Source organism: Croceibacterium xixiisoli (assembly GCF_009827305.1).
GTDB classification, from domain to species: domain Bacteria; phylum Pseudomonadota; class Alphaproteobacteria; order Sphingomonadales; family Sphingomonadaceae; genus Croceibacterium_C; species Croceibacterium_C xixiisoli.
This window is the reverse complement of the sequence record NZ_WTYJ01000002.1, coordinates 512967-623790: the sequence shown is the minus strand read 5'-3', so window position 1 is coordinate 623790 and position 110824 is coordinate 512967. Positions and strand designations below refer to the sequence as shown.

117 protein-coding genes (1 of these 117 running past the window's edge) are annotated in these 110824 nt (G+C 64.4%); 60 read left to right on the top strand and 57 right to left on the bottom strand.

Annotated elements, in window-relative coordinates:
- The first annotated feature begins 52 nt into the window (after window positions 1-52).
- A complete protein-coding gene (locus tag GRI97_RS12070) occupies window positions 53-694 on the top strand; it encodes a hypothetical protein (RefSeq protein WP_161391421.1) in 642 nt (213 codons plus the stop codon).
- A gap of 19 nt (window positions 695-713) precedes the next feature.
- Here the strand turns inward: GRI97_RS12070 and GRI97_RS12065 are convergent, their stop codons facing one another.
- From GRI97_RS12065 to GRI97_RS12050, 4 genes are all read right to left on the bottom strand, one after another.
- Window positions 714-2048, bottom strand: a complete 1335-nt coding sequence (locus GRI97_RS12065; RefSeq protein WP_161391420.1) for an MFS transporter — start codon at window positions 2046-2048, stop codon at window positions 714-716.
- 153 nt (window positions 2049-2201) lie between these two features.
- On the bottom strand, window positions 2202-2879 hold the full coding sequence (locus tag GRI97_RS12060) for a retropepsin-like aspartic protease family protein (RefSeq protein WP_161391419.1): 678 nt from the start codon (window positions 2877-2879) through the stop codon (window positions 2202-2204).
- Window positions 2880-2997: 118 nt separating this feature from the next.
- On the bottom strand, window positions 2998-4365 hold the full coding sequence (locus tag GRI97_RS12055; protein WP_161391418.1) for a class II 3-deoxy-7-phosphoheptulonate synthase: 1368 nt from the start codon (window positions 4363-4365) through the stop codon (window positions 2998-3000).
- A gap of 203 nt (window positions 4366-4568) precedes the next feature.
- On the bottom strand, window positions 4569-7577 hold the full coding sequence (locus tag GRI97_RS12050) for a M16 family metallopeptidase (protein ID WP_161391417.1): 3009 nt from the start codon (window positions 7575-7577) through the stop codon (window positions 4569-4571).
- A 154-nt stretch (window positions 7578-7731) separates the two neighbouring features.
- Between GRI97_RS12050 and GRI97_RS12045 the strand changes: the two genes are divergently transcribed.
- From GRI97_RS12045 to GRI97_RS11985, 13 genes are all read left to right on the top strand, one after another.
- Entirely contained in the window at window positions 7732-8313 is a 582-nt protein-coding gene (locus tag GRI97_RS12045) for a NifU family protein (RefSeq protein ID WP_161391763.1), read from the top strand.
- 46 nt (window positions 8314-8359) lie between these two features.
- Window positions 8360-8977 carry a tRNA (adenosine(37)-N6)-threonylcarbamoyltransferase complex dimerization subunit type 1 TsaB gene (tsaB, locus tag GRI97_RS12040; RefSeq protein ID WP_161391416.1) on the top strand — a complete coding sequence of 206 codons (618 nt, stop codon included), beginning with the start codon at window positions 8360-8362 and terminating at the stop codon, window positions 8975-8977.
- Window positions 8974-9441 (top strand): GNAT family N-acetyltransferase, encoded by a 468-nt coding sequence (locus GRI97_RS12035; protein WP_328598545.1) that lies wholly within the window; start codon window positions 8974-8976, stop codon window positions 9439-9441. The genes tsaB and GRI97_RS12035 overlap by 4 nt, the downstream gene beginning before the upstream one ends.
- A gap of 148 nt (window positions 9442-9589) precedes the next feature.
- Window positions 9590-10033, top strand: a complete 444-nt coding sequence (locus tag GRI97_RS12030; protein ID WP_161391415.1) for a MucR family transcriptional regulator — start codon at window positions 9590-9592, stop codon at window positions 10031-10033.
- Window positions 10034-10123: 90 nt separating this feature from the next.
- Window positions 10124-10546 (top strand): Fur family transcriptional regulator, encoded by a 423-nt coding sequence (locus tag GRI97_RS12025; protein WP_161391414.1) that lies wholly within the window; start codon window positions 10124-10126, stop codon window positions 10544-10546.
- A 22-nt stretch (window positions 10547-10568) separates the two neighbouring features.
- On the top strand, window positions 10569-11282 hold the full coding sequence (locus tag GRI97_RS12020) for a lysophospholipid acyltransferase family protein (protein WP_161391413.1): 714 nt from the start codon (window positions 10569-10571) through the stop codon (window positions 11280-11282).
- A gap of 64 nt (window positions 11283-11346) precedes the next feature.
- Window positions 11347-12699, top strand: coding sequence for a tRNA (N6-isopentenyl adenosine(37)-C2)-methylthiotransferase MiaB (gene miaB, locus GRI97_RS12015; protein WP_161391412.1), 1353 nt, complete (start codon window positions 11347-11349; stop codon window positions 12697-12699).
- A gap of 122 nt (window positions 12700-12821) precedes the next feature.
- Window positions 12822-13856, top strand: coding sequence for a PhoH family protein (locus tag GRI97_RS12010; RefSeq protein ID WP_161391411.1), 1035 nt, complete (start codon window positions 12822-12824; stop codon window positions 13854-13856).
- 30 nt (window positions 13857-13886) lie between these two features.
- Window positions 13887-14378 (top strand): rRNA maturation RNase YbeY, encoded by a 492-nt coding sequence (ybeY, locus tag GRI97_RS12005; RefSeq protein WP_161391761.1) that lies wholly within the window; start codon window positions 13887-13889, stop codon window positions 14376-14378.
- A gap of 18 nt (window positions 14379-14396) precedes the next feature.
- The gene (locus GRI97_RS12000) at window positions 14397-15332 is read left to right on the top strand and encodes a hemolysin family protein (RefSeq protein WP_161391410.1); all 936 of its coding nucleotides are present in this window, start codon (window positions 14397-14399) and stop codon (window positions 15330-15332) included.
- 82 nt (window positions 15333-15414) lie between these two features.
- Window positions 15415-16293: a LysR substrate-binding domain-containing protein gene (locus tag GRI97_RS11995; protein WP_161391409.1), complete on the top strand. Its 879-nt coding sequence runs from the start codon at window positions 15415-15417 to the stop codon at window positions 16291-16293.
- 8 nt (window positions 16294-16301) lie between these two features.
- Entirely contained in the window at window positions 16302-17231 is a 930-nt protein-coding gene (locus GRI97_RS11990) for a PepSY-associated TM helix domain-containing protein (protein WP_161391408.1), read from the top strand.
- Entirely contained in the window at window positions 17228-17770 is a 543-nt protein-coding gene (locus GRI97_RS11985) for an AAA family ATPase (protein WP_328598544.1), read from the top strand. Before GRI97_RS11990 ends, GRI97_RS11985 begins: the two co-directional genes overlap by 4 nt.
- Before the next feature lie 73 nt (window positions 17771-17843).
- Here the strand turns inward: GRI97_RS11985 and GRI97_RS11980 are convergent, their stop codons facing one another.
- The gene (locus GRI97_RS11980; protein WP_161391406.1) at window positions 17844-18308 is read right to left on the bottom strand and encodes a peptidylprolyl isomerase; all 465 of its coding nucleotides are present in this window, start codon (window positions 18306-18308) and stop codon (window positions 17844-17846) included.
- Between the two features lie 100 nt (window positions 18309-18408).
- Between GRI97_RS11980 and mgtE the strand changes: the two genes are divergently transcribed.
- From mgtE to GRI97_RS11955, 5 genes are all read left to right on the top strand, one after another.
- A complete protein-coding gene (gene mgtE, locus GRI97_RS11975; protein ID WP_161391405.1) occupies window positions 18409-19821 on the top strand; it encodes a magnesium transporter in 1413 nt (470 codons plus the stop codon).
- Window positions 19822-20071: 250 nt separating this feature from the next.
- Complete coding sequence (locus tag GRI97_RS11970) at window positions 20072-20734, top strand: RBBP9/YdeN family alpha/beta hydrolase (RefSeq protein WP_161391404.1); 663 nt, start codon at window positions 20072-20074, stop codon at window positions 20732-20734.
- A 70-nt stretch (window positions 20735-20804) separates the two neighbouring features.
- The gene (locus tag GRI97_RS11965) at window positions 20805-21200 is read left to right on the top strand and encodes a DUF1489 family protein (RefSeq protein WP_161391403.1); all 396 of its coding nucleotides are present in this window, start codon (window positions 20805-20807) and stop codon (window positions 21198-21200) included.
- Window positions 21201-21279: 79 nt separating this feature from the next.
- On the top strand, window positions 21280-21600 hold the full coding sequence (locus GRI97_RS11960) for a hypothetical protein (RefSeq protein ID WP_161391402.1): 321 nt from the start codon (window positions 21280-21282) through the stop codon (window positions 21598-21600).
- A 67-nt stretch (window positions 21601-21667) separates the two neighbouring features.
- On the top strand, window positions 21668-21970 hold the full coding sequence (locus GRI97_RS11955) for a hypothetical protein (RefSeq protein ID WP_161391401.1): 303 nt from the start codon (window positions 21668-21670) through the stop codon (window positions 21968-21970).
- 43 nt (window positions 21971-22013) lie between these two features.
- Here the strand turns inward: GRI97_RS11955 and GRI97_RS11950 are convergent, their stop codons facing one another.
- From GRI97_RS11950 to GRI97_RS11940, 3 genes are read right to left on the bottom strand one after another with little or no spacing between them, the layout of a single operon-like run.
- A complete protein-coding gene (locus GRI97_RS11950; protein ID WP_235917780.1) occupies window positions 22014-22718 on the bottom strand; it encodes a DsbA family oxidoreductase in 705 nt (234 codons plus the stop codon).
- 17 nt (window positions 22719-22735) lie between these two features.
- Window positions 22736-23635, bottom strand: a complete 900-nt coding sequence (gene nudC / locus GRI97_RS11945) for an NAD(+) diphosphatase (protein WP_161391400.1) — start codon at window positions 23633-23635, stop codon at window positions 22736-22738.
- 17 nt (window positions 23636-23652) lie between these two features.
- Complete coding sequence (locus GRI97_RS11940; protein WP_161391399.1) at window positions 23653-24951, bottom strand: serine hydrolase domain-containing protein; 1299 nt, start codon at window positions 24949-24951, stop codon at window positions 23653-23655.
- An 89-nt stretch (window positions 24952-25040) separates the two neighbouring features.
- Here GRI97_RS11940 and GRI97_RS11935 point away from each other — a divergent pair, with 89 nt between their 5' ends.
- A complete protein-coding gene (locus GRI97_RS11935; protein ID WP_161391398.1) occupies window positions 25041-25262 on the top strand; it encodes a hypothetical protein in 222 nt (73 codons plus the stop codon).
- 73 nt (window positions 25263-25335) lie between these two features.
- Window positions 25336-25752 (top strand): YbaY family lipoprotein, encoded by a 417-nt coding sequence (locus GRI97_RS11930; protein WP_161391397.1) that lies wholly within the window; start codon window positions 25336-25338, stop codon window positions 25750-25752.
- 4 nt (window positions 25753-25756) lie between these two features.
- Here the strand turns inward: GRI97_RS11930 and GRI97_RS11925 are convergent, their stop codons facing one another.
- On the bottom strand, window positions 25757-26806 hold the full coding sequence (locus GRI97_RS11925; RefSeq protein WP_161391396.1) for an A/G-specific adenine glycosylase: 1050 nt from the start codon (window positions 26804-26806) through the stop codon (window positions 25757-25759).
- A 14-nt stretch (window positions 26807-26820) separates the two neighbouring features.
- Here GRI97_RS11925 and GRI97_RS11920 point away from each other — a divergent pair, with 14 nt between their 5' ends.
- The 4 genes from GRI97_RS11920 to smc all read left to right on the top strand — a co-directional run bounded on the left by GRI97_RS11920 (window position 26821) and on the right by smc (window position 32405).
- Complete coding sequence (locus GRI97_RS11920; protein WP_377019376.1) at window positions 26821-27393, top strand: DUF721 domain-containing protein; 573 nt, start codon at window positions 26821-26823, stop codon at window positions 27391-27393.
- Window positions 27390-28100 carry a thioredoxin domain-containing protein gene (locus GRI97_RS11915; protein WP_161391394.1) on the top strand — a complete coding sequence of 237 codons (711 nt, stop codon included), beginning with the start codon at window positions 27390-27392 and terminating at the stop codon, window positions 28098-28100. Before GRI97_RS11920 ends, GRI97_RS11915 begins: the two co-directional genes overlap by 4 nt.
- Before the next feature lie 81 nt (window positions 28101-28181).
- Entirely contained in the window at window positions 28182-28928 is a 747-nt protein-coding gene (locus GRI97_RS11910) for a thioredoxin domain-containing protein (RefSeq protein ID WP_161391393.1), read from the top strand.
- 36 nt (window positions 28929-28964) lie between these two features.
- A complete protein-coding gene (gene smc / locus GRI97_RS11905; protein WP_161391392.1) occupies window positions 28965-32405 on the top strand; it encodes a chromosome segregation protein SMC in 3441 nt (1146 codons plus the stop codon).
- 117 nt (window positions 32406-32522) lie between these two features.
- Here the strand turns inward: smc and GRI97_RS11900 are convergent, their stop codons facing one another.
- From GRI97_RS11900 to GRI97_RS11890, 3 genes are all read right to left on the bottom strand, one after another.
- Entirely contained in the window at window positions 32523-32825 is a 303-nt protein-coding gene (locus tag GRI97_RS11900; protein ID WP_235917779.1) for a putative quinol monooxygenase, read from the bottom strand.
- The gene (locus tag GRI97_RS11895; protein ID WP_161391390.1) at window positions 32822-34192 is read right to left on the bottom strand and encodes a glutamate--cysteine ligase; all 1371 of its coding nucleotides are present in this window, start codon (window positions 34190-34192) and stop codon (window positions 32822-32824) included. The genes GRI97_RS11900 and GRI97_RS11895 overlap by 4 nt, the downstream gene beginning before the upstream one ends.
- Window positions 34193-34272: 80 nt before the next feature.
- Complete coding sequence (locus GRI97_RS11890) at window positions 34273-35031, bottom strand: 16S rRNA (uracil(1498)-N(3))-methyltransferase (RefSeq protein ID WP_161391389.1); 759 nt, start codon at window positions 35029-35031, stop codon at window positions 34273-34275.
- Between the two features lie 114 nt (window positions 35032-35145).
- Between GRI97_RS11890 and ubiA the strand changes: the two genes are divergently transcribed.
- Entirely contained in the window at window positions 35146-36048 is a 903-nt protein-coding gene (gene ubiA, locus GRI97_RS11885; RefSeq protein WP_161391388.1) for a 4-hydroxybenzoate octaprenyltransferase, read from the top strand.
- A gap of 31 nt (window positions 36049-36079) precedes the next feature.
- On the opposite strand, the gene GRI97_RS11880 is transcribed toward ubiA, so the two are convergent.
- The 5 genes from GRI97_RS11880 to GRI97_RS11860 form a co-directional block, all read right to left on the bottom strand.
- Window positions 36080-37438 carry a methyltransferase family protein gene (locus GRI97_RS11880; protein WP_161391387.1) on the bottom strand — a complete coding sequence of 453 codons (1359 nt, stop codon included), beginning with the start codon at window positions 37436-37438 and terminating at the stop codon, window positions 36080-36082.
- 73 nt (window positions 37439-37511) lie between these two features.
- Window positions 37512-38885, bottom strand: a complete 1374-nt coding sequence (locus GRI97_RS11875) for a PQQ-binding-like beta-propeller repeat protein (RefSeq protein WP_161391386.1) — start codon at window positions 38883-38885, stop codon at window positions 37512-37514.
- A 3-nt stretch (window positions 38886-38888) separates the two neighbouring features.
- A complete protein-coding gene (locus GRI97_RS11870) occupies window positions 38889-39719 on the bottom strand; it encodes a tetratricopeptide repeat protein (RefSeq protein WP_328598543.1) in 831 nt (276 codons plus the stop codon).
- A 138-nt stretch (window positions 39720-39857) separates the two neighbouring features.
- On the bottom strand, window positions 39858-41051 hold the full coding sequence (locus tag GRI97_RS11865) for a glycosyltransferase (RefSeq protein WP_161391385.1): 1194 nt from the start codon (window positions 41049-41051) through the stop codon (window positions 39858-39860).
- A gap of 11 nt (window positions 41052-41062) precedes the next feature.
- Entirely contained in the window at window positions 41063-41965 is a 903-nt protein-coding gene (locus tag GRI97_RS11860) for an alpha/beta fold hydrolase (RefSeq protein WP_161391384.1), read from the bottom strand.
- Window positions 41966-42061: 96 nt separating this feature from the next.
- Between GRI97_RS11860 and GRI97_RS11855 the strand changes: the two genes are divergently transcribed.
- Both GRI97_RS11855 and astD read left to right on the top strand, forming a co-directional pair.
- On the top strand, window positions 42062-43477 hold the full coding sequence (locus GRI97_RS11855) for a protein adenylyltransferase SelO family protein (protein WP_161391758.1): 1416 nt from the start codon (window positions 42062-42064) through the stop codon (window positions 43475-43477).
- A 137-nt stretch (window positions 43478-43614) separates the two neighbouring features.
- A complete protein-coding gene (gene astD, locus GRI97_RS11850) occupies window positions 43615-45021 on the top strand; it encodes a succinylglutamate-semialdehyde dehydrogenase (RefSeq protein WP_161391383.1) in 1407 nt (468 codons plus the stop codon).
- Between the two features lie 9 nt (window positions 45022-45030).
- Here the strand turns inward: astD and GRI97_RS11845 are convergent, their stop codons facing one another.
- Both GRI97_RS11845 and GRI97_RS11840 read right to left on the bottom strand, forming a co-directional pair.
- On the bottom strand, window positions 45031-45771 hold the full coding sequence (locus GRI97_RS11845) for a hypothetical protein (RefSeq protein WP_161391382.1): 741 nt from the start codon (window positions 45769-45771) through the stop codon (window positions 45031-45033).
- A gap of 207 nt (window positions 45772-45978) precedes the next feature.
- The gene (locus tag GRI97_RS11840) at window positions 45979-46446 is read right to left on the bottom strand and encodes a glycine zipper 2TM domain-containing protein (RefSeq protein ID WP_161391381.1); all 468 of its coding nucleotides are present in this window, start codon (window positions 46444-46446) and stop codon (window positions 45979-45981) included.
- A 175-nt stretch (window positions 46447-46621) separates the two neighbouring features.
- Between GRI97_RS11840 and rarD the strand changes: the two genes are divergently transcribed.
- Complete coding sequence (gene rarD / locus GRI97_RS11835) at window positions 46622-47521, top strand: EamA family transporter RarD (protein WP_161391380.1); 900 nt, start codon at window positions 46622-46624, stop codon at window positions 47519-47521.
- Window positions 47522-47834: 313 nt separating this feature from the next.
- Here the strand turns inward: rarD and pyrC are convergent, their stop codons facing one another.
- Entirely contained in the window at window positions 47835-48869 is a 1035-nt protein-coding gene (gene pyrC, locus GRI97_RS11830) for a dihydroorotase (RefSeq protein ID WP_161391379.1), read from the bottom strand.
- A gap of 154 nt (window positions 48870-49023) precedes the next feature.
- Here pyrC and ygfZ point away from each other — a divergent pair, with 154 nt between their 5' ends.
- Window positions 49024-49842, top strand: coding sequence for a CAF17-like 4Fe-4S cluster assembly/insertion protein YgfZ (gene ygfZ, locus GRI97_RS11825; RefSeq protein WP_161391378.1), 819 nt, complete (start codon window positions 49024-49026; stop codon window positions 49840-49842).
- 4 nt (window positions 49843-49846) lie between these two features.
- On the opposite strand, the gene GRI97_RS11820 is transcribed toward ygfZ, so the two are convergent.
- Entirely contained in the window at window positions 49847-50482 is a 636-nt protein-coding gene (locus GRI97_RS11820; RefSeq protein ID WP_161391377.1) for a TetR/AcrR family transcriptional regulator, read from the bottom strand.
- Window positions 50483-50718: 236 nt separating this feature from the next.
- On the opposite strand from GRI97_RS11820, the gene GRI97_RS11815 reads away from it, so the two are divergent.
- Window positions 50719-51372: an FABP family protein gene (locus GRI97_RS11815; RefSeq protein WP_161391376.1), complete on the top strand. Its 654-nt coding sequence runs from the start codon at window positions 50719-50721 to the stop codon at window positions 51370-51372.
- A 56-nt stretch (window positions 51373-51428) separates the two neighbouring features.
- On the opposite strand, the gene GRI97_RS11810 is transcribed toward GRI97_RS11815, so the two are convergent.
- The 3 genes from GRI97_RS11810 to rplU form a co-directional block, all read right to left on the bottom strand.
- Window positions 51429-51977 carry a GNAT family N-acetyltransferase gene (locus tag GRI97_RS11810; RefSeq protein ID WP_161391375.1) on the bottom strand — a complete coding sequence of 183 codons (549 nt, stop codon included), beginning with the start codon at window positions 51975-51977 and terminating at the stop codon, window positions 51429-51431.
- Window positions 51978-52232: 255 nt separating this feature from the next.
- The gene (gene rpmA, locus GRI97_RS11805; protein WP_161391374.1) at window positions 52233-52502 is read right to left on the bottom strand and encodes a 50S ribosomal protein L27; all 270 of its coding nucleotides are present in this window, start codon (window positions 52500-52502) and stop codon (window positions 52233-52235) included.
- Between the two features lie 20 nt (window positions 52503-52522).
- Complete coding sequence (rplU, locus tag GRI97_RS11800) at window positions 52523-52822, bottom strand: 50S ribosomal protein L21 (RefSeq protein ID WP_161391373.1); 300 nt, start codon at window positions 52820-52822, stop codon at window positions 52523-52525.
- A 301-nt stretch (window positions 52823-53123) separates the two neighbouring features.
- On the opposite strand from rplU, the gene GRI97_RS11795 reads away from it, so the two are divergent.
- Window positions 53124-53621 carry a hypothetical protein gene (locus GRI97_RS11795; protein WP_161391372.1) on the top strand — a complete coding sequence of 166 codons (498 nt, stop codon included), beginning with the start codon at window positions 53124-53126 and terminating at the stop codon, window positions 53619-53621.
- Between the two features lie 7 nt (window positions 53622-53628).
- On the opposite strand, the gene GRI97_RS11790 is transcribed toward GRI97_RS11795, so the two are convergent.
- Window positions 53629-54117, bottom strand: coding sequence for a MarR family winged helix-turn-helix transcriptional regulator (locus GRI97_RS11790; RefSeq protein ID WP_161391371.1), 489 nt, complete (start codon window positions 54115-54117; stop codon window positions 53629-53631).
- A 316-nt stretch (window positions 54118-54433) separates the two neighbouring features.
- Here GRI97_RS11790 and ectA point away from each other — a divergent pair, with 316 nt between their 5' ends.
- The 8 genes from ectA to GRI97_RS11750 are packed head-to-tail and all read left to right on the top strand — an operon-like array spanning window position 54434 to window position 62886.
- On the top strand, window positions 54434-54865 hold the full coding sequence (gene ectA, locus GRI97_RS11785) for a diaminobutyrate acetyltransferase (RefSeq protein WP_202392751.1): 432 nt from the start codon (window positions 54434-54436) through the stop codon (window positions 54863-54865).
- Between the two features lie 29 nt (window positions 54866-54894).
- Complete coding sequence (gene ectB / locus GRI97_RS11780) at window positions 54895-56205, top strand: diaminobutyrate--2-oxoglutarate transaminase (protein WP_161391370.1); 1311 nt, start codon at window positions 54895-54897, stop codon at window positions 56203-56205.
- A gap of 15 nt (window positions 56206-56220) precedes the next feature.
- The gene (locus GRI97_RS11775; RefSeq protein ID WP_161391369.1) at window positions 56221-56634 is read left to right on the top strand and encodes an ectoine synthase; all 414 of its coding nucleotides are present in this window, start codon (window positions 56221-56223) and stop codon (window positions 56632-56634) included.
- A gap of 21 nt (window positions 56635-56655) precedes the next feature.
- Complete coding sequence (gene thpD / locus GRI97_RS11770) at window positions 56656-57576, top strand: ectoine hydroxylase (protein WP_161391368.1); 921 nt, start codon at window positions 56656-56658, stop codon at window positions 57574-57576.
- Window positions 57573-59009: an aspartate kinase gene (locus tag GRI97_RS11765; protein WP_161391367.1), complete on the top strand. Its 1437-nt coding sequence runs from the start codon at window positions 57573-57575 to the stop codon at window positions 59007-59009. The genes thpD and GRI97_RS11765 overlap by 4 nt, the downstream gene beginning before the upstream one ends.
- A 19-nt stretch (window positions 59010-59028) precedes the next feature.
- Complete coding sequence (locus tag GRI97_RS11760) at window positions 59029-60282, top strand: MFS transporter (RefSeq protein ID WP_161391366.1); 1254 nt, start codon at window positions 59029-59031, stop codon at window positions 60280-60282.
- A complete protein-coding gene (locus GRI97_RS11755) occupies window positions 60272-61618 on the top strand; it encodes an MFS transporter (protein ID WP_377019389.1) in 1347 nt (448 codons plus the stop codon). The genes GRI97_RS11760 and GRI97_RS11755 overlap by 11 nt, the downstream gene beginning before the upstream one ends.
- A complete protein-coding gene (locus tag GRI97_RS11750) occupies window positions 61615-62886 on the top strand; it encodes a mechanosensitive ion channel family protein (protein ID WP_161391364.1) in 1272 nt (423 codons plus the stop codon). Before GRI97_RS11755 ends, GRI97_RS11750 begins: the two co-directional genes overlap by 4 nt.
- Window positions 62887-62906: 20 nt before the next feature.
- Here GRI97_RS11750 and GRI97_RS11745 read toward each other — a convergent pair whose 3' ends face one another.
- The 5 genes from GRI97_RS11745 to GRI97_RS11725 are packed head-to-tail and all read right to left on the bottom strand — an operon-like array spanning window position 62907 to window position 65340.
- The gene (locus tag GRI97_RS11745) at window positions 62907-63350 is read right to left on the bottom strand and encodes a molybdenum cofactor biosynthesis protein MoaE (protein WP_161391363.1); all 444 of its coding nucleotides are present in this window, start codon (window positions 63348-63350) and stop codon (window positions 62907-62909) included.
- A 4-nt stretch (window positions 63351-63354) separates the two neighbouring features.
- Window positions 63355-63609 (bottom strand): MoaD/ThiS family protein, encoded by a 255-nt coding sequence (locus GRI97_RS11740; protein WP_161391362.1) that lies wholly within the window; start codon window positions 63607-63609, stop codon window positions 63355-63357.
- 4 nt (window positions 63610-63613) lie between these two features.
- Window positions 63614-64612: a GTP 3',8-cyclase MoaA gene (gene moaA / locus GRI97_RS11735; protein WP_161391361.1), complete on the bottom strand. Its 999-nt coding sequence runs from the start codon at window positions 64610-64612 to the stop codon at window positions 63614-63616.
- Between the two features lie 7 nt (window positions 64613-64619).
- A complete protein-coding gene (locus GRI97_RS11730; protein ID WP_161391360.1) occupies window positions 64620-64955 on the bottom strand; it encodes a Rossmann fold domain-containing protein in 336 nt (111 codons plus the stop codon).
- Between the two features lie 13 nt (window positions 64956-64968).
- Window positions 64969-65340: a dihydroneopterin aldolase gene (locus GRI97_RS11725; RefSeq protein WP_161391359.1), complete on the bottom strand. Its 372-nt coding sequence runs from the start codon at window positions 65338-65340 to the stop codon at window positions 64969-64971.
- Window positions 65341-65543: 203 nt separating this feature from the next.
- On the opposite strand from GRI97_RS11725, the gene GRI97_RS11720 reads away from it, so the two are divergent.
- Both GRI97_RS11720 and GRI97_RS11715 read left to right on the top strand, forming a co-directional pair.
- Complete coding sequence (locus tag GRI97_RS11720) at window positions 65544-67244, top strand: hypothetical protein (RefSeq protein WP_161391358.1); 1701 nt, start codon at window positions 65544-65546, stop codon at window positions 67242-67244.
- A 2-nt stretch (window positions 67245-67246) separates the two neighbouring features.
- A complete protein-coding gene (locus GRI97_RS11715) occupies window positions 67247-68554 on the top strand; it encodes a S41 family peptidase (protein ID WP_235917778.1) in 1308 nt (435 codons plus the stop codon).
- A 190-nt stretch (window positions 68555-68744) separates the two neighbouring features.
- Here the strand turns inward: GRI97_RS11715 and def are convergent, their stop codons facing one another.
- The 4 genes from def to GRI97_RS11695 are packed head-to-tail and all read right to left on the bottom strand — an operon-like array spanning window position 68745 to window position 72066.
- Window positions 68745-69284 (bottom strand): peptide deformylase, encoded by a 540-nt coding sequence (gene def / locus GRI97_RS11710; protein WP_161391357.1) that lies wholly within the window; start codon window positions 69282-69284, stop codon window positions 68745-68747.
- Between the two features lie 43 nt (window positions 69285-69327).
- The gene (locus tag GRI97_RS11705) at window positions 69328-70218 is read right to left on the bottom strand and encodes a class I SAM-dependent methyltransferase (protein WP_161391356.1); all 891 of its coding nucleotides are present in this window, start codon (window positions 70216-70218) and stop codon (window positions 69328-69330) included.
- A 25-nt stretch (window positions 70219-70243) separates the two neighbouring features.
- Window positions 70244-71644: a threonine synthase gene (thrC, locus tag GRI97_RS11700; RefSeq protein ID WP_161391355.1), complete on the bottom strand. Its 1401-nt coding sequence runs from the start codon at window positions 71642-71644 to the stop codon at window positions 70244-70246.
- Window positions 71645-71694: 50 nt separating this feature from the next.
- Window positions 71695-72066 (bottom strand): ArsR/SmtB family transcription factor, encoded by a 372-nt coding sequence (locus GRI97_RS11695; protein ID WP_161391354.1) that lies wholly within the window; start codon window positions 72064-72066, stop codon window positions 71695-71697.
- 60 nt (window positions 72067-72126) lie between these two features.
- On the opposite strand from GRI97_RS11695, the gene GRI97_RS11690 reads away from it, so the two are divergent.
- Window positions 72127-72609 carry an SRPBCC family protein gene (locus GRI97_RS11690; RefSeq protein WP_161391353.1) on the top strand — a complete coding sequence of 161 codons (483 nt, stop codon included), beginning with the start codon at window positions 72127-72129 and terminating at the stop codon, window positions 72607-72609.
- Window positions 72610-72827: 218 nt separating this feature from the next.
- Here GRI97_RS11690 and GRI97_RS11685 read toward each other — a convergent pair whose 3' ends face one another.
- From GRI97_RS11685 to coxB, 7 genes are all read right to left on the bottom strand, one after another.
- Complete coding sequence (locus GRI97_RS11685; RefSeq protein ID WP_161391352.1) at window positions 72828-73418, bottom strand: SURF1 family protein; 591 nt, start codon at window positions 73416-73418, stop codon at window positions 72828-72830.
- A 121-nt stretch (window positions 73419-73539) separates the two neighbouring features.
- A complete protein-coding gene (locus GRI97_RS11680; RefSeq protein WP_161391351.1) occupies window positions 73540-74370 on the bottom strand; it encodes a cytochrome c oxidase subunit 3 in 831 nt (276 codons plus the stop codon).
- 64 nt (window positions 74371-74434) lie between these two features.
- Window positions 74435-75010 carry a cytochrome c oxidase assembly protein gene (locus tag GRI97_RS11675; protein WP_161391350.1) on the bottom strand — a complete coding sequence of 192 codons (576 nt, stop codon included), beginning with the start codon at window positions 75008-75010 and terminating at the stop codon, window positions 74435-74437.
- A gap of 2 nt (window positions 75011-75012) precedes the next feature.
- The gene (locus GRI97_RS18430; RefSeq protein ID WP_202392773.1) at window positions 75013-75150 is read right to left on the bottom strand and encodes a hypothetical protein; all 138 of its coding nucleotides are present in this window, start codon (window positions 75148-75150) and stop codon (window positions 75013-75015) included.
- Between the two features lie 15 nt (window positions 75151-75165).
- Window positions 75166-76071 (bottom strand): heme o synthase, encoded by a 906-nt coding sequence (locus GRI97_RS11670; protein ID WP_161391755.1) that lies wholly within the window; start codon window positions 76069-76071, stop codon window positions 75166-75168.
- Between the two features lie 189 nt (window positions 76072-76260).
- Window positions 76261-77979 (bottom strand): cytochrome c oxidase subunit I, encoded by a 1719-nt coding sequence (ctaD, locus tag GRI97_RS11665; protein WP_161391349.1) that lies wholly within the window; start codon window positions 77977-77979, stop codon window positions 76261-76263.
- Between the two features lie 61 nt (window positions 77980-78040).
- On the bottom strand, window positions 78041-79081 hold the full coding sequence (coxB, locus tag GRI97_RS11660; RefSeq protein WP_235917777.1) for a cytochrome c oxidase subunit II: 1041 nt from the start codon (window positions 79079-79081) through the stop codon (window positions 78041-78043).
- A 368-nt stretch (window positions 79082-79449) separates the two neighbouring features.
- Here coxB and pyrE point away from each other — a divergent pair, with 368 nt between their 5' ends.
- From pyrE to ruvX, 7 genes are all read left to right on the top strand, one after another.
- Window positions 79450-80031, top strand: a complete 582-nt coding sequence (gene pyrE, locus GRI97_RS11655) for an orotate phosphoribosyltransferase (RefSeq protein WP_161391347.1) — start codon at window positions 79450-79452, stop codon at window positions 80029-80031.
- Complete coding sequence (locus GRI97_RS11650) at window positions 80028-80756, top strand: pyridoxine 5'-phosphate synthase (protein WP_161391346.1); 729 nt, start codon at window positions 80028-80030, stop codon at window positions 80754-80756. The genes pyrE and GRI97_RS11650 overlap by 4 nt, the downstream gene beginning before the upstream one ends.
- Before the next feature lie 13 nt (window positions 80757-80769).
- Window positions 80770-81174 (top strand): holo-ACP synthase, encoded by a 405-nt coding sequence (gene acpS / locus GRI97_RS11645; RefSeq protein ID WP_161391345.1) that lies wholly within the window; start codon window positions 80770-80772, stop codon window positions 81172-81174.
- Window positions 81171-82106: a signal peptidase I gene (gene lepB / locus GRI97_RS11640; RefSeq protein ID WP_161391344.1), complete on the top strand. Its 936-nt coding sequence runs from the start codon at window positions 81171-81173 to the stop codon at window positions 82104-82106. Before acpS ends, lepB (GRI97_RS11640) begins: the two co-directional genes overlap by 4 nt.
- 97 nt (window positions 82107-82203) lie before the next feature.
- Entirely contained in the window at window positions 82204-83304 is a 1101-nt protein-coding gene (locus GRI97_RS11635; protein WP_235917776.1) for an AI-2E family transporter, read from the top strand.
- A complete protein-coding gene (locus GRI97_RS11630; protein ID WP_161391342.1) occupies window positions 83294-84598 on the top strand; it encodes a DUF3089 domain-containing protein in 1305 nt (434 codons plus the stop codon). The genes GRI97_RS11635 and GRI97_RS11630 overlap by 11 nt, the downstream gene beginning before the upstream one ends.
- Entirely contained in the window at window positions 84598-85086 is a 489-nt protein-coding gene (gene ruvX / locus GRI97_RS11625; RefSeq protein ID WP_161391341.1) for a Holliday junction resolvase RuvX, read from the top strand. Before GRI97_RS11630 ends, ruvX begins: the two co-directional genes overlap by 1 nt.
- Before the next feature lie 54 nt (window positions 85087-85140).
- Here the strand turns inward: ruvX and GRI97_RS11620 are convergent, their stop codons facing one another.
- From GRI97_RS11620 to argH, 4 genes are read right to left on the bottom strand one after another with little or no spacing between them, the layout of a single operon-like run.
- The gene (locus GRI97_RS11620) at window positions 85141-85923 is read right to left on the bottom strand and encodes a precorrin-2 dehydrogenase/sirohydrochlorin ferrochelatase family protein (protein ID WP_161391340.1); all 783 of its coding nucleotides are present in this window, start codon (window positions 85921-85923) and stop codon (window positions 85141-85143) included.
- 22 nt (window positions 85924-85945) lie between these two features.
- Complete coding sequence (gene lysA, locus GRI97_RS11615; RefSeq protein ID WP_161391339.1) at window positions 85946-87208, bottom strand: diaminopimelate decarboxylase; 1263 nt, start codon at window positions 87206-87208, stop codon at window positions 85946-85948.
- 7 nt (window positions 87209-87215) lie between these two features.
- Window positions 87216-87470, bottom strand: coding sequence for a hypothetical protein (locus tag GRI97_RS11610; RefSeq protein ID WP_161391338.1), 255 nt, complete (start codon window positions 87468-87470; stop codon window positions 87216-87218).
- The gene (gene argH / locus GRI97_RS11605; protein WP_161391337.1) at window positions 87467-88843 is read right to left on the bottom strand and encodes an argininosuccinate lyase; all 1377 of its coding nucleotides are present in this window, start codon (window positions 88841-88843) and stop codon (window positions 87467-87469) included. The genes GRI97_RS11610 and argH overlap by 4 nt, the downstream gene beginning before the upstream one ends.
- A gap of 76 nt (window positions 88844-88919) precedes the next feature.
- Between argH and GRI97_RS11600 the strand changes: the two genes are divergently transcribed.
- A complete protein-coding gene (locus GRI97_RS11600; protein WP_235917775.1) occupies window positions 88920-89465 on the top strand; it encodes a TlpA family protein disulfide reductase in 546 nt (181 codons plus the stop codon).
- 82 nt (window positions 89466-89547) lie between these two features.
- On the opposite strand, the gene GRI97_RS11595 is transcribed toward GRI97_RS11600, so the two are convergent.
- Together GRI97_RS11595 and gor are read right to left on the bottom strand one after the other, a co-directional pair.
- On the bottom strand, window positions 89548-89733 hold the full coding sequence (locus GRI97_RS11595; protein WP_161391335.1) for a hypothetical protein: 186 nt from the start codon (window positions 89731-89733) through the stop codon (window positions 89548-89550).
- Between the two features lie 25 nt (window positions 89734-89758).
- Window positions 89759-91105, bottom strand: coding sequence for a glutathione-disulfide reductase (gene gor / locus GRI97_RS11590; RefSeq protein ID WP_161391334.1), 1347 nt, complete (start codon window positions 91103-91105; stop codon window positions 89759-89761).
- A 98-nt stretch (window positions 91106-91203) separates the two neighbouring features.
- Here gor and GRI97_RS11585 point away from each other — a divergent pair, with 98 nt between their 5' ends.
- A complete protein-coding gene (locus GRI97_RS11585) occupies window positions 91204-91827 on the top strand; it encodes a nuclear transport factor 2 family protein (protein ID WP_161391333.1) in 624 nt (207 codons plus the stop codon).
- Between the two features lie 48 nt (window positions 91828-91875).
- On the opposite strand, the gene GRI97_RS11580 is transcribed toward GRI97_RS11585, so the two are convergent.
- Both GRI97_RS11580 and GRI97_RS11575 read right to left on the bottom strand, forming a co-directional pair.
- On the bottom strand, window positions 91876-93396 hold the full coding sequence (locus GRI97_RS11580; RefSeq protein ID WP_161391332.1) for a DEAD/DEAH box helicase: 1521 nt from the start codon (window positions 93394-93396) through the stop codon (window positions 91876-91878).
- A gap of 255 nt (window positions 93397-93651) precedes the next feature.
- Window positions 93652-94032 carry a winged helix-turn-helix transcriptional regulator gene (locus GRI97_RS11575; RefSeq protein WP_328598540.1) on the bottom strand — a complete coding sequence of 127 codons (381 nt, stop codon included), beginning with the start codon at window positions 94030-94032 and terminating at the stop codon, window positions 93652-93654.
- Window positions 94033-94154: 122 nt separating this feature from the next.
- Between GRI97_RS11575 and GRI97_RS11570 the strand changes: the two genes are divergently transcribed.
- Together GRI97_RS11570 and GRI97_RS11565 are read left to right on the top strand one after the other, a co-directional pair.
- Complete coding sequence (locus GRI97_RS11570) at window positions 94155-94763, top strand: NAD(P)-dependent oxidoreductase (RefSeq protein WP_161391330.1); 609 nt, start codon at window positions 94155-94157, stop codon at window positions 94761-94763.
- 126 nt (window positions 94764-94889) lie between these two features.
- Entirely contained in the window at window positions 94890-96215 is a 1326-nt protein-coding gene (locus GRI97_RS11565; RefSeq protein ID WP_161391329.1) for a hypothetical protein, read from the top strand.
- Between the two features lie 66 nt (window positions 96216-96281).
- On the opposite strand, the gene GRI97_RS11560 is transcribed toward GRI97_RS11565, so the two are convergent.
- The 3 genes from GRI97_RS11560 to pgi form a co-directional block, all read right to left on the bottom strand.
- Complete coding sequence (locus GRI97_RS11560) at window positions 96282-97397, bottom strand: hypothetical protein (RefSeq protein WP_161391328.1); 1116 nt, start codon at window positions 97395-97397, stop codon at window positions 96282-96284.
- A gap of 314 nt (window positions 97398-97711) precedes the next feature.
- Window positions 97712-98101, bottom strand: a complete 390-nt coding sequence (locus tag GRI97_RS11555; protein WP_161391327.1) for an HPF/RaiA family ribosome-associated protein — start codon at window positions 98099-98101, stop codon at window positions 97712-97714.
- Window positions 98102-98172: 71 nt separating this feature from the next.
- The gene (gene pgi / locus GRI97_RS11550) at window positions 98173-99717 is read right to left on the bottom strand and encodes a glucose-6-phosphate isomerase (protein WP_161391326.1); all 1545 of its coding nucleotides are present in this window, start codon (window positions 99715-99717) and stop codon (window positions 98173-98175) included.
- Between the two features lie 170 nt (window positions 99718-99887).
- Here pgi and lepB (GRI97_RS11545) point away from each other — a divergent pair, with 170 nt between their 5' ends.
- Genes lepB (GRI97_RS11545) through era form a run of 3 tightly spaced genes read left to right on the top strand, consistent with a single transcriptional unit; the run spans window position 99888 to window position 102324 of the window.
- Window positions 99888-100742 carry a signal peptidase I gene (gene lepB / locus GRI97_RS11545; protein ID WP_161391325.1) on the top strand — a complete coding sequence of 285 codons (855 nt, stop codon included), beginning with the start codon at window positions 99888-99890 and terminating at the stop codon, window positions 100740-100742.
- A gap of 17 nt (window positions 100743-100759) precedes the next feature.
- Window positions 100760-101422, top strand: a complete 663-nt coding sequence (rnc, locus tag GRI97_RS11540) for a ribonuclease III (protein ID WP_161391324.1) — start codon at window positions 100760-100762, stop codon at window positions 101420-101422.
- Entirely contained in the window at window positions 101419-102324 is a 906-nt protein-coding gene (era, locus tag GRI97_RS11535; RefSeq protein ID WP_161391323.1) for a GTPase Era, read from the top strand. The genes rnc and era overlap by 4 nt, the downstream gene beginning before the upstream one ends.
- A 75-nt stretch (window positions 102325-102399) precedes the next feature.
- Here era and GRI97_RS11530 read toward each other — a convergent pair whose 3' ends face one another.
- Window positions 102400-103212 carry a shikimate 5-dehydrogenase gene (locus GRI97_RS11530; protein WP_161391322.1) on the bottom strand — a complete coding sequence of 271 codons (813 nt, stop codon included), beginning with the start codon at window positions 103210-103212 and terminating at the stop codon, window positions 102400-102402.
- A 123-nt stretch (window positions 103213-103335) separates the two neighbouring features.
- Here GRI97_RS11530 and GRI97_RS11525 point away from each other — a divergent pair, with 123 nt between their 5' ends.
- Window positions 103336-104400 carry an FUSC family protein gene (locus tag GRI97_RS11525; protein WP_161391321.1) on the top strand — a complete coding sequence of 355 codons (1065 nt, stop codon included), beginning with the start codon at window positions 103336-103338 and terminating at the stop codon, window positions 104398-104400.
- Between the two features lie 6 nt (window positions 104401-104406).
- Here the strand turns inward: GRI97_RS11525 and GRI97_RS11520 are convergent, their stop codons facing one another.
- The 4 genes from GRI97_RS11520 to GRI97_RS11505 all read right to left on the bottom strand — a co-directional run bounded on the left by GRI97_RS11520 (window position 104407) and on the right by GRI97_RS11505 (window position 108374).
- The gene (locus GRI97_RS11520) at window positions 104407-105123 is read right to left on the bottom strand and encodes an SMI1/KNR4 family protein (RefSeq protein ID WP_161391320.1); all 717 of its coding nucleotides are present in this window, start codon (window positions 105121-105123) and stop codon (window positions 104407-104409) included.
- A gap of 47 nt (window positions 105124-105170) precedes the next feature.
- Window positions 105171-105692 (bottom strand): lipocalin family protein, encoded by a 522-nt coding sequence (locus GRI97_RS11515; protein ID WP_161391319.1) that lies wholly within the window; start codon window positions 105690-105692, stop codon window positions 105171-105173.
- Between the two features lie 79 nt (window positions 105693-105771).
- Window positions 105772-107370: a cisplatin damage response ATP-dependent DNA ligase gene (locus tag GRI97_RS11510; protein WP_161391318.1), complete on the bottom strand. Its 1599-nt coding sequence runs from the start codon at window positions 107368-107370 to the stop codon at window positions 105772-105774.
- Between the two features lie 2 nt (window positions 107371-107372).
- Window positions 107373-108374, bottom strand: coding sequence for a ligase-associated DNA damage response exonuclease (locus GRI97_RS11505; RefSeq protein WP_161391317.1), 1002 nt, complete (start codon window positions 108372-108374; stop codon window positions 107373-107375).
- 293 nt (window positions 108375-108667) lie between these two features.
- Here GRI97_RS11505 and GRI97_RS11500 point away from each other — a divergent pair, with 293 nt between their 5' ends.
- Both GRI97_RS11500 and GRI97_RS11495 read left to right on the top strand, forming a co-directional pair.
- Window positions 108668-110152 (top strand): metallophosphoesterase, encoded by a 1485-nt coding sequence (locus tag GRI97_RS11500; RefSeq protein WP_161391316.1) that lies wholly within the window; start codon window positions 108668-108670, stop codon window positions 110150-110152.
- Window positions 110153-110209: 57 nt separating this feature from the next.
- Window positions 110210-110824, top strand: the start of a protein-coding gene (locus GRI97_RS11495) for a TonB-dependent receptor (protein WP_161391315.1). Its footprint extends 2361 nt past the window's final position; only the first 615 of its 2976 coding nucleotides appear in the window; its start codon is at window positions 110210-110212; its stop codon lies off the right edge, out of view.

Genomic DNA, 110824 nt, shown 5'->3' with positions numbered 1-110824 from the left:
GCGCTCGACAAAACGGACTACTGCAAACCCGGAAATCTGTCATGTTCGGCAGATGAACGATGACTATCTGCCGTTGCTGCTGGTGCTCATTCCGCTTGGCCCGATTGCGCTGTGGCTGATCGTGACCACGGCAATCAGCATTGTATCGGGCTGGTTCCGGCTCCAGCGCACCTATCCGCCGATGCCGGCGCAGGTTCGGACAAGTCTGCCCCGGCAATCAGCCGAAATGGGGTTCGGCGTCGCGTTTTCCCGGGCTCTGACGCTGACGGCTGGTCCTGACGGCATTGGTATTTCGGTTTCGCGCCTGCTCGGCCCGTTCCTGCGGCCGGTCACGATCCCGTGGCATGCCATCACGGCGGAGCGGCGCCACATGTTCATGGCGCAGGGGGTGCGATTGACGTTCGGGCGGCCAGAGGTGGGCACGCTGACCATCCATGCCCGGTCCTGGGATCAGTTGGCCCCTTTTTCCCCGGCCCCGCGCATGGCACGCGATCTTCCGCCCATCACTGCGCGCCTGGCTATCGCCGGGCTGGTGAAAGCCTGGCTGCTGCTGACCGGGACCGCCGCGACGGCTTTCTATGCCATCCCGCGCTTGTTCACCGACAGCGGGCCGCCGCTGGTGTTCTGCATCATGATGCCGGGCATGGGCTTCGCCATGCTGATGGCGCTGCGCTATTTGCGCCAGCCCCGCTAACGATCAAGCTGGTCTCAACTCAAGCGGGTTGAGGCTGCACCTGATCCTTGGCCCAGCGCCGGTTTTCCCAGCCGAGCACCAGGATCAACCCGGCCACGATGACCGCCGGCACGGCTGTCGCGAACATGATGGTTTCCAGCGGCAGCAACAAAGTGAGCGCATAACCCCCAGCCAGCGGGAAGGCGATGCCGCCGATCCGGCCGGAGCCGCCGGCCCAGCCGATGCCGCTGCTGCGCATTTCAGGCGGGTAGCCGAGCGTAGCCAGCGTGTTGATCCCCGTCTGGCCGCCGACCTGGCAGTAGTTCCAGATGACCAGCGCGATGATGAAGATCAGCGATCCGCCCGGCAGGATGCCCAGCGCGGCGATGGCCACGGCATCGATCAGGAAGAACACCGCGATCAGGATGTAGGGGTTCACCCGGTCCATCAACCAGCCCATGGTCAGCGTGCCGAGCGCACCGCCGACAAAGCCGATCATCATGTGCTTGGCAAATTCCTCAATCGGAACATTGCCCAGTTCCTGCATATATGTGGGCAGCCAATTGGCCAGCAAGGCAATATTGCCCAGCGCCAGGAAGCAGGCACACCACAGAATGATGGTCTGCAGCCGGTAACGCGGGCCGAACATCGCCATCGGGCCCGACTGCTGCACCGCCTTGCGCGCTTCGCCCATGTGGAATTCGATCACGCCCTGCAGCTTCGCAAGGGGGTCGATCCGGCCGATGGTGGCCGGGATCTTGGGATCCTGCGGATTGCGCTGCACGCGGAAGGGAACGGATTCAGGCACCATCAGCAGCAACGGCAGCGCCAGGAACGGCAGGATACCACCGAGCCAGAAGGCGATCTGCCAGCCCCAGGATCCCAGCAGCCAGGCCGTCATCGCCCCGCTGCCCAGATTGCCGCCGGAAAAGCAGACCAGCGCGATCGACATGAACAGCGCCCGGCGGCGGCGCGGGGTCATTTCGGAAAGCAGAGCCAGCGCAATGGGGAGCATGGCGGAAAAGAAAATCCCGGAAACGCCGCGCAACCAGGCCAGCATGGTGAAGCTGGTGGAATAGACCGCGACGAAGGACAGCGCGCCAAACACCGTCAGGCACAGTGCCAGCACCGGCTTGCGCCCCCAGCGATCGGCCAGCGGCGGCATCAGGAAGGCGCCCACGGCCATGCCGACCTGCTGCATGGTGAAGACCTGTGTCATGTCCACCGGCCTGCCCCCCAGCCCTTCGGCCACGGCGGGGGCAATCTTGCCGAGGAAATACATGTCGAAGCCATCGATGAAGAGGATGATCGAACAGATCACCAGCAACATGATTTCGCGCCAGCCGATCGGCCGATCATCAATAAAGGCTGCCACGTTAAAACGCGCAGATGCCGCCTGGCTGGTCACTCTGATCACTCTCCCCTGATGGCGTGGTTTCGGTTGAAACCGCGCATCATGTCCCGGTTGATGCGTCCCTTATCGAAGGACTTTGTCAAATTGGGAGAGTGACGACCTGCGCGCCGCGCGTCAACTTTCCTGTGATGCTTCGACGGGCTGAGGATGATGCGGCACCAAGATCAGCGTGCCGCCCTCCACGCGCCAGGATGCGAGGCGCGAGAGCATGTTCATCCCTACGACATTGGTATCGCCCAGATTGGGCACGATCACGGCATCCAGCCCGCGGGCAACCACATTGCCGAACCGCAGTTCATCCACAGCCGTGATTTCGGCCGCTATCGAGCCGTTTGCCGTCTGCATGCGCACAGGCAGCGCACCGGCCCGCGCCTCCAGCCCTGCCTCGGCCGCGAGATTCGCGGAAATCGCCGTCAGTGTCGCACCGGTATCGACCAGGAAGCGGGCTTCCACACCATTGACCTCCGCCAAGAGCCAATAATGGCCGTCAGGCGCCAGCGGCACGCGGGTTTCCGCCCCCTCCACCACCTGCGCCGGCAGGCCCAGTTGCGGCACGGCCATTTCGAAACGCGGATCCATCCGGCTGACCTGCAGCACCACCATCAACAAGATGCCGGCCAGTGCCAGACTGCTGCCGAAGCGTAGCAACCGCCCGACCGGCGGCGCAACCCGCCCCACCATGGAACCGAACACGCCAGCCAGCACCGCCACAACCGTCGCCATCAGCAGGCTCGATTGCGGCAGCGCCGATACGTTGCCAAGTATGATGTCCCAAAGGGCAGCCAGATCCATGCAACCCATATAGTACCGGCCGCTGCATTTGCGACCGGAGCATCAGGGGTGTGACAAACAAAAAGGGCGGCGCCTCGCGGCACCGCCCTCTTGTTACGTCAGTTCGGCAACCGCTGGTTCAGGCGGCGGCCCGCTGGCGTTCATTGGCTTCGAGATTGAGCATCTCTGCCAGCATGAATGCCAGTTCGAGCGACTGCGCGGCATTGAGGCGCGGGTCGCAATGGGTGTGATAGCGATCCGCCAATGCCGCATCGGTGATGGCAACCGCACCGCCCGTGCACTCGGTCACGTCCTGGCCGGTCATTTCGATGTGAATGCCGCCAGCATGGGTGCCTTCTGCGCGGTGAACCGCGAAGAAGCCCTTCACCTCTGCCAGGATACGGTCGAACGGCCGCGTCTTGTAGCCGCTGTCCGCCTTGATGACATTGCCGTGCATCGGATCGCATGACCACACCACCGGATGACCTTCGCGCTGTACGGCGCGCAGGAGCTTGGGAAGACCAGCTTCGACCTTGTCATGGCCATAGCGGCTGATCAGCGTGATCCGGCCCGCTTCGCGGTTCGGGTTCAGCGTATCGAGCAGACGCAGCAGGGCGTCGGGCTCAAGGCTGGGCCCGCACTTCATGCCGATCGGATTGCCCACGCCACGCAGATATTCGACATGCGCGCTGCCTTCGAACCGGGTGCGATCCCCGATCCAGAGCATGTGCGCGCTGGTATCGTACCACTGGCCGGTCAGCGAGTCCTGCCGCGTCAGCGCCTGTTCATAGGGCAGCAGCAGCGCTTCATGGCTGGTGAAGAAGCTCGCGCTCTTCAGCTGGGGGGTATTTTCGGTGTCGATGCCGCAGGCTTCCATGAAGTCCAGCGCTTCGCCGATACGATCGGCAATGTCGCGGAACCGGTCGGCCCAAGGGCTGCGGCCCATGAAATCCAGCGTCCACCGATGGACCTGGCGCAGATTGGCATAACCGCCACCGGCGAAGGCGCGGATCAGGTTGAGCGTCGCGGCCGACTGGCTGTAGGCGCGAATCATCCGCTGCGGATCATTGACCCGCGTTTCCCCGTCAAATTCGATCCCGTTGATGATGTCGCCCAGATAGCTGGGCAGCGTGACATCACCCTGGGTTTCGGTCGGCGCGCTGCGTGGCTTGGCGAACTGCCCAGCCATGCGGCCCACCTTCACCACCGGCATCTTGCTGGCGAAGGTCAGAACAGCCGCCATCTGCAGCAGCACGCGGAAGGTGTCGCGGATGTTGTTGGGGTGGAATTCGGCAAAGCTTTCCGCGCAATCACCGCCCTGGAGCAGGAAACCGCGACCGGCACTGACTTCTGCCAGCTGCGCCTTCAGCTCCCGCGCCTCACCGGCAAACACCAGCGGGGGAAAACTGGCGAGAGTGGTTTCCGCTGCCGCAAGCGCGGCGCCATCTTCATAATGCGGGAGGTGCTTGGCCTCGTACCGCTTCCAGCTTTCAGGGTTCCAGTTCACAACCTAATCCATATCCATCCATGTATGGGGAAAGGGCGCGCCTACTCCCCCGGGAACAACCATGCAAACACTCAATGGCCTGCAGGCATCAGATGGGAGTGTTGCCGCCGATAACCAACCCCGCCGGGCCGCCATCGGCGGATGGTGATTATTCACGAGGCGATGTGTGGCAGGCTGGCGACACCGGCCTGCCACACTGATCGTCAGCGCCCGACCGTGGTGGGAACACCTGCAGCGGGAACACCCGTCTGCATTCCGGCCGATCCGGCCTTGTCCGACGGCAATACCGCGAGGCGGAAACCGTCGCGCGCTGCCAGATAGCGGGCAGCCAGCGCCTGGATTTCGGCCGGGGTGGTGTTCTGATAATCGGCAATAATCGTGGGCAGATAGGTCACCCGGTTGGCATCGAAGGCGCCCCCTTCCAGCTGGTTCATCCAGAAGGTGTAGCCGGATTGCATCCGCCACAGTGCCTGCAACACCGGTTCGGTTGCCCGGGCCAGTTCATCCGCCGTCGGGCCATTGGCAGCCAGATCATCGGCGATCTTGTCCGCCGCTGCGAAGAAGGCGTCGGTCTGTGCTGGCGGCAGCTGCGCCATGGCGACGAAGGTTCCTCCGCTATCGACCCCGAGTGGCCAGCGCGAACCGACATAGGGGGCATAGCTGGCCCCGGCCCGTTCGCGCATGGCATCCATAAGACGGTTGCTGAACACTTCGGCCAGCAGTTCGGTTTTGCGGCTCTGCGGCAGGCCTGCGCTGCCTGCCCCGATCGGCCAGGCCATCACGGCAGCGGCCTGATCAGCGTCACCATTGTGCTCCAGCGCCAGCGGGCGGGCATTGGCCGCCGGGAAGGTAAAGCGCTGGCTTTCCACGTCCGCCGGGAGCGGTTGACGTTCAGCCAAGGCACCGAAGGTGCGCGACAGCGCGGCCACGACCTTTTCCCGATCGATATCGCCGAACACATCCACTTCGACCGGGCCCTGCTGCAGGATGCGGGACCAGACCTGCTGGAAGCCTTCGGGTGTGACCTTGTTCATCGCTTCGGGATCCGGCGTGGCGAAACGCGGATCGCGATTGTGCAGCAGCCAGTCCAGATCGCGGTTCAGCACGCCATTGGGATCGGTCGCGAGGCTGGCATAGGACAGCAGCGATGCTGCCTTGGCCCGCTCTACCGGCGCCGGATCCCAGCGCGGCAGAGCCAGCTTGGCAGCAAAGAGATAGAGCTGATCCTCGACATCTTCGGCACGGGTCTGGCCTTCGAAACGGAAACTCGCTTCATCCATGGAGAAGGAGAAGCCCAGCTTGCGCCCGGTGGCGATCTGATCCAGCTCGTTCTGGCCAAGCGGACCAAGGCCCGAACTGACCAGCGCCATGGAACCGAGCGCGGCATAGGCGCCCTCTTCCTTGGCGAAGGAGCGATAGCCGCCGCCAAACCGCACGCGCACCGTGGCACGACCCGGTTCGTTGGACGTCGGCATCAGCAGCACCCGCACACCATTGGCGAAGGTCAGCTTTTCGACCTGCCGTTCGCGACCGTTGGAAAACAGGATTTCACGCGATGTCGGTTCGGCCGGGGTGCCGATTTCGGGCAGGTCAGCGAAGGAAATCGCCTCTGCCGCACTGCGCGCGTCGACGGCCACCTCCACCGGGGTGAGCATGGCAGCGCGGACGGCCTCTGCATCGGCCTCTCCAGCCTCCGGCGTGAGATAGAGGGCGCGGATCACGTCACCCTTCAGCAGTTCCTGCGTATGGGCGAAAACCTCATTCGGGGTGAAGCGCGCTTTCATGTCGCGGAACACCGCCAGAATCGTGTCGGGCGCGGCGACGGCCTCACGGATGTCCACCGCATTGACGATATCGTCGGCCAGCTTGCTGCCCGCCTGGATTGATGCCTGCTGCGCCATATTGGCGAAGATCACATCATATTCGGCAATTTCACGGTCGATCTCTGCCTGGCTGGGCGGCTGTGCCAGCGCATCGGCCAACACACCGCGCACATCGTTCAGCGCCGATTTCCAGTTGGCCGTAAGCGGCGCGAAGGAGACATAGGTAGTGTCGGTGGAACGAGCCGACTTGTCGCGTTCGGCCGATGCAAACAGGAAGGTGCCACCGCCGCGCGCACGCGCTTCGAGCCGGCGATTGATGATCGCCTGGGCGATCGAATCAAGCAGCAGCCCGCGATTGTACTCGATATTGTCCGTCACCTCGTGCCACGGGCGCACAATGGCGTAGACCAGGCTGCGGGTCTGGCCCGGTTCCACCAGCACGCGCGTTTCGCCGACCGGGTTGGCCGGGTCTGCGCCATCCGGAGCGGTCGGGGTGCCGAAATCGGGCTGCGGGTCAGGCTTGCCGCTGGCCGCCCAGTCGCCGAAGTATTTTTCGACCAGCTTGGCCAGCATCATCGGATTGGCATCACCCGACACGACCACCACGGCATTTTCAGGCCGGTACCAGCGCCGATAGAAGGCGCGGACCGATTCCTGATTGGCCGCTTCCAGCGTCGGGACCGTGCCGATGGGGTTGCGGCTGGCGAGCAATTGCCCGCTGAAGAACAATTCGCGCGATGCATCCGCCGCGCGGGCCTGCGCCCCGCCCCGTTCGCGCCGTTCAGCCAGCACGATCGGCACTTCGGTGCGAATATTCGCCTCGCTGAGGGTCGGTTCGCGAATCATGCCAGACAGCAGGCGGAACGAATCTTCCAGCACCGGTCCACGCGCATTGGGCAGATCGAGCTGGATCACCGTCTGCGTGGGGCTGGTGATTGCGTTGGTATCATTGCCGAGGCTGGCGCCGAGGCGCTGGAAATGCGGGATTGCTTCGCCATCGCCCAGATACTTGGATTGCCGGAACAGCAGATGTTCGATCAGGTGGGCGAAGCCACGTTCGCTGTCTTTTTCATAGAGCGATCCCGCATCGATACGCACGCGGATCGATACCTGGCCGGGAGGCACGCCGTTGTCCCGCACGGCATAACGCACACCATTGGGCATTTCGCCGAACAACCATTCCTGATCCCAGGGAATATCCGTGCCGCGATAAATCCATGGATCATCCGGCCGGGCAAATTCCGGCAGATCGCCGGGCGCCGGGGGAGGAGGAACCACGACCGCCGGCTGAGCCGCCGCGCCTGCTGCCGAGGGGGGCTGCAACTGTGCCTGGGTCACCGTGGGGAGGAGCAGGATGATCGCACCAATCGTGCGGATTGTTCGTCTCATGCCACAAGGCATAGGCTGCAATCGGATGAAGGGCCAGTGAATGGCGCAGAAATGCTGGCTTCCGGCATCGCGAGCGATACCGCGTGTGGAAATGCTGCCCTTCCCCCCTTGCGGCGGTCTTGTCGCCCGTGCGCGCGCATCCTACATGCTGCGCATGTTCATAGAGACCGAAACCACGCCGAACCCGGCGACGCTGAAATTCCTCCCCGGCCAGGCCGTGATGCAGGGCGGCACGCGCGATTTCGCATCCCCGGAAGAAGCAGAGACATCGCCGCTGGCGCAGGCTCTGTTCGATACCGGTGAAGTTACCGGCGTGTTCTTCGGTCGCGATTTCGTAGCCGTTACGGCAGCACCCGGGGTCGAATGGTCGGCTCTGAAACCACAGGTCGTGGCTATTCTGCTCGACCATTTCGTCAGCCAGGCACCGCTGTTCACCGGCGGTGGAGCGGCTGGCATTGCAGTTCCCGCGGATGACGATGATGGCGATCTGGCCGATAATCCGGCCGATGCAGATATCATCTCGCAGATCAAGGAACTGCTCGAAACCCGGGTTCGCCCGGCTGTGGCCAACGACGGTGGCGACATCCGCTATCGCGGGTTCCGCGATGGTGTGGTCTATCTGGCCATGCAGGGTGCCTGTTCGGGTTGCCCCAGTTCGACCGCCACGTTGAAGCAGGGCATCGAAGGCCTACTGCGGCATTATGTCCCCGAAGTCACCGAAGTGCGCGCCGCCTGATCACAGCCCGCGACATGATCTTCCTCCAGTCACCGGCCCGCCGATGATGCGTATCTTGGCTATCGACAGCGCCACGGAAGCCTGTTCCGTCGCTCTGTTCGACGGCGACACGCTGATCGCGGGCCAGTGCGAAGTGATCGGCCGCGGCCATGCCGAACGGCTGGTGCCAATGATCGCCGATCTTCCCGGCCAGGGCCGCGCAGACCGCATATTGGTTTCGATGGGTCCGGGCAGCTTTACCGGCGTGCGCATCGGGCTGGCCGCTGCGCGCGCTCTGGGTCTGGCATGGCAGGCTGAGGTGCTCGGCTTCCCCACGCTCTGCCTCGTCGCAGCCATGGTGCAGCAGCAATCGCAGGGCCCTGTCAGCATCTGCATGACGGGCGGCCATGGCGAATGGTTTGTCCAGAATTTTGCTGCCGACGGTTTCCCGCGTGGCGAATTGCTGTCCCGCCCGCCGGCAGAAGCGGCGGAGGCCACGGTTCATGAAACGGTAGCAGGGAGCCAGTCCGGCGCATTGATCGCGCGGCGTGGACATGGGCGAGCCCTGTCGGTCTTGCCCGACGCACGGCATGCGATGCGGCTGTCCGGCGAATTGCTGAGTCGCCGGCTATCCCCCATTTATGGCCGGGCGCCCGACGCGCGTGTGCCGGAACGCGCGGTGTGATCGACGATCTGGATCGGATCATGGGCGTCATGCAGGTCAGTTTCGATCCGGCCTATGGCGAGGCCTGGACCCGGCGCCAGGTAGCAGACACTTTGCTGATGCCGCGCACCCATTATTGTTTGATCAATGCAAATGGACTGCAGCCCGATGCCGAAGAAATGGCAGCCGGTTTCACTTTGTCACGATGTGTTACTGACGAGGAAGAACTGCTGCTGATTGCGGTTTCTCCGCAGTTTCGCGGCAAGGGACTGGGCGGAAAGCTGCTCGGAAGCACGATTTCTGCATCGTGGAATCGCGGAATGACGCGGGTATTTCTGGAAATGCGGGAACATAATCCCGCCGAACGCCTTTACTTGAGGCATGGATTCGTCCGCGCCGGTAGACGGCCCGATTACTATCGAAATGGCGTTTCTGATCCCATTGATGCCATCACTTTCATGCTGGTTAAAAATACCGCCTCATAGATTCTTTACATTATCAAGCGGATATGGGTACATTTACACTTGTATTGCAGTTACCCCTGCTGCAAGAGCGCGACATTGCCGTCGACTGCAAGATGGCAAATGCACAGAATTGCATTGTTTGGTCGCAAAAAGATTATGAGGCACAACTATGGACAATATTGAACTGGACCTGAAAGAGACACTGATCACTCTAACATCTGATATTGTCGCCGCACACGTGAGCAACAACAATGTCGCGGTCGAAGATGTCTCCGTGCTGATCCGCAATGTCTTTGGCGCGCTCTCCGAACTCGGATCGCATGAAGTCGAAGAAGTAAAGCCAGAGCCGGCGGTTTCCGTTCGCGCATCCGTGAAGAACGATCACCTGGTTTGCCTGGAAGACGGCAAGAAGATGAAGATGCTCAAGCGCCACCTGATGACCGATCACGGCATGACGCCGGACGAATATCGCGCACGCTGGGGCCTGGCCGCCGATTACCCGATGGTTGCCCCCGATTACGCTGAAAAGCGCCGCGTTCTGGCCAAGGAAATCGGCCTGGGCCGCAAGCCCGGCCAGCGCCGCGGCCGTCGTAAAAAGCCCGCAGCAGCATAAATCTGGCCCACTCGCGCAGCTGGTCACGGTTGATAAATGGCTCCACCGCTCCCATAGTGGCGGAGCCATTTTGTTATTTCGGGGACTACCTTGCATCAAGCCATTGATCTGGAAGCCCTGTGCGCCGAACGCGGCCTCAGGATTACCGAACAGCGTCGCGTGATTGCACGTGTCCTGTCAGAAGCAGACGATCATCCCGACGTCGAAGCGCTGCATGAACGCGCCTCTGCCATTGATCCCAAGATTTCGATCGCCACGGTTTACCGGACTGTTCGCCTGTTCGAAGAAGCCGGCATTCTTGACCGCCATGATTTCGGCGATGGCCGCGCACGTTACGAAGCTGCCCCCGAAGCACATCACGATCACTTGATCGATGTCGAAAGCGGCAAGGTTGTCGAATTCGTCGATCCGGAACTTGAAGCGCTGCAGCGCCAGATCGCCGAAAAGCTCGGCTATCGTCTGGTTGATCACCGGATGGAACTTTACGGCGTGCGCATAGACCGCGAGGATTGAGACACGCAGCAGAGGCCACGGCATGGGCACCTTGCGGCTTGCCCTGCGCGGGCTCTGCATCATTTTGACATTTCTGGCTCTGGTTCCGCTGCATCTGCTGTGCAGCGTGGCCGGGCACAGACATGCCATCCCCCCTGTCTTTCTCGGACTGATCGGCCGGCTTGCCGGGCTGCGCATCACCACGCGCGGGCGCGCTGAACCCGGCGGCCTGCTGATCGCCAATCATGTCAGCTGGCTCGACATCCTCGCGCTGGGCGGTGCCGCGCGCACGATCTTCGTCGCCCATAGCGGTCTGGCCGGTCATGGCGGGCTAAAATGGTTGTGTGACCAGAACGACACCGTGTTCATCACGCGGGAAAAGCGCGGGTCGGTGGTCGCGCAGGTGCAACAGGTGCGCGATGCCCTGAGCGAACGGCCGCTAACCATCTTCCCCGAAGGCACCACCAACAATGGTGTCGACATGCTGCCATTCCGCAGTGCCCTGTTGGCGGCGGTCGAACCGCTGGCGGGTGAATTGCCGATCCAGCCGACCGCGCTGATCTATCGACACGCTGGTGAAATCAGCTGGTTCGGTGCGGAAACGGGTATGGCCAATGCCCTGCGCCTGCTGCGCCGACCGGGCCGGATCGATCTGACGATCTACTTCCTGCCGCCGTTATCGGGCGAAGCACTGCGGGATCGCAAGACCATGACCGCCGCTGCCGAGCAGGCCATCAGGGATGCCATTGCCGGCTGAACGGGCATCGGCCATGCAACTGCGCCTTCCACTGCCGGGGCAAATCCCGTAAGGCACGGCCCCCATGCAACACCGCGAAAACCCCAGGACCTTCCGGGTCAAGAGCTTCGGCTGTCAGATGAACGTCTATGATGGCGAACGCATGGCCGAACTGCTGGCCGAAAAGGGCATAACCCCGGCGCCCGAGGGCGAAGAGGCAGATCTGGTGGTGCTCAACACCTGCCACATCCGGGAAAAGGCCGCAGAAAAGGTCTATTCCGATATCGGCCGGCTGAAGAAGGCAGACGGCACCCGCCCAATGATCGCCGTCGCCGGCTGCGTCGCGCAGGCCGAGGGTGAAGAGATCATGACGCGGGCGCCCGCCGTGTCGATGGTGGTGGGCCCGCAAGCCTATCACCGCCTGCCTGACATGATCGATCGGGTGACGCGCGGGGAGCGCGCGACCGATACCGACATGCCGGCCAATGCCAAGTTCGACGCCCTGCCACGCCGGCGGCGCAGCGGGCCGAGCGCATTTTTGACTGTGCAGGAAGGGTGTGACAAGTTCTGCACCTATTGCGTGGTGCCCTATACACGTGGCGCCGAGATATCCCGCCCTTACAGTGACCTTGTTCAGGAAGCAGAGCGGCTGGTCGAGGCCGGCGCGGTGGAGATCACGCTGCTGGGACAGAATGTGAATGCCTGGACCGGAGCTGATGATGCCGGTCGCCCGGTGGGCTTCGACGGGCTGATCCGCACTCTGGCTGCCCTGCCCGATCTGCATCGCATCCGCTACACCACCAGCCACCCCAATGATGTCACCGACGGGCTGATCGCTGCCCATGGCGAGATCGAGAAGCTGATGCCCTATCTGCATCTGCCGGTGCAAAGCGGATCGGATCGGGTGCTGAAGGCCATGAACCGCAGCCACACGGCCGAAAGCTATCTGAAACTGCTGGAACGGTTTCGTGCAGCGCGCCCCGATATAGCCATATCGGGCGATTTCATCGTCGGATTCCCTGGCGAAACCGAACAGGATTTCCGCGACACGCTGAGCATCGTCGATGCGGTCGGCTATGCCCATGCCTTCAGCTTCAAGTATTCACCCCGCCCCGGCACGCCGGCCGCAACCATGGACGATCATGTTACGGCAGAGGTAATGGATGAGCGGCTGCAACGGCTGCAGGCTGCACTTGGTCGCCATCAGCTGGCGTTCAACAGCGCCAGCCAAGGGCAGGAATGCACGGTGCTGGTGGAACGCAAGGGGCGCCAGGCCGGGCAGTGGCTGGGAAAATCGCCCTGGCTGCAGTCGGTCCATTTTGAAGGCGAGGCGCAGATCGGCGATCTGGCGCGGGTACGGCTGGCAGAGGCTGGGCCCAATTCGCTTCGCGGCGAATTGCTGGGCCAGCACGCGCGCCCGGTCGCGGTCGACGCCTGATCGGTACCTTGCAATCAGGCCAGTTCTGCCCAGCGTGGATGAATATCCACCGGGAATGATTTTTCGATCTCTTGTCACACGGGCGCGGCACTTTATCTTCGCAGCATCGTTGAAAGGAGCGCATGGCCCGAAAACCCCCCCGGCCCGAGAATCACTCGGCCCTCGCCCATCCCGAAGACCGCCGCGATGGCGCCCGCCGCGCCCGTGCAGAGGTCGATTTCGAAGAGCCCATGGTGATGGGCGCGCTGTTCGGGGAATTCGACGCGAATCTGGTGCAGATCGAAAACCGGCTGGGCGTGTTCATTGCTGCGCGTGGCAACAAGGCGGTGATCGAAGGCCTGGAGGATGGCGTGTCGCGCGCGCGCCAGGTTCTGATCGCCATGCATGAAAAGCTGCAGGCCGGTGAGCAGCTGGATTCGGGCGCGATCGACGCGCTGATTTCCCGCACCAATGAACCGACCCTGGAAGGGATCATCACCGGCGACGCCAAAGGACCGCCGATCATGATCCGCACCCGGCGCAAGACCATTGCCCCGCGCACCGCGATGCAGGCGGAATACATGCGCCAGCTGACCAGCCGGGAACTGATCTTCGCGCTGGGGCCAGCTGGTACCGGCAAGACCTATGTGGCCGTGGCCCAGGCTGTCGCCCAGCTGATCACCGGCAGCGTACAGCGGCTGATTCTTTCCCGCCCGGCGGTGGAGGCTGGCGAAAAGCTGGGTTTCCTGCCTGGTGACATGAAGGAGAAGGTCGATCCCTATCTCCGCCCGCTATATGATGCGCTGTATGACTGCATGCCGCCCGAACAGGTGGAACGGCGGCTGGCCAGCGGCGAAATCGAAGTGGCGCCGATCGCCTTCATGCGCGGGCGCACGCTGGCTGATGCCTTTGTGATCCTGGATGAAGCGCAGAACACCACGCGCGAACAGATGAAGATGTTCCTGACCCGATTCGGCCAAAACAGCCGCATGGTCGTGTGCGGCGATCCCCGCCAGGTCGATATTCCCGGCGGCGACCGGATGAGCGGCCTGGCCGATGCGGTCGACCGGCTCGAAGGCGTCGAAGGGATCGGCGTGGTGCGGTTTTCTGCGGCAGACGTCGTCCGCCATCCGATCGTCGGGCGGATTGTTGAAGCTTATGAAGGCCCGACAGTATAGGCGCGCGGCATGACTGAAGAGATTGCCTGCATCGAACTGGAAATCGACATCGAAGATCCCTGGCCTGAAGGCGCCTGGGAAGATCTCGCCACCCGGGCCGCCGAAGCGCTGGCGCGGGTGGCGCCGGAACTGGCCAATCCGCGCCTTTCGGCCAGCCTGCTGTTCACAAGCGACGCGGAAGTCCACACGCTGAACCGTGAGTGGCGCGACCGTGACAAGCCCACCAATGTGCTGTCCTTTCCCATGCTCACCGCCGAAGAGGTGCAGGATCTGGCGGCTGAGGGGCCACCGGAACTGTTCGGCGACATTGCCCTCGCCTTCGAGACCTGCGCACGCGAAGCGGCGGAAAAATTGGTGCCGCTGGAACACCATGCGGCCCATCTGATCGTGCACGGGCTGCTGCATCTGGCCGGTCATGATCATGAAACATCCGCAGCGGATGCCGATGCCATGGAAGCGCTGGAAACAAAGGCGCTTGCCATAATCGGAATCGCGGACCCATATGAACCGCAGGACCAATAGCAGGAGAATATCAGGGCAATGCCCGAGGGTTCCAGACCGGACGACTCCAACAGCGGAGACGCGGACAGTAAAGGCGGATTGTGGCACAGCATCCGCCGGTTCTTTGATGAAGGCAGCGACACGTCGCTGCGCGAACAGATCAAGGAAGCCATAGACGAGCACGAGGAAGAACGCAGCAATGGCGGCACCCGTGCCGGCAATGGCGATCTGTCCCCGATCGAGCTGACCATGCTGCGCAATCTGCTGCAGTTCAGCGGCCTGGATGCGGACGATGTGGCCATCCCCCGCAGCGAGATCATTGCCGTGCCGACCAGCGCCAGTTGGGATGATCTGGTGGCGCAATTTGCCGAACACGGCCATTCTCGCCTGCCGATCTATCTGGACACGCTCGACGATGTGCAGGGCATGATGCACATCAAGGATATCTTCCCCTTTCTGGCGCGGGGCGAGCGCCCCGACGACTGGACCACGCTGATGCGTCAGCCGCTCTATGTGCCGCAGGCGCGCGGCGCGCTGGATGTGCTGGCAGATATGCGCGCCCGGCGGACGCATCTGGCAATTGTGGTGGATGAATTTTCCGGCACCGACGGTATCATCACGATCGAGGATCTGGTCGAGGAAATTGTCGGCGATATCGAGGATGAGCATGACGATGCCCCGGTCGATCTGATCGTGCTGCTGGATGATGGCTCCTGGGAAGTCGATGCCCGGGCCGAGCTGGACGATGTTGCCGCCCGCGTGGGTGATGTGCGGCTGGCCGAGGTGGAAGAATCGGTAGACACGCTGGGCGGGCTGGCCTTCGTGCTGGCGGGCCATGTGCCCGAACCGGGTGCGGTGTTGGACCATGCCAGCGGCTGGCAGATCGAAGTGACCGCCGGCGACGCCACGCATGTGACACGCCTGCGACTGCACGAACCCCGCGCAAGCGCCGAAAGCCAGGACGCGGATAGCTGACTCTTGCGAAATTTGCATCGAAGTAGCGTAAAAACTGTGTTTCAGGCTCGACACAATTGCAGAAATGTGAACATTCCGCTCCGTGCGTCGCCTCCCTCCCCTTCGTGCGCTTGAAGCGTTCATCCGTGTCGTGCGGCTGGGATCTGCGCGCGCTGCTGCCGAAGAGCTGAGCCTCAGTCCTTCGGCACTGTCGCGCCGGATCGGCAATCTGGAAGATTTCACCGGCAAGAAGATGTTTTCCCGGACCGGCCAGGCCATGCGTCTGACTGATGAAGGGCGCGCCTTCTATGATGCGGTGGCGCCGCATCTCGAATCGCTGGCAGTTGCGGTGGAGGCGCAGTCCGAAAATCTGCAATTGCTGCGCCTGCGGCTGGGCGTGCTGCCGCTGTTCGGCACGCAGCGGCTGTTCCCCAAGCTGCCCGAATTGCGCGAATTGCACCCGCGGCTGCATATCGACATCGACACGGGCCCACATCTGATCGACCGTGTGGGCGATACGCTGGATGCGGCGATCCTGCTGACGACCGAGCCTTCACCCAATTATCACATGGTCCAGCTGGATCAGAATACCGTGCACGCGATCTGCAATGTGCGGCTGGCAGAAAAGCTGGGCCCGACACCGGGCATCAAGGAATTGGAACAGCAGACCTTCCTGATCCACACCGACATGCCGCAGAGCTTCGATGCGTGGAAAAAGGCGCTTGGCCTCGAAGCGCTGCATCCCAATGCCGTCGATCATTACGATTCCGGCCAGCTGATCCTGGAAGCAGCCGCGCAGGGCCTGGGCGTCGCCATCATGCATGACGACCATATCAAGCGGAACAACGATCCGCGCCTGGCAAAGCTGTACGATCTGCCGATCGCCAGCCCATACAGCTATTGGTTCGTCTGCCGGCCGGTGGATCTGGAAACCCGCGCGGTGAGGATATTCCACGACTGGCTGCTGGGCGCGGGGATGTAATTCCCCCTATGCGCCGGCTGCTGACCAGGCTGCATCGCTGGATCGGGATCGCGCTGTTCGGCTATGTGGCGATGATCTGCCTGACGGGGTCGGTGCTCGTCTATCGGCCGGAGCTCTATCGCCATTTCGAGCCGCAGCCGCTGATCGTGGAGGTCGGCGCCCGGCCCTTGTCCGATGACGAGCTGCGTCGCCATGCCGCCCGCGCCTTCCCCGGTGAGCAGGCGGCGGAAATCTGGCGGGGCAAGCGGCCCGATCATGCGGTGGAGATCGCGCTGAACAGCGGCGATGCGATGCGCGGCTATCTGTTCGATCCCTACACTGGCGCACCCATGCGCCCTGCTCTGCCGCTGGGTTTCCGACTGACAAGCTTTGCATTGGAACTGCATCGCGAACTGATCGGTGGCGACAGCGGGCGGGTTGTAAACGGGGCCTTGGCGCTGGCGTTCATCTTCCTGGTGCTGACAGGCATGCTGACCTGGCGCCCGCGCAAACGGGCCCGGGAGGTCGCGCCAGTGAAGGCCAAACGGGGCCGCTTCACCGGCTGGCTGCGGCGGCAGCATCGGACGATCGGGATCTGGTCCGGCGCATTCGTGCTGATGTGGGCGATCACCGGGCTGCATCTGGCCTGGCCCGAGGTGATGGCCGCGCTGGTCGATCATTTCGAACCCTTCGATGAGGCCAACCCTGTGGAGCGGACCGGGGACACGATCTCCTACTGGTTGGCCTATGCCCATTTCGGCCGGTTCGGCGGACGCATTTCGGGTTGTGAGGCCGACCTGTGCGGAGAAGGGTTCAAGGCCCTGTGGGCGGTGCTGGCGCTGGCTCCGACGTTTCTGGCGCTTTCCGGCATATGGCTGTGGCTGCGCGGGCGCTTGACGCGGGCCCGGCGGCGCAGGCAGGCAGAACCGCAGGCTGGGCAGATGGAAGAACAGCCGTGAGCAAGCGCTATACTATCGTTACCGGCGGGCCGGGTTCGGGCAAGACGAGCCTGCTTGAGGCATTGGCCGATCAGGGTTTGGCCTGCATGCCGGAGGCAGGGCGGGCGATCATCCGCGATCAAGTGGCGATTGGCGGATCCGCCCTGCCCTGGATCGATCGCGAAGCCTTCGCTGCGCAGATGCTGGGGTGGGAATTGCGATCCTGGCATGAAGCGGAACAGCATACCGGCCCGGTGCTGTTCGACCGGGGCATTCCGGATGTGATCGGCTATCTGCAGCTTTGCGGCCTGGCGGTGCCGGCCCATTTGTGGCGTGCAGCGGGGCATTTCCGTTACCATCCGCGCGTGTTCATCGCGCCTTTCTGGCCGGAAATCTTCGCCCAGGATGCGGAACGCAAGCAGAGCCCGGCCGAGGCGGAGGCCACACATCGGGCGATGATGGGCGTCTATGGAAAGCTGGGCTATGAGCTGGTTCCGCTGCCGCTGGCATCGGTGGCCAGGAGGGCCGGCTTCGTGCGGGACCGGCTGCCCCTCATCTGAAGGGGCGCGTTCCCCCTTCGCCCAAAAAAAGAAAGGGGCGCCGCAGCACCCCTTTCCACTTCCGTTCGTCAGATCAGGCGACAGTCGCTTTGACGATCTTGCCCGGCTGGCGCGGCGGTTCGCCCTTAGGCAGTGCGTCGACGAATTCCATGCCGCTCTGCACTTGGCCCCATACCGTGTACTGGCGGTCGAGGAAGGTCGCATCGTCGAACACGATGAAGAACTGGCTGTTGGCGCTGTCCGGCACTTGGGTGCGGGCCATCGAGCACACGCCGCGAACATGCGGTTCAGCGTTGAATTCAGCCTTCAGGTCAGCTTTGTCGCTGCCACCCATGCCGGTACCGGTCGGGTCGCCACCCTGGGCCATGAAGCCCGGGATCACGCGGTGGAACACCACGCCGTCGTAAAAGCCTTCCTTGGCCAGCTCGGTGATGCGTGCAACGTGGCCCGGTGCGAGATCAGGACGCAGCTTGATGACCACATCGCCGCCATTCCCATCGCCATTGTCCAGAGTGAGGGTCAGCGTTTCATCGGCCATGACAGTCTTCTCCTTTTAAAACTGGGCGTCGATATAAGGCCGTGGCGGCAATTGTCACCCGCGCGCTTGATTTTGCGCTGCACAAGCATAGGAGCGCGTCATGGCCGAAGAGGACATCGACACGCTGATCGACAGCCCCCTGCCCGAAGAGGAAGGGCAGCTGGATGACGAAAACCGGCTGAAACCGGCGTTCGTCGATGCGGTGCGCGATGCGATCGAGGACGGGGACGAAACCCGTGCCTATGATCTGGTCGAACCGCTGCACCCGGCGGACATCGCCGATCTTCTCGAACTGCTGGAGCGTGACGAACGGCGCCAGCTGGCCGCCGCCATTACCGATCTGATGACCGGCGAGGTGATCGCGGAGCTGAATGATTATGTCCGCGACGACATGATCGAGGCGCTGCCGCCCGAAGTGGTGGCGGAGATCGCCGAACAGCTCGACACCGATGACGCGGTCCAGATGCTCGAGGATCTCGAGCCCGAAGACCAGGCCGCCGTGCTGGCGGAAATGGAACCGGAAGACCGCGCCGCGATCGAGAGCGCGCTGTCTTATCCGGAAGAAACCGCCGGCCGCCTGATGCAGCGGGAACTGGTGGCAGTTCCCGAACATCTGACCGTGGGTGATCTGATCGATTACCTGCGTGACAACGATGGATTGCCCACCGAATTCTGGGAAGTTTTTGTGGTCGACCACACCCATCGCCCGGTCGGCACCTGCGCCCTGTCATGGATATTGCGGTGCCCGCGCCATATCGCGCTGGCCGATGTGATGAAGCGCGACCAGACGCTGATCCCCGTCTCGATGGATCAGGAAGAGGTGGCGCTGCGGTTCCAGAAATATGCGCTGATTTCCGCCGCCGTTGTCGATGAGGCCGGGCGGTTGGTCGGCCAGCTGACCGTTGATGACATCGTCCACATCATTTCCGAAGAGGCAGGCGAAGATACGCTGCTGCTGAGCGGTGCCGGCGATGGCGACATCAACGAACCGATTCGCGATGCCTTTTCGGCGCGTGTCCGCTGGCTGATCGCCAATCTGGGCACCGCCCTGATTGCGAGCTTCATCATTTGGGCCTTCGGCGCGGCGATCGAGAAGCTGGTTGCGCTGGCCGTGTTGATGCCGATCGTCGCCAGCATCGGTGGCAATGCCGGTACCCAGACAATGGCCGTTACCGTGCGCGCCATTGCCACCAATCAGCTGACCCGATCCAACACCAGGCGCATCCTGTGGCGTGAAATCCGTGTCGCCCTGCTCAACAGCATGACCGTCGCCACGATGATCGGGATCGCCACGGCGATATTCTTCACCCCCATGCTGGGCGTGGTGATCGCGCTGGCTGTGGTGATCAATATTCTGACCGCTGGCATCGCCGGGGTTGCTGTACCGGTGCTGTTCGACCGGATGGAGCAGGATCCGGCTGTAGCGAGCAGCGTGTTCGTGACCATGATTACCGATTCGATGGGCTTTTTCGCCTTTCTTGGCCTCGCAGCGGCATTCGGCCTGGCCGGCTGATTGTCTGCCCTGCGCGTGGTCGCGCTTGAGGCCCGCCTGATCTCACTGGCCTGATCGGCCCTGATTCCGCCGTTTTTGTGCCCCAACCCCAGCTGAACGCAGGATTATGCTGTTGCGTACTGTCGCCAAAACGACACAGCCCAACCAAAAAGCTATTGTCTACCTTTTGAATTGAGTTATCTTACTCTTGTCGGACCATTCGCATCGGACGGCCAGTCAACTTTCCCCTGTGGAACGAAGGAGACGGATCATGGCCCATTATCTTGCGCTCGAGCAGGAACGCCTGTGGGAAAAGCCGCTGATTTTGATCGTACCCGGTCTTAACAACAGCAACCCGAAACATTGGCAGTCGCTCTGGGAAGACCAGCGCGATGATTGCCAGCGGGTTGACCTTGGCATGTGGGAAGATCCGCATCGCAACACCTGGGTAAACAAGCTCAATCTCGCGATCCATCAGGCCAATCGGCCCATCATCCTGGTCGCGCACAGCCTCGGCTGTCTGGCGGTGGCCTGGTGGGCGGAATATGAGCAGCAACAGCAGGGCAACCCGGTGATCGGCGCGCTGCTGGTCGCGCCGCCGGATGTCGATCGCCCGGGTGCAGACCCCCGGCTGGCCCGGTTCGGCGCCTGCCCGCGCAATCCTCTGCCCTTCCCGTCCTATCTGGCCGCCAGCGAGGACGATCATTATTGCCGCCTGCGGACATCGCAAATGCTGGCCCGCGATTGGGGCAGCCGCTTCGCCTATGCTGGCGCGATCGGGCATATCAACGCCGATTCCGGCATTGGCGATTGGCATTTCGGGCAGGTGCTGCTGGAACAATTGCTGCGCGATCAGCGCCGCCGCCCCAAGCCTGCCCAGGCCCAGCGCCGGGTGAACCAGGCAACGCCATCGCTGATGGCGGCGCTCGCCTGATATCGGCATGCGGGGCAGCGCTGCCCCGCATGCACTTGCTTGAGGCACGGCCCGCCCTATCTAGGCGGCAATGCCGCTTTCGATGACCAAGATCGCCTACCGCTCCGCCGGGGTGGAAGAACTGCGCCGCTGGGTGGAATCCGGGACGGAAGCGCATATGACCACGCGCTATCTGCCCAAGCGGCATGAAGAAATGATCGGTGGTTCGCTCTACTGGATCATCGAACATGCGCTGGTGGCGCGCAGCGAAATCCTCGGCTTCGAACAGCGTTCCGAGGATGGCCGCTGGACCATCCGCCTGGCCCCGCAGCTGATCCTGGTGCAGCCGCGCGCCAAGCGCGCGCATCAGGGCTGGCGCTATCTGGAAGAGGCGGATGCTCCGGCCGATCTGGGCGATGGCGAGCTGGCCGGCGATGTGCTGCCGCCGCGCCTGGTGCGTGAACTGGGGCGGTTGGGGCTGGTTTAGCCGCTGAAATTTGCCTTGTTCGCCCCTGGACCCTAGTTTCCACATCATGACCCCGGCCCGGCCGTCCCTTTCTTTCCGCATGCTTGTGCTGCTGCTGCTGGCCACGATCGGCCTGCATGCCCTGCCCGCGCATGCGGCGCCGCCGGTACCCACCCAGGGATCAGCCTTCAGCGCGGCGACGGTCGATGTGGCTGTCGCAGTACGGCGTGATCTGCCCACGGCGGCCAAGCAGATGCTGGTCGAGCCGCTGGATCTTCCCCCATCTGCGCGATTGTCCTCCACCGACCTTGCCGCAACATTCCATGCCGATGGCCCAGTGCGGACGCCGCGTGCACGCGGTCCGCCACCGCATGAAGCTGTCGGCCCCCAGCTTTCCCCCAGAGCCCCGCCCATAGCCTGATCCGTCCCCCACCACGGCGCGCTTCGTCGCGCACCGTGTCCGGAACTCACAGATCAGGAATGGAAATATGACCAACACCGCAACCGGTGCCGACCAGGCATTGCAACGCCGCCTGCAGGTGGAAGGGCTGCTGAGCCAGTATCCCGCCATCTCCGCCGAAGAGACCGACCAACTGCGGATCTATTTCCGCAAGGAAGCCAGCGCGCTCGACATCGGTAACATCGCCAGCAACGAAGCCGCCCAGCGCGGATATCAGCAATTTCGCGCCGATCATGTCGACAAGATCGGCCTGCGCGACATTGGCATAGCCATAGGGCTGCTCGCGCTGGTGGCCGCAGCGATTGCCGTGATTATCGTGCTGACGAAGTGAGGCGAAAGGCGGGGGTCTGGTGCCCCCGCCTTATCAGCCGATCTCAGAAGCGCTCGGCCTGCTCCTCGTCCATCCAGGCGATCTTGCGCAGCGCCTTCACAAAGGCTTCCGGTTCGCGCGAGCCGGGCAGCAGGAAGCGGCCGCCGATCACGAAGCTGGGTACCGAATTTATGCCCGACTGGATTCCGCGCTGCTCCTCCGCACGGGTTTCAGCGGCCAGTGCCTCATCGGCCAAAGCGGCCGTGGCGGCAGCGCGGTCGAAGCCGGCTTCTGCCGCAATGTCGATCAGCACCGCCTCTTGCCCCACGGCCCGGTGATCGGCAAAATGAGCATGCAGCAACGCCAGTTTCAGCCGCGTCTGCGCTTCCGGCCCGGAGGTGTTGAGCGCCCAGCGCAGCAGGCGGTGGGCGGCAAAGGTGTTCCAGACCATCGACGGCGCGCCGTCATCGCCGGTTTCGCGCATAGGGAAACCGACCGCCTGCGCCGCGTCGATCACCTGCTGGCGCATCTGCGCGATCTGGTCCGCCGGGCGGCCCAGCGCGGCGGCGAGATGGTCGTCCTGCCGGCGCCCTTCGGTGGGCATATCGGGATTGAGTTCGAAAGGCATCCAGCGGATGTCCACCGCCAGTTCCCCCTCCAGCGCGACCACGGCCTGGGCGAACTGGGTGTAGCCGATGGCGCACCAGGGGCACATCACGTCCGACCAGATGTCGACCGTCATGCACGGGATCGTGTCGTTTGCTGTCATGCCTCTCACCTCAAATTTCAACGCTTTGCTTCGCGTTCTACCCACCAACGCAGCATGTAATCCGCAATCGCCTGCGACGGGGGCGGCACGAAGCTGGTGCTGTCCGCCCGCTGTGCCACGGCCTCCGCTACTTCGGCAAAGCTGAACCAGCGTGCATCCTCTATTTCCTGATAATCGATCCGCAGATCCAGGCTGTCCGCCGTGCCGATGCAGCCGATCATCAGTTGCGACGGGAACGGCCAGGGCTGGCAGCCGATATATTCGACATCGCGCATGCGCACGCCGGTTTCTTCAAACACTTCGCGCACGGCGGCTTCTTCGAAGCTTTCGCCCGGTTCCACGAAGCCGGCCAATGCCGAATAGCTGCGCGGGGGGAAGCGTTCCTGCCGCCCGAGCAACAGCTTGACCCCATCGGCATCGCGATATTCGACCAGCATGATCGCGACCGGATCGGTGCGCGGGAAATGGGAGGCGCCGCAGGAGGCGCAATCGCGCTGCCAGCCGCCCTTGGCCGGGGTGGTGCCGTGGCCGCATTGGGCGCAGAAGCGGTGGCGGGCGTGCCAGTCGATCAGGCTGCGCGCGGCGCCGTAGATGGCGATGTCGCGGGCGGGCAGCTGGGCGATGGCATCCCAGGTTTTCCTGCGGGTGAAGGCGGGATCGGGATCGCCCTTGTCCGGCACGGCAGCAAAGGCAGCGCGGCCGCCGAGCAGCCCGAGGAACACCAGTTCGGCATCGCTGGCGGCCTGATCAAGCGGCATCCAGTGGAGCCCACCCTCCCCGGCGTTATCCGGCGCCAGGCCGTCGAGCGACAGCAGCAGCGCATCATCGCGGCGCAATTGCGCCAGCGCGCTTTCGTCGCGCCGCAGATGATCGGCACGGTCGAGCGGCTGACCGGTAAAGGCAATCAGTTCAGTCATCTGCAGCTCCTGCTTGATCAACGGTGGGAAGCACGATCCTGCAGCACGGCGGCAGGAAATTCGGTCTGCACCGGATAGATATCGGCGGGCATATATTGGGTGAACAGCGAATGGCGCAGTCCGCTGCGCATGTCCACCAGACCGCAGGTGCCGGCAATGCCGAACCAGCCGAAGGTGCCGCTATGCGCGCCCTTGCCGACCCGGCCGCCGGCACCGAAGCCGAAATGCCGGGCATAGGGATCATCCGCCGACAGGGTACCTGGAAACAGGTCCGATGTGCCCAGCCGGACCACGGATTCGGGCAGCACCCGCACCCTGTCGATCATGCCATTGCCGGCCAGCATCCTCAGAAACCGGTCATAATCGCGCGGACTGGAGACCAGCCCGGCACCGCCGGCGGGGAATGGTGGCGGATCAAGAAACACTGAGTTTTGAGGGAGATCGATCGGCAGCATGGTGCCCATCAGCCCCAGATAATTGGTCGTCAGCCGCCCGATGTGCGCCTGCGGCACCTGGAACCCGCTGCTGTCCATGCCGCAGGGGCCGATGATGGTGTCGTGGAGGAAAATGTCGAGCGTTTGGCCGCTGGCGAGTTCGATGATCCGGCCGAGCAGGTCGATGCCGACCGAATAGCACCAGCGCGTGCCTGGTTGCCACAGCAGCGGGAGGGCGGCGAGCCGGTCGGCGAAGGCCGCCAGGCTGGGCGCCGGGGCGCTGCGGACGAGGCCGGGAATTTCCAGCCGGCTGACCGCGCCGGGGATGACCCCGGCATCGCGATAGGCCTGGGCGATGGGGCCGGTCTGCACCACGCCATCACCCAATCCTGAGGTGTGGGTGAGCAAATGGCGGACGGTAATGGCGCGGATAGCGGGTTCGAGATTGTCCGAGCTTATCGGTCCATCATGCTGTTTTTGCACCTGCATATTGGCAAAGGCTGGCAGGAAATCGGCAATCGGCTGATCCAGCGCCAGCAGTCCACGATCCGCCAGCAGCAGGGCGGCCATGCCGGTGATCGGCTTGGTCATGGAGTAGATACGGTAGAGGCTGTCCGGGTCCGACCGGCGGTCATCGATGAAGCCGTCGTGGCCATAGGCGATGACGTCTACCGGCGCCTGGCCATAGCCGAGCAGGGCAACGACATTGGCCACCTGGCGGCGTGCCACCAGCCCCCTTGCCAGCGCGTCGACATGCGGCCAGCGGTTGGAAAAACCCTGTGCCAGGGCTACGCGGGGCCACGCCCAGACTGCGCCTGAGCACGCCCCACCTGCGCACAGGAACGTACGGCGACCGATTTTGGCCGAAAGATCCAGCTTCATGCGACTGCCATGCCGGGGCCAAGCTGAACCTCGTCCTGCCGGTCAGCAAGGCTCTTGCGCTGGGTCAGTGCTTTATCCATATAACACACATGCTGAACCTGCTTTCGATCGCTACCGGTATCGTCGCGCTGTTGCTGGCGATCCCTTCCACCATTCCCTTCCTGGGCTGGGGCAATTGGTTCGTCCTGCCGATTGCAGTGGTCGGCATCGGGCTGGGTGCGCTGTCGAGTTCCAATGGCGGGCGGAATTTCTGCCTGGTCGTGTTCGCGATTGCCGTGATCCGGCTGATGCTGGGCGGCGGCTTCTTCTGATTCGGACCTAGTCCTGCTTGTCCTCGCCCCCGTGCAGGCATAGCCTGCGCGCGGAGAGTGAGAGGACAGAGCCATGATACGCAGCTTATCGATGCCGATCGTCGCGATTGCCATGCTGGCCGGTTGCATGCCCGAGGATATCGGCAATGCCAACCGGGTGACGCTGACCGGCACTGTCGCCTATCGCGAGCGGATGGCCCTGCCCGACAATGCCCGGATTTCGGTACAGCTCGCCGATGTCAGCCGCGCCGATGCCCCGGCCACGATCGTGGCGCAGACATCGTTCCGCAGCAATGGCCGGCAGGTGCCGATCCCCTTCACCCTGCAATACAATCCCAACCGCTTGCAGCCCAATGGCCGCTATACGGTTTCCGCCCGGATCACCGGGGCGGACGGGACGCTGATGTTCATCACCGATACCCACAATGCCCTGCAGCGCCCCGGCCAGCCGATGGCGCTCAATCTGGTCAGCGCCGGCGGACGCCGCTGACCGATCAGGCCGCGCGACTGGCTATGGCCAGCCGGGCGGCCTTGGCAAACAGGGTCGGCAGACCCGCCTGGTCGATGGCGGCCACGGGCCACCATTCGCCCGGCTGATCGCCCATGGCTGGATCGCCCTCATGAACCGTGAGGGCGAGTTCCAGATCGCAATGGGTGAAGCTGTGGCGCACGGTGCCGGCAGCACGCCATGGCCCGGCCACGGGCGGCTGGCCCGTACCATCGGCCCGCGCGGTCCAGCCGTCATCGGGCAGCGCGCGCATGCCGCCGAGCATGCCCTTGGCATCGCGGGTAACCAGCCAGACCTGCGGACCACTGGCGGTGTCGCGCTCGATCCACCAGACCCGCCCCTGTCGCTGCGCCTTGGCCTTCTTGGCCGGCTTGACCGGCAGGCGTTCGGGATCGCCGAGCGCGCGGCCCCGGCAGGGTTCCGCCAGCGGGCACAACAGGCAGCGCGGTGCGCGCGAGGTGCAGATGGTGGCGCCCAGATCCATCATCGCCTGGGCGAAATCGCCGGCGCGCCGATCCGGCGTGATGCGATCGGCCGTGGCGCGGATTTCGGTGCGCGCGCCGGGCAGCGGATCATCGATCACGAACAGCCGCGCCACGACCCGTTCGACATTGGCGTCGACCACCACCGCCCGCCGGCCAAAGCCGATCGCCGCCACGGCGGCGGCGGTATAGGCGCCCAGGCCGGGGAGCCGGCGCAGATCATCCTCATTGTCAGGAAAAGCGCCGAGCCGGGCGACTTCGCGGGCGCAGGCGACCAGATTGCGGGCGCGGGAATAATAGCCCAGCCCGGCCCATTCGGCCATGATATCAGCATCATCGGCGGCAGCCAGCGCCTGCACATCGGGCCAGCGGGCGGTGAATTTTTCGAAATAGGGTTTTACCGCCGCGACCGTGGTCTGCTGCAGCATCACCTCCGACAACCAGATGCAATAGGGATCGGCGGTCAGGCCCGAGCCGGGCGGAATGCGCCAGGGCAGCGTGCGCGCATGCGCATCATACCAGTCGAGCAACAGCGGGGCGACCCTATCATCCATTCGCGCGCTATGGCATGGCAGAGCGCAGGATGGAACGAGACGACAAACCCGCCAAGCGACCGCGTGCACGGCCTTATGAACGCCCGCGCGGAGGACCGGCGCGCCCGGTGGCGGAGCTGGTGCCGCAGATCGGCCGTGCGGCGTTTCGCCGGTTCGGATTCGTGCAGTCGAGCGTGGTCAGCCGCTGGCCGGAAATCGTCGGCACGCGCCATGCCGAGGTCTGCCAGCCGGAATCGATTCGCTTCCCCCCTGGCGAGAAATCCGACGGGGTCATGCAATTGGTGGTGGTGCCCGCGCATGCGCCGCTGATCCTGCATGTGATCCCCGAAATCATCGATCGGGTGAACCGGTTCTTCGGCTATCGCGCGGTCGCGAAGATCAAGCTGCGGCAAGGTGTGGTTCAGCCCAAGGCGAATAGCGGGCGGCCAGGCGGAGCGGGTGCCGAAGTGCGCCAGGCGCCGCCATCATTGAAGCCCATCCCGCTGGAACTGGGCGAAAGTCTGCGCGATATTGGCGACCCTGAGTTGCGGACGGTGCTGGAATCACTGGCCCGCAGCCTGGGTGGCAGGGAAAAGGGACAAGGATGACACGGAAATCTCTGGTCGGGCGCGTGATGCTGGCCGGTATCGCCCTGATGGCGGCGGCGGGCGTGAGCCACGCTGCGCAGCAGAACTGGACCAATACGGTGGCCAAGATCGATGGCGGCCACACCATCGGCAATCCCGATGCGCCGCTGAAGCTGACCGAATATGTCAGCTACACCTGCCCGCATTGCGCCACCTTCAGCCGGCAGGCCGATGATGCGATCAAGCTGGCCTATGTGACACCCGGCAGGCTGAAGCTGGAAATCCGCCATCTGCTGCGCGATCCGATCGATCTGACCGCCGCCATGCTGACCAATTGCGGCGACACGGCCAAGTTCGCGCGCAATCACCACGCCTTCATGCTGGCGCATCCCGAATGGATGGCCAAGGCGACCGCTGCCACGCGGGCGCAGAAGCAGCGCTGGAGCACGGGTGAAGAGGCTGCCCGGCGGCGCGCGATCGCCAGCGATCTGGGGTTCTATCCGATCATGGAGCAGCGCGGATACAGCCGGATTCAGGCCGATGCCTGCCTGGCCGATGAAACCATGGCCGAAAGCCTGGCCGATATTTCCAAGCGGGACTGGCAGATCCCCGGCATGGAAGGCACGCCATCCTTTGCCATCAATGGCCAGCTGCTGCCCCAGATCCACAGCTGGGCCGGCCTGCAGCCGGCGCTGCAGGCGCGCATTTCCGCTTCCGCCAGCCAGTGAAGCAGTGAATAGAGCCAGACTGTTTCATTCTGTCCGGCAGATTGCCGGTTACGTCCATTGCATTCAATCCACGGGGAAACCATGACCCAACTGACTTTCCGTCGTCTCGCCCTGCTTGCAGCCGCGCCGCTGGCGCTGGCGGCCTGTGATTCCAAGCCCGAAACCCCGGGCGAACTGCCGCAGGGCGAAGCGATCGCCGCCATTCCGGCCCCGGCCGGCACCGCCTGGACCGACAAGGTGACGGTGTCGCCCGAAAATGGCTTCGTGCTCGGCAATCCGGATGCACCGGTCAAGCTGGTCGAATATGCCAGCCACACCTGTTCGCATTGCGCGCAGTTTTCCAATGAAGCGCATGAGCCGCTGGCAAAATATGTGGACACCGGCGTGGTCAGCTATGAATTGCGCAATCTGTTCCTCAACCCCTACGACCTCGTGATTGCGCGACTGGTTCGCTGCGCGCCGCCGGAGGCCGCGCATCCGCTGTCGGTGCAGGTCTGGGCCGATCTCGAGCAGATTTTCGCCGGTTTCAACGCCAATCAGGCGGCCCTGCAGCAGGCCAGCACCCTACCCCCGGCCCAGCGCCTGCAGGCCATGGGTGAGGCCAGCGGCCTGGTGGATTTCTTCGCCGCACGCGGCATTTCGCGCGATCAGGCCATGCAGTGCCTGGCCGATCAGCCCAAGGCCGAAGCGCTGGTGCAGGCTTCGCAGAAGCAGGCCACCGATCTGGGCGTGACCGGCACGCCGACCTTCTTCCTGAACGGCGCCCGCGTCGACGGGGCGGTGTGGAGCGTGATCGAACCCGCGCTGAAAGCAGCCGGCGCGCGCTGATCCACACTTTCTCCACACTTCGGCAGGCATGTCCCGATGCTGATCCGCAAGCTTAAGCTGAGCGGTTTCAAAAGCTTCGTCGAGCCTGCCGAATTGCGCATCGAACAGGGGCTGACCGGCGTGGTCGGCCCCAATGGATGCGGCAAGTCCAACCTGCTGGAAGCGATCCGCTGGGTCATGGGCGAAAATTCGCCCAAGAGCCTGCGTTCGGGCGGGATGGACGATGTGATTTTCGCCGGCACGGCCCAGCGCCCGCCGCGCGATTTTGCCGAGGCCGTGCTGCACGCCACCGATGCCGAGGGCGAGGAACTGGTGGTGACCCGCCGGATCGAGCGCGGCGCCGGCAGCGCCTATCGCGTCAATGGCCGCGATGTCCGGGCCAAGGATGTGGCGCTGGTGTTTGCCGATGCTGCCACCGGGGCGCACAGCCCGGCGCTGGTGAGCCAGGGGCGGATCGCCGCCGTTATCGCCGCCAAGCCCGCCGAACGGCGGATGATGCTGGAAGAAGCAGCCGGGATTGCCGGGCTGCATGTCCGCCGTCGCGACGCCGAAAACAAGCTGCGCCAGACGGAAACCAATCTGGCCCGGCTGACCGATCTGATGGCCGGGTTGGACAGCCAGATGTCCACGCTGAGGCGGCAGGCCCGCCAGGCCGAGCGTTACCGCCTGCTGTCCGAACAAATCCGCACGGCCGAAGCGCGGCTGCTGTTTGCCCGCTGGCGCGATGCGGCCGCTGCCGCCGATGCCGCGCGGGCGCAAGCCGCACAGGCCGACAGTGCCGTCACCACCGCGCAAGGAGCCGCCACATCGGCCCAGAAGGCGCAGGCTGCCGGGGGCGAACGGCTGGCCGAGGCGCGCGATGTGCTGGCCGACCGGCGCGACGATGCCAATGCCCATGGGCACCGAATGGCGGCACTGACCAACCAGCTGGAAGCGGCCGAGCAAAGGCTGGCCGATCTGAACCGCCAGCAACAGCGGCTGGAAGAAGACCGCAATGATGCCGACCGGATGACCCGGGACGCGGCCGACGCGCTGCAGCGGCTGGAGCAGGATCTGGCCGCCAATCAGCAGGCGCTGGCCCGCGACGAAACCCAGCGCCCCACGGTGGCACGCCAGGCGGAAGATGGTGAACGCGCCGCCCGCAGCGCCGAACTGGCCCTGGCCAAGGCCACCGCCGATCACGCCGGGGTGGAAGCCGAATGGCGTGTGGCCGAAGCCGAGGTGGCGCAGGCGCAGGATCGGCTGAACCGGATCCTGGCCGAACAGGCCCGGCATGATGCCGCACGCGCCGCGCTGGCGCAGGAAGGCGATCCCGAAATTGCGCTGACAGAGGCGAGCCAGGCAGCAGAAGCTGCCGCCGGCCTGCTGACCGAGCGGCGGGAGGCGCTGACCAGCGCCCAGGCACGCAAGGAATTGCTGGGCCGCGAGCGGGACGAGGCCGCCAGCACGCTGGCCGGGGCGCGGGCCGAGCTGGCCGGGATAGAACGCGAATTTACCGCCCTGCAGCGCGACCGCGATGCCCGCGCCAAGGGCGCCGCCGGGCGACAGGGCATGCCGGTGGCGCTGGACCGGGTGCGTGCTGCGCCCGGTTACGAACGGGCGCTGGCCGCCGTGCTGGGGCGCGATGCCAAATCGCCGATCGGGCAGCCGTCCGATCAGGCCGAAGGGCGGTTCTGGGCCGGCAGCCCGGCCCCTGCCCCAATGCCCGCGCCCGTAGCGGACAGCCTGGCGCAGCATGTGCCCGAATGCCCGAACGAATTGGCGGCGCGGCTGGCGCTGGTGCATGTGGCCGACAGCGATGATGGCCGGGTGCTGGCGCCGGGTGAATGGCTGGTGACCCGGGCCGGTCATCTGCGCCGCTGGGACGGTTTCCTGGCGCGCGGCGAAGGTGCGGCCGAAGCGGCGCGGCTGGAAGCGGACAATCGCTACAACGAATTGGCCGGGCAATTGCCGCCGCTGCGCGAAGCGGCCAGCCAGGCCGAGGCTGCACAGCTGGCCAGCCAGGATGCGCTCTCCATGCTTCAGCGCGAGCTGGTGGGCATGGAGCGCGCCGTGAATGAGGCGGCCGAGCGCGAAAGAGCCGCCCTGCGCGCCGTGGACCAGGCCGAAGCCGCGCGCGAACGGCTGGCCGCACGGCGTGAGCAGCTGGATGCGGCCGGAGGCGATCTGGCCGCGCGGCAGCAGCAGGCGGGGAAGGAATTGCAGGCGGCGCAGGACCGCCGGGGCGCCCTGCCCGATCCGGAAACCGGCCGCGCGGCGCTGGATGCCAGTCGCGCCCGGCATGAGGCGGCGCGCACTGCGATGCAGGCGGCCATGGCCGCGCTGGCCGCGCATGATCAGGCGCTGGCCGTGACCCGCGAGCGAGTGAGCGCCCAGCAGGGCGACATCAAGGGTTGGCAGGCCCGATCAGGCGAAGCGGCGCGGCGCCTGTCCGGCATGGCGCAAAGATTCGAGGAAATCGCCGAGGAACGCGCGGTGATCGAGGCCAAGCCCGCCGCCCTGCAGCGCGAAATCGACGGCGGCGAAGCGGTGCGCGAACGGCTGGCCCGAGAACTGGCGGAGGCGGACGCGCGGCTGGCGGAAGCGGGCGAGATTGCCCGGGCGGCCGATGCGGCGCTGGCCCATGCGACCGAAACGCTGGCCGCCGCGCGCGAGGCCCGCGCGCTGGCCTCTGCGCGCGCCGAGAACGAGGATGGCCGCCGCCGCGAACTGGCCGGGATCAGCGGCGAGCGTTTCCAGTGCCCGCCCCCGGTGCTGGCGAGCAAATTCGCCTTCGCGCCGGCCGATGTGAAATCCGCCACCGACGAATCCGCCATCATGGATCGGCAGACCGCCGACCGGGAGAAAATCGGCCCGGTCAATCTGGTGGCGGCCGACGAGCTGGCGCGGATCGAGGAACTGCACGGCACCAGCGCCGCCGAGCAGGAGGAACTGGCCGAAGCCGTGAACCGGCTGCGCGGATCGATCGGCAATCTGAACCGCGAAGGCCGCGAACGGCTGCGCGCCGCCTTCGAGGCGGTGGACACGCATTTCCGCCGGCTGTTCACCCGCCTGTTCGAAGGCGGGCAGGCGCATCTGGCGCTGGTGGATTCGGACGACCCGCTGCAGGCGGGGCTGGAAATCTATGCCCAGCCGCCGGGCAAAAGGCTGCAATCGCTGACCCTGCTGTCCGGCGGTGAGCAGGCGCTGACGGCGGTGGCGTTGATCTTCGCGCTGTTCCTGACCAATCCGGCGCCGATCTGCGTGCTCGACGAAGTCGATGCGCCGCTGGATGATGCGAATATCGACCGGTTCTGCGATCTGCTGGAGGCGATGGCCCGCGAAACCCAGACCCGTTATCTGATCGTGACCCACAATGCTGTGACCATGAGCCGGATGCACCGCCTGTTCGGCGTGACCATGGTGGAACGGGGCGTGTCCCGGTTGGTGAGCGTGGATCTGGTCGGGGCGGAGGAGATTCTGGCTTCGGCGGTTTGAGAGGTTTGGGTTTGGGGTGGCTTGGGCTGGCCTTGTGGCTGGCCTTCGACGGGCTCAGGCCGAGCGGGTGTTGGGGGTGGGAGCGAGAAGAGCGGAAGTTGAGGACGCGATTCCCGCCTAAATCTTTTCCTCAGATTCCAGTTCGAACAGGCTGATATCGCGGTCGAAAAAGCCCAGTGCGGAGCGCTGATGTTGCCAGGTCTGCATATGCGGGGTGGCGAAATGGGCGGACAGGCATTCGCGGCTGTCCCACAGTTCGGTGACGTGGAACAGGCCGGGTTCGGCCACATCCTGGGCGTAGGAATAGGCGCGGCAGCCCGGCTCTGCCAGAGTGGCAGCGATGACGTCCTGCATCAGCAGGCGAGCCTGTTCCACCGTTTCGACGGGGAAACGGAACCGCCCGATTACGGCAATGGTCAAAAGCTTTCCTCGTAGACGCGGGAAATGTCCCCGCCCCATTCGCCGTGGAACTTGTCCAGCAGGCGCTGCGCCGGGACCTTGCCGCTTTTCACGATTTCCATCAGCGGATCGAGGAAGCCGGCTTCGGTGTCGCCTGCGCCATTCAGCGCATTGCGGGCGTTGAGGCCGGCGCGGGAGATGGCGACCACTTCGCCTGCGATATCGGCCAGGCGGCCGCCGCCGGGAATGGGTGCGTCCAGCGCCAGTTTCGGCACGGCATCGCGCAGCGCTTCGCGTTCTTCCATGGTCCAGTCCTTGACCAGATCCCATGCGGCATCGAGCGCGGTATCGTCATAGAGCAGGCCAACCCAGAAGGCCGGCAGGGCACAGATGCGGTTCCACGGGCCGCCATCGGCGCCGCGCATTTCCAGGAAGCTCTTCATCCGTACTTCGGGGAAGGCGGTGGACAGATGATCCCACCAGTCGCTGGCGGTGGGCAGTTCGCCCGGCAGTGCCGGCAGACGCCCTTCGAGGAAATCGCGGAAGCTCTGCCCGGCAGCGTCGATGTATTTGCCATCGCGGAAGACAAAATACATCGGCACATCAAGCATGTAATCGACATATCTTTCATATCCGAAGCCATCTTCGAACACGAAAGGCAGCATGCCTGTGCGGTGCGGGTCGGTGTCCGACCAGATATGGCTGCGATAGGAGAGATAGCCGTTCGGCTTGCCTTCGGTGAAAGGCGAATTGGCGAAGAGCGCGGTTGCCAGCGGCTGCAGCGCCAGGCTGGTGCGGAATTTCTTCACCATGTCGGCTTCGGAACCGTAATCCAGATTCACCTGGATCGTGCAGGTCCGCAGCATCATGTCGAGACCCATCGAGCCGACGCGCGGCATGTGCCGCAGCATGATCTCGTAGCGGCCCTTGGGCATGATCGGCAATTCGGCACGGGTCTTGTCCGGCCACATGCCGAGGCCGAGGAAACCGATTCCGTGGCGGTCGCCGATTTCCTTCACCTGGGCCAGATGGCGCCCGGTTTCGGCGCAGGTCTGATGCAGGTTTTCCAGCGGCGCGCCCGACAGTTCGAGCTGGCCGGCCGGTTCGAGGCTGACCGCACCATCGACCCCGCCCAGGGCAATGATGTGGCCGTTTTCTTCGATCGGGGTCCAGCCAAATTGCTGCAATTCCAGCAGCATGTCCCGGATACCGCCAACTTCGTCATAAGACGGGGCGCGGAAATCCTGGCGGTTGTAGACGAGCTTTTCATGCTCGGTGCCGATGCGCCATGCAGAGCGCGGCTTTTCACCCGCCTGCATCGGAGCGACAAGCTGGTCACGCCGTTCGATCGGCGGTTCTACCCCGGTGGGCGTGGTACGCGTGCTCATGCCAGCGCCGTTAGGCCCTCAAACGCACCCGCGCCAGAGCAAATCGGCTATCCGGCAATTCGTTTGTTGAACGAATCAATTCACGCCTGAGAATCCACCCAATCGCCGGTGCAGCCCATCCACAAAGCCGTGCCGGCAATGGCCGCGGTTTCGCCCCGCAGGATGCGCGGACCCAGCGTGATCGGGCGGGCATTGGGGTGGGCGCGAATCCGTTCGCGCTCGTCATCGTCGAAGCCGCCCTCGGGGCCGACCAGCAGGCCGGCGGGCGCGCCATGGCGGATGAAAGCAGCAGCGGCCCCTTCTCCGCCCAGCTCATCGGCGAAGAACAATGTCCGATCGGCCGGCCATTGGCGCAGCAGCGCATCCAGCTTCACCGGTTCAGAGAGTTCCGGCAGCGCGGTGCGGGCGCATTGTTCGGCCGCTTCGGTGACGATGGTCTGGGCGCGTTCGGGGTTGAGCTTGTCCGCCACGCAGCGCCGCGTGATCATCGGCACGATCCGCCGCACGCCCAGCTCGCTGGCCTTTTCCAGCACCAGATCGAAGCGATCCTTCTTCAACAAGGCGGGGCACAGCCAGAAATCGGGCACATCCTCTCGCGGGCGCAGCCGTTCCACCGGAGACAGCAGCAGATCGCGCTTGCCCGCCTGGGTTACCCGCGCCGCCCATTCGCCGGTCTGATTGTCACACAGGATCACCACATCATCGGCGGCCAGGCGCATGACTCGCAGCAGATAATGCGCCTGCGGGCCATCCAACTGCACCGGCGTGCCGAGGGAAACGGGATCGGGGACGAACAGGCGCGGCGCACTGCGCGGCGGCCAGGCAGGGGTCGCGGGCATCAAGCGGCTGTAATGCGGATTGGCGCAGAGGGAAACGGGAACTGGGCCTGAACCTGGAGCGGCGGAGGGGCGACACCGCTTCCCCATCAGGTGCGATGTGATAGGGAACGCCGCATGGCTGATATCATCACCCCCGACAGCGAACATCGCGGCCTTGTTGCCCGCCTGCCCGAACGCCTGCGCGATTTTGCGCTGCTGGCGCGGTTCGATCGGCCGATCGGCTGGTGGCTGCTGTTCTGGCCGTGCCTGTGGGGTCTGTTCCTGGCCGGGGGCGGCTGGCAATGGCAATTGGCGCTGTGGTTGTGGCTGGGCAGCGTGGCGATGCGCGGCGCGGGCTGCGTCTACAATGATATCGTCGATGCGGATCTGGACCGCCAGGTGGCGCGGACGGCCAGCCGCCCGGTGGCGAGCGGGCGCGTGAGCGGCAAGGCGGCCTGGGCCTGGTTGCTGGTGCTGTGTCTGATCGGGCTGGTGGTGCTGCTGCAATTGCGCTGGGAAGCGCAGCTGGTGGCGTTGGGCAGTCTGGCGCTGGTGGCGGCCTATCCCTTCATGAAGCGCATCACCTGGTGGCCGCAGGCCTGGCTGGGGCTGGTGTTCACCTGGGGCGCACCGGTCGGCTGGGTGGCGGTGCGGTCCGACCATTTGCCGGTGCTGGGGGCGCTCTATGTCGGGGCGATGTTCTGGTGCATCGGATATGACACGATCTATGCGCTGCAGGATCGCGAGGATGACGCGATTGTCGGCATCCGTTCCAGCGCGCTGCGGCTGGGCACACGGGTGCGCGAAGGGGTGTTTGCGTTTTACGGCATTGCGCTGGCCAGCTGGGCCACCGCGTTCTGGCTGCTGCGGCCCGACTGGATCGGCCTGCTGGCGCTGTTGCCGGTGGCGATCCATCTGTTGTGGCAGGCGGCGACGCTGAACCCGGCCGATCCGGCCAATCCGCTGATCCGGTTCCGATCCAACCGCTATGCCGGGCTGCTGCTGGCGGCGGCCTGCTGGGTGGTGGGTAATGCGTGAGGATCAGGGCCTGACGATTACGGCCTGAGAATTAAGCTGGCGGCTGAGCGTCTTGGGCCGGGCGGCGGCGGGCGGTGCCGAGCAGGCGCTTGATCGCGACCGTGATCGGGCCGTGGTGTTCCATCCAGGCGTGATAGGCGCGGTATTTTTCGTCTTCGGCCAGCAGATGCGCCTCTTCCGTGCGGGCGCGCCAGTAATAGATCGCGCTGACGGCGCCGAGGAACACGGTGTTGCGCACCATATCCACCAGCGATCCGCTGGTGACGAGGAAGGGCAGCACCGACAGCCACCAGAAGGCATTTTTCGACAGATAGGCCGGGTGGCGGGTGAAGCGGTAAGGCCCGTTGGTGACCACACCGCGATAGGTGAGGTTGGAAAAGCGGATGCCATAGGCGACCGTGGCCCAGGCATAGACCGCCGTCAGGAACACCAGCATGCCGGCCCAGATCCACAGCAAGGTGGTTTGCCCATCAAGCCAATAGCCCCAGCCCGGCGTGTTCACCTCATACTGGATGATCCCGCCATTGCCCATGAAGGCATAGACCACCGGGGGATAGCAGAGCAGCGCCGCAACCCAGCCAGCCAGGAAGGGATTGCCGCTGCGGATATGCGAATCGAGTGGGCGGAAGGTGAGCAGATAGCCAACCGTGCCGATCTGCACGTCGATCACGAACAGCAGTTCGAACAGCGTGCTGCCCAATTCCACCGGATGATCCAGCAGACCGCTGAAATCGGCATTGACGACCGAGGCGAAGCCGGGCGGCAGGATGGAAATCATGAAGGCGCCGAAGAAGCCCTTGATCGCCCAGGCGCGGCCATGCTTGCGCAGCGCGGCGGCATCCCACCCATCCTGACCCAGCAGGAAGGCGCCGAAGTGCCAGGCATGATCGCGGGTGTTGACCAGCCGCCGTTCGAGCCACAGCACATAGGGGACCGAGAGCACCACCATGGGCACGATCGCCCAGGTGAGCACATGCATGGCGAAGAGATATTGCCCGTCCCAGTACCAGCGGCCGAGGCAATAGATGACGGCGATGATCGCCCAAGTGCCCCACAGGCCGACCAGCTTGGTCATGGCCGTGCGGCGCACATCGGCCAGCGAGCGCGGATTGTGCCAATCGATTCCGGTGGAGGGGCGCCGGTGAACTTTCTCCACCAGCACCGACCAAGCCGACATGGTCAGACCGAGCAGGCCGATCGACAGAAGCGCGGCATAGGGGCCGGACAGCCGTTCATGCGGACCAGGCAGGCCCAGCATGGTGACCACATCGGGCCAGTGCCGGCAGATCATGATCCAGATGAAGAGGGTGACAACCCCCACCAGCCCGACCCAGGGCGAAATGTCGCTGGACGGCAAGGATGCCGGAGGGGCGGATCTGTCGCTGTTCATGCCCGGGGCCATAAGCGACAAGGGTTAAGGCAGCGGTAACGGCGCGGCGTTTCGCCGCGCCGGTTCATGCCGATCAGCGCCAGGCGCTGATCGTGCCGCTATCATCGAGAATATAGAGCGTCTTGTTGGCCAGCACCGGCGACAGCGAGACGCCGGCGTCGAGTTCGGCGAAGGGTGTGGCGGTGCCATTGGTGACATCGACCGACATCACTTCGCCTTCGGAGCTGGCGATCCACAGCCGGTTGTCGGCCAGGACAGGCCCGGTCCAGAAGATCGGCCCTTCGCGATCCTTCGGCTTGCGCCAGCGGGTCAGCTGCGTGATCCAGCGCACGCGCCCGGTCGAGCGGGCAATCGCGAGCAGCCGCGCGTCATCGGTGAGGGTGAATATCCATTCGCCAGCGACCGCCGGGGTGGAAATGCCGGCGAGCGAGAGTTCCCAGATCCGTTGCCCGGTGACCAGTTCATAGGCGGCCATGCGGCCACCCTGCCCCAGCGCATAGACACGGCCAGCGTCGATGATCGGATCGGCATCCACGTCTGTCAGCGTGCCGACCTGGGTGGAAATGGAGGTACGCGCCAAAGCGTCGGACCACAGATTGCGGCCATTTTCATACCGATAGGCGACCAGTTCGCCCGTGCTGTAGCCGGCGATTACCGTGCCCTGACCAGCGGCAGGCGCCGCCACGCCGAACACGCCCGACTGACCCGATGCGGCGGCATCTTCCCACACGGGGGCGCCATTGGTGGTGCTGAGCGCGTGGATCTGATTGTCCTGCGTCATGACATAGACGGCGTTGAAGGCCACGGTGGGCGCGCCGCGCAGCGGGCCGCCCGGCTTGACGCGCCAGACCTGCTTGCCATCGGCGGCATTGAGCGCAACCACATCGCCCGCGCCATTGGTGGCATAGACGCGATCACCGGCGAAGCTGACGCCGCCGCCGAAGGTGACCATCTGCAGCGTGCTGTCGACTTCGATCCGGTGCTGCCAGCGCGGGGCGCCGGTCGCAGCGTCGAACGCGTGGACCACGCCATCGGTATCAACCACATAGAGCAGGCCATTTCCGATCACCGGCGAAGCGGCCAGGCGGCGTTTCTTGCTGGTGCCCGGAATGCTGATCGTCCAGGCGCGGGTCGGCGCGGCGGTGAAGGCGAGATGGCCATTGGCCTTGGCCGCATTGCCGCCGCCCTGGGCATATTCGGTGTTCACCTGCGCCGGCGGCAGGACCACCGATACGCCCGACAGTTCGGGATCGGCCACAACCTCTGTCTGAATGCGTGACAGGATCGGCGTGCGATTGCCGACCGTAGGGGTCTTGGGCCGCTTGTCCCCGCCGGCGCAGGCCGACAGGGCGATCGCCAGCAGCGGCAGGGCCAGGACGGCCTTCCACTTGTGGCCGGATTTCCATTGGCCGCCGGAAACCGGCGGAAGCGCTGCGTCGGGAATCATGCGTTACTGACCTTCTGCGCCGGCTGCGGGTGGGGCATCTGCCTCCGCTGCCATATTCGGTGCTTCGGCGACGCGGCCTTCGCTGCGGAGCCGTTCCATCGCCTTGTCGACATCTTCGACCGCGTCCACGCCCAGCAGGCCCGCCATCTGGCGGGCGCGCGAACGCAGGGTCTGCGGCACGTTTTCATCCTTGGCGATATCGCCGAACATCTTGCCGGCCTGCTTGCGGTCGCCCATCTTGAGATAGGCGGCGCCGACGAGTTCGCCAGCACTGCCGAACCAGGCATTGTCAGCCACGGCCAGCGGGCGGAGCTGATCGATCACCGCCTTGGGTTCCATGCTGTCGAAATTGATCGCGATGGCGCGGATGGTCGCCAGATCGCGATAGGCCTGCGGCGCGGAGTCATCGGCCTTGATCGCATCATAGATCTTGACCGCATCATCACTGCGCCCGGCACCGGCAGCAAGCCCGGCCTGGGTCATCTTCGCCGCGATGCGCACGCCGTTATCGGCATCCGATGCCAGGGTGGCGAGCTGCTTTTCCGCGCCCGCATTGTCACCACGGCCCATGGCGTCGAGCGCGCCGATCAGTTCTTCCGACTGGGTTTCCAGCGTGCCTTCGCGATTTTCCTTCCAGAAAAGGTAACCGCCGAAACCGGCCAGGCCGAGCACGAGGATGATCGCCGCCGGAATGCCATAGCGTTTGGCCGCGCTGTCGAGCTGATCCGCGCGGACGGCTTCGTCCACTTCGCGGATGAACACGTCCTGTTCGGCTGCCAGGCGCTCGGCCCGCTTGGATTCGGCTGTCTTGTCGGGATTGCTGGGAAGTGCCACGATCGTCCGCAGATTTGTTGAGGAACAGGCCGCGCTGTTTAGCGGAAGGCCACACCAATTCAATTGCAGAATGGTGCCTGTCCCCCGACGGGTGAACGGGTGATGAAGCGGAACGCGCGCCCGGTCCCCTCCGGAGCGTCAGTTTCGCCCCATCAGCCCCCAGTACAGCGCGCGATAGCGTTCCACCATGCGGCGTTCGTCATAATCCTGCCGGGCGCGATCGCGGTTGGCATTGCCGACCCGCCGGCGCAGCGCGGCATCGCCGGCGAGCGTCATGATTGCCTGTCTGAGCCCTGCCTCATCCCCCGCATCGCACAGGAAGGGGCCGTTTTCGCTGGCCACCATCGATCCGACATCCCCCACGCGCGGCGCAGCGACCGGCAGGCCGGCGGCCATCGCCTCTGCCAGAGAGATCGGGAATTGTTCGGAATGCGATGACAGGGCGAAGATATCGAACAGGCCGACCACGCGGGCCGGATCGCTGATGAAGCCGGGCAGATGGACACGGTGATCGATGCCGCAGCGTTCCGCCTCCTCCATGATGGCGTCGCGTTCGGGCCCTTCCCCCGCGATGACCAATTGCCAGGCTTCGGGCAGATCGGCGCAGGCGCGGACCAGGGCGGGCAGGTTCTTGATCTTGCGCAGGCCGGCCAGCGTGCCGATCCAGTATTCCTCCTTGCGCTTGATCAGCCGGGGCAGCGCGTCGCGCGGCGGGGTGCGGAGGAAATTCTGCACGTCGATGCCGTTGGAAATCAGCTGCACCCGCGGGCGTGGCTGTTTCCATACCTCCAGCGCGACGCGTTCGAGCGTGCGGGAGGGAACCACCAGCGCGGCAGAGCGGCCCAGCGCGATCTGGCGATAGAGATTGCGCCGCTTTTTCAGCCCATTGGCCTCGTCTTCATTGAAGCCGTCTTCATGATGGACCAGCGGCGGCAGCTTGAAGGGATCGGCGAACAGCGTGTGGGCCATGGTCGCATCGATCGCACCCCAATTGTAGGTGCAGATCAGATCATAGCCCTGCATCGCCTGGGCCAGAGACTTGAGACGCGAGGGCCAGGGCTTGCCCTTGAGCGAGGGGAAATCGGGCCAGGTGACTTTCGCCTTGCCGCTGAGCAGCGACGCGGCGCCGCGCCGGTCCGGATCGCCCGAAACGATGGCATGTTCGGCCTGCGTGCCGAAAGCTTCGATCAGGCGGACATTGCGCACTTCCTTGCCGCCAGCGTCGAAGGAGGAATGCAGATGCAGGATGCGCGGCACGGCACCGGTGGTCTGCGCTGGACTGCTGGTCTTGCCGCTGGATGCCGGCGCTTTTCTGGCTTTTTTCGTGGTCATGCCCGTTCCGTTCAGCCGATGCGGGCCAGCAGCGCGGCGATGGCGGCCTGCGCGGCCGGTTCTTCCAGCGTGGGGGCGTGGCCGGTACGCGGGACGACGACGGCCTGCAACCCTGCAATACGGCGGGTCATGGCGTCGACCGTGGCGGCGGAAAGGAGATCGGACACTTCCCCCCGCAACACCAGCCCTGGGCGACCGCCGAAAGCCTCGAACCCGGGCCAGAGGCCGCTGGCGGCGGCGGGCGCGGGGGTTTCCGTTTCTGCGCCGGGATTGCCGGCGCTGGCGAAGGGTTCGGCGATCTTCATGTCGTAATCGAACACGATCCGGCCATTGCCGCTGAGGCACATCAGCCGCTTGGCCATGGCGAGCCATTGGGTGATGGTGAAATCCGGATGGGCGACCTCTGCCTGATCGCGCAGCCCGCGCGCAGCGTGCATCCAGGTGGGGAAGCTGCGCCCCTGGCCGACATATTCGACGATCCGTTCCAGGCCATCAGCCTCTATTTCCGGGCCGATGTCATTGATGATCACCCCGGCCAGCCGATCGCGCCCGCCCAGGGCAATGCCGGTGAGGATCAGCGCGCCCATGGAGGTGCCGACGCCGACGAAACGGTTCAGTTCCAGCTGGGCCAGCAGCAGTTCCACATCGGCGATGTAGCTGGGCAGGACATAGCTGGCGGTATCGCGGGCGTAATCGCTCTGCCCCCTTCCCCGCATGTCCGGCACGATGATCCGCCAATCGGCAGCAAAGCGTTCGATCAGTGGTTCGAAATCACGACCGTTGCGGGTGAGCCCGTGCAGGCACAGCAGCGGTGGGCGGCCGGCGGCATCCGCAGGGCCGGGAAAATCGCGATAGGACAGGGTCAGCCCATCGGCGGTCTGCCATTGGCCGGTAACGTGGACTGGTTCGGACATGCCTGCGCTTCTGCGTCCCTTGTTGATGTCGGCCTTGATTGATGCCGGATGGCTGCGGGCTTGTGCCGCATCGATCATGCCACCATCTATTGCCAGATGCGCCCCGAACCGCAAGCAGCGAGCTATCACCCCGATCCCGCCATCCTGCCGCTGGCCGGCTGGCTGGCCGATCCCGCCCAACCGGCGGTTTTTCCCGAACACATCCTGCGCTTCCGCAACCGGCGGTGGGATCAGGCGATCGGGCTGGCCGATCTGTCCGATGCGGCCTGGACCGATCACTTCGCCGGTTTCAGCCCCCTGCCCGACAATCTGCCCCAGCCGCTGGCGCTGCGGTATCACGGGCATCAGTTCCGCGTGTACAACCCGGACATCGGCGACGGGCGCGGTTTTCTCTATGCCCAGATGCGCGACGGCCATGGTCGGCTGCTCGATTGCGGCACCAAGGGCAGCGGGCTGACCCCCTATAGCCGCACGGCGGACGGGCGGCTGACGCTGAAGGGCGCGGTGCGCGAAATCCTCGCCACCGAAATGCTCGAGGCGCTGGGCGCCTATACCTCCAAGACGCTGTCCGTGGTGGAAACGGGCGAGGAACTGGTGCGGGGAGACGAGCCGTCCCCCACCCGGTCCGCCGTGCTGGTGCGGCTGAGCCATTCGCATATCCGGATCGGCAGTTTCCAGCGGCTCGCCGCGCTGGACCAGGCCGACAATCTGGCGCAGCTGGTCGATTATTGCCTGGCGCAATTCCCCGCCCCGCCCCCGCCGGAAAACGCGCCCGAGCGGGACAACCCCGCCGTGGTGCTGATGCATCAGGCAGTCGAGCGGCTGGCCGATCTGGCGGCGAGTTACATGGTGGCCGGATTTGTCCATGGTGTGCTCAACACCGACAATATGAACATCACCGGGGAGAGTTTCGATTATGGCCCCTGGCGCTGGCTGCCGCAGTGGCAACCGGGCTTTACCGCCGCCTATTTCGACCATTCCGGGCTCTATTCCTTCGGCCGGCAGCCCGAGGCGCTGCACTGGAATCTGGCGCAGCTGGCAATATCCTTGCGCCAGCTGGTGGATGCCCCGCCGCTGGTCGCTGCGTTCGAGCGCTTCCCGGCGCTGTATCACGAGGCCATGGGCCGCCGCTTCACCTGGCGGTTGGGGCTGGCCAGCGCGGGAGCAGAGGCCGACCGCGCGCTGATCGAAGCGTCCGAGAACCTGATGCGGGAAAGCGGGATCGGGCCGGACCAGTTCTTCTTCACCCATCGCGGCGGGCGCGCCGCCGAGGGTGCGGTCGGGGGTGCTTTGGCCCAAGCCATGGCCGGGCACCAGCCGCTGGATTCCACGCATGAATATTGGGCGGATGATCAGCCGCAGAGCATGCTGATCGAAGAGGTCGAGGCCATCTGGGCGGCAATTGCCGAGCATGACGACTGGGCGCCGCTCCACGCCAAGGTGGCTGTCATCCGCCGGATGGGGGCAGCGATGGGGGACGCCCCGCCCCCGGCGGGACATCTGTTCGGCTAGCAGGCCATTCATTTTGCCGGGCGAGATACTTATGTCCCACTGCGGATGCGATGATTTGGCGTTTGCAGTCGGTCTGGCTATGCAGCGCGCCTGGATTGGGCCGTACTGACGAAGACCAAGATACTGGGGTTTGGATATTGTCCGACGAACTGATTTCCTTCGAGCCTGCAACTGGTGCCGAGTTGTGGCGCGGCAGGGCCGGCGATGTCGATGCGGTGGTGGCGACGGCGCGGGAGGCCTGGCCGCAATGGGCGGCGCAGCCGCTGGCACGGCGGGCGGAACTGCTGCGCCGGTTCGCCAATGAGGTGCGCAAGGAGCACGAGCATTTCGCCGAGCTGATTGCGCGCGAAACGGGCAAGCCCTTGTGGGAAGCCCGGACCGAGGTGGAATCGGTGATCGCCAAGGTGGAGATTTCCATCCGCGCCTATTCCGAACGGACCGGCCAGCGCAAGCTGGACAGCGCGCTGCAGGGCACCGCGGCGCTGCGGCACAAGCCACATGGGGTGATGGCGGTGCTCGGCCCCTACAACTTCCCCGCCCATCTGCCCAATGGACACATCGTGCCGGCCCTGCTGGCCGGCAATGCGGTGATCTTCAAGCCGAGCGAGAAGACCCCGGCGACCGGCGAATTCCTGGCATCGCTGTTTGCCCGCGCGGGCATTCCCGCCGCGCTGGTGCAGGTGCTGCATGGCGGGCCGGACCACGGCAAGGCGCTGGTCGCGCATGACGGGATCGATGGGGTGCTGTTTACCGGATCGGCCCAGGCGGGCATCGCGATCAACCGCAGGCTGGCCAGCAATCCGGGACGGGTGGTGGCGCTGGAAATGGGCGGCAACAATCCGATCGTGGTGTGGGACACGCCCAAGATCGCCGATGCCGCCATCCTGGTGGTGCAGAGCGCCTTCACCTCTGCCGGGCAGCGCTGCACCGCCGCGCGCCGGCTGATCGTGAAATCGAGCATGCATGACGCGCTGGTCGAAGAGGTGAAGAAGCTGATCGATCGGATCATCATCGGTGGCCCGTTCGACAATCCCGCCCCGTTCATGGGCCCGGTGATCGACAATGACACGGCCGACCGGCTGATCGAAAGCTTCGTCTATCTGATTTCCCACGGCGGCAAGGCGATCTGCCACATGCGCCGGCCGGAAGCCGAGCTGCCGTTCCTGACCCCCGGCCTGATCGACATCACCGCCATGGCCGAACGGCCCGACGTGGAACTGTTCGGCCCGCTGCTGCAACTGGTGCGCGTCGATGATCTGGATGCGGCGATTGCCGAGGCGAACAACACCCGTTTCGGCCTGTCGGCATCGCTGATCGGCGGGGCGCCGCAGGATTACAACCGGTTCTGGGCCAATATTCGCGCCGGTATCGTCAATTGGAACCGGCCGACCAATGGCGCATCATCGGCGGCCCCCTTCGGCGGGATCGGATATTCCGGCAACCATCGCCCGGCGGCCTATTATGCCGCCGATTACTGCGCCTATCCAGTCGCCAGTTCGGAAATGGAGCAGCCGCGCGCCAGTGTCGGGGTCGGCTTCAGTTGATCCTGCAAGTCAGCGCGCGTTGGTGACCAGATCGATATCGGCGCCGCCCGACGGCAATGGCCGGACATAGATGACGAAGGAGGATCTGGCCTTCGTTCCCGCCAGCACATCATCGCCATCCTGCAGCACGCGCTGGGTGGAAAAGCCCGAGGCGGCGGCACGGGTGTAATAGAAATCCATCACCTCGGCCGGTGGCACCGGCGCCTTGAAATTGACCACCCGCAGCCGGCAGCCTTCGGCATCGGTACCGGCCGCTTCCTGCACGGCGCCGCGCGGAAAGACGGGGAATGCGACGGGCAGACGCGCCGCCCAATCCATCGTGTACTGGACCCGCGCCGCGCAATCGCCGGAGGCGGGGACGGCGGCGGCAAGCGCTGCTGCCGTCAGGGTCGATCCTTCGGGCAGTCTGCCGGAAATTTCGCGCGGTTCGGGCGCCTTGACCATCTTGCCGGCTCCGCCCACCAGCTGCAGCGCCTCTGCCCGGGCGGCGGCGATCGTTTCCGCGCCCATTTCGAAACTGGGCACCGACCCATCCTGCGTGCCGATGCTGGCGGCATTGCCGGCGGCATTCTGACCGGCGAGATCGGGATCGACCATGAGCGGATCTCCGAGCGCTGCGGCCACCGCGGGATCCTGATCATCGGCAGGCTCACTTTCGGCGGCAGGGCCGCAGGCCCCCAGCGGCAACAGCATGGCGAGCGCCAGACCAAGGCGGACGGTCGATCGCGAACGGGCGGGCAATCTGTTCATGCCCAGCCTTTTAGCGGCTGTTGGTTGAGAAAAAATCACCCAGTAGAGCGGCGACCCGATTGATCAGCCCCTGAACATGCAGAGCGCCCGCGTGGTTTCCCACGCGGGCGCTCTGGCGCAGTCCCGACTTTTGCGACCCGGGGATGCGCTGCGGTGCGATTGCCAACCAGGCGGCGCGCACCGCAATGCGATTACCGGGATCTCATATCAGCGGCAGCTGGAACCGCCACGATCAATTTCACGGCCCAGCAGCGCACCACCGGCTGCACCCAGAACCGTACCCAGCGTACGATCACGGCCACCGTCGATCTCGCGGCCCAGCAGGGCACCGGCTGCACCACCGATGATCAGACCGGTCGTGCCGTTGCTGCGCTGGCAATAAGCCCGGCCATCACGACCGCGCCACACGCGGTGGTTGCGGGTCAGACGCTCATCACGGTCCCAGCGACGGTCATCACGGCCATAGTGACGATCACGGTGGTGACGACGGCGATCACGGTTCCATTCCGAATCATCAGCCGTAATGGCAGAGGACGACTGGAACTGGCTGAACAGCTGGCTAACTGCCTGATTCGAAACCGAGCCCTGGATATCCGCAGCGGCGGCGGGGGTCGCCAGCACAGCCATGGTTCCGGCGGTAAAAGCGATTGCGGCATGCTTGAAGAAGTTGGTCATGTTGTGTGTTCCTTCTTATTCCCTGATCCGTGAGTCAGTTTTACCGCCGCTTTCCTGAACAGACCGCAACCTGTCTGTAAGGAATACTGTAAGGTTTGAATTTCATCGCTCAGCTTGCCCGGTTCGTCGCAACAGCCTACCGCGAGGCCGGATTCGGGGAGCCACAGCGCAGAAAATGACGATGCTGGACACCATCTGCAAAGGCGGACTCGGCCATGCCCTGGCAGCCCATGCGGTCTGGGGATCGATGCCCCTCTATCTGCTGCTGGTGCATGACGTGCCGCCGCTGGAATTCGTCGCCTGGCGCATCCTGGTGTCCGTGCCGCTGTGCCTGGCGCTGATCACGCTGACCGGCCGCTGGGCAGAATTGCGCCAGGTACTGGCTGACGGGCGGGCGATGCTGGTGCTGCTGGTCACATCAGCGATGATCGCCGGCAACTGGTTCCTCTATGTCTGGGCGATCCAGACCGGCCATGTGTTTGCCGCGAGCCTTGGCTATTACATCCTGCCGCTGATGATGATGCTGTTCGGCATGGCGTTCCTGGGCGAGCGGCTGCGTCCGCGCCAGTGGATCGCCGTGGGACTGGCTGCCATCGGCGTGACGGTTCTCGCGTCCGGCGCATTGACGACGCTGTGGGTCAGCCTGGCGATGGCGCTGAGTTTCGGAATCTATGGCCTGCTGCGCAAGAAGGTGGCCGCCGGGCCGCTGGCCGGACTGACGGTTGAAACACTGCTGCTGATGTTGCCATCCGCGCTGGTGGTGGGCTGGTTCGCCACCCAAGCCGATGGGTCGGTGATGGGCCGCGATGCGGTTGAGACCGGCGCGATCATATTGGGCGGGCCGATGACCGCGCTGCCGCTGCTGCTGTTTGCAACCGCCGTGCGGCGCATGCCCTATACGGTGTTGGGATTTCTGCAGTTCATATCCCCCACGGTGGTGTTCCTGTTGGGGCTGTTCGTGTTCCACGAACCGCTGCGCCCGGCGCAACTGGCCTGTTTCGTGGCCATCTGGGCGGCAGCGGCGCTGTTCTGCTGGGATATGCTGGCGAATGCGCGGACCAGAACTGTCGGTTGAAATTGGTTGTTTGGGGCGATTTTTGGCGGGTCTGTGCTGCGGTTGATTGCTGCATTTTGTGCGCTCGGTCTTCCCGGCATTGCTGCTCATCCTTTCGCCTTGCTTGACATCCGCTCGCCCTGAGCTCGTCGAAGGGCAGGCACTGCGGTTGCCTGTGGCGCGGGCGTTGGGCAGGCACTGCGATTGCCTGTGGCGCGGGCGTTGGGCGCGTGGCCTTCGACGAGCTCAGGCTGAGCGGGTCTTGGTGCTACGGGCTGGGGGATTTGGGTGTGGCGCCTTGCTGAAAGCGGCCCCGGCCTGCGCCGGGACGCCTTCAAACCATCCGCCAGCGCAATTGCTCGCCTGCATGGAACGGGACCAGCTCTTCGCCTTCGGCATCCAGCCTGTCGGGCACGGTCACAGCGGTTCTTTCCAGCGTGACCGTGCCTTCATTGACCGGCAGGCCATAGAAGGCCGGGCCATTGAGGCTGGCGAAGGCTTCGAAATGGTCGATCGCGCCTTCATCCTCAAACACCGTCAGATAGCTTTCCAGCGCGAAGGGAGCGTTGAAGATGCCGGCGCAACCGCAGCCCGACTCCTTGGCGTGGCGGGCATGCGGAGCGCTGTCGGTGCCGAGGAAGAACTTGTTCGATCCTGAGGTGGCCGCCTTGCGCAGGGCCAGGCGGTGGTGTTCGCGCTTGGCCACGGGAAGGCAATAGGCGTGCGGGCGGATGCCGCCGACCAGCATGGCGTTGCGGTTGATGTGCAGATGCTGCGGGGTGATGGTGGCCGCCACATTGGGCCCGGCCTGTTCGACGAAGGCCGCCGCTTCGGCCGTGGTGGCATGTTCGAACACCAGCTTGAGGCCGGGCATGTCTTTGAGCAGCGGTTCGAGCCGGGTTTCGATGAAGACGCGTTCGCGGTCGAAGATGTCGACATCGGGATCGGTCACTTCGCCATGGACGCACAGCACCATGCCGATGTCCTGCATGCGTTCGAGCACCGGGCGGATCGCGGCCAGATCGCGCACGCCGCTGTCCGAATTGGTGGTGGCGCCGGCCGGGTAGATCTTGGCGGCGGTGAACACGCCCTCTGCAAAGCCGCGGGCCAGATCGTCAGGATCGGTCGATTCGGTCAGATAGGCGGTCATCAGCGGGGTGAAATCCGCGCCTTCCGGCAGGGCGGCGAGGATGCGTTCGCGATAGGCGATGGCATCTGCCGTGCGGACCACGGGCGGCACCAGATTGGGCATCACGATCGCGCGGGCGAACTGACGCGCGGTATGGCCGACAACACCGCGCAGCATGGCGCCATCACGCAGATGGACGTGCCAGTCGTCGGGGCGGCGGATGGTGAGCGATTCGGTCATGAGGCACCTGAATGGAAAACGGGAATAATCAGCCACCCATAGCGGGCGTTTGCAGAGGGTGCGATGGCACAGCCGGGCATTCGGGGGAAGCCGGGTGATGGCGATAAGCCCACCCTGCCCTTGACTCACCGCCGTTCCGGACCAAGTTCCCGCCATGCCCGAAACAGCCCCCACCGCCACCCGCCTGTTCAACCGCGCTGTGATCCGCATCGCGCCAACAGAGGATGGCCGGGCGGAAGGCGAGAATGCCGCCGCGTTCCTGCAGGGGCTGGTGACCAATGACGTGAGCCCGATCGCGACGGGCGCGCCGGTCTATGCCGCGCTGCTGTCTGCCCAGGGCAAGGCGATGTTCGATTTTCTGGTCTGGCCCGACCACATCACCGGCGATGCCGCCGCATTGCTGATCGATGCCGAGGCGGAGTTTGCCGATGAGCTGGTCAAGCGGCTGTCGCTCTATCGCCTGCGCCGCAAGCTGGTGATCGCGCGGGACGACAGCTTGGGCGTGTTCTGGAGCGCCGAGGGCGCAGCGGGTGCGCACGACGCGCCTGACCCCCGCCTGGACACGCTTGGCCGCCGCGCGGTCGCGCCGGCGAGCGGCACGGAATCAGCCGGGGATGCGGCGTGGCAGGCGCACCGCCTGGGCCAGGGCGTGCCCGAAGGCCGGGCCGAACTGGGCGATATCCTGTGGCTGGAAACCAATGCCGTCGAACTCAACGGCGTCAGCTTTACCAAGGGCTGCTACATCGGGCAGGAAAACACCGCGCGGATGAACTGGCGGCAGAAGGTCAATCGCCGGCTGGTGGTGGTGCCGCTGGCAGCCTCTGCCGAAGCGCGACGCAAGACCGCCTATCCGGACCTGGGCCTGGCAATCGACCACCTGCGCACCGAGGCGATCGATGCGGCCCATGTGCCCGGCTGGCTGCAATCCGCGCTGATGCCCGAAGAGAGCGAAGACGCCCAGCCCGGCGGATGAACGATCAGGCGGGAATGTTTTCCGCCTGGTTGGTGGCTTCGGTGGGCAGATCCCCGGCCCGCATCAGCGCCGCCGTGAACATCTGTTCGGCGCGTTCTCGCGTGGTCTGGCGCTTGACGCCCAGTGACGATGCCAGCCTCTCCCCCATCAGCGCATCGCCGAGCGCCATGACCACCAGCGCCAGCGTGGCTTCGTGCATGATGCGTTGTGCGCCGGGTTCCAGTTCCTGCGGATGGAGTTCGTCGACCAATTGCTGAATCGTGGCGACGATGGGATCGAGCGCGCTTTCATTGCCGGTGACGAGCATCCAACTGGCCAGTGCGCCGCCGCCTTCCCGATCGAAGGCGTCGAAAGCCAGATCCACCACCTCCCTCGGGGAGCCGATGCCAGCACGGGCGGCGAACATCGCCTCCGAAATCGTATCGCAGACGGTTTCGGCCAGATGTTCGGCCAGAGCCTGCTGCAAACCGGCGGCTGAACCGAAATGATGGAGCAGATTGGCATGGGTGCGGTTGACCCTGGCGGCCACCGCCTTGAGCGTGACGGCCTGCGGCCCGGTTTCGATCAGCAGCTTGCGCGCTTCCTGCAGCGCGACGCGGCGGCTTTCTTCCTGCGGCAGACGTCGCCTGGTGGTGGTCATCGATCTGGCTCCTTCGCCAATGCCTCGGCCGCCCCCGACCCGAAACTTGTAACAGATGCTAAATCGATGATTTTGCTTAAGCAAGATGTTCCGATCATGGAATGATTTTGAAACAATTGCACAAACAGGCCCCGAAGCGGCATAATCGCAACATGCCAGCGGATGACGCTGGTGATGCGCGGCTGTATGAATGAGCCGACACATGCCGTCAGGACGGCGACAAGGGGGGCTATACGATGGATATACCTGACGATATTTTCACAGAGCCCGACAATGTCGATCCGGAAACGCTCCGCAATCTGGGCCCCTTGCGGCGGCTGGCCGGCACCTGGGAGGGGATGCGCGGGGTGGACGTAAACCCCAAGGCGGATGGCCCGGAGCGGCGCGAATATTATGAACGCGTCACCATGGAGCCAATCGATCCGCAGCCCAACGGGCCGCAATTGTTCTATGGGCTGCGGTATCGCATGCACATCAACACCCCGGACGAGCTGACCACCTTCCATGATCAGGTCGGTTACTGGCTGTGGGAGCCGGCGACGGGGCTGATCCTGCAGACGGTTGCGATTCCGCGCGGCCAGGTAGCGATCGCATCGGGCCATGCCACCCCCGGGGACGACCGGCTGGTGGTGACCGCCGCGCGGGGACAAACCGAGTATGGGATCTGTTCGACCAGCTTCCTGGAACTGGCATTTCGCACCGATGCCTATCGGCTGGAGGTGACATTCCACCCCGATGGCAGCTGGAGCTATATTTCCGATACCACGTTGCAGGTTCGCGGACAGGATGCGCCGTTCCAGCATCGCGACATGAACCGGCTGGTCAAGATCGCCGAGCCTGGCGAAAACCCGCTCGCCATCCGCACGCGGGCGGAAGCGAGTGCCGCATAGGCCCGCTGTGTGGCGCTGATCGGCCCGGTCGCGAAGAACCGGGCCGATCGACAATATCAGGCCGCTCGGGACACGGGATTGTCCTGCGGGCCGCCGTCACCGGCCAGATCATGCATGTATTCCGGGGTCAGCCGGCTGGCTTCGCAGGGGGTTTCCACGGTTGTCCGGCAGCGCCCGGTGGGGCGAAAGCCAGCCTTGCGCAGAATGCGGGCCGAGGCCGGATCATCCGCCGCGTGATGCGCGAACAGGCGCCGGTGACCGGTCATCCGGGCCAGATCGAGCAGGCCCTTCAACGCCTCCGTCGCGTAGCCCTGCCCCGCATGTTCGGGCGTGATCCAATAGCCGACTTCGGGTTGATCCTGATTGTCGAACAGCCCGCAGCCGCCGATGATCGCCCCGCCCGCGTCAGGCAAAGTGATCAGCAGATGCGGCAGGAAGGGATGACGCGGCGCATCGATGATAGCGCGAACATCCTTGTCGCCAAGCGGCCAGCAGCCAAACGGCATCATGCGCACCACTGAGCGATGCGCGATGGCATGGTTCAGTTCAGCAGCATCCTCTGCCCATGCAGGGCGCAGGAACAGCCTGTCGGTACGAATGAACATTGCGGTTCTCCTTCGAACGGATTGCCGCGCAACCCGCCCAGACTCGATTAAGCTCCGCATTTACGAACAGGCCCTTGCAGCCCGATCTGTGCGTTGCGTCGCGTCGTCGCGCCCCGCTAGCGGCGGTTTGTGACGGCTATCTTGCGAAGGAGAAACAAAAAAGGAGACGGGGCTGGCCCCATCTCCTCCAAAGCTGCCTGGTGCTTTCGCCGCCAGGCGGGGCCATCCCGGTGGATGACCCGTGCAGTCATCCGATTATTCGGCCGCGAGGGCCATCATATCCACGGATACGTATTTGCGGCCCAGCTTGCCGTCATGAAAACGCACGCGGCCTTCCGCGAGCGCAAACAGAGTGTGGTCCTTGCCGATGCCGACATTGCTGCCGGGATAGAACTTGGTGCCGCGCTGACGCACGATGATGTTGCCGCCAACCACTTCCTGGCCGCCGAACTTCTTTACGCCAAGACGACGGCCCGCAGAGTCGCGACCGTTGCGGGACGAACCGCCTGCCTTTTTATGTGCCATTGCGTTCTACTCCCTTCGTCTCAGACGCCGACGGACACGATGCGCAGCAGCGTGAGCTGCTGGCGGTGGCCATTGCGGCGGCGATAGTTGTGCCGGCGACGCTTCTTGAAAACGATCACCTTTTCGCTCTTCGCCTGGGCGATGATTTCAGCCGAAACCTTCACCGTGGCTGCGTCAGCGATCGAATCGCCTTCACCGGCGAGCAGGATGTCGCCCAGCTGGATCGTGTCACCGGCTTCACCCGCCAGCTTTTCGACTGCGATCTTGTCTCCTGCGGCGACGCGATACTGTTTGCCGCCCGTGCGCACTACTGCGAACATGATATCCAAATCCGTTCTTACGACTGTCCCCCGATGGGTTTCCCCACACGAACGACCAAAAGGGCGCTCATAAGGGCGCCGGAAAGAGCGTGGCCGATAAGCGAGGCCACACCGTCTGTCAATATGGATGCGGAGGCTCCCACGGCTTTCTCTCACCGCGAATCCCCCGCTCACCAGCGGGCTCTTACTATCGGTTTTTGGTGCGCGCTACCTCTGCTGCAATGATGCCCGGCGATCATTTCGCAATTTTGACAGGCAGGTGATTCCACGCGCCACAAAATCCGCCTAAGACACCAGCATCATGATCATGTCCCGCGCCATCCCGATCCTGTTGCTCGGCCTCTCGCTGGGCGCCTGCGCCCGCGCCAGCACCGATTACCCCAGCCTTGCCATCCGCGATGTCGAGCGCGCGCAGGGCACGATGCTGCCGCCCGCGCCCTATATTCCGCCGCCGATCTCAGCCGCGACAGGCGATCAGCTGACCCGGCTGGCACAGCAGGCCGATGCCGCCCATCGCGAATTCGGCACGCTGGCCGATCGCGCCCGCCGTGCCGTGACTGCGGCACGCGGCCAGGGGCCCGGCAGCGACAATTGGGCCGTGGCCCAGGTGGCGGTCGCACAGCTGGAATCGCAACGCAGCGCGACCATGATCCAGCTGGCCGATCTGGACCGGATCTTCGTGGATGCCGCCGCGCAGGGGAACGAGCTGACCCGGATCGAGGAAGTCCGGCAGAAGGTTTCCGCAATGGTCGACAGCGAGAACCTGCTGATCGACGAGCTGCTGCGCAGCCTGCGCTAGAGGGGCTTCAGCCCGGCTCCGCCCGGTCGATCAGGCCATTGTCCAGCAAAGGCGCGGCATCGATGTGCTGGGCATCCAGCAGCAGCGCCAGCCGCTCCACCGCAGCCAGAATCATGGCCTGTTCCCATTGAGGCAGGCCGGCAAAGCGATCGGTAAACACCGCCTGCAGGGGATCGGGCCCATCGGCCAGCGCCGCCTGCCCGGCCGGCAGCGGCGAGAGGATCGACTGACGCCGATCCTGTTCATTGCGGCGGCGCTGCACGAAGCCGAGTTCTTCCAGCCGATCCACATTGGCCGTGATCGTGGCCTGACTGAACTGCAGCGCCGCCGCAATGCTGCCGGGTGAAGCGGAGCCGCGCGCATCGATTTCCCTCAGCACCAGCCATTGCGACGGGGTCAGCCCAGTGGTGCTGGCCAGCTGGCGGCTGCCGATTTCGGTCGCGCGCAGAATCCGGCGAAGGGCGCGCAGGGTCAGAGTGGCAACTTCGGATTGCATGATCGCTGCATAGCAAACCCGTGCACCGATGCCATCCACTGCTCGTGCGCCCAAGACTGCGCCGCAACGACATACTTTGGTGACTGAAATATTTCTTACGCCCAATGCGGTTGAATTGCGATCTATCCCCCGTATATACCGCGCCGTCGCCGCCAGACACGCTCTGGCGATCCAAAAATAATTCAGGGGATGAAGAATCTCGGATCCGCAGCCCAAGCCCATTATCCACCGCACGCCAACCAGGGCGGGCATTTTCCAGCATGACGAGTTTTCCTTCCGCCCGCCGGTGGCCGGCGATGGCCCGGCGGTTTCCCGCCTGATCGGCTCCTGCCCTCCGCTCGATCCCAATTCGGCCTATTGCAACCTGTTGCAGTGCACGCATTTTGCCGATTGCTGCGTGCTGGCCGAACAGGATGGCCAGATCGGCGGCTGGGTTTCGGGCTATCGCCCGCCATCGGAACCCGACGCCCTGTTCATCTGGCAGGTTGCCGTTGCACCGCAGGCGAGAGGCCGGGGCCTGGCCGGGGAGATGATCAATCGCATTCTGGCGCGGTTTCCCCCCGGCAGCATCACCCATGTGATCACCACCATCACCGCCGACAATCCGGCATCCTGGGCCCTGTTCGAGGGTCTTGCCCGGCAATGGAGCACGCCGCTGACCCGCAGCGCGATGTTCGACCGGGACACACATTTCGCCGGCGCCCACGCCACCGAATGGCTGGCGCGTATCGGCCCGCTGCCGCGCTGATGCGGCAGCCCCAGCAAAGGAGCATCAGCATGATGACCAGCACCACCCCCCGCCCCACGACAACCATGCCCGATACCGGGATTTATGACCGACGGGAATCCGTCGTTCGCAGCTACGCCCGGTCCATGCCGCGCCAGTTCACCAAGGCGCAGGATGTCTGGATGCATGACAACCAGGGCGGACGATATCTGGATTTCCTGTCCGGCTGTTCGACGCTGAATTACGGCCACAATCATCCGGTGCTGAAGCAGGCGCTGATGGATTACATCGCCACCGACGGCATTGCCCACGGGCTGGACCTGCACACCGACGCCAAGGCGGAATTTCTGGGCGCGCTGGAATCGATCATCCTGGAACCGCGCGGGCTGGATTATCGGGTGATGTTCACCGGCCCGACCGGCACCAATGCGGTTGAGGCGGCGATCAAGCTGGCGCGCAAGGTGACGGGCCGCGAAATGGTGATCGCCTTCACCAACGGCTTCCACGGAATGACGCTGGGGTCCCTCGCCTGCACCGGCAATGCCGCCAAGCGCGGGGGTGCGGGCGTGCCGCTGTCCCACGTCGCGCATCTTCCGTATGACGGATATCACGGGGCCGATGTCGACACGGCCGAACTGCTGGCGCAGCGGCTGGAAGACCCGTCCAGCGGGCTGGATGCGCCGGCGGCCATCCTGGTCGAAACCGTGCAGGGAGAAGGCGGGCTGAATGTCGCATCGGCGGCATGGCTGCGCCGGATCGCCGCCATCGCGAAAGAGCATGGCGCGCTGCTGATCGTGGACGATATCCAGGCCGGCTGCGGCCGCACGGGCGGTTTCTTCAGCTTCGAAGGACTGGGCTTCACACCCGACATCGTGACCATGGCCAAATCGCTGTCCGGCATGGGCCTGCCGTTTGCGCTGACCCTGTTTCGGCCCGAGTTCGACCAATGGTCGCCCGGCGAGCACAATGGCACGTTTCGCGGCAACAACCATGCCTTCGTCACCGCCACGGCGGCGCTGCGCCATTTCTGGGCCGATGATGCGTTCACCCGGGACATCGCCCGCCGCGCGGAGATCGTGGCACAGCGGCTGGAGACCATTGCCGCCCGTCATGGCCTGTCCACCAAGGGCCGCGGGATGATGCGCGGGATCGACATGGGTTCGGGCGATCTGGCCGCGATGGTCATCGCCAGCTGTTTCGATCGCGGGCTGATCATCGAGACCAGCGGCGGCCATGACGAGATCATCAAGGTCCTGGCCCCGCTGGTGATCGACGATGCCGTGCTGTCGGCCGGGCTCGACATACTCGAGCGCAGCATCGACGAAATCGCCCATGCCAATTTCGACATCGCTGCCGAATAAAGGAGGAAACACATCATGATAGTTCGCAAACTGCAGGACATTCGCAAGTCGGACATGAATGTAAAATCCGATCAGTGGGAAAGCGCCCGCCTGCTGCTGAAAGATGATGACATGGGTTTTTCCTTCCATGTCACCACCATGTACGCGGGCGAGGAAATCCGCATGCATTACCAGAACCACCAGGAAGCCGTGCTGATCCTGAAGGGCACCGGCACGCTGGAGGATCTGGGTTCGGGCATCACCCACCCGCTCAAGGCCGGCGTGATGTACGCGCTGAACGACCACGACCGCCATGTCGTGCGCCCAGAAACCGACATTCTCTGCGCCTGCGTGTTCAACCCGCCGGTGACCGGCAGGGAAGTTCACGATGAAAACGGCGCCTATCCGGTCGAAGCGGACCTGATCCGCGTGGATGCCACCGTCACCTGATCAAGAAAGGGGGAAGATCCCTTGGAAGATATCTACCCATCCCGCCTCCACCCCACAGCCGAATTCCTGCCCCGCCGCGATCCGGTGGTGCACAGCCAATGGCATGAGGATGCTCCGATCGATCTGGAGCAGACCGCCAGCTTCGAAAGGGACGGCTTCCTGGTGCTGGAAGACCTGTTTTCAGAAGCAGAGGTTGCATTCCTGCAGACCGAAGCGGGCAAGCTGCTGTCCGATCCCGATGCGCTGGATCAGGAAACCGTCATCACGGAACCCGGCAGCCGCGAATTGCGATCGATTTTCCGGATCCATGATCAGAGCGCCATTGTCGCCCGCCTGGCTGCGGACGAACGGCTGGCCGGGGTCGCCCGGTTCCTGCTGGGTGACGAGGTCTACATCCATCAGTCGCGGCTGAACTACAAACCCGGTTTCCAGGGCAAGGAATTCTACTGGCACAGCGATTTCGAGACCTGGCATGTGGAAGACGGCATGCCGCGCATGCGGGCGCTGTCGATGTCGGTGCTGCTGGCGGAAAACACCCCCAACAACGGGCCGCTGATGCTGATCCCCGGATCGCACAGGGCCCTGCTGACCTGTGTCGGCCAGACGCCGCCCGACCATTATCTGACATCGCTGAAGAAGCAGGAATATGGCGTGCCCGACGAAGACAGCCTGGCCGAGCTGGCGTTCAAATACGGCATCGTCGCGCCCACGGGCAAGGCGGGATCGGTCGTGATCTTCGACTGCAATGTCATGCATGGATCGAACGGCAACATCACCCCCTTCCACCGGGCGAATGCCTTCCTGGTCTACAATGCGGTGAGCAACCGGCTGGGTGCGCCGTTCGGCGTGGACCGGCCGCGGCCGGATTTCATTGCCGCGCGCGGAGAGATCACCCCGATCGAGCCGGTTTCCGGAAGGCTGGCGAGCGAGGTGGCAGCATGAATGGCCATACGGTCGAAAAGATCGGCGGCACATCCATGCTGGCCACGGCAACCCTGTTCGACAATGTGCTGATCGGCGGACGGCGGGATCACGAACTCTACAACCGGGTGTTCGTGGTTTCGGCCTATGCGGGAATGACCGATCTGCTGCTGGAGCACAAGAAAACCGGCACGCCCGGGGTCTATGGCCGGTTCGTGGCCGACACCGACGCCGATGGCTGGCAATTGGCGATGGAGGCTGTGCGCAGCGCCATGCATGCGCGCAACGAACAGCTGTTCGCCCGGTCAGCCAGCCGTTCGCGCGCCGACAAATTCGTCGACCTGCGCATCGATGCGGCCAGCGCCTGCCTGGACGATCTCGCGCGGCTGCGCAGCCATGGGCGGTTCTGCGTCAAGGAACAGCTCAAGACCATTCGCGAGCTGCTGGCCGGCCTGGGCGAAGCGCATAGTGCGCACAGCACGGCCTTGTTGCTGCAGGATCGCGGGATCAACGCCGCCTTCGTCGACCTGACGCTTTGGAGCCAGCAGGATACGCGCGATCTGGACGCCAGGATCGTGGACGCATTCGGCGCGCTGGACCTGACGACCACGCTGCCGATCGTGACCGGCTATGCCGGATGCCGCGAAGGCATGGTGAGCCGTTATTCGCGCGGCTATTCCGAAATGACGTTTTCCCGCGTGGCGGTGCTGACCGGCGCGCGCGAGGCGATCATTCACAAGGAATTCCATCTGTCGAGCGCGGACCCGCAACTGGTCGGCCCGGACCGGGCGCGCAAGATCGGGCGGACCAATTACGATGTGGCCGACCAGCTGGCGAATTTGGGGATGGAAGCCATTCACCCGGGCGCCGGGCGCGGCCTGCGCCAGTCGGGCATTCCCCTGCGGGTGCGCAACACGTTTGATCGCGAAGACGAGGGAACGCTGATCAGCGGCGATTATGTCTCGAACCAGCCGCGTGTCGAGATCATCACCGGAGTCCGGCATGTGCAGGCGCTGCAATTCTTCGAACAGGACATGGTCGGGGTAAAGGGCTATGACACAGCGATCCTGGGGGTGCTGGCGAAGCATGGCGCGTGGATCGTCAGCAAATCATCCAATGCCAACACCATAACCCATTATCTCGCCAGCGATCCGGCGACCGTCAAACGGATCATCGCCGATCTGCAAGCGGTCTATCCCGATGCCGCCATATCGGCGCAGGCGGTGGCGGTGGTTTCGCTGATCGGCAGCGATATCGCGCGGCCCGCACTGGTGGCTAACGCGCTGAATGCGCTGGCTGCCGACGGGATCAGCGTGATGGCGCTGCAGCACCAGATCCGCAATGTGGATGTCCAGTTCATCATCGACGGCGGGCATTACGATACGGCGGTGCTGGCGCTGCATCGGGCGCTGGTCGAAGACGACCAGGGCGCGGCCGACCGCCAGGCGGCATGACCGCGCGTCGCCCAGGCTGATGCTGTCCGCGATTTCCCCGGTTCGGAGCCTGCTGCTTTCCATCTTCATCCTGATGGCGGGCAGCGGCTTCCTGGCCACGCTGATCAGCCTGCGGCTGGAACGCAGCGGCAGCAGCACGATGGTGATCGGCCTGGTGGCCACAGCCTATTTCGCGGGGCTGATGGCCGGCGCCCTGCGCGCGCCCGAGGTGGTGCGACGAGTGGGGCATATTCGCGCCTTCGCCGTGTTCGTCGCCCTGCTGTCTGCCAGCACATTGTCCTATTCGCTGATCCCGATCCCCGCGCTGTGGAGCGTGCTGCGGCTGGTGGACGGGATATGTGTGGCCGGCGTCTTCGTCTGCCTGGAAAGCTGGCTCAACGCCCGGGCCGAAGAGCAAAGCAGGGGCAGCGTGCTCGCCGCCTATATGGTGGCCCTCTATGGCGGGCAGGCCATCGGCCAGTTGCTGCTGGGCGCGACCGGGGGCATGCCCGGCGTGCCGTTCCAGATCGCATCGATCTGCATTTCCCTGGCGATCATCCCCTTGTGCCTGACCCGTAGCGCGGCACCGGCACCGCCGGAGACATCGTCTTTTTCGATCCGGGCGCTCATCAACTCGTCTCCGCTCGGTTCGATCGGGGCCTTTGCGACGGGGCTGATGCTGGGGGCGTTCTATGGCCTGGCGGCGGTGCATGTCCGCAGGCTGGGGCTGGACCTGGCCGAAACCGCACACTTCATGATGATCGTCATTCTGGGCGGGGTGGCGCTGCAATGGCCGCTGGGCCGCCTGTCCGACCGCTATGATCGGCGCCGGGTGATCGTGGGTGGATTTGCCGCGACATCGATCATCTCCATCCTGCTGGTCTTCCAGCAGGATGGCGGCGCGCTGCTGGCCTTCGGGGCGCTGTTCGGCGGGCTCAGCTTTGCGCTCTATCCGCTGTGCGTGGCGCATTGCAACGACCGGCTGATCGAAACGGAGCGGGTCGCCGCGAGCGGCCGGCTGGTGCTGCTGTATTCGCTTGGCGCCGTGGCCGGGCCTGTCGGCGCCGCCGGCGTCATGGAACTGACAGGGACCGGAGGCCTGTTTCTGTTCGTCGGCCTGGTAGCCGCACTGACCGCCCTCTTCGGCCTGTGGCGGCAGAAGGCGAGCGAGCCTGTGGCCGGATACAATCAGGGCGATTTCCAGATCGTGCCCCGCACGACCCCGGTCGCCGCCCTGCTGGACCCAAACACATCCGTCGATGATGGGCGGGAAGGACAATTGCATGATCGGTAAAGCCATCCCCGCCAGGGATATGAGCACGCCCTCCGAGGAGGAAAGATCGAACCTGCGCCGCGCCATTGCGGCCTCGGCGCTGGGCAATGCGACCGAATGGTTCGATTATGGCATCTATGCCTATGGGTTGACCTATATTTCCGCAGCGCTGTTCCCCGGCAGCACCGACGAGGCGGTGCTGTTCGCACTGGCGACGTTTGCCATTTCCTTCCTGGTGCGTCCGCTCGGCGGGCTCTTCTGGGGGCCGCTGGGCGATCGGATCGGTCGCAAATCCGTGCTGGCGCTCACGATCCTGATGATGTCGGCCGCGACGCTGTGTGTCGGGCTGATCCCGGATCACGCCACGATCGGTTTCTGGGCGCCCACGCTGCTGATCGCCCTGCGCATGATCCAGGGATTTTCCACCGGCGGCGAATATGGCGGGGCCGCGACATTCATGGCCGAATATGCGCCTGATGACCGGCGCGGTTTCTATGGCAGCTTTCTGGAATTCGGCACGCTGGCCGGATTTTCGCTCGGCGCGATGCTGATGCTGGGGTTTTCCCTGATGCTGGGCGAGGACGCCATGCACGCCTGGGGCTGGCGGGTGCCGTTTCTCGTCGCCGCGCCGATGGGGCTGATCGGCATGTATCTGCGGTCGCGCATGGAAGATACGCCAGTCTTCCGCGCGGCGTCGGCCCTGGAAGACGCAGGGCCCCCTGCCCCACCGCTCCGCCTGCTGATCGAACGCCATTGGCGCGCCATGCTGGTGGTGGGCGGCCTGGTGGTGGCGCTCAATGTCGTGAATTACTCCTTGCTCAGCTACATGCCCACCTATCTGCAGCGGCGGATCGGGCTGTCGGCCGATCAGGCCCTGATCGTTCCGATCATCGGCATGCTGTTGATGATGGTTTTCCTGCCCTGGGCCGGCGCCCTGTCCGATCGTATCGGACGCCGGGCGATGTGGCGCATTTCGCTGATCGGGCTGCTGGTCGGCGTGGTGCCGCTGTATATGCTGATGGGGACCGGCCTCTATGGCGCGGTTGCGGGCTTTGCGGTCCTCGGCCTGCTGTATGTGCCGCAACTGGCCACGATATCGGCCACCTTCCCGGCGCTGTTTCCGACCCAGGTGCGGTTCGCCGGGTTTGCCATCGCCTACAATGTCTCGACATCGATCTTCGGCGGCACCGCCCCGGCGGTCGGCAGCGGGCTGATTACCCTGACCGGCAACCCTTTGATGCCGGCCCTCTACATGATGCTGGCCTGCCTGGTCGGCCTGCTGGCGCTCCGCTTCATGCCGGAGACCGCCGGACAATCGCTGTACGACGATCCCTTTGCGCAGAAAGCGACACGATGACGGACTTGCCGGTGGTCAACACCCGCTTCAACGAACTGGTCGGCTCCCATATCAGCGAGCCCTGGATGCAGACCGGCCTGGCGCTGATCCTGCTGCTGATGGCAGCATGGGTGGCCAATTGGGTGGCCAAGCAGATCGTGCTGAAGCTGCTGCTGCGGCTGCTCGCGCATCTGCCCTTCAACATCGAGGCAGGCCACATCGGCGCGATCGTGGCGCGACTGTCCAACATCGTGCCGGCGCTGGTGATCCAATGGGGCATCCTGGCCATTCCCCATCTGCCGCCGAGCCTGGTCGGATTTGTCCGCAGCCTGTGCAGCGCCTTCATCATCCTGACCGTGGCCATCGCCATCGCCGGGTTGCTGACGCTGCTGAACGATCTGTACCAGCGCCGCCCCGGGGCGGCCAACCGGCCGATCAAGGGCTATGTGCAGTTGGGCAAGCTGCTGATCTACAGCGCGGGCACCATTTTGATGATCGCCGTGCTGATGGATCAATCCCCCATGCTGCTGCTGTCGGGCTTGGGTGCCATGGCGGCCGTGCTGCTGCTGGTGTTCAAGGACACAATCCTGTCACTGGTGGCGTCGGTGCAGATCGGATCGAACGACATGGTCCGCGTGGGTGACTGGATCGAAATGCCCAAGTTCAACGCCGATGGCGACGTGATCGATATCGCGCTGCACACGGTGAAGGTGCAGAATTTCGACAAGACCATCACCACCATTCCGACCCATCTGCTGATTTCCGAAAGCTTCCGCAATTGGCGCGGCATGTCCGAATCCGGCGGGCGACGCATCATGCGATCGCTGATGATCGATCAGAACAGCATCGGTTTTCTGAACAATGAGGGCGTGCGGAAAATGAACCGCTTCGCCCTGTTGCATGGCTATCTCGACGGCAAGCAGGATGAACTGGGCAATTGGAACAGCCAGCACGACCCGGACAGGACGGTCAACAGCCGCCGGCTGACCAATATCGGCACCTTCCGCGCCTATGTGCAAGCCTATCTGAAAGCGCGGCCCGATATCGCCGATGACAAGACGATGCTGGTCCGCCAATTGGCGCCGACCGAAAACGGGATGCCGCTGCAGATCTATGCCTTCGCCAACAGCACCGTGTGGGCGGAATATGAGCGCATCCAGGCCGATATCTTCGACCATCTGATCGCCATCATGGCAGAATTCGACCTGCGGCTGTTCCAGCATCCAGCCGGTTCGGATCTGGCGGGGCTGGCTTTCCAACGCCAAACGCTGGTGCGCGAACCGGGCTGAGATGCAGCGGCGCTGCCGGCCTATTTCCAGCGGGCCAGATCGGCGTGGTCTGCGCTGCGCGGCTCGATCCAGTGCCAGCCATCGGCGCGCAATTCGCGTTTCCAGAACCAGGCGTCGGATTTGAGGTGATCCATGGCGAAATCGACCGCCTCTATCGCGTCGCGCCGATGGCGCGCACCGGCGGCGACCAGCACGATCGGATCGCCGGGCTGCATCACGCCGACGCGATGGATGATCAGCAATCCTTCCAGATCGAAGCGCGCCAGCGTTTGTTCGGCCAACCCCTCCATCCCCGGCAGGGTGAGCGGTTCGTAATGGCTGAGTTCGAGCGCCTGGGTGCCATCAGTCGGCCGAACCCGGCCCACGAAGCTGGCGATGCCGCCGGCCTGCGGCATGGTACCTTCCAGCGCGGTCAGCTCTGCGGCAGGATCGAAAGATTGTGAGGAGAGCCGGACGATCACCATCGGCCTAGCCCCCGCTGACCGGGGGCAACAGCGCCAGTTCATCGCCGCTGCGGGCAATCAGTGTGGTCTTGTCCGCCAGCACCGCGCCGTTCAGCGCCAGCCGGATTTTTGGGCCAGTGGCAGCCTCTGCCAGGGCAGCGGGCAACAGCGCCAGCAGGCCGGGCCAGTCGATCTGCGCTGCATCACCCAGCGGAACCGCCAGTTCGGGCGTGCCGGCAAGATCGGCCAGCCGGCCGAGCAGGATCAGTCTGGCGGCCATGGGATCAGCCGCCCGTCAGCGACATATGGCGCGGCTGGGTTGGTGCGGCGCCTTCGGCGATTTCGAAATGATGGCGTTCGGGTTTGATCCGCATCGCTTCATCCAGCGCTTCCGCAAGCATTTGATCGGGCGCATCAGACCGCAGTGCCGCGCGCAGATCGACCTGCTCGGCCCCGCCCAAACAGGCATAAAGCTGGCCGGTGGCGGTAACGCGGATGCGGTTGCAGCCGGCGCAGAAATTGTTGGTCAACGGGGTGATGAAACCCAGCCGCCCACCGGTTTCGGCAATATCGACGAAGCGCGCGGGGCCGCCCGAACGGTGCGGACTGTCGGTCAGCGTCCAGCGCGCGTCCAGCGCATCGCGGATGGCAGTGAGCGGCAGATAATGATCGGTACGATCGCCATCCACCTCCCCCAGCGGCATGACCTCTATCAGGGTCATTTCATGGCCGTGGCGGTGGGCCCATTCGACCAGCGCGGGGATTTCTTCCTGATTGAGGTTCTTGAGCGCGACGGTGTTGATCTTGACCGCGATGCCGGCCTGGCTGGCGGCGGCGATGCCTTCCAGCACCTGGGCCAGCCGATCGCGCCGGCTGAGATGGGTGAAGAGGCCGGGGTTGAGCGTGTCGAGCGAGACATTGATGCGCCGCACGCCGGCGGCCGCCAGATCATCGGCGAATTCGGCCAGCCGCGTGCCATTGGTGGTGAGGGTCAGTTCATCCAGCCCATCGCCGATCCGTCGGCCGAGCGCCTGCACCAGTTCGATCACATCGCGCCGGACCAGCGGTTCGCCACCGGTCAGGCGAATCTTGCGGATTCCGCGATCGATGAAGGCGATGGCCAGCCGGTGCAGTTCTTCCAGGCTCAGCACATCCTTGCGCGGCAGGAATTCCATCCGTTCGGGCATGCAATAGCTGCAGCGCAGATCGCACCGATCCGTCACCGACAGGCGCAGATAGGTGATCCGCCGATTGAAGGCGTCGACCAGGGGTGAACAGCTCATCCGACCATCATGCAGGACTATCGGACAAATTGCCATCCACACCCAGCAATTGCCCGGTAATGCCCGGTGCGCCGGACAGCCAGGTCAACGTTTGCTGAATGGCCGCCTGATCATCGCCGATGATGGCATTGACCCGCCGATCGGGTGCGGCGGCGCGGGCCAGTTCCTGCACGACGGCCAGCCGCCAGCCCTGATGCGCGCGTTCCGCCGGGGGCAGGATAAGCACCAGCGATTCGACATCGCCCAGCAAGTCGCGCGCCTGGGGGAGGTAGCGGGCGTGAAAATCCGCCGCGGCATCCAGCGGGGCGACCGGCAGATCGGTGATTTCCAGCTGTGTCTGCATCGCGTGAAGCCTGTCAGCGACGATCGCGCGTCAGGGTGATGCCGATCAGTTCCTGTTCCACGCTCAGCGCCAGCTTGACAATCTTGACCGTCACCGCCTCCACCCGTTCATCCTGCGCGAACAGCGTGTCGCACACATGATCGGCCACCGCCTCGATCAGTTTGAAGTGCACGCCATCGGGCAGAGCCTCAGACGCGGCGAACTTCAGATCCATGTAGTTCTTGCTGGCATCGAGCGGCGTATCGGCCGTGTAATGCGCGATCGGCTTCATCGTCACCTGAATGGTGAAGCGCAGCGGCTGCGGCTTGCCGGTTTCTTCCGAATAAATGCCGGTGTGCACCATGTGCACGAAGTCCGCAATTTCCAGCGTCAGGCTGTCAGCCATGATAACTCCCGTCGAATATCGCAGCGCCAGTGGCAGTGCGCCCGGCGAATGTCCACAAGTTGAAGGCAAATGGCCCGGATCAGGAAAATTCGTCTGGAACCCGCACCGGTCCGGTTGATCGGTTGCAGAGCCCGATATGCGCAGGCATAGGCAAAAAACAAGACACGGGCCAGTGTCCGCAGTCAGGGATGGAATTCAGACAGATGTCACGGAAGATGCCGGCCGGGGCGATCACCGCCATGCGACTGGGTTTGCTCGCGGGTGGCCTGCCGCTGCTGTCCGGCTGCGTGATGGCTGTGGCCGTTCCGGCCCTGACCGGCGCCAGCTACGTCTCCGAACGCAAGCACAGATACGCCCCAACCGTGGCTGCGGCATCCTCTGCCGATGCAGGATTGGCCAGCAGCAACGCCGCAACGCCAGTGACGGCGCAGGCAGACATGGCCGACCAGGCCCTGATCCCGCCAGGCGATAATGCCGACACCGCCCCCGCACCCGCCATCGCCAGCGCCGATGACAGCGTGGTGAGCACCACGGGCAATCCGGCCCTGATTACGCCGAGCCGCGATGACACCGCTGTAACGGCTCCTGCGCCGAGCGCGACCGGCAGCGTGGCGAGCACCACCGTCAGCCCCGCGCTGGCCCCGCCACGTCGCGATGACACGGCCCCGGCAGTTCCCGCTCCGAGCGCTACCGACAACGTGGCGGACACCACGGTCAGCCCTGCCCTCGCCCTGCCGAGCAGCGATGATACCGCCCCGGCAACTCCCGCACCGAGCGCCAAAAACAGCGTCGCGAGCAGCATGGGCGATCTGGCCCTGATCCCGCCGAGCGGTGTAGCCGAAGCTGGCCCAGCCATCCCTGCCCCCAGCGCGGAAGGCGGCGTGGTGGGTACCATGGCCAACCCCGCGTTCATCCCGCCGAGCGATGTGGCCGAAACCGGCCCGGCCATCCCCGCCCCCGCCGCCAATGGCCGTGTGGTGGGCACAGTGGCCAATCCGGCATTCATCCCGCCGAACAAGCATGCCGCGGCCGGCCCAGCCATTCCTGCACCCGGCGCAGACGGCGGCGTGGTGAGCACCACGGTCGATTCCGCCTTCATCCCGCCGAGCGATGTGGTCGAAACCGGCTCAGCCATGCCCGCCCCCGCCGTCGGTGGCAGCGTGGTCAGGACCGTGGCCAACCCGGCCTATCAGTCCGGCAGCGCCGTACCGGCCACGGGCAGCGAGTTGGCCCCGGTCGCGCGGGCGGATACCCCATCCCAGGACGTTCCGGCAGCGCTGGCCATGCCAGGGCGGACGTCTCCGCAAAGGCGGATGGAAGGCCCGGCGGGCGACTGGTACGATTTCGTCACCTTCGCCTTGCGTCGCGCCGATGCGCGCAAACGGGGCGAGGCCGTCAGTTCCGTGATCCTGAGCACGGAAAGCGCGTTCAGCCTGAAGCCCGAATATCCCATCTGCCAGGCGCGGGACAACGCAGTGCTGATCGATCTGGATCGCGGATCAGGATCGCTGTTGCCCGGTGTTGAAACCGTACCGGCCACTGGATTGGCCCATGCGCTGTCCCGGTTGCGCAGTGCAGAGGTGGTGGTGTTGTGGGTTTCGAGCCTGCATGGCAACAACATCATCGAGGTTGGCGATGCGCTGCGCAAATCCGGGCTGGACCCGGCCGGGCGCGATCCGATCCTGCTGGCCAGGAACGATGGCGAGCGCAAACAGATGCTGCGTGTCCAGGCGAATGAGGATGTCTGCGTGATTGCCATGGCCGGCGACCAGCGTTCCGATTTCGACGAATTGTTCGATTTCCTGCAGAACCCGGGCGAGCGAACTCCGCTGGATTCGATGATCGGCAATGGCTGGTTCCTGGCCCCGCCGCCGCTGGGCCTGCTGGGCCAGGAAGGGCGGTGAAGATGAGCGGGCCGGTCAGTGGGTTAATCACTGGTCCGATAGCCCGGCGCGATGTGATCGGCGGCCTTGGCTGGGCCGGTCTGGCGGTGGCAGGCAGCATGGCCCTGCCCCGTCTGGCCGCAGCGGTTGAAACGGACGCGGTGCCCGGCGATGTGACCGCCGCCAATGATTTCGACGAGTTGTGGGGCACGCTGGCGAGCAATTACTGCTTCTTCGGCGAGAAGCGCACCGATTGGGACAAGGTCCGCGCGCTTTACCGCCCCCAGGCGCTGGCCGCGCAATCGATCGAGGAATTTACCGGGGTGGTCCATGCGGTGCTGGGCGAACTCTATGACATTCACACCCATCTGAAACAGACCGCCGACGGCGCGCCACGCTGGCCGTTGTTTGATCTGATGGGCGAATGGCACGATGGCTCGGCCCGGATCATCTCCGTAGCCGAAGACAGCGCCGCCGCCCGCGCCGCCATCCGGCCCGGCGACGAGATCGTGGATGTCGATGGTGTGAGTATCGCCACCGCCACCCTGGCCAGGCGGCCCCGCTGCCTGACCGAGCCGCATCGGGAAGCGAATGATTATGCGCTGAACTGCGTGCTGGCCGGCCACCGCGCCCGCCCGCGCCAGATGCTGATCCACCGGCCCGGCCAGGGGAGCCGGATGGTCGACCTGCCCCTGAGTAATCCTGCTGCGGGGGCGGATTCACCCGCCGATGTCGAATGGCGCGGGCTGGATGATAATCTGGGCTATATCGCCATTCGCAGTTTTGCCGACGATGCCGTGGTGGCGGCATTTGACGCGGCGCTGCTGGCGCTGCGCGACACGCGCGGGCTGATCATCGATGTGCGCAACAATGGCGGCGGAGACACCGCCGTCGCGCGCCCGATCATGGGGCGTTTCATCACCGAACGGCTGCCCTATGCCCGCATGCGCCGGCGCAGCGGTGATGGCGACCGGCGGGCGCTGACCGCAGCCTGGACCGAATATGTCGATCCCACCGGCCCCTTCACCTATACCAGGCCGGTGGTGGTGCTGACCAATTACTGGAGCGCGAGCATGGCGGAAGGCTTTCCCATGGGCATGCGCGGGATCGGCCGGGCGAAGGTGGTCGGCACCCCGATGATGGCGCTGGGCGCGGCCGTGTTCGACCTGCGGCTGAACCGCACCGGGGTGGATGCGCAATATTCGGCCGAGCCGGTATATGACGTGCGGGATCAACCCCGCTGGACGATGCGCCCCGATGTGGAGGTGGCGACGGAAGCCGATGTTCTGGCCGAAGGGATCAGGGTGGTGAGCCAGATGGCGAACGGTTGATCCGGATTGTCGCACGGTCGAGGTCGATCATACTCAAGGATTGATCGGAAGCCGCCCCAAGCAGGGGATCAGCAATGCCTGAACAATCTGCTGCCGATACCGACCAGCCGGCGGCGGCATTCGACAGCACGCAATCCGATCATCGCCTCGTCTCCCCTTCCCGCCCGTTCAGGCTGATAGCCTTTTCCGCTCAATCCCCTTCGAGATCGGCCAGTTGGCTATCGGGAAACAGCGCCTCGATGAAGCCGAACTTGGTCATGTCGGTGATGCGCTGGGGATAGAGCACGCCGTTCAGATGATCGAATTCATGCTGGAACACCCGCGCGTGGAAGCCCTCTGCCTCCCGCGTTATCGGGCTGCCGTCTTCCAGCGTTCCGCCATAGCGGATGCTGGTGGCGCGGGGGACGAGGCCGCGCATGCCGGGGACCGACAGGCACCCTTCCCAGCCCTCTTCCGTCTCGTCGGTCAGGATCTCGATCCACGGGTTGATCAGCGTCGTCACCGGCACCGGCGGCATATCGGGATAGCGGGGATTGGCGTTGAAGCCGAAGATCATCAGCCGCAGATCGATGCCTACCTGCGGGGCGGCCAGGCCCACGCCCTTGGCGTGGTGCATGGTTTCATACATGTCGGCGATCATGATCTGCAGCTCCGGATCATGAATATCCGCCACCGGCTGCGCCACGCGCAGCAGCCGGGGATCGCCCATTTTCAGTATTTCGCGGATCATGGCGTGCTCCGTCGTTAAAGCCGGGGGTGGCCAGAGTGCCGGATCAACCCTCGTTGTGCCAGCGGGCGAAGATCGCGGTGGGCAGCAGGCGCGCCTCCCCATCCGGGCCGTCTTCGCGCACGGCCAGATCGCCATGTTCGATGGTGCCGGGCAGATCGGCGAAATGTTCGGCCAGCAGGCCCGCCAGCGCCAGGCTGCTCATCCGCACCGCATAGACGGTCAGGAACAGGAAGCGGCTGTCGCTGTCGAGCAATTGGCGGCAATCGGCGATCAGCGGCGGCAGGCCCTCTTCCAGGCGCCACACCTCTCCATCGGGACCACGCCCGAATTTGGGCGGATCGAGGATGATCCCGTCATAACGCTTCTGACGCCGCACTTCGCGCGCGGTGAACTTGCCGGCGTCATCGATCAGCCAGCGCACCGGGCGATCGGTCATGCCCGAGGTTTCGGCATTTACCCGCGCCTGGGCGACCGATTTCTTGCTGGCATCGACATGGGTGACCGTGCCGCGATCGCTGAGCGCCAGCGAACCGACGCCGGTGTAGCCGAACAGGTTGAGCGTGGCGGAATCGGGCGCGAGTTGGCCGCGCATCCAGTCCCACACCGGCGCCATGTCCGGGAAGAAGCCGAGGTGGCGGAAAGGGGTGCATTGCGCGGTGAAGCGCACATCGCGCCAGGCCAGCGGCCAGCCATCGGCCGGAACGGGGCGATCGAACAACCAGCGCCCGCCGCCGTCTTCATCCGAACCGGGCACGAATTCGCCATCTGCCCGCCATTCGGCCAGACGGGGGCGCCACAAGGCCTGGGGTTCGGGGCGGATGAAGCGATATGGGCCGTAGCGTTCAAGCTTGCGCCCGTCGCCGCTGTCCACCAAGCCGTAATCATCCCAGCTTTCGCCGAGCATCAGCTGTGGCTGGGCGCTCAACCGTGCCATATCGCGCCCCTGTGCCGTTGCGCCATCATGCTGACGGCGTCGCATGCTCCGCGACATAGGCGGCGACGGCTTCATAGGTGCCGGGCAGTTCGACGAAGCGTTCTTCGCGTTCCATCAGATTGCCGACCCGATTGGGCAGCGAGGGGCGCAGGCCGGTGGCACGTTCCACCGCGTCACGGAACTTGGCCGGATGCGCGGTGGCCAGCGTGACGACCGGCACATGTGCGGGCAGATCCGCTGCGCGTGCGGCGTGCAGGCCGATTGCGGTGTGCGGATCGATCACTTCGCCATAATGTTCGTGCGCCCAAGCCATCGCCCGGGCGGTTTCATTGGCATCCGCGCGCGCGCTGGAGAACAGCGAGGCGGCCCCTTCGCGCTGCGCATTGGTGAGCTGCATCGCCTTGCTGGCTTCGAAACCGCGCATCTGTTGGGCCATGGCCGCCCCGTCGCGCCCGCCGACATCGAACAGCAGGCGTTCGAAGTTCGAACTGACCTGGATATCCATCGAAGGGGCCGCCGTCGGGGTGACGGTGCCGGCCGAATAATCGCCATTGGCCAGCGCGCGGTGGAGAATATCGTTGATGTTGGTGGCGACGATCAGCCGTTCGATCGGCAGGCCCATTTGGGCGGCGACATAACCCGCAAACACATCGCCGAAATTGCCGGTCGGCACGGCAAAGGCCACGCGACGTTCGGGCGCGCCGAGTTGCAGGGCGGCGGCGAAGTAATAGACGACCTGGGCCATGAGGCGGGCCCAGTTGATCGAATTGACGGCGCCGATGCGGAACCGGGCGGTCATGTCCTTGTCCCCGAACATCCGCTTCACCATCGCCTGGGCATCATCGAAGCTGCCGTCGATGGCGATGTTGTGGACATTGGGCGCCAGCACCGTGGTCATCTGCCGACGCTGCACATCGCTGACCCGGCCCCTGGGATGGAGCATGAAGATATCGACATTGTCGCGCCCCGCGACGGCGTCGATCGCGGCAGAACCGGTATCACCGCTGGTGGCGCCGACGATCGTGAGCCGCTGATCCCGGCGGGCGAGGAAGGTTTCGAACAGCCGGCCGAGCAACTGCAACGCCACATCCTTGAACGCCAGCGTCGGGCCGTGGAACAGTTCGAGCAGCCATTGCTGCTGATCGAACTGACGCAGCGGGGTGACGGCGGCATGGGCGAAGCGGCCATAGGCGCCTTCGCACAATTCGCGCAGCTCCGCCTCGCTCAGGCTGCTCCCGACGAAGGGCTGCATCACCCGCACGGCCAGTTCCACATAGGACAGGCCTGCCATGGCGGCGATTTCCGCTTCGCTGAAACGCGGCCATTCGCGCGGCAGATAGAGCCCGCCGTCGGAGGCGAGACCGGCCAGGGTGACAGCTTCGAAATCGAGAGCGGGCGCAGCGCCGCGAGTGGAGATATATTCCATCTGCCAGCGGTTAGCGACGGTTGGCCCGGCGGGCAAGAATTCCGCGCGTCTCAACCTGTGGTGACGGACATTTCCCGGTCACCCGTATCCCGGATGCCATTTTCCAGACTGTCCTTCAGCTGCAGCAGCCCGGCAGCGGCACCTTGCGCGTGCGGCGCGATCCAGCGGCGGTGGATGGCCTGGATCGGCATGGCATCGAGATGATTGTAGCGTTCGCGCCCCTTGCGCACCGGCACCACCAGCCCCGCCCGTTCAAGCACCTTGAGATGCTGCATCACTGTACATCGATCCAGATCAGGCAGCGTGGCGCACAATTGCCCGGTCGTCAGCGGGCGCAGGCTGAGTTCGTCGCAGATCGCGCGGCGGGTGCGGTTGCCCAGCGCGCGGAACACCAGATCCAGATCATCTTCATCCGTTGACATGTTATATTTTTATAACATAATTTGGCACAATTCAAGGACGGGCCAGAGGAGCAGGACAGAATGGAACTGAAGTTCAGAGTCGCCGCACGGATCGCCCGCCCGGTGGAGCAGGTGTTCGAAGCGGTCGCCAATCCCGACCAGCTGTCGCAATATTTCACCACCGGCGGCGCGCAGGGCCGGCTGGAAGCGGGCGCCATGGTCAGCTGGGACTTCCACGATTTTCCCGGCGCCTTCCCCGTCTTTGTGACCGAGGTGGTGCCCAATGAGCGGATCGTGCTGCAATGGGATGCCACAGAGGGCGAATCGCCCAATGTCGAGGGCGGCGAGCTGAACCCGGTGGAATATCGCACCACGGTGACCATGCTGTTCAAACCGCTGGAAGACGGCCGCACGCTGGTCGAGATCGCCGAAGAAGGCTGGCGCGAAACCCAGGGTGCGCTGCAATCATCCTATGGCAATTGCCAGGGCTGGTCGCAGATGCTGTGCGCGCTGAAGGTGTGGATCGAGCATGGCATCAATCTGCGCGCGGATATGTATCGGTAGTTCCGCCGAGACGCTGGCGCTTCGCCTGATCTCCGATTCACGCCGTCATGCCGGAGTTGATCCGGCATCCATGTGGCCATCGCCGCAGATCAGACGAAGGATCTCCGGGGTAGCGACGCTGGGGCGCAGTGTTGCGAGCCTTCTTGCCATCCGTGCGTGACGAGGGATGGATGCCGGATCAAGTCCGGCATGACGAGGTTCGGTGGTCGACGGCCGGTCTATGCCTGGCCCTTGCGCGCCTTCTGCACCAAGGCGATGGCGTAGATGACCAGCGCGGTGACCGCGAACAGGAACCATTGCACGGCGTAGGACATGTGGTTGTTCGGCAGATCGGCCGGATCCGGGCGGGCCAGCTGTTCGAGCCCGGCCTGTGCCGGTTCCGCGACCAGGCGCACCTCTTCCCCCGCAGGCGCGATGAAGCCGCCGACCGTGCCCCCCGTCCACTCTGGGCTGGCTGGATCGCGCGACCAGCCCAAGGCGATGGGGGCCTTTGCGCCATTGGGGAGCTGGCAGCGGGCGACATGCGCCCAACCGCTTTCCCCCCGTGCAGAACGGCCGGCGATGGCTTCGAACCCCAGCACACGAACACAGGCCAGGCTGGTGTGACGGTAGAGCCGTTCTTCCTGTTCCTGCGCATTGCGCGGCCAGGCGGCATCTTGGGGCAGGGTCTGCGCGGCGGCGTAACGATTCAGCAGCGCCGCCTTCCACTCCGATCGCTGCAATTGCCACACGCCCAGAGCGATCATGATCGCGACGGCAATCAGCACGAAGATGGTGGGCAGAACCGGGATTTTCAGCGGCTGGCGCATTGTGCTTGCTCCGCAGGCTGGCCTGCACATGAAGAGGGCGGCTTCCTTTGAGGAAAGCCGCCCGCCTCTAAACCTTACTCTGTCGGCACGACCGGGGCCGGGCCGATGGGGCTGCCAGCGATCAGTGGATCGCCGCGCCCCAACCGCCCCAGATGTAGACGGTCACGAAGAGGAACAGCCACACCACGTCGACGAAGTGCCAGTACCAGGCCGCAGCTTCGAAACCGAAGTGCTGACGCGGGGTGAAGTGGCCCTTGTTCAGGCGGACCAGGCACACGATCAGGAAGATCGTGCCGATGATCACGTGGAAGCCGTGGAAGCCGGTCGCCATGTAGAAGGCCGAGCTGTAGGTGTTGCCACCGAAGCCGAACGGCGCATGCATATATTCATAGGCCTGGATGAAGCTGAACAGCACGCCCAGTGCGATCGTCAGCCACAGGCCGGTCTTGGCCGAATCGCGGTCACCATGGATCAGCGAGTGGTGCGACCAGGTCAGCGTGGTGCCGGAGCACAGCAGGATCAGCGTGTTGAGCAGCGGCAGGCCGAAGGGATCCATGACCGCTTCGATCGCCTTGGGCGGGAACTGGCCGCCGACGACATCGGCATATTGTTCCAGCGCATTGGGGAACAGGGCGAAATCGAAGAATGCCCAGAACCAGCCGACGAAGAACATCACTTCCGACGCGATGAACAGAATCATCGCATAACGCAGGTGCAGCTGCACGACGGGCGTATGATCACCTGCCTGCGCTTCCTTCGTGATGTTCGAAAACCAGCTGAAGAACGCGGCAATCAGGCCGGCCACGCCGAGCCCGGTGACGAAGTGCCCATAGGGCATTTCGTGCATGTACAGCACCATGCCGCTGGTGAACACCAGCGCCGACATCGACATGATGAACGGCCAGATGTCGGTCGGCAAAATATGATAATCGTGGTTCTTGGCGCCAGCCATGTGCTCTCGTCCTGATCCTTACCTTGCGCTGCCCTTAATGGGGCCTTTCGCATTGGTCCAGTGGTTAGGAACCGGCTTTCTTCGCCGGATGGAATGTGTAGCTGAGCGTGATCTGCTCAACATCTTTCATGTTGGGATCGTCCAGCGCGGCCGGATCGACGTAATACAGCACCGGCATGTCCACCGTCTGGCCCGGTTCCAGCGTCTGTTCGGTAAAGCAGAAGCATTGAATCTTCTGGAAATACCGCCCTGCCTGTTCCGGTTCCACATTGAAGGTGGCGTTACCGGTGACCGGGACGCTCGACAGATTGGTCGCCTGATAGACGGCGATATCACGCTGCCCGAACTGGACCGTATCCGTCACCTGCAAGGGCTTGAACTGCCACGGCATATTGCGTGCGACCGAGGCATCGAAACGGATCGACACCTTCTTCGCCCCGGCGCTGCGCCCCATGCGTTCGGCCAGGCTGGCCTGCTGTTCGGTGGCGCGCTGGGTGGTGCCGCCAAAACCGGTGACCTGGCAGAACAGGCGATAGAGCGGCACAGCCGCGAAGCCGAGCGCCAGCATGCCACAGGCGGCCAGCAGCGAAATCAGCCCGATGCGCAGATTGCGCCGCTGCAGATTCGCGTCCGCCTGCATGATCACATCCTCACGATGGTGATGGCGTAGAACAGGAATGCGAAACCGGCCAGGATCAGGCCCAGCGCGATGTTGCGGGATTTGCGGGCCTTTTCCAGCGCGCGCTGTTCTTCCGGTGTCATGGTCAGGTTCCCCGGCATTGGTGGCTCAGTCCCTTAATGGCTAAGGATAAGTCGGTCCGCGACCAGAGCCGCAAACAAGGCGAAAAGATAGAAGACCGAATAGGCGAATAACCGCTTTTCCGGCCGCATCGTGTCATCCGGCCCTTCCCGGCGAAACGCCACCGGGACGGACAGGGCCACGAAAACCGCGTTCAGCGCCAACGCGGCAATGCCGTAGATGGCGCCCGTTTCCCCGATCAGCCAGGGCGCGACCGCGATGGGTACCAGCAGCACGGCATAGATCAGGATCTGCCGCCGGGTCGAAACCTCGCCCGCGACGACTGGCATCATCGGAATGCCGACCTTGGCATAATCGGTCTTCACGAACAGCGCGAGCGCCCAGAAATGCGGCGGCGTCCAGGTGAAGATGATCGCAAACAGCAGCACCGGCATCAGCGTGACATCGCCCGTAACCGCAACCCAGCCGATCAGCGGCGGAAAGGCACCCGCCCCACCGCCGATGACGATATTCTGCGGCGTGCGCGGCTTGAGCCAGACGGTGTAGATGACCGAGTAATAGAAAATCGACAGCGCCAGAATGCCGGCGGCGAGCCAGTGGATCGCCAGCCCCATCACGCCGACCGAGACGGCCGAGAGAACCACGCCGAAATCGCGGGCATCCTCGCGCCGCATCTTGCCCTGCGGCAGCGGGCGCTTGGCCGTCCGCTTCATCCCGGCGTCGATATCGGCTTCCCACCACTGGTTCAGCGCCGCCGCCCCGCCTGCGCCCAGCGCGATGCAGAGAATGGCGGTAAAGCCGAGCACGGGATGGATGTGGCCGGGCGCCGCCAGCAGGCCGCACAGGCCGGTGAAGACCACCAGGCTCATGACCCGTGGCTTCGTCAGCGCGTAGAAATCGCGCCAATCGGCGGGCAAAGGTGTGACACTGACCGGGGACATGGCGTTGGCGCTATAGGTCAGCGTGCGGGCAGATGGAAGGGGCGGCTGGGGCAATGCTGCCCTGCCCGCCCCTTGAGCGAACAATTGCTGTGCGATGGTGGTGCACTTGCCACAGGCCGCCGATGCGGGGCCGACAAAGCAAAAGGCCGGCGGGTTGCCCCGCCGGCCTTTGCTGTTGGATCGCGCTGATCAGGCCTTGGCCGGAGCCGGGCTGATGTGATCGTCCGAAGAATGGTGATCTTCGATGATCGGCAGCGTTTCGAACTGGTGGAACGGCGGCGGGCTGGACAGCGACCATTCGAGCGTGGTTGCACCTTCGCCCCAATAGTTGCCGGCGGCCTTCTTGCCTGCAGTGAAGGCGTAGATCAGGTTCAGGAAGAAAATCCCAACCGACACCAGCACGATCAGATAGCCCATGCTCGAGACATGGTTCCAATAGGCATAGGCTTCCGCGAAATCCGGGTAGCGGCGCGGCATGCCCTGCATACCCAGGAAGTGCTGCGGGAAGAACACCACGTTCACGCCGACGAAGAACACCCAGAAGTGCAGGTGGGCCAGCAGTTCGCTGTGCATCCGGCCGCTCATCTTCGGGAACCAGTAGTAGAAACCGGCGAAGAGCGAGAACACGGCACCCATCGAGAGCACGTAGTGGAAGTGCGCGACCACATAATAGGTGTCGTGCAGATTGTCGTCGATGCCGCCATTGGCCAGCACCACGCCGGTCACGCCGCCGACGGTGAAGAGGAAGATGAAGCCCAGGGCCCAGACCATCGGGCTCTTGAACTCCATGCTGCCGCCCCACATCGTGGCGATCCAGCTGAAGATCTTGATGCCGGTAGGCACCGCGATGATCATGGTTGCGGCCGTGAAATACATCTTCGTGTTCACGTCCAGACCCACGGTGTACATGTGGTGCGCCCAGACGATGAAGCCGACCACGCCGATGGCGACCATGGCGTAGGCCATGCCGAGGTAACCGAACACCGGCTTGCGGCAGAAGGTCGCGACGATCTGGCTGACAATGCCGAAGCCCGGCAGAATCATGATGTACACTTCAGGGTGACCGAAGAACCAGAACAGGTGCTGGTACAGGATCGGATCGCCACCGCCCGACGGATCGAAGAAGGTGGTACCGAAGTTGCGGTCGGTGATCAGCATGGTGATCGCGGCGGCCAGAACCGGCAGCGCGAGCAGCAGCAGGAAAGCGGTAACCAGCACCGACCAGGCGAACAGCGGCATCTTGTGCAGCGTCATGCCCGGAGCGCGCATGTTGAGAATGGTGGTAATGAAGTTGATCGCGCCCATGATCGAGCCCGCACCCGAAAGGTGGAGCGAGAAGATGGCGAAATCGACTGCAGGACCGACCGAACCGGTGGTCGAGAGCGGCGCATAGACCGTCCAGCCCGTGCCAGCACCGTGCCAGGTGCCGCCCGGAACGAAGGCCGACATCATCAGCGACAGGAAGCCGGCAACCGTCAACCAGAAGGAGATGTTGTTCATGCGCGGGAACGCCATGTCCGGCGCGCCGATCATCAGCGGCACGAACCAGTTGCCGAAGCCGCCGATCATGGCCGGCATGACCATGAAGAACACCATGATCAGGCCGTGGGCCGTGATCAGCACGTTCCACATGTGGCCCTGTTCGTCGAACGAGCCTTCGCCGCCCAGGAACTGGACGATTTCGCCCATGATCTGCAGGCCCGGCGTGGCCAGTTCCCAGCGCATCAGGCCGGAAATGCCGCCACCAATGATCCCCGCGATAATCGCGAAGATCAGATAGAGCGTGCCGATATCCTTATGGTTCGTGGACATGAACCAGCGGGCAAAGAACGGCGGTTTGTGATCGGCGTCATGATCATGATGATGATCATCATGATGGGCCTGAAAGGTGTCGGCGGTGGTGGCCATACTGTGTCGTACCCTGTCAGTCTTATGTCGTTGCGCTTAGCCGGTAAGGCAGCGGGTTCGGTCAGGCTGCCGGAGCAGCGGCCGGAGCGGCAGCGGGGCTTTCGCCAGCAGCGGGAGCTTCTGCCGCCGGAGCGGCAGCAGCGGGCGCTGCGGCAGCCGGAGCTTCCGCTTCGGCGTTGCCGACGGTACCGCCCTGCGACAGCACCCATGCTTCGAACTGAGGCCGGGGAACGGCTTCGATGGCGATCGGCATGTAGCCATGGCGCGCACCGCACAGTTCCGAACACTGGCCGTAGTAGATGCCCGGTTCGCTGATGAAGAGTTCACGTTCGTTGATCCGGCCCGGAACCGCGTCCAGCTTGAACCAGAGGCTCGGGACAGCGAAAGAGTGGATCACGTCGGCGCCGAAGGTCTGCAGGCGGATCTTTTCACCAACCGGCACAACCATGCGGTTGTCGACTTCCAGATGAGTCGGGAACCCCTTCGCCTTGGCTTCTTCTTCCGGCATCATGTTGGAGATGACTTCGAAGCCGCCATTGTCGGGGTATTCATAGCCCCAATACCACTGGTAACCGATCGCCTTGATCGTCACCGCATCTTCCGGCGGGCTCTTGTACTGGCGGGAGAGCAACGTCATCGACGGGATCGCGATCACAACCAGCACCAGCACAGGCACCGCGGTCCAGATGATTTCGATCAGCGTGTTGTGGCTGGTCTTCGAAGGAACGGGGTTGGACTTGCGGTTGTAGCGGAACATCACCCACAGCAGCAGGAGCAGCACGAACACGCTCATGAAAATGATGATCGGCAGCAGCCGATAATCATGCATCCACTGTGCGTAATGGCCGTTCGGCGAATACTGATCCTGGAAGGTAATGCCCTTCGCATGCGGCTGGCCCTTGATCCATTCAGGACCAAGATGCTGATAGGCCGGTGCAGCCGCTTCTGCAGTCGTGGCAGCTGCTGCATCGGCAGTAGGTGCAGCCGCCGCTTCAGCAGCCGGAGCGCCAGCAGCAGGCGTTGCCGGAGCAACCTCAGCCGTAACCGGTGCCGCCGGAGCGGGCGCAGCCATAGCAACCTGTGGCACAACGGCCACAGACATCAAGGCTGCGAGAATCATAGGGGCATGCAACCGCTTGAGGGCGAATTCGCCGAGTTTCATCGATCTGACGCTTTCCGTTCTCTTTTGGGGCGCCCATGCCCCAGGGCGGCCGCTATTCGGGCCTGTTCGGGCGGGCCTATACGCCCGCTTGCCCCATGCCTCAAGCGCTTCTAGGGAGATTTTTCGACAGGTCCGGTAACAACACCGGTAACAGGACGGGCATTTTCCCCGTTATACAGACCCGGTTCAGCACCGCCGCAGATGGACATCGATCTGTCACCTGCGGGTGACAGCCTGGCCATTCCCCAAGGCCTGAGGGGATGGCCGCGACAACCAAGACCGTGCAAGCGAAAGGCAGTAGTACCCCCATGACCGAAGACGAGGTTCTTGCCGAATTCCGCGCCAGCCAGGCATTGCTGGAAGGGCATTTCCGCCTGTCGTCAGGGCGCCACAGTGCCCATTACCTGCAGTGCGCCCGCGTGCTGATGAATGCGGAGCGGGCCGGCAATCTGGCCCGCGCGCTGGCGCAGAAAATCCCGCGCGATCTGCGCGCGCAGATCGACAAGGTGGTCGCGCCGGCCATGGGCGGGGTCATCATCGGCCATGAAATGGGCCGCGCGCTGGGCAAGGATGCGATCTTTGTCGAACGTCCGACCGGCACTTTCGAACTGCGCCGGGGTTTCACCGTCGAATCCGGTGAACGAATCCTGCTGGTGGAAGATGTCGTGACCACCGGCCTTTCCAGCCGCGAAGCCATGGATTCGGTGCGCAAGGCCGGCGGCCAGATCGTCGCCGCCTGCTCGCTGGTCGACCGCAGCGGCGGCGAGGTGGATCTGGGTGTGCCCTATACTTCCCTGGTGGCGCTCAATTTCCCGACCTATGCCGAAGACGAGGTTCCCGCAGAGCTGGCCGCCATTCCGGTCCAGAAGCCAGGAAGCCGCCAGGAGTGACCGCCCCCCTCCGCCTTGGCGTCAACATCGATCACGTCGCCACCATCCGCAACGCGCGCGGTGGCGACCATCCCGATCCCGTGCGCGCGGCAGAAATCGTGGCGGCCTGTGGCGGCGACGGCATCACCGCGCATTTGCGCGAAGATCGTCGGCACATCCGTGACGATGATCTGCGACGAATCCAGGAAGCAACCAATCTGCCACTGAATCTGGAGATGGCGGCGACGGAGGAAATGCTGGCCATCGCGCTGGCCCACCGCCCGCATGCCGCCTGCATCGTGCCGGAAAAGCGCGAAGAGCGCACGACCGAAGGCGGACTGGACGCAGCGGGACTGCACAATCAGTTGCAACCCATCGTTTCCCGCCTGACCGATGCGGGCATCAGGGTGAGCCTGTTCATCGCGCCGGACGAGCGCCAGCTCGATGCAGCCTTGCGGCTGGGGGCGCCGGTGGTCGAATTCCACACTGGCGAATATGCCCATGCCACGGGCGAAACGCGCGCCATCGAGCTCAAGCGCATTGCCGATATGGCCGCGCTGGCGGCCAAGAACGGCATCGAACCGCACGCCGGCCATGGGCTGACCTATGAAAATGTGCAGCCGATCGCCGCGATTCCGCAGCTGGCTGAACTGAACATCGGCCACTATCTGATTGGCGAAGCGGTATTTGTCGGCCTGGAGCCGGCCGTGCGGCGGATGCGAGAGATGATGGATCTGGCCCGCTGATGGACCGGCTGGCATGATCATCGGGCTGGGTTCCGACCTGTGCAATATCGACCGGATCGAGGCTGCCCTCGCCCGGCACGGCGACCGGTTCGAACAGCGCGTGTTCACCGAGATCGAACGCGCCAAGGCCGCGCGCCGGCCCTTCACCCGCGCGGGCACCTACGCCAAACGCTTCGCCGCCAAGGAAGCTTTCTCCAAGGCGGTCGGCACGGGCTTTGCGCGCGGGGTGTTCATGAAGGACATCGGCGTGATCAACGCCCCATCGGGCGCCCCCACGCTGGCGCTGACCGGCGGCGCGGCGGCGCGGCTTGCCGAAATGGTCCCGCAGGGCCATGAGGCGGTGATCCATCTTACCCTGACTGACGATCACCCCTGGGCACAGGCATTTGTGATCATTGAGGCAAATCCCCTCCCATGACGCAAGCCGATGGCCTTCCCCCCGTGACCGAGCCCGACCCCGCTGCCAGCGGCGGTGCATCAGCCGCTGAGCCGGCCGAGAAAAAGGTCAACTGGTGGGCTGAACTGCGCGGGCTGATCCTGATGCTGCTGGGGGTGCTGGCGTTCCATACGCTGGTGGCCAAGCCATTCTATATCCCCAGCGCCAGCATGGTGCCCAATCTGTTGGTGGGGGATCGGCTGGTGGTGTCCAAATATCCCTATGGCTGGAGCTGGGTTTCGGCGAGCTTCCATCTGCTGCCCCGCAGCGATTGGCGCATGGCGCCGGCCGATCCGCAATATGGCGACATCGTCATCGCCGTTCCGCCCAATGATGCGACCGATTACATCAAACGCGTGGTCGCCCTGCCCGGTGACCGGATCGCCGTGATCAATGGCCAGATTTTCCTGAATGGCGATCTGGTGCCCCAGGAAGTGGTGCCGCCTGTGCGCATTCCGGTGGACAGCCAGATGTGCGATGAGGGCGCGGCCCGCCCTGCCCCCTGCCTACGCGCCTTTGAACCCTATCGCGTGCGCGAAGCCACCGGCGCGGAATTTTACGAGCCGCCCACGCTGCGCGAAACGCTGCCCAATGGCGCGACCTATCTGATCATCGATCACCGCACCGACAATCCCTACGACAATTTCCCCGAAACCCAGGTACCCGATGGCCATGTGTTCCTGATGGGTGACAATCGTGACCATTCGGCCGACAGCAGGGCGCCCGCGGCGCCGTTCGGCAATGGTCTGGGCGGTCCGGTGCGGCTGGCCGATATTGGCGGGCGGGCCGAATTCATCACCTTCTCCCTAGATGGGACGGCGGGCTGGAACCCGCTCAGCTGGATCGGCGCCCTGCGCGGGGAACGGGCCTGGAACACGCTGCGCCCGGCGAAGGCGGAGCTGGGAACCGAATAGCGCGCCGAACGATCCGCTAGAGCATCGGGCCACAGCCGGCCTGGATCACGCCATCCGCTGTATCTGTGCAGCGGGCGATAAACAGGGGATGTTCCGGTTGAGCGAGACTGACGATCGAATCGGTAGCGATCGCCCGCTTGGTGCGGCGCCCACCGACATTGCCAACCCGGAATTGCGCAAGGAGATCCAGCGCGCCATCGTCTGGGTATCGGTGGTCGGGCTGGCCATGCTGGCGGTCTATATCGCCCAGCCGCTGCTGGTGATCTTCGGTGCGATGGTTTTCGCCGCCATGCTGGACGGCGGTGCGCGGCTGATCGGCCGGGTGCTGAAGATCCCCCGGGGCCTGCGAATCGGACTGGTGCTGTTGCTGGCGATCGGTTTTCTGGTCTGGCTGAGCATCTTTGCCGGTACCCAGATCACGCAGGAGGCGGCCGAACTGCCCGCCCTCGTCACATCGCAGGTCAATCTGCTGCTGAACTGGCTGCAGGATCAGGGATTTGCCATTCGCCACGAGGATGTGCAGCAGGTTGCCGGCACGCTGATGAGCGGCGTTGGCACGATCACCAAGGCGATTGGCGGGTTTCTCGGCGGCATCACCACGCTGGTGCTGGTGCTGATCATCGGCATCTATGTCGCGCTGGAGCCGCGCCTCTATGAACGCGGCGTCGCCTGGATGCTGCCCAGCGAAAGGCGCAGCGATTTCTTCATCGTGGCGTCACGCATGGCGGCGACCATGCGACGGCTGATGGCCGGCCGCGTGCTGGGCATGGTGGTGGAAGGGATTTTCACCTGGCTGATGCTGTCGCTTTATGACGTGCCCATGGCGGCCCTACTGGGCATATTGACGGGGCTGCTGGCCTTCATCCCCAATATCGGCGCGGTGGTTTCCGGCGTGCTGATGGTGCTGGTCGGCTTTTCCGGCGGCGTCGATACCGGGGTTTACACCGTCTTCGTCTATTTTGCGGTGCAGACGATTGATGGCTATGTGATCATTCCGCTGATCGCGAAAAAGACGGTCGATCTTGCCCCCGCGCTGGTGTTGGGAGCGCAGCTGATCATGGGCATTTTGTTCGGCGTCGTCGGCCTGTTTCTGGCCGATCCGCTGATGGCCATGATCAAGGTGGTGCTCGAACGCCGGAGCGAGCGGGCCGAGGCAGAAGAACAATTGGCGAAAGGCGCAGAACCTGATGGCGCGTAAGTTTCTTTATGTTTTTGCAATCCTGATCGTCATCGTCCTGGGCGCAGGGTTTGCCCTGCGCATATTCAGTGACAAGGCCATCGAGATAGCCTTTGTTCCGTCAGCAGAATTCGTCGAGCAGGATCCACTGCAGGCCAATGCCTATCTGGATCCCGACATGTGGTTTTCCCGGCCTGGCTTTGCCCCGGACAAGGATCCGTCGCGCTGGCAGCCCGCCTATGCCGCCGATCCGGCAGCGCCCGCCCCGACAGGCACGGCAAGCGCCAGCCCGACGCCCGCCCCTGTCGCGATTGCGCCTGCGACCGCTTCGCCTACGCCGGCAACCACCGCTGCAGCCCAGCCCGCGCCGGTCCCTGCCGGAACGGACGCTGCGCCCGCCGGCCCTGGCTATGCGGTGTTCTTCGTGCACCCGACCAGCTTTCTGGAACGCACGCAGTGGAACGGCCCGCTGACCGATGCCAAGTCGCATGATCGGGCCCGGTTGTTCCTGCGCGGCATGGCCAGCGCGTTCAACCGCGCGGATGAGATCTGGGCCCCGCGTTACCGCCAGGCGACCTTCGGCGCGTTCCTGACCGATTCGCCCAATGCGAAGCTGGCGCTCGATGCCGCCTATCACGATGTCGAACAGGCATTCGACGTGTTCCTGGACAGCGTCGACAAGGACAAGCCGATCGTACTTGCCGGCCATAGCCAGGGCGCGATGCATATCCTGCGGCTGCTGCGGGAACGGGGCAGCGACCCGGCGCTGCGTTCGCGCATCGCCATGGTCTATCCGGTCGGCTGGCCGGTCTCTCTCCAGCATGATCTGCCCGCGCTGGGCCTGCCGGCCTGCGCCACCCCGCAGCAGGGCGGCTGTATTGCCACCTGGACCAGCTTTGCCGAACCGGCCGAGCCAGGGCTGATGATGGAAATCTACGGCAAATCGGCCGGTTTCGACGGGCAGCCGCGCGGATCATCGCCGGTACTGTGCGTTAATCCGATCAATGGCTTGATGGGCGGCACGGCGCAGGCAGCCGACAATCTGGGCACGCTGGTGCCGAATGCCGAATTGACCAGCGGGGAACTGATCCGCGGTGCCGTGCCCGCCCGTTGCGATGCAAATGGCCTGCTGATGATCGGTGATCCGCCCAATCTGGGCGCCTATGTGCTGCCCGGCAACAATTATCATGTGTATGATATCCCGCTGTTCTGGGCCAATCTGCAGGTGGACGTGCCGCGGCGGGTTGCCGCCTGGGCGCAGAACCGCCCCCCGGTTCCGGCCGGCCCGACCCGGGCGGCAGCGGCGACGCGCTGATGAAGGGGGATATCCAACCCCTGATTACCGAAGAGGCGGGGCCCTATCGTCAGGCCCTGCCCGATGGTGGAGTCCTGCTGGCGCTGGATCTGGGCACCAAGACCATCGGCACGGCATTCTGCGACGCCGGCTGGGGCTTCGCCACGCCCGGCAAGACCCTGCCGCGCGGGAAATTCACCGTCGATCGGGCCCGCCTGGCCGAACTGATCCGCGAACGCCGGGTCAAGGGGCTGGTGCTGGGCCTGCCACTCAACATGGATGGCAGCGGCGGGCCGCGCGCGCAGGCGAGCCGGGCCTATGCCCGCAATCTCGCCCCGCTCGGCCTGCCCGTGCTGCTGTGGGATGAACGCTGGTCCACCGCCAGCGCCGAACGCGACATGATCGCGATGGATATGAGCCGGGCCAAACGCGCCGAGCGGATCGACAGCCATGCGGCTGCCGTGATCCTGCAGGCAGCGATCGACCGGCTGGCCGGCGGAATTCTCTAAACAACTGCAATGCTGGCGGGCGATGCTGGCGGGTCGGCAATCCGCCGCCGGCATTCAGCTTTCGCGGCGCAATTCCACCACCAGCCCGGCTGGCAATTGCGAAGCATGCGGCAAAGCGATGCGGACTGCATCGGCCCGCGCGCGCGCCAGAATGGCCGGGGGAACAGCGGGATCATGCAGCACGCAATCCGCCCGGCCCAACAGCCGCGCCTGACGCAAGGTCAGATCGTCGGGATCATCGCTGGTCAGAGCAATGCGCTGCCTGTCGGTCGGCGCAACCGCTTCCCCCCCGGTCAGCCAGGCACCGATACGATCACCTGCCCCTTCGGTGAAGGGATCGAGCATGCCGCCGGCCTCCAGCGCCGAATCGATCGCCCGCCGCCGGTCAGCCGCCCGGCTCCAGCGCATGCGGATCGCGGCGCGCGCCTGCGACAGGCCGGAGGCCAAGGCGCCCAGATCCGCCGGCAGCAGTGCTTCCAGCCGCAGACGCAATTGTTTGGCGAGGCCTGCCGATGCCCCGCCCGTGCCCACCGCGATCAGCAGCGGATCCCGGTCGAGCAGGCTGGGCATGGTGAAATCGCACAGATCCGGCCGGTCGGTAACATTGATCAGGATACCCGCTGCGCCGAGCATGGTGGCATCCACTTCGCACATCCCGCCATCGGCATGGGCGATGAATCCCAGCCGCGCCCCGGCGGCAATGCCGCGCGCGGCCGATCCGATCACCACCCCGCCCGCGCCTTCGACCAGCCGCCGGCGCTGATCGGCCGCCGGCCCTTCCCCCAGCACGATGATGGGGCGGCCCGCGATCTGGTGAAACAGCGGCAGAGATTGCATCAATCGCCCCCCGGCAAACGGCTCAGTCGAGCCACTCAGGCACGCGTTCCGCAGCGTAGATTTCTTCCGGCAGAATCCGGTCGGCCACCACGGCAAAGCGATCGCCATCGACCATCACTTCGGCCACGAAGCCCCGGCTGTTGTAGCTGGACGCCATGGTTGCGCCATAGGCGCCGGCCGTGCGGAACACCGCCAGATCGCCGGGTTCGAGCGCATCGGTTTCCCGGTCCGTAGCGAAGGTATCGCCGGTTTCGCAGATCGGACCGACGATATTGCCGGTCATGCGGATGCCGCGCGGCTTCACCGCTTCGAAATCATGCCAGGATCCATAAAGTGCCGGACGCGCCAGATCGTTCATGGCCGCATCGACGATCACGAAGGGTGTGCGGTTGGCATTGCGCTTGACCCGCACCACCCGCGTCAGCAGCACGCCGGCATTGCCGGCAATCACCCGGCCCGGTTCGAACATGAAGGTCACGTCCCAATCCTTGGCCACCCGCGCGATCATGGCGCCATATTCGGCCGGGGACGGGAAGACTTCGCCGGCCTTGTAAGGCACGCCCAGCCCGCCGCCGAGATCGGCATGGGTGACGGTGTGGCCATTGGCGCGCAGTTCGGCGATCAATTCGCCCATGCGGGTAAAGGCTGCCTCCAGCGGGGCGAGATCGGACAACTGGCTGCCGATATGCATGGCCAGGCCCCGCATTTCGAGGCCAGGCAGCGCCGCCAGCCGGGCGTAGATCGCCACGGCCTGATCGATCGGCACGCCGAACTTGTTGTCGGCCTTGCCGGTCGAAATCTTCTCATGCGTGCCGGCATCGATATCCGGATTGACCCGCAGGGCGCAGCGGGCGCGCTGGCCCTGGGCGGCAGCGATGGCCGCCAGTTCCACGCCTTCCTCCTCGCTTTCCAGGTTGAACTGGCCAATGCCGGCATCCAGGCCCTGACGCATTTCCCTGGCATTCTTGCCCACGCCCGAAAACACGATGTCCTCAGCCGGCATGCCCGATGCCAGAGCGCGGGCCATTTCGCCGCCCGACACCACATCCGCGCCATAGCCTTCGCGGCGCATGACCCGCAGCACGGCCAGGTTGGGGTTCGACTTCACGGCAAAGGCCAGATGCACCCGGCCGAGCGGCTCGAGCGCTTCGCGGAACACACGGGCGTGGCGTTCCAGCGTGGCGCGAGAATAGACATAAACCGGCGTGCCTACCTCTTCCGCGATGCGGGCAAGCGAGACGTCTTCGGCGAACATTTCGCCGTTCCTGAGTTGAAAGAAATCCATGAAAAATTCAGCCTTCCGGCGGGAGGTCAAAGGGGTCGTCAGCGCGTCGTTCGGACTGTTCGCGCAATTCGACGCTGCGTGCGGGGGCGGCCTGCGGATCAGTCCGCAGCAGTTCGGCAGAACTGGGGCGATCGGCCCGGCCATAGGGCGCCTGCGGCAGGGTGGCGCCCGCCGCCGGCTGAAGATCGCGCTGGCTGCCGCAACCGCCCAGCGCCGTGATCAGCGCCAGGGCGGAGAGCGAGGCGAGAGAAAAGCGTGTCATCCGTCATTCTCCAGCGCCGCGCGGGCCAGCGCCACCTGTTTTCGCACCTGATCGGGCGCGGTGCCGCCGTGGCTGCGCCGGGCGGCGACCGATGCCTCCACCGAAAGCGCAGCATACACGCGATCATCGATCCGCGCATCAATGGCGGTCAGATCATCCAGCGTCAGTTCGTCCAGCGCAATGCCCCGGCTTTCGGCCAGCCTGACGGCCGTGCCGGTAATATGATGCGCTTCCCGGAAAGGAATATCCGCCTGGCGCACCAGCCAATCGGCCAGATCGGTGGCCGTGGCATAGCCCAGTTCAGCCGCCTGGCGCATGCGATCGGTACGGAAGGTTGCATCGGCCACCATGCCGGTCATCGCGGCGATCGACAGGCCGAGCAGATTGGCCGCTTCGAAAACCGGCGGCTTGTCGTCCTGCATATCCTTCGAATAGGCGAGCGGCAGGCCCTTCATCGTCACCATCAGCGCGGTGGCGCAGCCCAGAATACGGCCCGAATGGCCGCGTACCAGTTCGGCCGCGTCGGGGTTCTTCTTCTGCGGCATGATCGAGCTGCCGGTGCTGAGCGTATCGGGCATGCGTACGAAGCCGAAGGGCTGGCTGGCCCAGATCACGAATTCTTCCGCCAAGCGTGACAGATGCAGCGCGCACTGGCTGGCCGCCTGCAGGAAATCGATGGCGAAATCGCGATCGGACACCGAATCGAGGCTGTTGGCGGTCGGCCGGGCAAAGTCCAGCGCCTGCGCGGTCATTTCCCGATCAATCGGGAAACCGGTGCCGGCCAGCGCTGCGCTACCCAGCGGGCTTTCATTCATCCGCACGCGGGCATCAGCAAAGCGCGAACGATCGCGCCGGATCATCTCGTAATAGGCCAGCAGGTGGTGGCCCAGGGTGACCGGCTGAGCGGTCTGCAGATGGGTGAAGCCGGGCATGATCGTATCGGCATGTTCTTCCGCCCGCGCCACCAGCGCGCGCGACAGGGCAGCAAGACCGGCATCGGTCTGATCCATTGCATCGCGCACCCAGAGGCGGAAATCGGTCGCCACCTGATCATTGCGGCTGCGCGCCGTATGCAGCCGCCCCGCAGCCGGGCCGATCAGTTCGGCCAGCCGGTTTTCGGTGGTCATGTGAATATCTTCGAGATCCCAGTTTTCGGGCACCCCGTTCGCTTCATATTCGGCGGCAACGCGATCCAGCCCGTCGGCAATCGCGACGGCGTCTTCGCCGGACACGATCCCGCAGGCGCCCAGCATCGCGACATGGGCCTTGCTGGCGGCGATGTCCTGCCGCCACAATGCCTTGTCGAACGGAATGGAAGCGTTAATCTCTCGCATGATGGCAGAGGGGCCTTCGGCGAACCGCCCGCCCCACATCGCGTTGGAGGCAACACTCTTGTTCAGATTTTCCGTATCGCTCACGCGTTTCTCACTGCCTTTGGCGGTCGCCCTGATGGTGGGGGCTTGCGATAGGGAAAGCACGGATGCCGCGCAACCGGGGGAAAGCGCCTCTGCCGCCTCCACCGACGAAAAAGCGGGCGCCATCTCCGGAAAGATCGACCGCAGCTATGCCGGGGAGATGATGCCCGATGCACAGGTGACCGATCCCGCAGGCGCAAAGCTAACCCTGGCGGAAACGCGCGGGCAGCCGGTGCTGATGAATCTGTGGGCCACATGGTGCGCGCCCTGCGTGGTGGAAATGCCCATTCTGGACCGGATCGCGGCGGAAAATTCGGGCAGGCTGCGCGTGCTGACGATCAGCGAAGACATGGACGGGCAGGACAAGGTGAAGGCCTTCTTCGCGGAAAAAGGCCTGAAGAACCTGCCCCAATGGCTCGATCCCAAGAATGATCTGGGCTTTGCCTTCGGCGGTGGTGCCGGCCTGCCGGTGACGGTGCTCTATGATGCTCAGGGCAAGGAAGTGTGGCGCGTGATGGGCGCCTATGACTGGGAAAGCGAAGAGGCCCGCACGCTGATCGCAGAGGCGACCGCCGCCTGAGGCGGGGCGAACACTGCTTGACGAGAGGTGGCTGCTGGATTCCCGCCTGCGCGGGAATGGCGAGTTTCAGAGTTCGTCATTCTCACGCCGGCGTCACCGCTACCTGCCTGATCCGCATGCCCTTGGTTCGGCTGGTCAGGTGGAACTTCCGGCACAGCGAACAGCGATAGGGGCGCAGCACGACATCGGCGCGGTGGATCACGACCCAGGCATCGTCTTCCGTTTCATAACGGGCCTTTTTCCGGCAGATGCCCAAGGTCGTTTTCATGACCTACCGGCCGATGGAGCGGCAATCATTTCATCAGCACGAGTTCTTCGGCCATGGTCGGGTGGATGGCGACGGTGGCGTCGAAATCGGCCTTGGTGAGCCCGGCCTTGACCGCAATGGCGGCGGCCTGCAGCACTTCGGGCGCGTCGGGGCCGATCAGATGGATGCCGACGATGCGGTCAGTCGATTCATCGCAGACGATCTTGTACAGGCTGCGTTCGTTGCGGCCGGCCAGCACATTCTTCATCGGCCGGAAATCCGACTGGTAGACGCGCACCGCGCCCAGCTTGTTGCGGGCTTCGCTTTCGGTCATGCCGACGGCGGCAATCGGCGGGTGGCTGAACACCGCGCTGGCGACGCAATCATAGTTCACCTTGCTCGGCTTGTTGCCGAACACCGTATCGGCAAAGGCCTGACCTTCGCGGATGGCGACCGGCGTCAGCTGAATCCGGTCGGTCACATCGCCCACGGCATAGATGCTTTCGACATTGGTCTTGTTGAATTCGTCGACCAGGATTTCCCCGCGCTTGCCCTGCTTCACGCCGACCGTGTCCAGCCCCAGCCCTTCGACGAAGGGCACACGGCCGGTGGCGAACAGCACGGCATCGACCACCATGTCGTCATGATTGCTCATCGAAACCAGCAGGCTGCCGTCGTCCTGCTTGGTGATCGATTGGAAGTCGGCGTTGAATCGGAACTGGATACCCTTGACCGTGCTGATCTGCAGCAGGCGATCACGCAGCGATTCATCATAGCCGCGCAGCAGCACATCTGACCGATTGACGATGGTCACCTGTGAGCCGAATTCATGGAAGATGCCGGCGAATTCATTGGCGATATAGCCGCCCCCGGCGATCAGCATACGGGCCGGCAGGCTTTCGAGATGGAAGGCTTCATTGCTGGTGATGCCCAGATCGCTGCCCGGGAAATCGGGCACATGCGGCCGGCCGCCCACGGCTACGAGGATGTAACGCGCGGTCAGCTTCGAACCATCGGCCAGCGTCACCTCGTTCGGGCCGGTGATAGTGGCGCGCTGGCGGATGATCTCGACCTTATTGTTGTCGAGCGTTTGGGTGTAGAGGCCGTTCAGCCGGTCCACATCCTTCAGCACATTGTCGCGCAGCACATTCCAGTCAAATTTGGCGCCATCGATCGACCAGCCGAAATTCTTCGCATCTTCGAGATCTTCGGCGAACTGGGCACCATAGAACAGCATCTTCTTGGGCACGCAGCCACGGATCACGCAGGTTCCGCCAACCCGATATTCCTCTGCCACGGCAACCTTCGCGCCATAGGCGGCCGCCACGCGGCTGGCGCGCACGCCGCCCGAACCGGCGCCGATGGTGAAAAGGTCATAATCGAATTCGGCCATGCTGTGCTTCCTCGTCCAGATGCCGCCAGCATATGGCCCCGGCTTGCGCGAATGCCAACAGCCGGCCACCGTCGTGAAAAATATGAGGGAGAGAGATAATGGATCAGCGGATCGCGCGGTTGTTGAACCGGACGGAAATCGTCGATTGCATGGCCCGCTATACGCGGGGGGTGGATCGGCACGATGTGGAACTGATGCGGTCCACTTTCTGGCCCGATGCAGAAATCGCCTATACCAATATCTTCCACGGCGGGCTGGAGGATTTCCTGGCCTGGGCCAATCCGCACCATGACGCCGCCTATCGCAACCACCAGCATCACACGACCACCCATGCGATCCGCATCAAGGGCGATGTCGCGGTGGCCGAGCATTATTGCCTGGTTATGCTGCAGCGGCACAGCGGCGAAACGCTGCTGTCGAGCGGACGCTATCTGCAGCAGTTTGAACGCCGCGACCCGGAAGGAACGGGCGCTGAATGGCGGATCGCGGTGCGCGAATACATGCCCGAAATGTCCTTCGCCCTGGCCGGTCGCAATGCCGGCGAAGGGCTGACACCCGAGAGGCTGGCGGCACTTTATGACAGTGCCGATGGCGGGACTTCGGACGATCCGGCGCGCTGGGCTCCGGTGCCGCCGAGCGGCCCGTCACGACAGGACAGCAGCGATGTGTCCTATCGCTTCCCGCTGGGGCGCCGGGCAGAGCGGGCATTATGGCAGGCATGAAAAAGGGGGCGATTTGGCGCCCCCTTTTCCGTTGATCCGATCAAGGGGTCAGCCGCGCGGTGCGCCGCCGCCACCGCCGCCGGAACGACGACGCTGGCGCTGACCACCACCGGGCTTGCCGCCCTGCGGACGGCCCTGGCCGGCGTGGGCCGGACGTCCGCCCTGCCCGGAACGGCCACCATCATGGCGCTTGCCTTCGCCGCCCTGGCTGTTGCCCGGCTGGCCCTGACCCGAACGCTGGCCCTGCCCGCCATTGCGGTTGCCGCCCTGGCCACCGGCATTGCCGCCACCGACCCGCTTGGGCTGCACGGTTGCGCGCGGCGGACGCGGGCCACGGTTCTGGCGTTCCATGGCCTGCGCATCACGGCGCGCTTCTTCCCGGCGATCGGCCGGCGGGGTCAGCGCGTTGATGCGCGAGACTTCGACGTTGAAGCTTTCCGGCAGGGGAACCTGCTCCAGCGTTACCTTGGTCAGGCGCTGGATATCGCGCAGATATTCCTTTTCATCCTGCGCGCAGAACGACACAGCAATGCCATCGGCGCCGGCGCGCGCGGTACGGCCAATGCGGTGGACATATTGTTCCGGCACATTCGGCAGTTCGAAATTGATCACATGGCTGACGCCGGGGATATCGATCCCGCGGGCGGCAATGTCGGTGGCGACCAGCACCTTGATCTGGCCGGCGCGGAAGGCGTCGAGCGCCTTTTCGCGCTGTGGCTGGCTCTTGTTGCCATGGATCGCGGCGGCCACGATATTGGTCTGCGCCAGCTTGCGCACGACGCGATCGGCGCCATGCTTCGTGCGGGTGAACACCAGCACGCGATCCATTTCGCCGGCGGAAAAGCCATCGCGCAGGACGATGGTGAGCAGCGCCTGCTTTTCCGCCTGGTTGAGATAGCAGACATATTGTTCGACGCGTTCAGCGGTGGTCGAGGCGGGCGCGACCGAGACCTGCACCGGATCGGTCAGATACTGGCCGGCCAGCTGCTTGATCGAATTGGGCATGGTGGCGGAGAAGAACAGCGTCTGGCGCTGGCGCGGCAGCATGCGGACGATCTGGCGCAGCGCATGGATGAAGCCGAGATCGAGCATCTGATCGGCTTCGTCGAGCACCAGCACTTCGACCTGCGACAGGTCGAGCGCGTTCTGATCGGTCAGATCGACCAGCCGGCCGGGCGTGGCGATCAGGATATCGACGCCGCGCGCCACATCCTGTCGGTTGCGATTGACCGAGGTGCCGCCGAACACGGTGACAACCTTGAGATGGGCGAAACGGGCATATTCGCTGGCGCTCTTGGCGATCTGGCTGGCCAGTTCGCGCGTCGGCGCGAGCACCAGCATGCGGCAGCAGCGCGGCTTGGGCCGCTTGTCCGATGCGACCAGGCGATCGATCGAAGGCAGCATGAAGGCCGCTGTCTTGCCGGTACCGGTCTGCGCGATGCCGAGCAGATCGCGGCCCTGCAGAACGGTCGGGATCGACTGTTCCTGAATCGGCGACGGCTTGTCATAGCCCTTGAGCTCAAGCGCCTGGAGAACGGCGTGAGACAGGCCGAGTTGTTCGAATGACATGAGATGAATACTCGCAATCAGCGATAGCGCGCGCACCCAACCGGCGCGCACGTTCGCGGGGTTAGGAACGACCCGCGTGAAAAGGGAAGCTCTGGAAAATACATCGAAGCGCGGCCGGGGCGGACAACCGCCTATTCACGCTGCCAAGGCGCTTCGCTGCGGGGCATCTAGGGGCGGCAGGTCCGAAAGTCAATCTGCCTTGCCTGGGTGGTCTCTGGCGTGGCGCTGGTGCATGGCCGTTCGTGAATGCGCAAATCAAGTCAGCGCCATGTCCAGCCGCCGATCATAATCGCGCTGTGCAGCCGAAACATCGGCCATCCGTGTTTCGGCCCAGTCGATCAGCAACTGCATGGCGCCGAGCAGTTCACGCCCCAGCGGGGTGATACTGTAGCTGACGGTCACCGGCACGGTCGGGCGCGCGGTTCGGAAGGCCAGGCCGTCACGCTCCAGCGTTCGCAGCGTCTGGCTGAGCATTTTCTGGGAAACACCATCGACCCGCCGCTTCAGTTCGTTGAAGCGCATGGTTTCTTCCCCCAACAGAGTGAGGATCAGCACGCTCCATTTGTCGCCGATGCGATCGAGCAGTTGCCGCGTCGGGCAATTGGCGGCGAAGACATCGCCGCGGGGCGCGCTCACCGGCTGGTCAACAATCGGGGTGGTTTCCGGAAAGTGGCCTGGTGAGATCAAAGTACCGTCTTGCATGGCCAGTTTCCATAGCGCAGTTGGTACCTACTGGAAACCACAGTGGAGAGTGCAAGATGAAAATCGCAGTTCTGGGTGCAAGCGGCCGGGCCGGATCGGAAATTTCCAAGGAAGCCGCCGCACGCGGCCACACAGTCACCGGCATTGCCCGCAGCCCGGAAAAGATCCCCGCCGCCGATGGCATCACTGCCGTTGCGGGCGACGCATCCGATACCACCAAGCTGGCCGATCTGGTTGCCGGGCATGATGCGGTGATCAGCGCGCTGCATTTCGACGTCTCTGCCGATCAGATCCTGTCTGCCCTGCGCCAGGCAGGCGTGAACCGGCTGCTGGTGACCGGCGGTGCTGCCAGCCTGAAGAATGCATCGGGCGAACGGCTGATCGATTCCCCCGAATTCCCGGCCGACTGGAAGCCGGCAGCGATGGGCGGGATCAATTTCCTGGCCGACCTGAAGTCCGAAACCGAAGTGGACTGGACGTTCTTTTCCCCCGCCGCCTTCATCTTCGAAGGGCCGCGTGTTGGTACGTTCCGCACCGATACCGACAATCTGATCACCGATGACGAAGGCAACAGCAAGATCAGCTTTGCCGATTACGCCATCGCCATGGTCGACGAGCTGGAACAGCACAATCACAGCCGGGCCCGCTTCACCGCCGCCTATTGATCCCAACGCGCCGTGCCGTGCGGTCAGTGCCCCCGGGCGCGGGCCGGACGGTGCGGGCCGCCATTGCCCGGCAACATCCGCCCCCTAAGATCGCTGGCAAAGAGGCGAAGGTGGAGCAGCGAAGGCATGGTGGAACAGACCGGTTTGTGGACCTGGCGCAATCTTGAAGAAGAAAGCAGCCTGACCGAGGTGACCGCCGAACAGATCGCCCGCATTCGCGAGTTGGCCGTTATCTGGGAAACCGCCGAATCCGGTGCCGCCGCCCTGGCCGATGACGGTTTTTTCGAAATCGATGACACCAGCGATCCGCAGTTGCTGGCCGCACTGGAAGTGTTCATGGCGACCGCCACGCTGGACAAGAGTGGCGACACTATCGGCGGGCTGATCCGCAACCCCTATGCCGGGGCCACGCAGGAAGACCGCTATGGGCTGGAAAGCACGCCCGCGCCGGAAATCGCGCAATTGCTGGCCAGCGGAGAGGACATCGCCTGGCAGGCCGAGGCCGATGAGATCATTCTGTGGGAGAATGCCAGCCTGCGGGCGGGCGGGATTGATCCGAAGCGGCCGTTCGGCACCGGCAATGTATCGCGCGATGTGCGTGCGCTGATCGATCCGGACAAGCAACTGAGCAATGCCGCCTTCGCCAAGCGGCGCAAATGGCTGGAAAGCCGGCTGATGCTCTATCTGCTGTTCTTCGTTCAGAATGCGCAACTGGAACCGAGCCTGTGGCGGCGCGGGACGGATTGGCAATGGCGCCAGGTCTCTGCCGATGAGCCGCCCCCGGGTGAAGCGCTGACCCGCGTCGAATGGGCCGACCGGATGTACCTGCAGAATTACTACGAAAACCGCGATTACACCGAAACGCTGCATGCGCTGATCCATCTGGCGTGGAACAACCGGCTGAGCGGCAGCTATGCCCAGCTGGCAGAACAATTCAGCCTGGCCACCCATTTCGACGGGCCGGGAGGCACCCGTTATGAAGGCACGGTGGAGGAACGCTTCCAGGCCGCGCTGGCCGCCTTCCCCGAACGGCGCGGAGAGACGCCCCGCCCCTGGTTCACGCTGTCCTATACCCGCATTCTCAACGCCCAGGCCCGGTTCGACGACGCCCGCCGCGTGCTGGAGGCGGCCGATCTGTTCACCATTCCCGCCGAGGAGGTGGATCTGGCCACCATCAATCCGATCGCGATCGCCTGGGCCGAAGGGCTGATCGCCCGCCATGGAAGCGGCATGATGAGTGAGGATGAATTCCAGTCGGCCCTGAGCGGCATGCATTCCGCATGGCGGACGCCACTGGATCTGTGGCATTTCATCTGGAACGTCCGGCACGATCCGGACCAGTATGAAGAGGGCGCCGAGAGCCCGGGCGTTGGCCATGCCCGGGCCATGGTGGCACAGCTGGAACTGGCACGCGGCGGTTATGATCCCGACCAGAAGCTGAAGCGGTTTTGAGGGTGAGTTTTCACCCTATCCGCTCAGCCTGAGCGGATAGGGTTATCGGAGATTGAAACCGGGTGATCAGTGGCCGCTGTCGCCCGCTGCCTCCTCCGCGCTCAGCGTGCCGAGGCGGCCGGCGCGGGAGGCGGTGATGTAGTTGCGGACCTGCACATTGCCTTCGTGGCAGGCATATTCGAAGAATTCATAGTCGCTGTCGCGCGTCCAGTCGAACCGTACGGTCCAGGGTGCGGTGAAGACGTCGGGATCGGAATAGCTCATTTCATAGGTAATGGTGTTTTCGCCCACCATGGTCAGCCGTTCGACCACCCGTGCCTTGCCGCTGGTGGGAATGGTGTTCCACGGCGGAATGCCGCGCGTGGCCATGTTCAGCGGCGATCCGTTGCGGGCGTACATGTCACGCGTGGCGCTGTCGCCGGTCTTCAGATTGGCGGTTTCGATGACCAGTGTGTTGCCTTCCCAATGGCCGCGGCTGCTGCCGAGCCAGGCCTGCACCGCGCCCGGCACCGCCGGCTGGCTGGTGACCGGGATCACCCGCGTGCCGAGCATTTCCAGCGCGATCACCACATAGCCGGGCGATTGATAGATGCGGATGCCATTGTTGTAGCGGAACGGCAGCATGGAGGCGGGAAATCCGCGGGAAATGCAGCGATCCCAGCTGTCGAAATCGGTGACCCAGTCGAATTGCGTGTTGGGGGTCCAGCTGGATCGGCCGGCCTTGTACAGCGCTTCGGCCTGCGGGGTGAAGGTGGGCAGCTTGCCACTGGCCGGTTCCACCAGCATGGATGTGCGGCGCTGGCCGGCCAGATATTCGATCCAGTGCCCGGTGCCGATGGTTTCCTCCGCTTCTTCCTTGGCGTAGCGGGTTTCCAGTTCGTTTGCGCGGGTCTGTTCCTGCGCCAGCTCTTCCTCGGTCTTGAAGAAGCGATTGCCATATTGATCCGGCCGGCTGACCGGCATTTCGGCGACATCATTGATCGGCCAGACCCCGCGCAGATCCGGATCACCCCAGGGGGTGCGCTGCGGCTGGAAGCTGGTGGTGACCGGCGGCATCACAGTCAGATCAGTCGGAGCGTTTGCAGCAGCCTGTTGCGCCTGTGCAGTGCCTGACAGCAAAGCCAGCGACAATGCCAGTCCGGCAGACGCCAGCCTGCGCGGTTTGCAGCCATTTCCCTTCATGTTCGCCCTCCTCCGCCGGCTGCGTTTGACGCAGTCCGGATTGTTCAGTTCTGTTATCGTTTGCTGATACGAGCGTTTGCGCGGCAATGCCACCGGATTGCGTGGATCCGGAGGTACTATCTGCGGGGCTCGAGTTCACGGGTCTGGCCTTGCCGAGGGCGCTTGGCCTTCGACTGGCCCAGGCTGGACGGCGTTGGGAGCGGAGGAAGGATCCTATTGCGTGACGGGCGCGGCGGGTCGCGTAGGGTTCACAGCTTCAGAACCCCACGCCCGCTCGGGCTGAGCCCGTCGAAGTCCAGCCACCACCCCCGCGCCTACCTCTGCGCGTCGAGCTTGCCGAAATGGCTGTTCATGGCGGCAACCGCCTTGGTTGTGGCGCCAGCCAACGATGGAGCGACTTCACCGGCGAAATCCGTCACGGCAATGGGCGCACCGCCCGCCGGACGCAGCTCGATCAGGCAGCGCTTGTCTCGGCCACCGCCGCGTTCAGCGTTCACATCTTCCAGATGCACTTCGACCCGGGTGAGCCGATTTTCAAAACGGGCAAGCCGACGGCGAAGGGCTGTCTTGATGGCATTGATGCCGCCGGCTTCTTCAGCCAGACCGTTTCCATTTACCTTTATAAGCAGGTTGTTGCCGGTCTGCGCCTTGGGCACGTCGACACTGCTGCCATGTCCGATCTGATCAATTTGCTGTTCTGGCATCATTTTCTCCGTGGTTGCATCAAACCAACCGCCGGAGTGCATCAGGGTTCCGATTTTTACCCGGCTGGAAGTCAGTCCAGCCCGGCCAGTGCGAGCAAATTTTCCGTGCTCGGATCGAAGCTTTCCCCACCCTGCTGGATTTTCTTGGCGATTTCCTTGCCCAGTTCGACACCAAACTGGTCGAAGGGGTTGATCCCCATCAGCACGGCTGCGGCAAAGGTGCGATGTTCGTGGAAGGCGATCAGCGCACCCAGCGTGGCAGGATCCAGATCGTCGCACAGGATGGTGGCCGAGGGGCGGTTGCCCGGATAGTTGCGCGCCGGATCATCGCTGTGCCGACCGGACATCAGCGCGGCCCCTTGTGCAAAGCAGTTCATCAGCAGAATGCGATGATGCGCAGCGTCGAGATCGTCCCCGGGGGCGATGCTGGCGATGAAATCGACCGGCACCAGATGGGTGCCCTGATGCAGCAATTGGAACACCGCATGCTGGGCATCGGTGCCCACCCCGCCCCAGGTGATCGGCGCAGTCGGCGCATCGACCGGCGCGCCCTCTGCCGTCACGCTCTTGCCATTGCTCTCCATCTCCAGTTGCTGGAGATAGTCGGGCAGGAGGCGCAGCCGTTCGTCATAGGCAAAGACCGCGCGGGTTTGCGCGCCTCGGACGCGGGCATAATAAAGATCGGAGAAGGCCGCCCGCAACGGCAGATTGTCGGCCCCGTCGCTGTCGCGGAAATGCCGGTCGATCGCTGCCGCGCCGGCCAGCATGGATTCAAAATCTTCCCAGCCGATCGCGATCGCCACGGGGAAGCCGATCGACGACCAGAGGGAATAGCGCCCGCCCACGCTTTCGGCGAAAGGCAGGATACGGGTTTCGTCCACCCCCCATTCCACCGCCCGTTCGGGCGCGGCGGTCAGTGCGATCACCCGGCCGGAGGGATCGGACACGCCATTGTCCGCCAGCCATTTCAGCGCGCTGGTGGCATTGGTCATGGTTTCGATGGTGGTGAAGGTCTTGCTGGCAACAGCGACCAGCGTGGTCTGCGGATCACAGACGGCAAAGGCGGCTTCCAAGGCGACACCATCGATGTTGGAAATCACATGCACATCGACCAGCGCCAGATCACGCGCCAGCGCATCCACGGCCAGCGCCGGGCCCAGCGCCGATCCGCCGATCCCGATATGGATCAGATGCTTCACCTCACCCAAGGCGCCGGCATGGATCGCGCCCACCAGCATCCGCATGCGATGGCGCAGCGCCTCCGCCTCTTCCACGCTGCTGTCGCGACCCACGCCGCGCAGGGCCGGATGTTCGGCAGCGCGCCCTTCGGTGGGGTTGACCACCTCGCCCGCGAACAGCCGGCGGCGCATGTCTGCAAAGCCGGCAGCGCCAGCCAGTTCGTTGAAATCATCGATCAGGGAGGCGGTCAGATGGGTCTTGGACCAGTCGAACCAGATGCCGCCGGCGCCGGCTTCCTCGTCTTGCCCATCATCGCTGAGCAGGAAACGGGTGGACAGTTGCGCCACCCGATCGGGATGGTCGGAGAACAGCTGCGCGAGCGTGCTTTCCGGCTGGGCTGAAATCTTCGCCCAGGATTTTGCACGCAGATCACCCATGCAGCTGATACTCCCCTGTGGCCCCCTGGTAGAGGCCCCCTTCCTGAAACCAGGCGAAAGGGCTAGGCGCTCCGGCGATGAATGGAAACCGGAAATATCGCCGGATTCGCCCCTTGCGACAGCACGGGTGAAACTGGCGGTGATTTCCCCGGCCAACATGGAATGTTGCGATGAGCGATACTGACACCCTACCCGCCGCAGCGGCAAGCGCACCGGCCGCCGCCCATGGCAATGCGAAGCCGCAGAAGGAAAAGAAGGAAGACAATTTCTTCGTTTTCCTGATCAAGCTGATCGTGGTGGTGGTGCTGTTCCGCACATTCGTGTTCACCAGCTTCGTCATTCCCAGCGGGTCGATGATGCCGCGCCTGCTGGTGGGGGACTATCTGTTCGCCGCCAAGTGGCCCTATGGCTATTCGCAGGCATCCATGCCCTTCGACATCAAGCTGTGGAATGGCCGCATCCCCGGTGGCGTGCCTAAGCAGGGTGATGTGATTATCTTCCGCCATCCGGTCGATCGTGCCGATTACGTCAAGCGGGTCATCGGCTTGCCGGGCGATCAGGTGCAGATGGTCGGCGGGGTACTGCAGATCAATGGTCAGGCCGTGCCCAAGAAGCGCGTGGCGGATTTCAAACTGCCGATCGCGCCCACGCAAGGGTGCAAGGACGTGCGCTTCACCCAGCGTCAGCCCGATGGCAGTTTCGTGTGCGCCTACCCCCAGTTTCTCGAAACCCTGCCCAATGGCAAGACCTATAATGTGCTCGATTACGGGCTGTATCCGCAGGATACGACGGAGCCGGTCACCGTACCCGAAGGGCGCCTGTTCGTCATGGGCGACAATCGCGACGATTCGCTCGACAGCCGGTTCCCGCCTGTGGCGAAGGAAGGTGTCGGGCTGGTGCCGATCGACAATGTGGCAGGCCGTGCCAGCTTCATGTTCTTTTCCACCGATGGATCGGCCGAATGGCTGAAGCCCTGGACCTGGTTCACGGCCGCACGGTGGAGCCGCATCGGGAAGGGCTTTTGAAAACAACCGATCAACCGATGAACAGCGACACGCTGGACTGGCTGAAACAGCTGGGCTTCGCCGTCGCGGATGAGGCGCTGTGGCTGGAAGCGCTGACCCATGGCAGCACCGGCGCCGCGCGCGATTACCAGCGGCTGGAATTTCTCGGCGATAGGGTGCTGGGGCTGACCATTGCCGCCTGGTTGCACGGCAGCCATCAGGGACCAGAAGGTGAACTGGCGCAGCGGCTGAATGCGCTGGTCAGCCGCCAGACCTGTGCCGCCGTGGCGCGTGCCATCGGCGTCCCCGGCCACCTGCGCCTGGGCAAGCAGGCACGGGACGATGGCGCAGCGGACAGCGACAATGTATTGGGTGATGTGATGGAGGCGCTGCTGGGCGCCAGTTTCATCGCCAGCGGGTTCGATGCAACGCGCGCACTGGTGCTGCAAATCTGGCAGGCGGCGCTGCAGGGGAAGGCCGGCCAGTCCAAGCATCCGAAAAGCGCGCTGCAGGAATGGGCGGCCGGCAATCGTCGCAAACCGCCGGAATATGCGCTGGTCGACCGGTCAGGCCCCGATCATGCATCGCGCTTTACCGTGCGGGTTAGCGTCAACAATGTCGGGGCGGTCGAAGCCACCGCCAACAGCAAGCAGGAAGCCGAAACAGCAGCGGCCCGCCTGTTCATGGAGCGTTACGGATGAGTGAAGTGGAAAACCAGCGTTGTGGCGTCGTGGCCGTGATCGGCGCACCGAATGCCGGCAAATCGACGCTGGTCAACCAGCTGGTGGGGCAGAAGGTCGCGATCACCAGCGCCAAGGCCCAGACCACACGCGCACGCCTGCTGGGCATCGCGCTGGAAGGTCCGGTGCAGATCATCCTAGCCGACACGCCGGGCATTTTCGCCCCCAAGCGGCGGCTGGACCGCGCCATGGTCAGCGCCGCCTGGGAAGGCGCCGTGGCCGCCGATGCAGTGCTGCTGGTGGTCGACAGCGTGAAGAAGCGCCGGCACGAGCTGGAACCGCTGCTCGAAAATCTGAAGGACCGGCCGGAACGCAAAATCCTGGTGCTGAACAAGGTCGATACCGGCAAGAAGGGCGATCTGCTGACACTGGCGCAGGATCTGACTGCAAAGGTCGATTTCACCGAGGTGTTCTTCGTGTCCGCGCTGGATGGCGACGGTGTGCCCGAACTCAAGACGTTCCTCGCCGGACTGATGCCGGAAAGCCCGTGGCATTATCCCGAAGATCAGGTGTCCGATGCCAGCGAGCGGCTGCTCGCCACCGAAGTCACGCGCGAACAGCTCTATCGCCAATTGCATGACGAATTGCCCTATGACAGCGCGGTACGGCCCGAGGCCTATACCACCCGCAAGGATGGCAGTGTCGAGATTCACCAGCAGATCGTGATCGCGCGGGAGAGTCAGAAGAGCATCGTGCTGGGCAAGCGCGGCGCGAAGATCAAGGCCATCGGGGAAGCCGCCCGCGCTGAACTGAGCGAGATTCTGGGCGTGCCCGTGCATCTGTTCCTGCATGTAAAGGTCGAGGAAAACTGGGCCGAAAGCCGTGAGATCTTTGAGGAAATCGGGCTCGACTGGGTCCGCTGAGCGAATTTTGCGCAAGGCGGGAGCCGGACGCAATACCATCCCGGGGATCAGCACTCCCCGATATCTGCCAAGCGTCTATTGCCGGGCAAATCGGGCCGCGTCTGCCACCTGATCGGGTGACGGGCGCAGGCCGGTGTAGAGGACAAACTGATCCAGCGCCTGCAGGATCGCCACCTCTTCCCCGGTGATGCAGCGCTTGCCCGCTTCGCGTGCGATCCGCAGGAATGGGGTTTCGGGTGGATATTGCACCACGTCGAAGGCGATCACTGCCTGTTCTATCATCGCCTCCGGAAATGGCAGCTCATTGGGCGGGCTGCCGGTCATGCCCAAGGGTGTGACATTGATCAGGATCGGCGCGCCCTCCCCCAGATCGGCGAGCCAGCGAAAACCGCAAAGCGCCGCCAGCGCCTGACATGCAGCCTGGTTTCTGGCAACGATTACCCCATCGCGAAAACCGGCGTCACGAAATGCCGCCGCCACGGCCTTGGCCATGCCGCCGGAGCCACGCAACACGAACGGGGTTGCCGGATCGATATCGGCGATCAGCGCGCGCACCGCACCATAATCGGTGTTGTAGCCGGTCAGCCGGCCATCATCATTGACGATTGTGTTGACGCTGTCGATCGCTGCGGCGCTGTTATCCAGCCCATCCAGCAGGGGAATGACTGCTTCCTTGAACGGCATGGAAATCGCGCAGCCGCGAATGTTCAAAGCGCGAATACCGCCAATGGCGGCCGGCAGATCGGTGGTGCTGAAGGCCTTGTAGACGAAATCCAGCCCGGTCAGCTCATAGAGCCGGTTGTGGAAGCGCGTGCCGAAATTGCCCGGCCGGGCGGACAACGACATGCACAGCCGGGTGTCGCGGCCGATCAAAGGTTTTTGAGCCATGAGCGGCGTTTAGCCCGGTGTCGGCCAGCCGGGAAGCCGGCTTGCCGAATGCGGTTTTCGTTTATGCCATGGCGCAGCGCCTGATCCGGGTGCATGGCTGTACCGATCAGCGAAGGAGCCGCCATGTCCATAAAGCCCGCCTTGGCCCCCGCTTTGCCCCCTGCTTTGGCCCAGGCCATCCGTGTCATGGTCGCCTGTTGCGTCACCTTCGCGCTGGTGCAGGCATTCGGCCTGCCGCAGGGGGCATGGGCGATCTTCACCGTGCTGATCGTGATGCAGGGATCGCTGGGCGCGACCGCCGGCGCCGCGCGCGACCGGTTGATCGCGACGGTGGCAGGCGCGCTGACGGGCGGGATCATCCTGCTGACGCTGCCGCATCATCCGATCGCGCTGGCCGCCACGCTGGTGCTGGCCATTGGCGTGCTGAATGTCACAGCGGGCAAGCACGCTTATCTGCGGGCCGCCCCGCTGACAGCGGCAGTGGTCGTGCTGACCCACGTTACCACCATGCCGGTGGGCGTGTTCGTGCTGGACCGGATCCTGGAAATCACGCTGGGCGGCGTGGTGGGCGTGCTAGCCAGCCGGTTCATCCTGCCGGTTCCATCAAAGGGCGTGATGATCGACCAGCTGGGCGGCGTGCTGAAGACCATGGCCGAACTGCTCAACACGGAGGCCGATGCGCTGGAACAGCGCAAGGCCGTGGTCCCGGCGGAGGCGCTGATCAGCATGCGCAATGCCATGGTGGCCGCCGACGGCATGCTGAAGGACGCACAGCGGGAAAAGGCCATGGGGCTGGTCAGCGAAGGCGTGTCCGATGCCATCCCGCGCACGCTGTGGCGGATCAGAAACGGCATAACCCATGTCGGCGGATTGCTGGACCAGCCGCTGGCCGAAGAAGCGATGGCCTTCGTCGGCCCGGCGGCGACCGGCATGCTGCGATCCATGGCACAGCTGGCACAGGCCTGCGCGCGGGGCTTGACCGAAGGAGCAGAGATTTCCCCGCAACCGGAAGACCAGGCCGCCATGGCCTTCGACGCGGCCTTCACCGCACTGCAGCAGTCCGATCATGCGCGCGAAATGCCGTTCGATTCCGTCGGGCGCGTGTTCGGGCTCGCCTTTGCGTTGCGCAAGCTGCACCAGGATTTTCAGGATCTGGCGGCCCGGATCGCGGAAAGCCGGGTGGGCTGACAGCGGTTAAGCGTCGCCGGCTTGCGGGCGGAACGTCACGGACGCTCCCTGCGCGATCAAATCGCGCTCGATCCAGCCGAAGCTGACCCGGGGCCCGCTGCCGACCAGAATGTCAGGTTGCGCGGACAGGGCCATCGCGTCCTGCAAGGACAGGCCCAATACCTCCCGCAGCAGGCGGATCACCTTCATCTTGTGCGGGCCAAGATCGGTGACAATCAGATCGCCCTGTTCGATTGCCCGCGGATCGTAGGCGGGCTCGACCGCATCGTCCTCGGCCCGTTCGCGCCGCTCGGCGATGGCCTCCCGCCACAGGGGATGGTCCGGATCGCCAGATATGATCGCTTCCAGCGCATCTGCATCACCGGTGCCTTGAAGGTGGGCCAGCGCGGCACCAAACTCCCGGCAGGAGGGCGCGACCGTGATGGCATCCCAGCGCCCCGCCCCATGTGGCGCGTAATGGACCGGAAAGCCGGCGGCCCCTTCGCCCGTGTCGATGAAAAACGGATCGCCGAAATAGTTCTGTGCAATGACGAGCCATCCCGGCTGCCAGCCACCGTCTTCACAGGACACAAGACTTTCGCCAGTCAGCCCATGCGAGCGGTAGCCGATCTGGAACGCCGCCAGCTCATCGATGGCAGGGTAATGGTATGGCAACACCAGATCGCCAGTGACCACCGCAGCGGCGATGAAACGAGCGATCTCTTCCGGCAGTGGCTCATCCATTGGCGTCTTACAGCAGATCAGCCCCAGATTGGCGAGGCGGGGGCGTCTCAGCCCTCTCGATCGAGCATGGCATCGGTAACCTGCCCGCCGCTTTGTTGCGGGGTGATCAACGGCGCGAGATCGAAGCCCAATTGCTCGGCATGGGCCAGGAACGGAGCGCGCTCCGCCGGAGAAAGCTGCGGCGTGCGCGACAGCAGCCAGAGATATTTGCGATCCGGGCTGCCGACCAAGGCGATGCGGTAATCCTCATCCAGCATCAGCACCCAGTAATCACCCTTTGTGAAAGGCAACCAACGCAAGCCTGCCGGGAGGAAGGTGACGGTGAGGCGGGCCATGCTGTCATCGACCGCTTCCGCCTCCCCGACGGCCTGGGCAGGCTTGCCGTCGGCATCGATGCAGCGGTTATCGACCTTCACCTTGCCATCGGGTTTGAGCGAATAATGCGCGGTGATATCCGATGCCGCCTCATCTTCCCATTTCATCGGCAGGCGGCAGATTTCGTACCACAGCCCGAGATAGCGCGGCAGATCGACCTGCGAGACTGTCGGGATGGAGAAATCTTCGGCCATATATGCGCGCTCCTGCAACGATGTCGTAGGGGTGGAACGCGGGGAGAAAGCTTTGGTTTCGGCTGCTTTGCCCCAAGGACTACACGATCTGGCGGCGCAGGGTTTCGACCAGATCGGCTTCTGCCGCCGGCTTGTCTTTCCGGATGCGTGCAATGCGGGGGAACCGCATGGCGAGGCCGGATTTGTGGCGCTTGCTGTCGTGGATGGAATCGAACGCGACCTCCACCACCAACGTCTTTTCCACCTCCCGCACCGGGCCGAAGCGCTGGACGGTGTGCTTGCGCACGAAGCTGTCGAGCCATTTGAGCTCTTCATCGGTGAAGCCGGAATAGGCCTTGCCCACCGGCACGATCTCCCCGCCCTCCTCCGGCGGCGCAGTCCAGCAACCGAAGGTGTAATCGGAATAGAAGCTGGATCTCTTCCCCGATCCGCGTTGGGCATACATCAGCACGCAATCGGCGGTCAGCGGATCACGTTTCCATTTGTACCACAGGCCGACGCGGCGGCCGGGGACATAGGGGCTGTCGCGCAGCTTCAGCATCAGCCCCTCGATCGCAGCGTCACGGGCATTGTCGCGCAGAGTGGCCAGGGCGGAGAAATCCGCCGCCTCGATCAGCGCCGAGATATCGAACCGCGATGCCGGCAGGCGCGGCATCAGCGCCTCCAGCCGGGCGCGGCGCTGCGTCCAGGGCAGCGCGCGAACGTCTTCTGCGCCATCGACCAGAATGTCATACAGCCGCACAAAAGCAGGGTATTCGGCCAGCATGGCGGCGGAGACCTGCTTGCGGCCGAGCCGCTGCTGCAGCGCGTTGAAGCTGGCCGCCCCACCCTCTTCCCCGCCCTGATGCGCGCCGCGCACCAGCAATTCGCCGTCGAGCACCGCGGGCAGGGAAAAATCAGCCGCGACATCGGGGAAAGCGCCGGTGATATCGTCCCCGCCCCGGCTATAGAGGCGGGTTTCACCGCCCATGTGGACCAGCTGCACGCGGATGCCGTCCCATTTCCATTCGGCGGCAAACTGGCTGAGATCGATCTCCCGTTCTTCCAGCGGAACGGCCAGCATGAACGGGCGGAAGACCGGCAAGGCACTGGCATCGGGCTTTTCTTCGCCACCAGCGGCCCAGGCGAACAATTCGGCATAAGGCGGCTGCAGCGCGTGCCACATCTCTTCCACATCGTCGCTCGACACGTCGAAGGCATGGGCGAAGGCGAGCTTGGCCATCCGCGCCGACACGCCGATCCGCATGGCCCCGGTGGCGAATTTGAGCAGGGCGAAGCGACCATTGGCGTCGAGCCGATCGAGCAACAGCGGCAGTTCACGCAGCACGCTGGCGCGGGTCATGCCAGCCAGTGCGGTGACGGTTTCGGAGAGCGTGGGTTCGGATCCCACCCGCTCCGCCGCGTCAGGCGTGGGCCAGAGCAGGCTGACGGTTTCGGCGGTGTCGCCGACATAATCGCGCGACAGGGCGAACAACACGGGATCGACCCGCTCACCGATGATCTTGCGGATGGCGGCCGATTTCACCGCCGGGAAATCCAGCGCCCCGGTCATGGCGGCCAGCGCCCAGCCGCGATCGGGGTCCGGCGCAGTGCGGAGATAGGCGGCGATCAGATCGCGCTTTTCATTGCGCGAGCGGGTGTAGATCAGCCGGTCGATCAGGGTGCTGAAGGCCTTCATCCTCAGTCGTCCTCATCATCATAGCCAGCCAGATCGAGCGCACGGGCGCGGATCTGGCGGGTGCGGCACCAGTGTACCAGCGCCTCTTCCCGACCGTGGGTTACCCACACTTCCCCCGGGCGCAATTCCTGGATCGTGTTGGTGAGTTCGGTCCAGTCGGCGTGGTCGGAAATGATCAGCGGGAGTTCCACATTGCGCTGCACCGCGCGCTGGCGGACGCGCATCCAGCCCGAGGCCATGGCAGTGATCGGATCAGGCAAGCGGCGGCTCCAGCGGTCGTTCAGGGCCGAGGGTGGGGAAAGGATGATCTGACCGGCGAGATCCTCCCGACTGTGGCCTTCCACGAGCTTCAACGGCCCCAGAGAAACGCCCAATTCCTCGTACAAAGCGCACATCCGGGCCAGCGCGCCGTGGAGGTAGATCGGCTGATTGTAGCCGGCCCGACGCAGCTCGGCGATGACCCGCTGCGCTTTGCCCAAGGCGTAGGCACCGACGAGGACGCAGCGGTTTGGGTGGGTGGCGCGGGCTTCGAGGAGGCGGGCCATTTCGCCCAGGATCGGTGGGTGGGTGAAAACCGGCAGGCCGAAGGTCGCCTCCGTAATCAGCACGTCGCAGGGGACGGGTTCGAACGGCAGGCAGGTGGGATCGGGCCGGCGCTTGTAATCCCCGGTGACGACGATCCTTTCCCCTGCCCGCTGGAGCAGGATCTGGGCCGAGCCGAGCACATGGCCGGCGGGGAAGAAGGTGGCACTCACGCCGTCGCCGAGAGGGATTTCCTGACGCAATTCAGCGTGTTGCGTATCGGGCGCCTCGCCATAGCGCAGCGCCATGATGGCGGCGGTTTCGGCGGTGGTGATGACCTGGCCATGGCCGCCGCGCGCGTGATCGGCATGGCCGTGGGTGATCAGCGAACGGGCCGCCGGCTGGGACGGATCGACCCAGACATCGGGGCCCGGGAGGTGGATTCCGGTGGGGGTGGAGGTGATCCAGGATGTGCCCGCCATGATTGCGCTTCCCCTTCATTTTAATCACGCATGGCGCGCCCTGCCTGCGCGTGGATACGCGCTGCCTGCGCATGACAACGCATTTGGGCGCCGGAAGCTCCTCATTTGACCATTACAAAAACATTGCCGCTGACTTCAACTGATAGTTATTATCATTACCCACTAATCTAATGAAATTGCGTTGTAACGTAACTTTCTTCCAATTGTAATAGGATCGCCCTCAAACCGTAATTCCGCCCCCCTAGAGGCCCGCTCAAGATCAGGCCGAACAGGCCAGGACCTGGGAGGTCGCAATGAGGAATTTGTTGATGCGGGCGGCGGCTCTGGCCGTGCCCGGCATGTGCGTGGCCGTGTCCCCGGTTCAGGCGCATGTATCCGCTGAACATGACGCACCGGCGATTGCCCCGTGGCAGCAGGCCAGCGAATGGCCCGACCGCATCATTGCGAGCTTCGAAGGCGATCCGGCGACCAGCATTGCGGTCAACTGGCGCACCGCCGCCAGCGTGACGACGGCGAAGGCCGAGATCGCCCTGGCCCTGCCCGATGCCCGGTTCGACCAGAATGCCCGCTCGATTGCCGCGACCAGCGAGACGATCGATCTGGATGCCATCCAGCGCGCCGGCGTGCGCATTCCGGTGGAACACAATCAGGGCCTGCCGGGTGCCAGTTACCATTCGGTGCGCTTCGACGGGCTGGCGCCCAACACGCTCTATGCCTATCGCGTGGAAGGGGCCGACGGGAAATGGAGCGAATGGTTCCAGACCCGCACCGCGCCGGCCAGGGGCACGACCGCCACGCCGGAAGCGCCGCTGCGTTTCATCTATCTGGGCGATGCGCAGAACGGGCTGGATTCGCACTGGCCGCGCGTGATCCGCGCCGCGTTTCAGACCGCGCCCGATGCGCGTTTCATCCTGCATGCCGGCGATCTGGTGAACCGGGGTTCGCGCGATCTGGAATGGGCGCAATGGTTCCGCGCCGGCGGGTTCATTCACGGCATGGTGCCGGCGATCCCGGTGGCCGGAAACCATGAGTATGACTCCATTGGCCTGAGCGAGGCCGACCGCGAACGCGCGCTCGCCTTCCTGTGGCGGCCGCAATTCCGCCTGCCGGTGGAAAGCGCCCTGCCCGCCGAACTGCATGAGACCGTCTATGACGTCCGTTATTCGGATGATCTGCAGGTCTTCGTGCTGAATTCCAACGCGCGGGATCTGGCCGCGCAGGCCGCCTGGCTGGATGCGAAGCTGACCGCCAGCACCGCCCGCTGGCGGATCGTGACGCAGCATCACCCGATCTATTCATCGGGCAATGAACGGGACAATCCGCGCCTGCGCGAAATCCTGCTGCCCGTGCTGCTGAAGCACAAGGTCGATCTGATGCTGCAGGGGCATGACCATACCTATGCCCGGGGCACGATCGAGGATCCGGTGCAATTGCCCGCGCGGCATTCGGCCGGGGAAGCCGGCAGCGTGACGACGATGTTCGTCAATTCGGTGTCCGGCCCCAAGCAGTATGAGTTCCGCGAGAACGGCTGGACCGATTACGGCGCCAGCGGCGTGACGCTGGACCGGATGGCTGAAAATACCCAGTTTTATCAGGTGATCACCATCGATGGCGGGACGCTGCATTACGCCGCCTACACCGCCGATGGCCGCCTGTATGACGATGTTCGCCTGACCAAGGCGGCAGATGGCACCAAGACCATCGCACAGGAGAGGGAAGAGCTGCCTGACACCAGGCGGTTCGACAACACGCTGCCATATCCCGGCAGAGGGCAATGATGCCCTGAAGAGCAACGCCTCTTCACTTCCACAGATTTCCTACTGAGGGGAAAAACTATGACCGGCTCCACCGGTTCGATCCGTATTGCCATGTCTGCGTCCACCGCGCTGGTCGCGCTGATCAGCGCAGCCAATGCCTCTGCCGCAGAGCAGGCACCGGTTGCGACGCTTGCCGCCACCGCCATGTCCGCCGCCGATGAGACGCTGGATGCCGCCGATCGCGCGACCATGGGCCAGATCCATGGCGTGGTGACCGATGCATCGGGTCGCTTCGTCAATGGCGCCGAAGTGCGCATCGACAGTTCCAATATCGTTGCCCGGACCGACACCGAAGGCCGTTTCCGCCTGACCAGCGTTGCCGCCGGCAGCCGCACCATCACCGTCAGCTATATCGGCCTGCCCGACCTGACCCAGCAGGTGAATGTCCAGGCCGGCCATTCCACCGAAGTCGCCCTGCAGATGGGCCAGACCGATGAAGGCGGCACGATCATCGTTTCGGGCGCCCGTCCGATCGCCGAATCCGAAGCCGCCGCGCTGCAGATGCAGCGTTCCTCCACATCGCTGATCAATGTGGTGGCCGCCGACAGCATCGGCCGCTTCCCCGATCAGAACATCGCCGCAGCGCTTTCCCGCCTGCCGGGTATCGCCGTGCAGCGCGACCAGGGCCAGGAA

What these genes read in the sequence shown, in the direction of transcription:
- GRI97_RS11730 (WP_161391360.1), bottom strand. Translation starts at nt 64,955, where the DNA reads ATGCAGACACAGCTGGAAATCACCGATCTGCCGGTCGCCCCGCTGGAT.
- GRI97_RS11630 (WP_161391342.1), top strand. Translation starts at nt 83,294, where the DNA reads ATGGCGCGTAAGTTTCTTTATGTTTTTGCAATCCTGATCGTCATCGTC.
- GRI97_RS11890 (WP_161391389.1), bottom strand. Translation starts at nt 35,031, where the DNA reads ATGCCCGCGACCCCTGCCTGGCCGCCGCGCAGTGCGCCGCGCCTGTTC.
- GRI97_RS11820 (WP_161391377.1), bottom strand. Translation starts at nt 50,482, where the DNA reads ATGACCACCACCAGGCGACGTCTGCCGCAGGAAGAAAGCCGCCGCGTC.
- GRI97_RS11680 (WP_161391351.1), bottom strand. Translation starts at nt 74,370, where the DNA reads ATGGCTGGCGCCAAGAACCACGATTATCATATTTTGCCGACCGACATC.
- GRI97_RS11875 (WP_161391386.1), bottom strand. Translation starts at nt 38,885, where the DNA reads ATGATTCCCGACGCAGCGCTTCCGCCGGTTTCCGGCGGCCAATGGAAA.
- GRI97_RS11815 (WP_161391376.1), top strand. Translation starts at nt 50,719, where the DNA reads ATGGATATACCTGACGATATTTTCACAGAGCCCGACAATGTCGATCCG.
- ctaD (WP_161391349.1), bottom strand. Translation starts at nt 77,979, where the DNA reads ATGGCCACCACCGCCGACACCTTTCAGGCCCATCATGATGATCATCAT.
- mgtE (WP_161391405.1), top strand. Translation starts at nt 18,409, where the DNA reads ATGGCCGAAGAGGACATCGACACGCTGATCGACAGCCCCCTGCCCGAA.
- GRI97_RS11740 (WP_161391362.1), bottom strand. Translation starts at nt 63,609, where the DNA reads ATGGCCGCCAGACTGATCCTGCTCGGCCGGCTGGCCGATCTTGCCGGC.
- GRI97_RS12060 (WP_161391419.1), bottom strand. Translation starts at nt 2,879, where the DNA reads ATGGATCTGGCTGCCCTTTGGGACATCATACTTGGCAACGTATCGGCG.
- GRI97_RS11610 (WP_161391338.1), bottom strand. Translation starts at nt 87,470, where the DNA reads ATGACACGCTTTTCTCTCGCCTCGCTCTCCGCCCTGGCGCTGATCACG.
- thrC (WP_161391355.1), bottom strand. Translation starts at nt 71,644, where the DNA reads ATGGAATATATCTCCACTCGCGGCGCTGCGCCCGCTCTCGATTTCGAA.
- GRI97_RS11930 (WP_161391397.1), top strand. Translation starts at nt 25,336, where the DNA reads ATGATACGCAGCTTATCGATGCCGATCGTCGCGATTGCCATGCTGGCC.
- GRI97_RS11775 (WP_161391369.1), top strand. Translation starts at nt 56,221, where the DNA reads ATGATAGTTCGCAAACTGCAGGACATTCGCAAGTCGGACATGAATGTA.
- GRI97_RS11500 (WP_161391316.1), top strand. Translation starts at nt 108,668, where the DNA reads ATGAGGAATTTGTTGATGCGGGCGGCGGCTCTGGCCGTGCCCGGCATG.
- GRI97_RS11840 (WP_161391381.1), bottom strand. Translation starts at nt 46,446, where the DNA reads ATGACCAACTTCTTCAAGCATGCCGCAATCGCTTTTACCGCCGGAACC.
- GRI97_RS12020 (WP_161391413.1), top strand. Translation starts at nt 10,569, where the DNA reads ATGGGCACCTTGCGGCTTGCCCTGCGCGGGCTCTGCATCATTTTGACA.
- lepB (WP_161391325.1), top strand. Translation starts at nt 99,888, where the DNA reads ATGAGCGATACTGACACCCTACCCGCCGCAGCGGCAAGCGCACCGGCC.
- GRI97_RS11980 (WP_161391406.1), bottom strand. Translation starts at nt 18,308, where the DNA reads ATGGCCGATGAAACGCTGACCCTCACTCTGGACAATGGCGATGGGAAT.
- GRI97_RS11515 (WP_161391319.1), bottom strand. Translation starts at nt 105,692, where the DNA reads ATGGCCGAAGATTTCTCCATCCCGACAGTCTCGCAGGTCGATCTGCCG.
- GRI97_RS11910 (WP_161391393.1), top strand. Translation starts at nt 28,182, where the DNA reads ATGACCCAACTGACTTTCCGTCGTCTCGCCCTGCTTGCAGCCGCGCCG.
- GRI97_RS11560 (WP_161391328.1), bottom strand. Translation starts at nt 97,397, where the DNA reads ATGAAGGGAAATGGCTGCAAACCGCGCAGGCTGGCGTCTGCCGGACTG.
- GRI97_RS11855 (WP_161391758.1), top strand. Translation starts at nt 42,062, where the DNA reads ATGCGCCCCGAACCGCAAGCAGCGAGCTATCACCCCGATCCCGCCATC.
- smc (WP_161391392.1), top strand. Translation starts at nt 28,965, where the DNA reads ATGCTGATCCGCAAGCTTAAGCTGAGCGGTTTCAAAAGCTTCGTCGAG.
- GRI97_RS11505 (WP_161391317.1), bottom strand. Translation starts at nt 108,374, where the DNA reads ATGGCGGGCACATCCTGGATCACCTCCACCCCCACCGGAATCCACCTC.
- GRI97_RS11675 (WP_161391350.1), bottom strand. Translation starts at nt 75,010, where the DNA reads ATGCAGGCGGACGCGAATCTGCAGCGGCGCAATCTGCGCATCGGGCTG.
- acpS (WP_161391345.1), top strand. Translation starts at nt 80,770, where the DNA reads ATGATCATCGGGCTGGGTTCCGACCTGTGCAATATCGACCGGATCGAG.
- argH (WP_161391337.1), bottom strand. Translation starts at nt 88,843, where the DNA reads ATGTGGGGCGGGCGGTTCGCCGAAGGCCCCTCTGCCATCATGCGAGAG.
- GRI97_RS12030 (WP_161391415.1), top strand. Translation starts at nt 9,590, where the DNA reads ATGGACAATATTGAACTGGACCTGAAAGAGACACTGATCACTCTAACA.
- GRI97_RS11580 (WP_161391332.1), bottom strand. Translation starts at nt 93,396, where the DNA reads ATGTCATTCGAACAACTCGGCCTGTCTCACGCCGTTCTCCAGGCGCTT.
- GRI97_RS11745 (WP_161391363.1), bottom strand. Translation starts at nt 63,350, where the DNA reads ATGGTGATCGTCCGGCTCTCCTCACAATCTTTCGATCCTGCCGCAGAG.
- pyrC (WP_161391379.1), bottom strand. Translation starts at nt 48,869, where the DNA reads ATGACCGAATCGCTCACCATCCGCCGCCCCGACGACTGGCACGTCCAT.
- GRI97_RS11525 (WP_161391321.1), top strand. Translation starts at nt 103,336, where the DNA reads ATGTCCATAAAGCCCGCCTTGGCCCCCGCTTTGCCCCCTGCTTTGGCC.
- rpmA (WP_161391374.1), bottom strand. Translation starts at nt 52,502, where the DNA reads ATGGCACATAAAAAGGCAGGCGGTTCGTCCCGCAACGGTCGCGACTCT.
- def (WP_161391357.1), bottom strand. Translation starts at nt 69,284, where the DNA reads ATGATCCGCGAAATACTGAAAATGGGCGATCCCCGGCTGCTGCGCGTG.
- era (WP_161391323.1), top strand. Translation starts at nt 101,419, where the DNA reads ATGAGTGAAGTGGAAAACCAGCGTTGTGGCGTCGTGGCCGTGATCGGC.
- GRI97_RS11690 (WP_161391353.1), top strand. Translation starts at nt 72,127, where the DNA reads ATGGAACTGAAGTTCAGAGTCGCCGCACGGATCGCCCGCCCGGTGGAG.
- GRI97_RS11915 (WP_161391394.1), top strand. Translation starts at nt 27,390, where the DNA reads ATGACACGGAAATCTCTGGTCGGGCGCGTGATGCTGGCCGGTATCGCC.
- GRI97_RS11940 (WP_161391399.1), bottom strand. Translation starts at nt 24,951, where the DNA reads ATGAAGCTGGATCTTTCGGCCAAAATCGGTCGCCGTACGTTCCTGTGC.
- GRI97_RS11795 (WP_161391372.1), top strand. Translation starts at nt 53,124, where the DNA reads ATGATCATGTCCCGCGCCATCCCGATCCTGTTGCTCGGCCTCTCGCTG.
- rnc (WP_161391324.1), top strand. Translation starts at nt 100,760, where the DNA reads ATGAACAGCGACACGCTGGACTGGCTGAAACAGCTGGGCTTCGCCGTC.
- GRI97_RS11925 (WP_161391396.1), bottom strand. Translation starts at nt 26,806, where the DNA reads ATGGATGATAGGGTCGCCCCGCTGTTGCTCGACTGGTATGATGCGCAT.
- ygfZ (WP_161391378.1), top strand. Translation starts at nt 49,024, where the DNA reads ATGCCCGAAACAGCCCCCACCGCCACCCGCCTGTTCAACCGCGCTGTG.
- GRI97_RS11510 (WP_161391318.1), bottom strand. Translation starts at nt 107,370, where the DNA reads ATGAAGGCCTTCAGCACCCTGATCGACCGGCTGATCTACACCCGCTCG.
- GRI97_RS11765 (WP_161391367.1), top strand. Translation starts at nt 57,573, where the DNA reads ATGAATGGCCATACGGTCGAAAAGATCGGCGGCACATCCATGCTGGCC.
- coxB (WP_235917777.1), bottom strand. Translation starts at nt 79,081, where the DNA reads ATGTCTGTGGCCGTTGTGCCACAGGTTGCTATGGCTGCGCCCGCTCCG.
- GRI97_RS11670 (WP_161391755.1), bottom strand. Translation starts at nt 76,071, where the DNA reads ATGTCCCCGGTCAGTGTCACACCTTTGCCCGCCGATTGGCGCGATTTC.
- nudC (WP_161391400.1), bottom strand. Translation starts at nt 23,635, where the DNA reads ATGACTGAACTGATTGCCTTTACCGGTCAGCCGCTCGACCGTGCCGAT.
- GRI97_RS11895 (WP_161391390.1), bottom strand. Translation starts at nt 34,192, where the DNA reads ATGAGCACGCGTACCACGCCCACCGGGGTAGAACCGCCGATCGAACGG.
- GRI97_RS11750 (WP_161391364.1), top strand. Translation starts at nt 61,615, where the DNA reads ATGACGGACTTGCCGGTGGTCAACACCCGCTTCAACGAACTGGTCGGC.
- GRI97_RS11715 (WP_235917778.1), top strand. Translation starts at nt 67,247, where the DNA reads ATGAGCGGGCCGGTCAGTGGGTTAATCACTGGTCCGATAGCCCGGCGC.
- GRI97_RS11860 (WP_161391384.1), bottom strand. Translation starts at nt 41,965, where the DNA reads ATGTCCGAACCAGTCCACGTTACCGGCCAATGGCAGACCGCCGATGGG.
- ruvX (WP_161391341.1), top strand. Translation starts at nt 84,598, where the DNA reads ATGAAGGGGGATATCCAACCCCTGATTACCGAAGAGGCGGGGCCCTAT.
- GRI97_RS11520 (WP_161391320.1), bottom strand. Translation starts at nt 105,123, where the DNA reads ATGGATGAGCCACTGCCGGAAGAGATCGCTCGTTTCATCGCCGCTGCG.
- GRI97_RS12010 (WP_161391411.1), top strand. Translation starts at nt 12,822, where the DNA reads ATGGCCCGAAAACCCCCCCGGCCCGAGAATCACTCGGCCCTCGCCCAT.
- GRI97_RS11965 (WP_161391403.1), top strand. Translation starts at nt 20,805, where the DNA reads ATGCCGCTTTCGATGACCAAGATCGCCTACCGCTCCGCCGGGGTGGAA.
- GRI97_RS11685 (WP_161391352.1), bottom strand. Translation starts at nt 73,418, where the DNA reads ATGCGCCAGCCGCTGAAAATCCCGGTTCTGCCCACCATCTTCGTGCTG.
- GRI97_RS11555 (WP_161391327.1), bottom strand. Translation starts at nt 98,101, where the DNA reads ATGCCAGAACAGCAAATTGATCAGATCGGACATGGCAGCAGTGTCGAC.
- GRI97_RS11530 (WP_161391322.1), bottom strand. Translation starts at nt 103,212, where the DNA reads ATGGCTCAAAAACCTTTGATCGGCCGCGACACCCGGCTGTGCATGTCG.
- pyrE (WP_161391347.1), top strand. Translation starts at nt 79,450, where the DNA reads ATGACCGAAGACGAGGTTCTTGCCGAATTCCGCGCCAGCCAGGCATTG.
- rplU (WP_161391373.1), bottom strand. Translation starts at nt 52,822, where the DNA reads ATGTTCGCAGTAGTGCGCACGGGCGGCAAACAGTATCGCGTCGCCGCA.
- pgi (WP_161391326.1), bottom strand. Translation starts at nt 99,717, where the DNA reads ATGGGTGATCTGCGTGCAAAATCCTGGGCGAAGATTTCAGCCCAGCCG.
- moaA (WP_161391361.1), bottom strand. Translation starts at nt 64,612, where the DNA reads ATGAGCTGTTCACCCCTGGTCGACGCCTTCAATCGGCGGATCACCTAT.
- miaB (WP_161391412.1), top strand. Translation starts at nt 11,347, where the DNA reads ATGCAACACCGCGAAAACCCCAGGACCTTCCGGGTCAAGAGCTTCGGC.
- ectB (WP_161391370.1), top strand. Translation starts at nt 54,895, where the DNA reads ATGATGACCAGCACCACCCCCCGCCCCACGACAACCATGCCCGATACC.
- GRI97_RS11705 (WP_161391356.1), bottom strand. Translation starts at nt 70,218, where the DNA reads ATGGCACGGTTGAGCGCCCAGCCACAGCTGATGCTCGGCGAAAGCTGG.
- GRI97_RS11960 (WP_161391402.1), top strand. Translation starts at nt 21,280, where the DNA reads ATGCTTGTGCTGCTGCTGCTGGCCACGATCGGCCTGCATGCCCTGCCC.
- GRI97_RS11620 (WP_161391340.1), bottom strand. Translation starts at nt 85,923, where the DNA reads ATGCAATCTCTGCCGCTGTTTCACCAGATCGCGGGCCGCCCCATCATC.
- GRI97_RS11950 (WP_235917780.1), bottom strand. Translation starts at nt 22,718, where the DNA reads ATGACAGCAAACGACACGATCCCGTGCATGACGGTCGACATCTGGTCG.
- lepB (WP_161391344.1), top strand. Translation starts at nt 81,171, where the DNA reads ATGACGCAAGCCGATGGCCTTCCCCCCGTGACCGAGCCCGACCCCGCT.
- GRI97_RS11570 (WP_161391330.1), top strand. Translation starts at nt 94,155, where the DNA reads ATGAAAATCGCAGTTCTGGGTGCAAGCGGCCGGGCCGGATCGGAAATT.
- lysA (WP_161391339.1), bottom strand. Translation starts at nt 87,208, where the DNA reads ATGGATTTCTTTCAACTCAGGAACGGCGAAATGTTCGCCGAAGACGTC.
- GRI97_RS11600 (WP_235917775.1), top strand. Translation starts at nt 88,920, where the DNA reads ATGGTGGGGGCTTGCGATAGGGAAAGCACGGATGCCGCGCAACCGGGG.
- tsaB (WP_161391416.1), top strand. Translation starts at nt 8,360, where the DNA reads ATGCGTATCTTGGCTATCGACAGCGCCACGGAAGCCTGTTCCGTCGCT.
- GRI97_RS12050 (WP_161391417.1), bottom strand. Translation starts at nt 7,577, where the DNA reads ATGAGACGAACAATCCGCACGATTGGTGCGATCATCCTGCTCCTCCCC.
- GRI97_RS11845 (WP_161391382.1), bottom strand. Translation starts at nt 45,771, where the DNA reads ATGAACAGATTGCCCGCCCGTTCGCGATCGACCGTCCGCCTTGGTCTG.
- rarD (WP_161391380.1), top strand. Translation starts at nt 46,622, where the DNA reads ATGACGATGCTGGACACCATCTGCAAAGGCGGACTCGGCCATGCCCTG.
- GRI97_RS11880 (WP_161391387.1), bottom strand. Translation starts at nt 37,438, where the DNA reads ATGAACAGCGACAGATCCGCCCCTCCGGCATCCTTGCCGTCCAGCGAC.
- GRI97_RS11865 (WP_161391385.1), bottom strand. Translation starts at nt 41,051, where the DNA reads ATGACCACGAAAAAAGCCAGAAAAGCGCCGGCATCCAGCGGCAAGACC.
- GRI97_RS11720 (WP_161391358.1), top strand. Translation starts at nt 65,544, where the DNA reads ATGTCACGGAAGATGCCGGCCGGGGCGATCACCGCCATGCGACTGGGT.
- GRI97_RS11920 (WP_377019376.1), top strand. Translation starts at nt 26,821, where the DNA reads ATGGCAGAGCGCAGGATGGAACGAGACGACAAACCCGCCAAGCGACCG.
- GRI97_RS11935 (WP_161391398.1), top strand. Translation starts at nt 25,041, where the DNA reads ATGCTGAACCTGCTTTCGATCGCTACCGGTATCGTCGCGCTGTTGCTG.
- GRI97_RS12070 (WP_161391421.1), top strand. Translation starts at nt 53, where the DNA reads ATGAACGATGACTATCTGCCGTTGCTGCTGGTGCTCATTCCGCTTGGC.
- GRI97_RS11955 (WP_161391401.1), top strand. Translation starts at nt 21,668, where the DNA reads ATGACCAACACCGCAACCGGTGCCGACCAGGCATTGCAACGCCGCCTG.
- GRI97_RS11810 (WP_161391375.1), bottom strand. Translation starts at nt 51,977, where the DNA reads ATGTTCATTCGTACCGACAGGCTGTTCCTGCGCCCTGCATGGGCAGAG.
- GRI97_RS11755 (WP_377019389.1), top strand. Translation starts at nt 60,272, where the DNA reads ATGATCGGTAAAGCCATCCCCGCCAGGGATATGAGCACGCCCTCCGAG.
- GRI97_RS12000 (WP_161391410.1), top strand. Translation starts at nt 14,397, where the DNA reads ATGCCCGAGGGTTCCAGACCGGACGACTCCAACAGCGGAGACGCGGAC.
- GRI97_RS11595 (WP_161391335.1), bottom strand. Translation starts at nt 89,733, where the DNA reads ATGAAAACGACCTTGGGCATCTGCCGGAAAAAGGCCCGTTATGAAACG.
- GRI97_RS11725 (WP_161391359.1), bottom strand. Translation starts at nt 65,340, where the DNA reads ATGGCTGACAGCCTGACGCTGGAAATTGCGGACTTCGTGCACATGGTG.
- GRI97_RS18430 (WP_202392773.1), bottom strand. Translation starts at nt 75,150, where the DNA reads ATGCCGGGGAACCTGACCATGACACCGGAAGAACAGCGCGCGCTGGAA.
- GRI97_RS11760 (WP_161391366.1), top strand. Translation starts at nt 59,029, where the DNA reads ATGCTGTCCGCGATTTCCCCGGTTCGGAGCCTGCTGCTTTCCATCTTC.
- GRI97_RS11585 (WP_161391333.1), top strand. Translation starts at nt 91,204, where the DNA reads ATGGATCAGCGGATCGCGCGGTTGTTGAACCGGACGGAAATCGTCGAT.
- GRI97_RS11990 (WP_161391408.1), top strand. Translation starts at nt 16,302, where the DNA reads ATGCGCCGGCTGCTGACCAGGCTGCATCGCTGGATCGGGATCGCGCTG.
- GRI97_RS11790 (WP_161391371.1), bottom strand. Translation starts at nt 54,117, where the DNA reads ATGCAATCCGAAGTTGCCACTCTGACCCTGCGCGCCCTTCGCCGGATT.
- GRI97_RS12045 (WP_161391763.1), top strand. Translation starts at nt 7,732, where the DNA reads ATGTTCATAGAGACCGAAACCACGCCGAACCCGGCGACGCTGAAATTC.
- ubiA (WP_161391388.1), top strand. Translation starts at nt 35,146, where the DNA reads ATGGCTGATATCATCACCCCCGACAGCGAACATCGCGGCCTTGTTGCC.
- GRI97_RS11565 (WP_161391329.1), top strand. Translation starts at nt 94,890, where the DNA reads ATGGTGGAACAGACCGGTTTGTGGACCTGGCGCAATCTTGAAGAAGAA.
- GRI97_RS11970 (WP_161391404.1), top strand. Translation starts at nt 20,072, where the DNA reads ATGGCCCATTATCTTGCGCTCGAGCAGGAACGCCTGTGGGAAAAGCCG.
- GRI97_RS11695 (WP_161391354.1), bottom strand. Translation starts at nt 72,066, where the DNA reads ATGTCAACGGATGAAGATGATCTGGATCTGGTGTTCCGCGCGCTGGGC.
- gor (WP_161391334.1), bottom strand. Translation starts at nt 91,105, where the DNA reads ATGGCCGAATTCGATTATGACCTTTTCACCATCGGCGCCGGTTCGGGC.